Below are 105,016 nucleotides of genomic sequence, written 5' to 3'. Positions count from 1 at the left end.
AAGCCGTGGATCAAGAGGAAGCCGTGGATCAAGAGGCAGCCGGGGCTCACGTGGAGGAAGCAGAGGAAGCCGGGGCTCACGAGGAAGCAGAGGCAGCCGCGGATCAAGAGGAAGCAGGGGCTCACGTGGAGGAAGCAGGGGCTCACGTGGAAGCAGAGGAAGCAAGGGCAAACGTGGTTTGAAAGGTAAGAAAGGTCCCAAATAGGAATGAATAGTAAATCTTCCTAAGGGAGTCAAATAATAAGCAGGATTCATCAATCGATGAGTCCTTTTCTTATTTTTGTAAATATTGCAAAAGTAAATAGCAATGAAAAACAGCTGCATGATTCAAAATCATTACCAGCTGTTCACGATTCCCTTTTGATAATATTGATTCATCATTGCCTTCGGGACCATCCCCCCGCCAGTCGCCCAAACAATGTGGGTACCATTACCCGTTTTGTTCACTAAATCATACTTTTGTAAATAATCGGAACCCTCTTTAGATAATTTAACTGGTCCGATCATGCCCGCCAGTGCAGAAGGTTCCAAATAAATATCCTCAGTATCCACGAGGTCCTTTAACAGTTTGTACAAACAATCATCGCTGACTGTGTAATTTCCGCTTAAAAAAGGTTCTACGGTTCTGCCGACAAATCCAGATGGTCTTCCGACAGCAAGACCATCTGCGTCAGTCACATTATCAATACCAAGATCTTGGACCGAAATTTGCTCATGAAGGCCCGTCATTAAGCCGAGTAACATACACGGTGAGTGGGTAGGTTCGGCAAAGAAGCAGTGGACGTGGTCCTGAAACATTAATTTCAACCCAAATGCTACGCCTCCAGGGCCGCCGCCGACACCGCAGGGAAGGTAAACGAACAATGGATGATTTTCATCAACAGTAATCGCTAATTCTACTAATTGTCTTTTCAATCGTGAGGCAGCCACCGCATACCCTAAAAATAAATCACGGGAATTTTCATCATCCACAAAATAACATCTAGGGTCTGCTTCAGCTTGGATTCTGCCTTCCTCAACAGCTTTACTATAATCTGCGTCATACTCGATCACATGGACATTTTTGCTCCGAAGCAAGTCTTTTTTCCATTGTTTTGCATCAGCGGACATATGAACGGTTACTTTAAACCCTAACTTCGCACTGATGATGCCAATACTTAAGCCTAAATTTCCAGTGGAGCCTACCGCAATTGAATAGTGAGAAAAGAAGGTGTGGAACTTTTCGCTGGCTAAAATCGAATAATCATCATGAATGGATAACAATTGGTTTTCCAAGGCCAGTTCTTCTGCATGTTTTAGGATTTCATAAATGCCGCCTCTTGCTTTAATCGAACCTGAAATTGGGAGATGGCTATCACATTTTAACAGGAGTTCACCCACTATAGGTCCACCGTAATCTAGCTCCAATTTTTCTTTCATCGTCGGAATCTTCAACAAGGGAGATTCTATAATGCCCTTTGAAACGCTGGTCTCAGGAAAAGCCTTAGCAATGTAGGGGGCAAACCGTTTTAATCTTTCCTCAGCACCTGCCACATCCTCTTCGGAAAGCAGTGACTTTTCGATTCCATTTTGGAATTTTTCAAGTTTCGGATTGGACCAAAATACTTCTTCCAGTGATAAGATATTTTCCAGTAAAGAAAGGTTTTGATCCTCCAGCCATGATTGAATATCGGTTTTTTCCATCTAAGTAATCCTCCAATCAGATTTCAAATTCAGTTTAACACAAACTCAGCTTATCAATCTTGCTTGAAAACCGGCACGTTGACTGTACGGTTTATATTGTGTTATAGTATTTTAATAGAAAAATAGAAAAGGGGGGAGTCCATTGGGAAGTTGTATCGAATTGGTGAAATAGCAAAGTTAATGAATATCTCTAAAAGGACAATTGATTATTACACCCAAATGGGCTTACTTAACCCGATTAGAACGGATTCTAATTATCGATTGTATGGTCATGAGACGATTCAGATTTTGGAGCTGGTAGAACATTACAAGAATCTTAAAATGCCGCTTGAGGAAATCAAGTCTTCCATTGAAATGATGCACTCAGAAAATAGTATCGACAAACAAAAGGTCGAGCAACATTTTGAACAAATTGCGCTGATTATGGAGCATTTAAAAGAGGAATTAAAGGCGATGCAACCTATTCTACAAAAATTAAACAAGCAACAAAAAGAACAACTGGTAAGCAAATTAACGCCGCAAGGAATTACATTGGCACAAACATTATATTTACTTTTTAAATAAAGCTAAAATCTTTACTCGAAAATAATGAACTAACTTGGAAAAAAACAGGAGGTGTATTCCTTACTTGAAATGTTTAAGTAAGGAGACCATTGATCATTTTTAATTTGCTAATGATAGCAATTTTAATTGCTTTTACAGCGTTTTTCGTATCATACGAATTTGCTATTGTTAAAATTCGCAGCACGCGAATTGATCAGCTAGTTGCAGAAGGCAGCAGGAATGCGGTCGCGGCTAAAACAATTGTGACAAATCTTGATGAATATTTATCTGCTTGTCAATTAGGGATTACCGTTACGGCATTAGGTCTAGGCTGGCTGGGAGAACCAACAGTGGAACTTATCCTGCATCCGCTCTTGGTTAAATTAAACATGCCGGAATCGGTATCAAGTATAACATCATTTATATTGGCGTTTGCTTCGGTAACCTTCATTCACGTCGTAGTAGGCGAGCTGGCACCGAAAACGTTTGCTATTCAAAAGGCCGAAACGATCACGTTAATTTTCGCCAGACCGATGATGCTATTTTATAAAATCATGTATCCTTTTATTAAGGCATTAAATGGCTCTGCCCGCATGATTACTGGGCTATTCGGGCTGAAGCCCGCTTCCAAACACGAAACTGCACACTCCGAAGAGGAACTTCAAATCATTATTTCTGAAAGCTATAAAAGCGGTGAAATTAATCAATCTGAATATAAATATGTGAATAATATTTTTGAATTCGATGATCGAAATGCTAATGAAATTATGGTGCCAAGAACTGAAATTGTCGCTTTTGATATCTCACAAACGTTAGATGAATGTCTGAAAATCGTTACGGAAGAAAATTATACGCGGTACCCGGTCATCGATGGCGAAAAAGATAACATCGTTGGAATGGTCAATATGAAGGAAGTATTTACAGAGTATATTAAAGGGAAGAATGTTGAAACTTCTATAGAGGAATATGTTCGTCCCGTCATCCAAGTCATTGAAACGATTCCAATCCATGATTTATTAGTTAAAATGCAAAAAGACCGTGTTCATATGTCCATCTTAATCGACGAGTATGGCGGAACAGCAGGATTAGTCACGGTAGAAGATATTTTGGAAGAAATTGTTGGAGAAATTCGTGATGAATTTGATGCGGATGAAGTTCCTGAAATTAACAAAATAGGTCCAAATAAAACGATTGTGGATGGGAAAGTCCTCATTAATGAAATCAATGATTTGTTAGGATTAGACATAGACGAATCTGATATCGATACAATCGGCGGCTGGATCCTCTCGGAAAAAATGGAAGTATCCGAAGGCGATACCATTAGCTACAAGGACTATGAGTTTAAAGTTCTTGAAGTCGATGGGTATCATATTAAGTCTTTAGAGATTGTCAAAATTATCAAGCAGGAATCCTGTGCTTAACGGAAATTAATACATTACTAAAGAATGCGGTAACTCCCATATGGTGTTACCGCTTTTTCAGCCGATAGGAAAGTATAACTTTCCCATCAGGCATAAGTGCAACTACGCCTCATGAACCGCCTAACGGCTCGCCAATCGGCGAGTTTTCTTTATATTCAAATAAATATTTGACCATTTTAGCAATAAAACATATACTAATAATCAAATAGGCATTTGATTAATGGGTGGTGAAATAGATGAAACATGATGATATATGCGAAATAACCTGCGTTGATGAGGAAAAAGTAAAACGTGTAAAAGAATCGGTTTCCCAGCAAAATACAATGGCTGTTTCACAAATATTTAAAGCGTTATCCGATGACACTAGAATAAAAATTGCTTACGCCTTAAGCGTTGAAGATGAATTATGTGTATGTGATGTAGCTAATATCGTGGGAAGTACGACAGCTACAGCTTCCCATCATTTGCGGCTGCTGCGAAAATTAGGGTTAGCGAAATATCGTAAAGAAGGCAAATTGGTTTTCTACGCACTTGACGATGACCATGTTAAACAACTTATTCAAATCGCATTTGAGCATCAAAAGGAGGTGGCCTCCCATGAGTAACGCGTTAGAACAATCAAATGAAAAAACCGTCTATCGGATACAGGGATTCACCTGAGCTGGCTGTGCGACAAAGTTCGAAACGAACGTAAAACACCTGGATGGTGTTTCTAATGCAAGTGTAAATTTCGGTGCTTCCAAACTTACGGTTTTTGGTGAAACCACAATAGCGGAATTAGAGAAAGCAGGGGCTTTTGAAAATATCAAAGTCATTCCTGATAAACAACGATTTGAAGAGAAAAAAGAACCTTTCTTGAAAAAATATTCAACAGTTATTGCCTCATTTGTTTTGTTGTTGATTGGCTGGTTTGCCGGGCAAGTGTACGGCGAAGAGAGTATTTTTTCGATTTTAGCGTATGGAGCGGCCATTTTAGTAGGTGGGTATCGCCTATTTGCCACCGGACTGAAAAATTTATTCCGTTTAGAATTTGATATGAGAACCCTGATGACCATCGCCGTTATTGGAGCAGCCATCATCGGCGAGTGGGGAGAAGGAGCAACTGTTGTCATCTTGTTTGCCATTAGTGAGGTACTAGAATCCTACTCAATGGATAAAGCACGGCAATCGATTCGCTCGTTAATGGATATTGCACCTAAAGAGGCCTTAATTCGAAGGAACAACGAAGAAATTACAGTAGAAGTGAACAAAATTCAAATCGGTGACATTTTAATCGTAAAACCTGGACAGAAAATCGCCATGGACGGTATGGTAGTAAAAGGAGAATCCGCAGTTAATCAGGCAGCAATCACGGGTGAATCTGTCCCCGTTTCGAAATCGATTGATGATGAGGTTTTTGCTGGAACATTAAATGACGAAGGACTTCTTGAAGTGAAAGTCACGAAACATGTGGACGATACCACGATTGCCAAAATCATTCATCTTGTCGAAGAAGCTCAAGCAGAAAGGGCTCCATCCCAAGCATTTGTCGATCGCTTTGCCAAATATTATACACCCGTTATTATGTTCATTTCACTGTTAGTGGCAGTGCTCCCGCCGTTATTATTTGATGGGGATTGGAGTAAATGGATTTATCAAGGGCTGGCTGTATTGGTGGTTGGCTGTCCTTGCGCACTTGTCATTTCGACTCCTGTTTCGATTGTGACTGCAATTGGTAATGCAGCCCGAAATGGGGTTTTAATCAAAGGCGGTATCCATTTAGAGGAAATGGGTGCAATTAAAGCAATTGCCTTAGATAAAACAGGAACTTTGACGGAAGGAATTCCAGTGGTAACGGATTATCTTCTCCAAACCAATAAAAATGCGAATGAACTGCTAGCCATCATAACTGCTTTAGAAAATAGTTCACAGCATCCCTTGGCTTCAGCGATAATCAAAAAAGCAAAGCAGGAAAACGTACCTTACAAAGACATTAAAATAGCTGACTTCTCTTCCATTACCGGTAAAGGAATCAAAGGCAGGGTCAACGATAAAATGTATTATGTCGGCAGTCCCAATTTATTCGATGAAATCTTACCAAATGGAATTTCGGCAAACCTAAAAGCAAAGATTATTGAACTGCAAAATCAAGGGAAAACCGTTATGGCGGCTGGTACGGCTACTGAAATACTGGCACTTCTTGCAGTTGCTGATGAAGTGAGAGGAAACAGTAAGTCTGTTATTCAGAAACTTCACTCGCTAGGGATTCAAAAAACAATCATGCTTACGGGTGATAATTCAGGGACTGCCAATGCAATTGGAAAGCAGGTAGGAGTTTCTGACATTCAGGCAGATCTATTACCACAGGATAAATTAACGTTTATTAAAAATCTGCGAAATAAATACGACCATGTTGCAATGGTCGGTGACGGTGTGAATGATGCGCCAGCTCTAGCTGCATCGAATGTCGGGATTGCTATGGGCGGAGCAGGAACAGACACAGCGTTAGAAACAGCAGATATTGCTTTAATGGCCGATGATCTAGGTAAACTTCCATTCACGGTAAAACTAAGCAGAAAAGCCTTATTCATTATCAAACAAAATATCACCTTCTCACTAGGCATTAAACTATTGGCGCTGTTACTAGTCATTCCAGGATGGTTAACACTTTGGATTGCGATCTTTGCGGATATGGGTGCAACGCTTATTGTCACATTGAATGGATTACGACTTCTCCGTGTAAAAGATAAATAATTTATTGGGCTTCCGAATGTGGATGAGAATAAATGTGAATAATGGTTTGAACATAAGAAGGTGCGATTGCTCGCACCTTCTTATTCTTTTCATCGATTCATAATCGGTATCTAGTACTTGGTGGATATTTCTCTACATCTGTGTATATTTGATTACTTCGTACCTGGAGCTGGGTGATCAACCCCTTTAACATGATGACTATGTCCAGCATCTTCTGTGGTATGGAAATCATAGTAATGAACATGCATTCCATTTCCAACTGGAATCGGTGGTCCGGAGTATGCTTGATAATGGTGGGTATGACCATCCTCAAACAAAACATATCCTTCAGTATAATGGATATGACCTCCATCTTGGGTTTGAATCGGTGGTGATGTAACATCCAAGCATTGATGAACATGATTTGAGCTTAGTCCTGTATAATCAACTGACCCATGGTTATGGCGGGGAACAAATCCATTTACAAAATCATCCTTTCCTATTTTCGCCATTAAATTCACCCTTTCTTATTTACTATTATGATTAATAAACTATCCGCTTCATCTCCTAGGAATAATTCAATTATTTTAAAAAATAGGGTTGTCGTTAATTCCTCTCGTATATGGATGTAGGAAACATCAAATACTAACGATACCTTAAGATTAAATTACACGGTTCTATATGCTGGATAACTTTAGGAGAGATGGGGAATTGGAAACATTTTACCGCGCTTTCATCGTTTTTATAATGGGCTATTTGTTTTTACGGGTGACTGGAAAAAAGGCTGTAGGCGAAATGCATTCATTTGACTTATTATATATCTACGTACTTACCAATATCATTAGTACACCGGTGGAAGTCAATCATATTGGAAAATCGTTAACGTACGCTGCAATCATAGTCATTTTATATAAAATCTTTGTACGTTTATCTTTATATAATAAATTAAGATGGATTCTTTATGATAGTCCGACAGTATTGATTCGTAACGGTGATATTGATAGAAAAGGGCTGAAAAAGGTTCGGATGACGATTAATGAACTATTATCACAATTAAGAGTAAAAGGGTACACGGATACCCTAAATATTGAAATGGCAGTAATGGAAGATACAGGGAGTATTAGTGTAATCCCTAAGTCAGATTACCGGCCAATCCAACCTAATGATTTAAACTTAAATGTAAAGAAAGAATATATACCTATTCCATTGATTATGGATGGGCAAATTCTTGATCAAAATTTAAAATATCTTCAACTCGACCGAAGCTGGTTACTTAATGAGGTGGAAAAAGTCGGCGAAAAAGTAGAAACAATTACCTTAGCTACTTTTTTAGAAAATCGAAAAGTTTTTATCGATAATAATGAAATGAAAGAACATAAAAATGATCCTTATTACTACAAGCCAGGGAAGGGGTAGCATTTCCCCGTATAATTGATTATATGAAAGAACAGTTTAGGAGGAATAATAGCAAAAGACCGCTAATCGATTTAATCGTCAGCGGTCTTTTTGCTATTATCCCAATATCTTATGCTATCTGTTTTTCCTGTGGGTTCACTTTTTATAACATTTCCATCCTTGTCCTTATATACTTCATATTCCTCGTACGTTTCTACGATATAGCCATCCACTCTTTCGCGTTTCTCTAGTTTTTCTTCCAATTCCGGAATATCACTTGATGGCTCAACAGCAACGGGTTGGGCCATGGCAGGCTGAACGGATGAATAGGCATAGTTTTTATTAAAAAATGAGTAAGGTGAATCCAAGTAGGCAGCAATTGCTAAGGTCACCAATAGGCAAGCAACACTTGTAAAGGTTTTTATTTTCATGATATACAGGGCTCCTTTTATAGAATCATCCTGTATCCATTTTATGCATGTCCTATGTTGTCATATGCCTCCAAGTTTAATTTTGTGGAAAAAGGGCGGAGCTCCAAATTAATTTTGTACATTTGGTGCTTTTGCTGTATTCATCTGCGGGCGGAAGACGACAAATAGCAAAAAGGCAACGATTGTGATAATGGCTCCTGAAATATAAGGCAGACCCGCCGCCATTGAAAACAGCCAGCCTCCGAGCGGCGGACCGATAATGCGGCCTAATGAATCAAAGGATGATAAAAGCCCGGTTGAGCTTCCATGTCCTACTGTGGACGTCTTGGTAAGTAGTGAAGAGACACTTGGGCGGATCACTCCGTTACCGAGCCCAAAAATAGTTAAATAAATCGCAGCAGTTGTAAAACTATGTACAAGCAAGATGGAACCGAATCCTATCGCTGAAATAATCATGCCGCCTTGTATGACTGCACTTTCCCCGTATTTTTTTGTTAATCTGCCGACCAAGCCACCTTGAACCATTGCACTCCCAAAACCCATGATCATGAAAATATATCCAAGTTGGATTGCGTCTAAACCTGCTTTTTTAGCGGCAAAATAAGCAAATGTTGCCTCTAACCCTGAGAGAGATAACGAAATTAATAGCTGTACGAAAAACAGCACGGACACGGCTCCATTGAAGGCCTTCCAGATGGATGTTTTTTCCTTTGAGGTAGGACCTTTTTTTTGTTTTGATTCCTTTAACAGAATAAATACCAGGATCAAGGTGATAAAGGAGGATCCACTTGCAAGATAAAAGGGCATACTTAAGCTGAAATTCGAAAAAATACCGCCAATCGCTGGTCCGAACACAAACCCCAACCCTGTGGCAGCACCGACAATTCCCATTCCTTTCCCGCGATTTTCTTCCGTTGTGATGTCCGCAACATAGGCCATTGCGGTAGGCATATTTGCAGATGAAAGAATACCACCTAGTATTCTGGCTGCAAATAACATCCATAGTTCAGCTGAGAGAGCTTGGATAAGAAAAGATAAACCGAGACCGAATATCCCAATCATCATCACCGGCTTCCGTCCGATGCGATCGGAAACCTGACCCCACATTGGTGCAAAAATAAGCTGCATCAGCGAATAAACCGCCATTAACAATCCAAGTTCAGTGGGATTTGCCCCAATTTGCTCAGCATAAAAAGGTAAAACTGGAATAATAATACCGAAACCAACCATAACCAAAAACATTACCACAAATAAAATCGGTAAAGCAGACTTTGTTTGCACTGGATTCTCACTCCCTAGATGATTCAAAAAGTCATTTCTGTCCTCTTATAGGATAATGGAAATAAACAATCTAATCAATTTTTTCCTATCTTGGCATTAGTATGCAGCCAAACCATTCGTAAAACCTTATGAAAAAGAACACATCTCTATTTGGAAATGTGTTCTTTTGCTTATTTAACCGCTTTTCTTGTGCTTTCTGATGTAAAGTCGGCGATGATGACAAGAATCATATAACATAAGAGAAGCAGGGTGATTTGTGTGTAATTGAAATAGCTCATTGCCAATTTGAAATCCATTCCCAAACCGCCCGCTCCGACAAAGCCAACGACAATCGTTGTTCTCATAATAACTTCCCAGCGGTAAAGAATATAGGTGAGAAATCGCGGTAAAACCATTGGAAGGATGCCGTAAAAAAATGTTTCTACCTTGGAAGCACCAGAGGCAGCTAAATTTTGAATCGGCCTTGGATCCATGTCTTCGATTACTTCTGCCCAAAGCTTACCTAGGATTCCAAAGTTATGGAGGGCAAGGGCAACCGCTCCCGGCAGCAGTCCAGGTTTAAAGATAAAGATTATCATCATCGCCCAAACTAACTCTGGAACCGATCGTGAAAAAATATAAACGACACGGACAATTCCATATAGAAACCAATTGTACCACTTTTTATTCGAAGTCAAACTGCCATTAGCAATGTTCCTTGCCGCTGGAATAACAGTGAAAAACGCTGCAATCGTTGCAAACCCAATCGCCATGATGCTCATTTCAAGCGTTTCAAGCGTCAATTTTAATGCGGCAGCCCAGCTTCCAGAATCGAGGAAAGCCGGATGCCTATCGTTTAAGCCAATCAAGCCCCCGAAAAACTTCTTCGCATATTCGAAATTTTTACCAGAAAGTAATTCAAATAACTGGGCATTCTCGGCCAATCTGATATACACCCAAGAACCAAGGATTAAAAGGATAGCAAAAAAAGTGGATCTCCACCCAGTGCTGAAACCATGGCGCCGCTTCCGTTCCGTTAACCCTTTACGTACAAAATTACTCCAAATATCTACAACCAGCACCAATCCAATTAGAAAAAACACATACGACCATACTTGATCATATTTCAAATCGGCAAGCGAAAGCTGAATCTGATAGCCTAGGCCGCCGAGTCCAACGAAACTCATGATAGCCGAAGAACGAATTGCACATTCAAAGCGGTACATCGTATAGCTGATCATATCCGCCCAAATCAATGGAAGATAGCCATAAATCAAGGTTTGCAGCTTGTTTGCACCAGCAGATTTTAATGCCTTTATGGGCTGAGCGGAAACATCATTTAACATATCAGCAAAAATCCGGCCGAGAATACCGCCATATGGAATCGCAAGGGCAAAAATTGCCGCATATGGTGAAAGACCGACTGCGGCAACAAAAAGCCAAGCCCAAATTAGTTCATGAATGGATCGGGTGAATCCTAATATACCTCTAAAAAACACTTTTGAAATAATCCTGGAGGTTTTATTAGAAGCTAGTACACCTGAGGCGAGAATTCCGACGATAAAAGCATAAATAATTGCGAGCGACATCCCAGCAACGGCGTAGGCAAGGGTGATCCACGCTGATTCAATGCCAAGTGATAACACTCCTGTGGACAAATCAGGATGAATGAGACCTTCAAAAATTTGCAGCATCGTCGGTATGCCGCCAGCATGGAATAGGTCAGTACCCCATTGGATAGAGAAAAGACTCCAGACAAAAACAGCTGCCAAAACTAAAGTAAGGATGAACCGATTATGCATGCGAAAAATCGATTTCATACCTTATCACCGCTTTTAAGCTGGTACAATTCGGCTAAAAGGTCATCTGTTACATTTTCTGTCGGTAGGTCAAAAAATATTTCACCATTTTTCAAAGAAATAATTCTGGTAAAATACTTTCTGGCGTATTCAACAGAATGCAAGCTCGTGATTAACGTTTGCTCTTCTTCGGTAACGATTTTCGTCAGCATCGCCAGAATATCATCGGCTCTTGCAGGATCAAGGGAGGCAACCGGTTCATCGGCCAAAATCACTTCAGGCTTTTGCACCATTAGTCTTGCCATGGCAACACGCTGCTGCTCCCCGCCGGATAAGGTTGAGGTGATTTCAAACGCCTTCCCATGAAGTCCAACCCGTTCTAATGCTTTTATTGCAAGTTCTTTTTCCTGTGGAACGAGTAATGAAAAGAGAGATTTAACAGTACCCCATTCAGACAGTTTTCCGGCTAACACATTATGAATCACTGCCAGCGGTCCAATTAAATCGAATTGCTGGCGAATTACACCGATTTTTTTGGCCAATATTTTACCGTTTTTATAGGCCGATAGGGGCTGTCCATCTAAAAGAAGTTCGCCGCTAGACAGTGGTACCATTCTAGCAATGGCATTAAGCAGCGTCGTTTTACCGGCACCGCTTGGTCCAATTAAAGCTACTAATTCCCCTTGTTTAATGGTAAAAGAAAGGGAAGATAGGGCTATCTTCCGCTCAAAGTGTTTTGTTAAATTTTTTGCTTCAATCATGTGTTTTGAAGACATTTCTATTGCACCTACTACTTAATGATCTTTAGTTCTTTTGCAACCATTTCAATCTTTTTGTAATTATCATTTTTTGTTTCAACAAAACGATCGGTTTGGAATAAATCAGCAATTTCTTTTTGCTCGCTAGTAATCGAGAGAAGGGCTTCTTTTACTTTTTTCTTCGTACCCTTTCCAAAAACATCTTCAACATTGCTGTTTACCGTCCAATTATAGTCAAAATAGGCAGGAGTAGTGTAGAATACTTTTACTTTATTCGTATCTACTTTTTTTTCTTTTACAGCTGCTTCCCAAACTGCCTCGTTCAATGCCCCTGCTTTAAAGGCACCTGATTCAATCAGCTTGTATGTTGTATCATGTGAGCCAGAGAAGTTAGGCTTGCCATCAAAGTCTGTATTCGGATCAATTCCTGCCTCTGTTAAATAGTAACGCGGCATTAAATGCCCGGAAGTAGAGCTTTCACTGCCAAAGGTAAATGACTTGCCTTTTAAATCCTCCAGCTTCGTGAAATTTTCGGAAGACTGGGTAATAAATACGGAGTGGAACTCAGCATCGCGCGGCCGTTGGACAATCGACTCTGCTTCAGGGACAAGGTTTCTTGCCTGAACACTTGTTAAGCCGCCAAACCAGGCCATATGAATTTCTCCGCGTTGAAAACCAGTTACGAGTGCTGCATAATCAACTGACGGTACAAATTCAACCTTTAATCCTGTCTTTTCACTAAGATATTTAGCAACTGCCGTCATGCCTTTGTCAAGATCAGCGGCATTTTGGTCAGGAATTGCTCCAATTTTAAACACTTCTTTTGTTGTTGCCTCTTTTTTTCCTTCACCAGCTTTATCATTCTTTTGCCCGCAAGCAGCTAGGGAAAATACAACCATAACCAGAATAAGGGCGGAAAGCCATTTTTTCATTGTAAAACACACCTCAATTATTTTTTTTAGATTACACCCATTGATAAATCCAATGGAAGTGTCTTAGATTTTACATTATAAAGAATAATTGTATCAAAATAAAGCCAAATTATCTATTTGTTCGATGAAAGGTAATCGGTTATATACATAGGGGAATATTGGAAACGAAGCAAAAAGCAAAACCCCCAGCTAAAGTGCAGGGGGCTATGATGTTACCGCTTATACAGTCTGCTGCGACCATTCCTCAACATTCCATACCTTTGTTACCCAATCTTCATAAAAATCAGGTTCATGGCAGACAAGGACAACAGTCCCTTTGTATTCTTTAAGGGCACGCTTCAATTCTGCTTTGGCAACGATATCTAAATGGTTTGTCGGCTCGTCGAATAAAATCCAGTTACTTTCATTCATCATTAGCTTACAAATGCGAACCTTAGCTTGTTCGCCGCCGCTTAGTTGATTCATCGGGCGGGAGATATGTTCATTCTTTAAGCCACAGCGGGCAAGTGCAGCGCGCACCTGGTGCTGATCCATCGAAGGGAAGGCATTCCAAACATCATCAATCGGCGTCATTCCTGCTGCTTTTACCTCTTGCTCAAAATAAGAAGGGAAGAGGAAATCACCGCGTTCAACCTTTCCATTTAAAGGATCTAGTTTGCCAAGCATCGTCTTAAGAAGCGTTGATTTTCCAACCCCATTACAGCCGATGATCGCAACTTTTTCGCCGCGCTCTAATGTCATATTCATTTTCGGCAGCAGCGCATGGTCGTAGCCAATTTCTAAATCATTGGCTTCGAAGACATACCGGCTGCTGCTGCGGGATTCTTTGAAACCGAAAGTAGGCTTTACCGCAGTTTCCGGACGGTCAATCCGTTCCATCCGATCCAGCTGCTTTTGACGGCTCTTAGCCCGGCCTGTCGTCGAATAACGGGCTTTGTTTTTAGCGATGAAATCTTCTTGTTTTTTAATGAATTCCATTTGTTTTTCATAGGCGTTAATATGCTGGTTCTTATTGATTTCCGCGAGTTCCAAGTATTTTTCATAGCTTGCCGTATAGCGGGTAAGCTTGGAAAATTCCAATTGAAAAATAACATTGGATACTGGATTCATAAATTCCGTATCATGGGAAATGAGAATAAACGCATATGGGTACTCTTTTAAATAAGATGTTAACCAGCGAATATGCTCAACATCTAAATAGTTGGTTGGCTCGTCAAGCAATAGAACCTTGGGCTGCTCCAAAAGCAGTTTTGCAAGCAGGACCTTTGTTCTTTGCCCGCCGCTGAGTGCAGCAACGTCCCGATCTAATCCAATCGCATCCAGGCCTAATCCTCGGGCTGCTTCTTCAATTTTGATATCTAATGAATAGAATCCGCCGGCATCAAGGGCATCTTGGATTTCACCCATTTTTTCCAACAGATCTTCCAGCTCTTCAGGAGAAGCATCAGCCATTTGGGCGGTTACCTCATTTAATTCCTTTTCTTTTTCAAAAAGGGGAAGGAAGGCGTCGCGTAGAACATCACGCATCGTTCTTCCAGAAGTCAGGATGGTATGCTGATCCAAATAGCCGTAATGGGCACCAGGTGTCCATTCTACCCGGCCGCTGTCATGAATTAATTGGCCGGTAATAATATTCATTAACGTAGATTTTCCGACGCCATTGGCACCGACAAGGCCGACGTGATCTTCAGCTAATAATCGAAAGGAAACATCCTTAAATAAGGTGCGGTCTCCAAATGTATGAGATAAGTTATCAACAGTTAATAAGCTCATTGTTATTCGTAATCCTCGCTTTATTCAGGAATTTATACATTTCTACATCATACTAGATTTTTAAAAAGAAAAATACTGTAAATTTTTTGAATGATGGATTCTCCAAATCACAGGCTATTTGAATGGCAATGAATAAATCCCAATATTATTTGGGCAATTTAATTAAAAAAAGGAAAAAATGTATGATAGGACTTTTAATTGCTATTTTTGTATTTAATTTTATTGCCTTTAAGACCAATAATAGATTAACGTCTAATCATATTGTTCATATCTGGACATTTACGATTGCTTTCCAAACGCTTTTCGATATGTTCATGGAATTTAAATTTCATGGCTATTGGTATTTTAAAAAAGCAATTGAATGGGAAGGAGTACTTCCGCATGTGTTGCTTGTCCCGCCAGTCAACATGATGTTTTTAAATTGGTATCCAATTAAAGCTAAAATCAGCAAACGTATAGTTTATATCATCCTGTTTGTATGTGCCATCTTACTATACGAACTAATTACCCTGCTTCCAGAGCCGTGGGGTTACTTCCATTACGGCTGGTGGAAATTATGGCATGCAGCCCTTATTGACCCCATCCTTTTATTGATCTTGTTATGTTATTATAAGTGGATAGGCAGGATTGAACGAATCAGGGAAACGTAGAGGCTGCGAATGCAGCCTCTTTTTCTATTTCTAATGAAGACGTTTAAACAAGGATACCAGCTTGTACATATATTAATAAAAATAGATGGGAGGAGTGGTGAAGGTGGTCAGACAAGACGGCATTTCAATTGGCACAGTTTCAGGAGGAATTGTCAACTTTGGCGGCGCTGAAATAATTGCACCAATAACCATAACAAAAACAGTTGCAGGTTCTGGTTCCGAAAATGCAGGACAGACAATTATCACAAACTCTGGGCTGAATCCAGCGCAGCAGAAGAAGTTGAAAGAGTTAAAAGAATTAGTTGAGACGGTGCTATAATAGGACCGTCTTTATTTCGTTAGTCTCTGTGATTTTACTGATTGAATACTCATTCATTTTCAGGTATGATGAAAACAAGTAATAAAATCAGAAAATTCGAAACTATGAGGTGAGAGGATATGAAGAAATCAATTCCTGATCAATGGTATCAACAATTAAGATTGCCGGTCATTGCTGCCCCGATGTTTTTGGTGTCAGGCACCGAGCTTGTGAAAAATTGCTGCTTAAATGGGGTTATTGGCTCATTTCCTGCCCCTAATGCCAGGCCAATTGAGGTTCTTGACCAATGGATGGGGCAATTGAACGAGGAACTTGGGGAGGCTCGCGCTAAAGAGCCAAACCGTAAGATTGCACCGTGGGCGATGAATATGGTCGTACATAGCACTTACAGCCGACTTCAGGAAGAATTGGCATTAATTCAAAAACACAAGCCACAATTAGTCATCACCTCATTAGGCAGTCCAAAACAAGTTGTTGAGATTGTCCATGAATATGGCGGCCTGGTTTTTTCGGATGTCAGCGACCTGAAATTTGCCAGGAAGGCAGCAGAGGCTGGTGTTGATGGGTTAATTTTGGTAGCCAGCGGCGCCGGCGGGCATGCGGGGCAGATTAATAGTTTTGCTTTTGTGGATACTGTTCGGAAATTCTGGGATGGAATCATTATCCTAGCTGGTTCTATTTCTACAGGAAAGGGAGTATTAGCTGCTCAGGCTGCTGGAGCAGATTTTGCCTATATGGGCACGCGTTTTATTGCTGCTACAGAAAGCATGGCCAATTATGAATACCGGGAAATGCTGGTTGAGGCAACCCAGGAAGATATTATTTTAACGGATGCATTCTCCGGCATTATGTGTAATATGCTAAAACCTAGTATTGTCAAAGCAGGTCTAGATCCAAATCAACTGGAGAAAAAGGACAAGGTTGACTTCGATACTATGCAAAGAGAAACAAATGCGAAAGCCTGGCGCGATATTTGGTCCGCCGGTCACGGGGTAGGAGCTATTGACCGAATTGAATCAGCTTCAGCTATTATTAACCGTTTAGAAGCTGAGTATCAAGAGGCGTTGGAAAAGGTTAATAACAATGCAGCTAAATTTAGCGTGATTCCCGTAAACTAAGCGCATGTCTGTTGTCAGCATGGTCGACAAATCTGAAAAAATAAAGACCTTTCGGAGGTCTTATTTTTTTTTGACCGAATTAAACAAGAACATCTAAGCTAATAACCTGATTCAAATTGGGTAATCTAAATGAAAGAAAAATATTTTTCACACTTTGTCCACCAGGTATGAACAAATAGTAAAAAATATGATAAAGTATACTAGGAGAATCCATCAATACTAACGTTTAATAGGTACATAAATGTCCGCGTGGAGTGGACAAATGTCTTTTTCTACTACCAGTATCCAGAAAGCTAAGGGGGAATTGAATGTGTCCAGTAACATTTTGGAGCAATTTTTAAATGATAATCTTGATGATTTAAGAGGTAAGGGTCTATATAATGTCATCGATCCGTTGGAAAGCCCAAATGGTCCAATTATAAAGATTAATGGAAGAGAACTCGTCAATTTATCTTCCAATAACTATTTAGGCCTAGCCACCGATGAACGTCTAAAAAAAGCGGCAGTTGAGGCGATTGAAACATACGGCGTCGGCGCAGGTGCGGTTCGAACAATCAATGGAACTCTTAAGCTTCATGTCGAATTAGAAGAGAAATTGGCTGAATTCAAACATACAGAAGCAGCGATCGCTTACCAGTCCGGTTTTAATTGTAACATGGCGGCCATTTCTGCAGTAATGGATAAGAATGACGCGATTTTATCGGATGAATTAAACCATGCCTCGATTATCGACGGCTGCAGGCTGTCTAAAGCAAAAATTATCCGTGTCAATCACTCCGATATGGAAGATTTACGTGCAAAAGCCAAGGAAGCAAAGGAATCTGGCCTTTACAATAAGATTATGGTGATTACCGATGGCGTGTTCTCGATGGACGGCGATATTGCCTTACTTCCGGAAATCGTTAAAATAGCCGAAGAATTTGATTTAATTACCTATGTGGACGATGCCCATGGCTCTGGTGTTCTTGGTGATGGTGCAGGGACAGTCAAACATTTTGGATTATCCGATAAAATTGATTTCCAAATCGGTACTTTATCAAAGGCAATTGGAGTTGTTGGCGGCTATGTCGCTGGTAGGAAGAATTTAATTGACTGGTTAAAGGTTCGCAGCCGTCCATTCCTATTCTCGACATCGTTAACACCTGCAGATGTAGCGGCAAGTAAGCGGTCAATTGAGATTTTGATGGAAAGCACAGACCTTAACAAGCAGCTATGGGAAAATGGCAACTATTTGAAAAAGGGCTTGAAAGCATTAGGGTTTAACATAGGGAACAGTGAAACGCCAATCACCCCATGTATCATTGGAGACGAATCGCTTACCCAGCAATTCAGCAAACGTTTGAATGAAGAGGGAGTATATGCGAAGGCAATTGTGTTCCCAACCGTTCCACAAGGGACTGGTCGTGTCCGCAATATGCCGACGGCTGCCCATACGAAGGAAATGCTGGATCAAGCCATTGCGATTTACGAAAAAGTCGGTAAGGAAATGGGTGTTATTTAATCCAGCAGTGACACCCTTGATATGAGGGTGACGTACCTATAATGTAAAGCAGAATTTTTTAGCATAAGTGAAGAGGACGGAGAAACGATGAAACGTATTTTAATTACAGGTGCTTTAGGGCAAATTGGCTCTGAATTGACCTTAAAGCTGAGAGACATTTATGGTTCAGATAATGTGATTGCAACCGATATAAAAAAGAATGATAGCGAGGCAGCCGGGAGCGGTCCGTTTGAAACAGTCGATGTGACCGATTTAAACCAAATGGTGGAGACAGCGAAAAAGTACAAGGTGGATACGGTCATGCATTTAGCTGCACTTCTATCGGCGACAGCAGAAGCAAAGCCGGTATTTGCTTGGAATTTAAATATGGGCGGGCTGTTGAACGGGCTTGAAACAGCAAGGGAACTAAACGCGCAATTTTTCACACCAAGCTCAATCGGCGCCTTTGGTCCATCTACACCTAAGGATAACACACCTCAGGATACGATTATGCGCCCTTCCACTATGTACGGGGTAAACAAAGTGGCCGGCGAGTTATTGGCCGACTACTACCATCAAAAATATGGTGTCGATACCCGCGGCTTACGTTTCCCAGGGTTAATCTCCCATGTGGCCCTTCCAGGCGGCGGAACAACGGATTATGCTGTTGAAATCTACTATGAAGCAGTCAAAAATGGCAGATATACCTCTTATATTGATAAAGGTACTTACATGGATATGATGTATATGCCGGATGCCTTACATGCAATTATTGATTTAATGGAGGCCGATTCAGCCAAGCTAATTCACCGCAATTCCTTCAATGTCACTGCAATGAGCTTTGACCCTGAAGAAATTGCTTCTAGTATTGCCAAGTATGTACCTGGATTTGAAATTTCTTATCATGTTGATCCGGCTCGGCAAAAAATCGCGGATAGCTGGCCAAATTCGATTGATGCGACGGCGGCAAAAGAAGAATGGGGCTTTAAATTCGAGTATGATTTAGATAGAATGACGAAGGAAATGATTGAAAAGCTTCGTCAGAAACTATAAGAAGTAAAAATCCTGAACCAAATGGGTTCAGGATTTTTTATATAATGATATTGGGTTATGACTGTTTCTCATTATAGAAAAATGAAAAACAGCGAGGCAATAAATGCCACGCTGTCATCGGCTTACATAGATTAGTTTGTCTTTCTTATCGGTAACCCGGCCAATGATTGCTGCTTGGACTAATCCATTTGAATGTAGATTATCAACATATTTAGAAGCTTCCTCTTCACTAATGGCAACAAGGAGGCCGCCCGAGGTAATCGCATCACAAAGGACAAGCTGTTCTTCTGGAAGGATATCGTCGTAAATGACATCGTCAGCTAACCATTTATGATTAGACTTCGAGCCTCCTGGTACAACACCATCCCTTGCTAACTCAATAGCTCCTTCGAGAAGCGGTACTTGGCTAAATGAAATTTCGAAGCTTACGTTACTTCCACTTGCCATTTCACTCCCATGACCAAGTAAGCCAAATCCGGTTACATCTGTAACGGAATGCGGGTGATAGTTCGTTAACACTTCTGCTGCCGTTTTATTCAGCATCGCCATTGTGTCTGTAACCATTTGTTCCTGCTCTGGCGTTACGACGCTTCTTTTTATCCCAGTGGTCAGAATGCCTACCCCAATAGGTTTTGTCAAAACTAGGAAATCACCGGGTTTGGCCCCAACGTTTTTCCAGACCTTATCCGGATGAACAATTCCTGTAACAGACAGACCAAACTTAGGTTCTTGATCATCAATCGAATGGCCGCCAACCGTAATCGCACCCGCTTCTTTTACTTTATCAGCAGCACCGCGGAGTATTTCGGCAAGCATGTCTGCGCCAAGCTTTTTAATCGGATAACCAACAATATTCAATACTGTTTTCGGTTCTCCCCCCATTGCATACACATCGCTTAATGCATTTGCAGCCGTAATTTGCCCGAACATATAGGGGTCATCGACGATAGGAGTAAAATAATCAACGGTCTGAATAAGTGCAATCGTGTCTGTTAATCGATAAACACCAGCATCATCGGAAGTATCAAGCCCCACTAATAATTCTGGGACAGGTTCTTGTTTCGGTAATAAGCGCAACACTTGCGCTAGGTCCTCAGGACCAATTTTGCAGCCTCAACCAGCTTTTGTTGATAAAGAGGTCAGGCGAATTTTTTCTTGTTCACTCAACATGTCCACCTCCATTTTATTAGTATACCTGTTTCGCAATAAATCCGCACTACAAGTGCAGAAGATTTGCCCAACAATAGCCTGCTGGGATAAAATATTTCTAGCATCTAGGTGTTGGAAAATAAGGAGGAAATTTTCATGAAAAACTATCATATTATTGTCGAATTCTGCATGCAATGAAACTATGCACCAAAAGCTGCGAGTTTCGCGGAAGAGTTATTTAACCATTTTTATCGAGATATTCAAAAATTAGAACTAATCCCTAGTTCCGGAGGCGCGTTCGAAGTGACTGTTAATGGAGAGAAGGTCTACTCAAAGCTTGACACAGGGATTTTTCCAGATACAGCAGAGATAATTGACATTATTTCTACGAAGTAACCCTAAATCCTTTTTTCATGATGAAGGTTGTGTTATTTCCGGTAATATTATTATGTAAACTGTCCAAAAAAAAGAAACCAAAAATGAAATTAAGGCAGTGTAATAAATCTGTTTTTTCCTGATCCTTTTTCTGTCTTTGAAATAAATACTTCAAGAATCCCATTTGAAAAAGAAGCCGATACTTTTTGTTGATTTATCTTATAAGGGAAATCAATGGTACGAATTCGTGTTTGTTGGTCCGGAGAGGGGGGGTATTTAGATGCAGAAATGATTATTTTTTCTTCTTCTATATATACCTGAATTTCTGAAGCCTCAAACTCGTTTAAAATCGCTTCGACAATCCATTCCTTGTCAGTTTCGTAAACATCGATTTGGAATTGAGTCTGGTCATAATATGAGGTCAATGGATCAAGAAAATAGTTTTCCAGCCACTTCTCTACTAAATCAAAATCAACGTCCTGGTTTTGATCATCTTTCTTTTTTGTCATATTCAATCCCCCTTGCTTGTTTCATTTTATTCATTCCGAATTAATACGTGAAAAGGATGTGATATAATAGGAAAAAAGAAGGATAATGTGAAGGAGTTTTTTTTTGTGAAAGAATGGTTACGTTCAATTCCGGCCATCCATGAGCTACAAAGCCATGATGCGTTTTTGTCACTGCAAGAAGAAAGTAATCTTGATCACTTGCAGCTTACGAAGCAGTTAAAAGATGTTGTCGATCAAGTAAGGGATACCATCATTCATGATAAGTGGGCAGGCGCTAAACCAGGGACAAACCGCTTTATTGAAGAGTTATTTGCTATTCTAGAAATGAATTTAAAAAAGCAATTTTCCTATACAATTGAAAAGGTAATTAATGCAACGGGGACGATTCTACATACCAATCTTGGCAGAGCAAGATTAAGCGAGAGTGCTATTCGTCATGTGGTTGAAACAGCCAGAAATTATTCAAATCTAGAATATAAGTTGAATGAAGGCGCGCGAGGTTCACGCCATAGTCATGTTGAAGCATTGCTAAAGGAGATTACCGGAGCGGAAGCGGCCATGGTCGTCAATAATAACGCATCTGCTGTTTATCTGATTTTAAGGGCAATGGCTAAGAATAAAGAGGTCATTGTATCAAGGGGGCAGCTAGTTGAAATTGGCGGTTCTTTTCGGATTTCCTCGATAATGGAGGAAAGTGGCGCACAGCTTATCGAAGTAGGAACAACCAACAAAACACATCTTTACGATTACGAGAACGCAGTAACTCCAGAAACTGCCATTGTTATGAAGGTACATACGAGCAACTTTAAGGTCGTCGGTTTCACAAAATCAGTTGAGACAGAAACACTGATTGATTTAACAAAAAGGCTTGATGATGTTATTTTTTACGAAGACCTTGGAAGTGGTGCACTTTACGACTTCAGGAAGCATGGAATTGGTGAAGAACCGGTAGTCAAAGAGGTTATTGAAATGGGGGCAGATGTCGTAACCTTCAGTGGAGACAAGCTCCTTGGCGGTCCACAAGCAGGGATTATCGCCGGTAAAAAGGAAATTATTGATTGTCTGAAAAAACATCAGTTAGCCAGAGTAGTCCGGGTGGATAAGATGACTTTAGCAGCGCTGGAAGGGACGTTAATTGATTACGCCCGCGGTGAAAAAGCGATGAGAAATATTCCCGTTATCCGTGATTTATTAGTTTCTCTTAATGAATTAGACGAAAGGTCTAGGGCCTTCGTTACAAATTTGTTACAAAGGACAAGCGCCTTTCAGGCAAAAATATTTCCGCATACAAGTCAAGTGGGCGGGGGAACGATGCCGGACGTTGTCCTTCCAACCTTAGTTATTGCTTTAATACATGATTCTTTAACGGCTGAACAGCTCAGTAGAAAACTGCGCACCGAATCGAAGCCAGCGATCATCGCACGAATTCAAAAAGAGGAATTTATTATTGACCTAAGGACTGTTACTCTTGAGGAAGAAGCTATCTTGCTTGAAAAATTAGTAAATATAGGGGACCCCTCTTAAGATAAGAGGGGTTTTTCTTCATATTACATATCATGGTGTGAATTGTGTTTGGCTCGGGTATGATTGCGATTCTTTACTTTGTGAGAACCGCTCAATGGTTCAGGCTGCCCGGATTGCTTCGGTGCGTTTTTTCGCATATCTTTGCCGTCGTTTTTGTTCATTTTTTTATCCCTCCTCTGTAATTAGGATGTAATCAATAAATCTTTTTATGCCGAATATTTTTTGCTGTTCTGTGCAATTTAACGGTAAACAAAATGAAGGAGTGAACTAGTGAAATGCAAAAATATCCTTACAACAAGGACAAACAACAGGCTTTTCAAGCGGCACAGCAAGGATATGAGGAGGCACAGGGACTGTTTAATACCATCATTAGTGATAGTGCGAGTTATGGCCATCAGCTTAAACATTTAAAGAATGAAGTAAATGAAGCTTACCAGCAAATTGAAAATGCTCTTGAAGTGGCTTCAGAACATCAAAGGTCACAATTAGAACGATTTCAACAAGACCTGCAAAGTATGGTTTCCGAAGTGAATCAGACCGAATAGATAAAGCAGGAGGTGGCCCTGCCATATGGGTCACCCCTTTTTGTTTTTCTTATTGATTTTTCTTGCGCTTTTTATTGTTCATTCTCTCTTTTGCTGTTAATTCCGGCTCGCTGGCTAATTCTTCGTTGAAACCTGCTCCTTTTCCTTGCCCTTTAGCAGCATTCATTCCAGGAATTACATGATTAGACTTTCGTTTTACCATATCATTCACCTCCCATACCGTTACTATTTCCTTTATATCTTGAAAAATGACAATGAAAAATTTTTTTGAGATAATAATAAAGGAGATGAGTATTTCCCTTAAAGTAATTCCACTCAAGTGTTAATGCGATTTTCATAATATTCCGAACAAATTACATAAAAGACATAAGAAAAACTTATCAACCACAATAACTTTCTTGTTATTTACTTATGTAAACGGTTGTATTAAGATAAGAATTGTGAGAAAAGTGAAGCTGGATGGGAAAATTCAAACTTTTCGACTTTTCGTTAATTTTGCTTTATTATGACGAATGAAGGGGGTTTTACACATGGTAAAAAATGATGTATTTAACGCACGCGCTTCCTTTGAAGCGAACGGCAAACACTACCACTATTACCGTTTAAGTGCATTGGAAGAGGCAGGTATTGGCAAGGTATCCAAACTGCCATATTCCGTAAAAGTACTACTTGAATCAGTACTTCGCCAATACGATGGCCGCATGATTGGGAAAGAGCATATTGAAAACTTAGCAAAATGGGGTACAGCTGAGCTTAAAGAAGTGGACGTTCCATTTAAGCCGGCACGTGTTATCCTTCAGGATTTTACTGGTGTACCAGCGGTAGTTGACCTTGCTTCTTTAAGAAAAGCAATGGCAGACCTTGGTGGCAACCCAGACAAAATCAATCCAGAAAAAACGGTTGATCTTGTTATTGACCACTCTGTTCAGGTTGATGACTATGGATCAGCTGATTCATTACGAATTAACATGGATTTTGAATTTGAACGCAATGCAGAACGCTACCAGTTCTTAAGCTGGGCACAAAAATCATTCAACAACTACCGGGCTGTTCCGCCTGCAACAGGTATCGTGCACCAAGTAAACCTTGAATACTTGGCTGATGTTGTTCATGTGGCAGAAAATGCTGACGGTGAATTGGAAGCATATCCTGATACATTGGTAGGTACAGACTCCCATACGACAATGATCAATGGTCTTGGTGTGCTTGGATGGGGTGTAGGCGGCATTGAAGCAGAAGCTGGAATGCTTGGGCAGCCATCATACTTCCCAGTGCCTGAAGTAGTCGGTGTTAAATTACTGGGCGAACTTCCAAACGGCTCAACTGCAACAGACCTTGCCTTAAAAGTAACGCAAGTCCTTCGTATTAATGGGGTAGTTGGGAAATTCGTTGAATTCTTCGGACCTGGTGTATCCGTATTACCACTTGCTGACCGTGCAACAATTGCCAACATGGCTCCTGAATACGGCGCAACTTGTGGATTCTTCCCTGTTGATGAAGAAGCAATTGCCTACTTACGTTTAACTGGACGCGATGAAGAACAAATCAATGTTGTTGAACAATATTGCAAAGAAAACGGCTTATTCTTCAATCCGAGTGAAGAGCCAGTGTATACAAATGTAGTTGAAATTGACCTTTCTGCGATTGAAGCAAATCTATCTGGTCCAAAACGTCCACAAGATTTGATTCCACTTTCAAAAATGAAAGCAGAATTTAATAAAGCGATATCTGCACCACAAGGGAACCAAGGTTTCGGCATGAAATCTGAGGAACTTGAAAAGTCAGCAACCGTTAAATTCCAAAACGGTGACGAAACAACGATTAAGACTGGTGCGATTGCCATTGCTTCCATTACAAGCTGTACAAACACATCGAATCCGTATGTAATGGCTGGAGCAGGACTTGTTGCGAAAAAGGCAGTTGAATTAGGAATGGAAGTTCCAAAATTCGTTAAGACTTCCTTAGCACCGGGTTCAAAAGTAGTAACTGGCTATCTTCGAGATTCTGGATTGCTCCCATATCTTGAGCAAATCGGTTTCAACCTTGTAGGTTACGGCTGTACAACCTGTATCGGAAACTCCGGTCCATTAAAAGAAGAAATTGAAAAAACAATCGCTGAAAACGATCTATTAGTTACATCAGTACTTTCAGGAAACCGTAACTTTGAAGGACGGATTCATCCGCTTGTAAAAGCAAACTATCTTGCTTCACCACCGCTTGTTGTTGCCTATGCGCTTGCTGGTACAGTGAATATCGATTTCGCTGCTGAAGCAATTGGTAAAGATAAAGACGGTAACGATGTCTTCTTCAAGGATATTTGGCCATCTACTGCAGAGGTCAATGATGTTGTTAAACGCACTGTTACACCTGAACTATTCCGTAAAGAGTACGAAAACGTTTTTGGTGACAACGAGCGTTGGAATGAAATCAAAACAAGCAATGAGCCTTTATATACTTGGGATGAGGATTCTACTTACATTGCAAACCCGCCGTTCTTTGAAGGCTTATCACCAGAACCAGGTGAAGTTGAGCCATTAAATGGACTACGTGTGGTTGGTAAGTTTGGGGATTCCGTAACAACTGATCATATTTCACCAGCAGGGGCTATTGGTAAAAATACTCCAGCCGGAAAATATTTACTTGAAAAAGGCGTGGCTATCCGCGACTTTAACTCTTACGGATCACGCCGTGGTAACCACGAAGTGATGATGCGCGGAACATTTGCAAACATTCGTATTCGTAACCAAATCGCTCCAGGTACAGAAGGCGGCGTAACTACTTACTGGCCAACAGGCGAAGTAACGTCTATCTACGATGCGTGCATGAAGTACAAGGAAAACGGCACTGGCTTGATTGTTCTTGCTGGTAAAGACTACGGAATGGGCTCTTCACGTGACTGGGCTGCGAAAGGTACCAACCTATTAGGCATCAAAACAGTACTTGCTGAAAGCTTCGAGCGTATTCACCGTTCAAACCTTGTGTTAATGGGTGTTCTTCCACTTCAATTTAAACAAGGCGAAAGTGCTGAAACATTTGGTCTAACAGGTAAAGAAACGATTGATGTTCAAGTGGATGAAAACGTAAAACCACGTGATCTTCTAAAAGTGACAGCTACAGACGAAGCTGGTAACAAGAAAGAATTTGAAGTACTTGTCCGTTTCGACTCTGAAGTTGAAATTGATTACTACCGCCATGGTGGTATTCTGCAAATGGTATTACGTGAAAAATTACAACAAGCATAATAGAGGTTATGAAAACACCATGTCTTTCGGCATGGTGTTTTTATGAATTTTCGGGAAATCATTGACAACTGCACCTGATGTTCAATAAAATGGAAGTATCAAACGAAAAGGGATGAATAAAGGGCCAATGAAATTATAATCTTATTTTTCAGCACATGATTCGAATAATCGAAAAATGATGAACCTGGAGAATGGGATTAGTCTGCCCTTTTTTATATCCTAATCGTATAAACCATTATGAAGAACCTTTTTAGGTATATTTTTTGCTGTGCATGTATTATGGTTAATTATGATAAAAGGAATTAAAAAACTCGCTTCAGGTTCGTGAAGGGAGTTTTTTTATGCTAAATAATCAGAAGACGATCGTAAAAGTAATTGGATTAGAAAAAAGTTTTCACTTAAGGAAGGTATTAGACAATATCAACTTTGAGATTAAAAATGGCGATAGAATCGGCCTTGTCGGTTATAATGGCACTGGGAAAACGACACTTGCCAATTTAATTTTTGGAAAAATTACTCTAGATAATGGATTGATTGAAAAATCAAGAGATTTGCGGATTGGTTACCTCACACAATCGATTGATTATGAGGTGAGTCATTTTCAGCAATCCATTGCCGAGGTCGAGGAACAAGAGTTGTTTCAGCATGCAAGCAGTTTAGGCCTTAACAAGGTTTATAACTGGAGGGAAAATCGTTTGACCCACTTAAGTGGCGGGGAAAAGCTAAAACTCGCATTATCAATGGTTTGGGGAACGAAGCCTGATTTTTTAATTTTGGATGAACCAACTAATCATTTAGATTTCACTGGGATAAACTGGTTGGTTTCGGAATTAGAAAAATTTCATGGCCCTGTTTTAATTATCTCGCATGACCGCCATTTTTTAGATAAAACGGTTAATCGCATTTTTGAATTAGAGGATAGCCGAATTCAATTTTACAATGGAAACTATAGTGACTATCGAATAGAAAAAGAGCAGAGAATAGCGAATCAGCGTCATCAATACCATGTTCAGCAGCGCCAAATCGAAAAGATTGAATCGCAAATGGAACAGTTAAAGTCTTGGTCAGAAAAAGCACATCGCGATTCTACAAAGCAAGGATCTGCCTCAGAAAGAAGACAAATCGGTTTTAAAGAGTATCACCGGGTAAAGGCAAAAAAGCTGGATAACCAGGTGAAATCGAAAATGAAACGATTGCAAAATGAGCTTGATAAACACAAAATTGAAAAACCGATGGAGGAAGCTTCGGTTCGATTTCAGTTTGATAGCCATGGAAAGCGGGGCAAACGGATTATTGAAGCCAAGAAGTTAACAAAAGGATTCGCAGATCGGATGCTTTTTCAGGATTCTCAGTTTTATATTAATCATGGCGAAAGAATTGGACTATTCGGTGAAAATGGCTGCGGCAAAACGACATTAATTAAGATAATACTAGGTGATGATATATCCTTTGATGGGGAGCTGTGGAAGAGCGATTCCGTAAAAATTGCTTACTTAAGCCAAGACGTTGCTGATTTGCCCGCCGATAAAACAGCGATTGAAGCATTAGGGTTTACGGAGAGAGAAAGTATTCTAAAGGCAAGAACCTTGCTTGCCAATTTAGGCTTAAATGAACAGCTGATCACCAAGGCAATTGGGACATTGAGTCTTGGTGAGCGAACACGCGTAAAGCTGGTCGATTTGTTAATGCAAAAGTATGATGTTCTTATTTTAGACGAACCAACCAATCATTTAGATTTACCAAGCAGGGAGCAGCTTGAAATGACATTAAGTGAGTTTACTGGGACAATCATTACCGTTTCACATGATCATTATTTTCTTAATAAACTTTGTGACCGGCTTCTTGTGTTTGAAAATCAACAAATTAGACGAGTTGAAATGAAACCAGAGGAGTATCTCAATAAAGATGTAAAGAGTGGAGATGGTTCCGAAGAAGCGCTTTTAATCATTGAAAACAAAATCGCCTTAATCTTGGGTGAATTATCATTAATTGATCAAATAGATCCAAAATATCATCGTTTAGACGAAGAATTTAACGAACTTCTTAAACAAAAACGAAATTTAATGGGGTAAATCGTAAAAGAGAGCAGGAATTCCTGCTCTCTTTGTTCGTTATCAGACCTTTTTCAATTTTAATTGCGTAAATGTTAGGTTTATTTGCGAATTTACCTGTTTTATTTGCGAATCAGCCCGTTTTATTTGCGAATCTCACTCTTTTATTTGCGAATCACTTTCCTCATAGTTTTGCCCCCATAATTGAAGCAGCTCTTTCTCTCTTTCCGAACGCATGCCCGATTTCCACTCATCTTCAGTCAGCTGTCGATTTTGTTCCCATTCATAAATTTCCACTAAGCTCTCCTCAATGGGTCTAAAACTAAGCCCACTTTGAACTGCCTTATCAATATTTATCGAAAAGGCACCTCGCCAGGGCTGCTCAAGCTCCGGCGATAATGGTGAATCTTCAGGTACCCAGAGAGGCATTTCGGTCCATGGTTCCACACCTTGATCAAGCAGGAACTTTTCATCAGTCCAAACTAGTTCGGCATCAGAGCCGGTCACGTTAATACAAGCATCGAGGAACTCTTTCATCGTTAACTGATAATTAGGTCCAGTGGCGTTAAAGGTACAGGTTGAATGGCTTGCCATCATCTGCAGCATCCAAACTGATAAGTCTTTATTATCAATTACCTGTACCCGGCGGTTTGGTTTACCAGGGACTAACACTTTACCGCCTTTTGCGATTCTATTTAACCAATATGGAACACGATCCGTATAATCGTTCGGTCCCATTAATTGTCCAGCCCTGATATTCAAGACCCGGCCAGGCAAATTATTTTCGGCAATCCGTTCACATAATGCCTTGAAATGCCCATAATGATCATAAATTGGACCTTTCGCATCCTTTGAAAGCTCATTTGCTTCATCAAGCGTCATTTCTAAAACGGGGTAGTTTTCATCCAAATTTTCCGGGACCCAGTCTTTATAAACGGAGATACTTGAAATAAATATATAATGATTTACTTGGTCTTTCAAAAATTCAGTCGAATTTTGAACCGTATAGGGAATAAAGCCGCTCGTGTCCAATACTGCATCCCAGTTGCGGTTCTTAAGCTCCTTTAAGTTGCCAAAACGATTTCCGGTAATAATTTCAACGTCTTTTAGGCCGGCATTTTGAAAGCCGCGATTAAAAATGGTCACTTCATGATTTTGGGATAGCGCTTCTTCCACAAACGTTCTTCCTAAAAAGCGGCTGCCACCTAAAACAAGAATCTTCAAATGAATTCCCCTCCATTTCCTCCTTCTATTTTAACAAATTTTCCGACAATTGCATTAAGAATCGCATTTCCGGTTTTTCAAAAATGAAAAGTTTTGCATATGCCTTGGATATTGTTAAAATTAAATTTGTACATATAGACGAGGAGATGTTTTAAGTTGGAAAACACATTTTTACAATCCGTTTCCTATGAAAACGGTGTTTTAAAAATATTAGATCAAACAAAAATCCCTAACGTAACAGAATTTCTTGAAATCACGAAAATTGAAGATGCCTGGGATGCGATTAAACAATTAAAAGTGCGCGGTGCTCCGGCAATTGGGATTGCTGCTTCCTATGGATTAGTAGTTGGGATAAAGGATGCTCCGGAAAATTCCTATGCGGATTTTTATAGCTTTTTTAAAAAACAAGCAGACTATTTGGGTTCGTCAAGGCCGACTGCAGTTAATTTATTTTGGGCATTAAAACGGATGGATGAACGGGCGCAAAAGGAACAGGAGCAGCCAATCGCAAAAATTAAGCGAGCACTAGAAGACGAAGCCCATTTAATAAGAAAAGAAGATGAAGAAGTTTGCCGGAGCATTGGCGAGCATGCCTTGCGCCTTTTACAAGACGGGATGGGAATTCTAACCCACTGCAATGCGGGCGGCATTGCTACTGCGAGATATGGAACGGCACTTGCTCCATTATATTTAGCGAAAGATAAGGGCTGGGATATCAAAGTATTTGCCGATGAAACAAGACCGCTATTGCAGGGTGCTCGCTTAACCGCTTGGGAATTGATGCAAGCAGGGATTGATGTCACGCTAATTACTGACAATATGGCCGCAATGGTGATGCAAAAAGGCTGGGTCCAAGCAGTAATTGTCGGCTGTGACCGGGTTGCGGCAAATGGCGATGTCGCCAATAAAATCGGGACGTACGGTGTCGCATTACTGGCTAAAGCCCATCAAATTCCTTTTTATGTAGCAGCGCCCATGTCCACGATTGATTTGGAAACCAAAACAGGTGCTGATATTCCGATTGAGGAACGTGAGGCGGCAGAAATTACCGAGGGTTTTGGAAAAAGAACGGCTCCTGAAGGCGTGAAGGTGTTTAATCCAGCATTTGATGTGACACCACATGAGCTGGTAACGGCTATTATTACTGAAAAGGGTATTCTAACAGGAAATTATCAGGAAGAGCTGCCAAGACTTTTTTAATGTAGGAATGGAAGGGAGGGGTGCTTATGATAACAGAAATAAAATATAAAAAGCAAATTTGTGACATGGGAAAAAGGATTTATGAAAAAGGATTTGTTGCTGCAAACGATGGCAACATTTCCATTAGGGTCAGCGACAATGAATTCCTGATTACGCCAACGGGTGTAAGTAAGGGCTTTATGACGCCCGAGATGATAATAAAGGTGGACGGGCAAGGGAATGTCCTTGAGGGGATCCCTCCTTTCCGGCCGACATCAGAAATGAAAATGCATCTGAGAATTTACCAAGTTCGTCAGGATATACAAGCTGTTGTTCATGTTCATCCGCCATATGCAACGGCATTTGCTATTGCGGGAATCCCTTTAGATCAAGCGATCATGCCCGAATCAGTTGTCTACCTAGGAACAATCCCTGTTGCAGAATACGGAACCCCGTCGACAAATGAAATACCAGATGCCGTCCAAAAGTTTGTTCATCACCATCAAGGTGTGTTATTAGAAAATCACGGCGCTTTAACATGGGGAAAAGACTTAGAGCATGCCTATTATTTAATGGAATCATTAGAATTCACGGCAAAAATTAATTGGATTGCCAAACAAATGAATGGCGATCGGGAACTATCTAAAAAGCATGTTCAATCACTTGTTGAGCTGAAAACGAAAATGGGTATTAATAGTAAATCACCAATCGGAGCTGAAACAGCTGAGGGTATCCATGCGCAGAAAATTACCCCTCCCTTGGAACAATCCTTATCGGAACATGATATAAACTTGATAGTTGAGAAGGTCACCAAAAATGTTCTAGAGGAAATGAAAAAACTATTTTAATAAAAGTGTGGGCCCGCCTTTTCTAAATTGTCACAGATTTGGCATATACAAGTTTCGTTTCAACTAAGTTTATAGTGTAAAATCGATATAGCGTATATAGAAAAAAGGAGGCTTTCGGGGATGATAAAAAAAGTAATTGCTGCCGTTTTATTAGTTACCTTATTGACAGTAGCGATTGTGCAGGCTATGGATAAACGGACAGAGAAACCCGAAACGGCAAGTCAAACAGCATCAACTAAAGAAGGTCTTAGTATTGGAGCAAAGGCACCCGATTTTGAGTTAAAAACATTGACGGGGGACACGGTTAAACTCTCCAATTTAAAAGGGAAAAAAGTAATGCTTAACTTTTGGGCAACTTGGTGCGGTCCATGTAAAGCAGAAATGCCGGAAATGGAACAATTCTCTAAGCAAATTGGAGACGATACTGTGATATTAGCCGTTAACATTGATCCACAATTGGATGTAAAAGGGTTTGTTGACGAAAATAAGATTACCTTTCCAATCCTTCTTGATACCGATGACAAAGTAAATGAAACTTATCAAATTATGGCTATTCCTACTACTTATTTTATCGACAGCAAGGGAATAATCCAGAATAAATATCCAGGAACCATGAAACTGAATATCATGGAAGAATATACAAAAAAATTAAAGTGAGACGTTGGTAATTTTCCAATGTCTTTTTTCTTTTGAAATAATCGATATAATTTTCGAAAAGTTGTAATAATTGCAACCGTTTCCGGGCATAATAACTGTTACAATAGGATATAAGGAAGGTGATACCAATGAGAAAACCAAGAAAACGTTCCTTTGCAGAACTAGTATCAGAAAATAAATCACAATTGTTAAAAGATCGTGCTGCGATGGAAAAAATTGAACAGCGCTTAGAACAAAAACGCCTTGGCAAAGCCGAGTAATACAAAGTTTTCCAATCATGGTTTTTCATCCTTATGGACAAAATATAAATAAGGAGGGATCATGAGATGAGTAATGAAACAGGTTATAAAACAAAACATTTTAAACCAGATCACATTGGAACACAACCACGAGGGTTTGGTGGAAATAAAGGGAAGAAGATGCAAGATACTTCCGGTAAACATGCCCAAGTGATGCAAACCAAAGGTGAATAATTTATTGATAAAAGACCTACTCGGCTTTAGCCAGCAGGTCTTTTTTGTCGTGATATCGTGAAAATTTCTCGATTCCTGTGATATTTTTTTCATCCCGTAACAAACTATATTTGTACCAAATAAACTTTTATGGAGGAATATACCCGATGGCGTTTAATAACCAACCTAAACCGGATGATCGCAGTGATAATGCTGAAAAGCTTCAGTCGATGATTGAGGATACTACGGAAAATATTGCAAAAGCGGAACAATCTCTAGAATTTACCGATAGTGAACAACAGCGTCAGCAAATTGAAGCCAAGAATCAGCGCAGACGGGAAAGCATTGACTCCTTTAAAGCAGAAATTCAGGATGAAACATAAATCATTTACCTATTTCAAAAAGGGCCTGAGCCACAAGTTCAGGCCCTTTTCCTATTTTAAAACTCTTTATTTAGTGAAAAGATTTTGGGTGTGATAAGATAAAAGGGAAATTTCAAAAAAGAAGTGATGATTTTGACACAACAGGAAAAGCAGCGTTTACTATCGAACGAGCAAATCGGAAAGTGGGAACGGGAGCTGAACGAAACAGGGGTAATTCGTAATCAAAGCCAGTTGGTTTCCGCGATAAGTCATGAGTCCAATCCCATTACATCATCGAAGTTGTTAACACTTGCGGCGCTTTCAAGACTTGGGCGAAATACGGAGGACTCCTTGGCACTTGTTTGGCTAGATAAGGCCATAAAGCTAGATCCTCAGAACCAAAGGGCAAAAGAATTTATGATTCGGTCTGATTGGAAAAAGTTGAAAGATTTGCTCAGCCCACTTTCCTTTCCGCCGATAAGGGAAACCGATAATCGCACGGCCAAGAAGAAGACCGCAGAACAGTACATAGAAATATGTCAAAGCTTTTTAACAGGAGCGGATGCACAGTTACAATTGTTACAGGATAATCTCGACTTGGCCGCAAAGCTAGCCAATTCAGATGCAGTTCAAACCTATCAACAACTGCATGATTTACTAGCTGCAGCAAACGAGAAAACAAGCAGCCTGCTGAAAGCGGCAGAAGAATACGATCAATCGATTACCGGTGTTTTTCACACATCCACCTTTTATGAGGAGTTAAAATTGCATCTGTCTAGCGTGGAAGAAATTAAGCAGAAATGGCAGCAGTTATTTGTTGATGCAGCTGCTCCTGTCGCAACGCAAGAAAATGCTCTAGATCAATTAAATAATATGATTGGCATGGATTCGGTTAAGAAAAGGGTTAATGATTTTTACCGATTTTTAAAATACCAAAAACAACGGAAGGAACTTGGCTTTCAAGTAAAGGACGAGCTTAGTCTGAATATGATTTTAACTGGGAATCCAGGTACAGGAAAAACAACGCTTGCTCGCTTGCTAGCAAAAATTTACCATGAGCTCGGAGTCCTGCCCCGTGAGGAAGTAATCGAAACGAACCGTTCTCAATTAGTTGGCTCGTTTGTCGGGCAAACGGAAGAAAATGTCCGGGCTGTAGTGGAACGCTCCATTGGCGGGGTATTATTTATTGATGAAGCCTATAGTTTAAAGCGTGTTGGGCAAACGGGAAATGATTATGGACAGGCAGCAATTGATACGCTTGTTTCATTAATGACAGGACACGAGTATGGCGGGAAGTTTGCTGTCATTCTAGCTGGTTATCCTGATGAAATGCGCTCCTTTTTGGATGCAAATCCCGGCCTCAGAAGCCGTTTCCCACAATCAAACTTTATTCATTTACCTGATTATTCGAATGAGGAGCTTATCCTAATTGCGGAATCTGCAGCAAGTGATAATGATTACTTTATTACAGAGGAATCCAAAATTGAGATAAGCCACCGGCTTGAGCAAGAGCGGGTTGATGATACCTTTGGTAATGCTAGAACTGTTCGCAATATCGTGTTGGATGCCATTTTTAAGAAAGGGGCATTCAACCAGGAAAAAGAAGCGGACATTCTTGAATATATGTTTCTTAATCAAGAGGATTTTCGATTGGATAAAGAAGATGCATCGGAATCGCCATCCGAACAGCTCGAACGTTTAATTGGGCTTGAATCTTTAAAAGTGGAATTGAAATCACTTATTTCGTTTGTAAAAATGCAGCAATTTAGAAGGAAAAATGGGATGCCGGCGGTGCCAATCCAGCTCCATTCCGTGTTTACGGGAAACCCTGGTACAGGAAAAACGACAGTAGCGAAAATCTATGCAGCGTTTTTAAAAGAATGCGGAATTTTAAAAAGAGGACATCTCATTGTTGCTAGCAGAGCAGATTTTGTCGCAGGATATGTCGGTCAAACAGCCGGAAAAACAAAGAAGAAGATCAAGGAATCCCTTGGCGGCGTTTTATTTATTGATGAGGCTTATTCCCTTCTTTCGCATTCTGCGGGTGATTTCGGCAAAGAAGTCATTGATACACTTGTTGATGAAATGACGAAGCATAATGAAAATTTAGTCGTGATATTAGCGGGTTATCCTAATGAAATGAACCAGCTACTTGAAAGCAATCCTGGCCTGCGCTCAAGGTTTAAAAAGTTTTTTCTTTTCCCTGATTATTCAGCGGAGCAGCTCCTTGAAATCATGACCTCCTATGCTGAAAGCTATCGATATGAATTAACAGAGGAAGCCGGGAATTGGTTGCTGCAAGCAATAGAAGAAGCCGACTTTAAGGGGAATGGGCGTTTTGCGACAAACTTAGTGGATGAAATGATACAAGCACAAGCCACAAGATTAATGGCAGTCGAAGGGGACGAACATCTATTTGAAAGTTCTTTGTTTCTAAATGTAGAAGATGTCAAGACAGCCTTGAATAAAATGTAAATAGGAAAGGACCTTATACGTGGAAAATTATTTTATTTCGACTAGAGAGATTCAGCTTTACTACGCTGATACTGATATGATGGGTGTTATTTACCATGCCAATTATTTAAAATTTTTTGAGCTTGGCCGAACCGGGCTTATTGAAGACCTCGATTACAGTTATTTAGCAATGGAGGAGGCAGGTTATTATGCCCCTGTTTATGATATTCAAATAACCTATAAAAAACCGTTAAGATATGGGGATCAAGCATTTGTAAAGACATGGGTAGAATTAAATGATGGCATTAAGACGATTTACGGATATACAATTGTAAATGGGGAAGATGAAGTGTGTGCCGTCGGTACGTCCACCCACATTATAGTGAAAAAGGATAATTTCCGGCCGACATCCTTTAAAAAGGCCTTTCCCGAATGGTACTTAAAATACGAGGACATCAAGAAAAAATAGCGTTTTTTAGGATTTTTTACTATGTTGAGGTGAAATGAATTGGCATTTGGCATAAAAAGACGGGAAATAACCGAGTGGAAACGGAAAATCGATAACGGAGAAATTGCCTTTTTAACCCACTATTGGCTTGATGACCGCTTTCCCGGCTGTAAAACAGTAACAAAGGTCGGCTGCCATGACCTTGGAAAACTAGCCACTTGGGGCAAAAAATATGGTTTAAAGAAAGAATGGATTCATTATAGAGTGGACGGCTATTCCCATTTTGACCTACTTGGCGACAGGCAAAAGGAAATCTTGCAGAAGGAAGGCCTGCTTGACCATATTTGGCACAATAAAACAGGCACACTTGGAAAATAAGTGTGCCTGTTATTCTATTTATTATAGTGAAAAACTGGTTCCTCGTAGTTTGAGTTGTATTCGATGATTAAATCATGACCATCCAGGTACCATAAGTCCTTTTCTTCTATGTAAAACGTAATTCCTTCCATCTCTATTTTCACACCGATATCGACAGGTTCTTCGGTATTAATACCAAAAGAAAATCCTTTTTGAACCGTACTGCAGCCGCCATAACGGACAAAGAAGCGGATGAAATCACCGTTTGTAAGATTGAGTTCCTGTTTATACCAAGCCGCAGCCTCATTCGTGATATTTATAATCATTGGCTGAACTCCTTTCTAATCATAGAGTATTGTTATTAAAAAACCCCGGGTTATCGGAGCCATTGTCCCATGTGCTGTTGAATTTCCTTATATTTCACTTCTGCATTCGGTAGGCCGTAAGCACCTGCTTTTTCTAGCGGGACGACACGGAAATTATGGTATTTTTGACTTGTCACATATGTCGGGTAAAAGACAGGGTTCGAAAGTTCAATCGAATTGCCTTTCTCTTGTACATGTTTGGTGATGTCGATTGTCGCTAAGCCGCCAATATCTTTATAGTCATTATACTGCGCTGAAATAAAGTTTCCTAACGAATAAATAACAAACGTTTTTCGGCCATCGCTCGTATGAATCCATTCCATCGGCTGCAAAACATGTGGATGGGAGCCAAAGATGATGTCGACACCCTCATTTGCCAGAAAGGCAGCTAATTCCTTTTGATCGTTTGTTGGGATTCGCTGGTATTCATTTCCCCAATGGATGCTCATTACGACCACATCTGCAACATTTTTGGCCCGGTGGATTTCTTCCTTCATAACTTCGCGGTCAATCAGGTTGACAAGATAACCCTTTCCTTTGGGAACGGGTATTCCGTTCGTTCCATATGTATAGGCAAGAAAGGCAAGCTTGATCCCGTTTTTAGTAACAATCCTTAATTTTTGGCGATCCTTTTCATCAAGAAAACTCCCCACATGTGGTAAACCAATACTATCTAAATAAGCTATTTCCGACTTAATTCCTTTCTCTCCTTGATCTAACGTATGATTATTTGCTGTCGAAACCATATCGACTCCTGAATCAGCTAGTGCTTTTGCTACTTCATGAGGACTATTAAACCTGGGATAACCGGAAAGACCCAGTTCCAGGCCACCTAATATACTCTCTTGATTGGCTGTTACAAAGTCCGGCTTTTCTAATAAAGGTTTCAACTGCTCAAACATCGGGTCGAAATCATATGTGGCTCCGTTGAAGGCATCTTGATAGACTGGGGTATGGATTAGAATATCACCAATGGCACCAAGGGTCACCTTTTCTGTTATTTCCCGATTAACATTTAATGAAGACTTTGGTTGATGCTTTTTCATAGGAAAAAGCTTTTCGTCTGTGGCAGATTCTTGCTGTTGCTGAATAAGGAGAACAGCAGCAACAGCAATGCATCCGATGATAATGAAAACCGATGGAAAAAGGATTTTCTTTTTCATATTAGCTCCTTAAATCATAACCATTTGATTTTTGGTTCCGTCTTATTGATAATTCTTTTAATATTTGCCCGGTGCCGATAAATAACAAATGAGGTTAATAGGACAATAGCGATTAGCAGGGGGATATTCCAAAGAACAAGCCCATAAATCACACCACAAACACCTGCAAGCATCGATGATAAGGAAACATATTTAGTTATGTACAGACTGATAAAAAAGACGACCAGGACAGCAATAAACATATACGGTGCACAGAACAATACGACCCCGCCTGAAGTAGCAACGGCTTTACCGCCGCGAAATCCGGCAAAAATCGGATAGGTATGTCCAACAACAGCAAAAACCCCGGCAATTAATGGATTGAGATCGGGAAGATTAAAAAGCACGGGTAAGGAAGCTGCTAGCGTCCCTTTTAGGATATCGGCAAGTGTGACGGCCAATCCCGCTTTCACTCCGAGTGTTCGAAACGTGTTCGTTCCGCCTAAATTACCGCTCCCATGTTCACGAATATCCGTTTTATAAAAAACCTTTCCAATGATTAAGCCAGATGGGATCGAACCAAGTAAATAGGCGAGGACCAAGACTAAAATAATTTGAACCATTAATGATTTCTCCTTCAATAAAAGATACAGTGCTTATATTTTACCATGTATTTACGGAAAAACACCATTGGATTCATCAATATCATCCAAGGAAAATAATGAGGAATTGTTAAATTATCGCGGAATTGTAAAAATCCCTTCTCATTTCCAATCGGATACTTTACGATAAGAAAATAAGGGGGAAAGGGAATCATGGCAAGAGTTATCTTTCATAAAAGTAAAAAAGGTTCAATGAAGTGGATTATCGGGGGATTAATAGGTGCTTGTTTGCTTATACTTTCTTCCATATTCCTAATATTATATCCGTTTGCATCATCAGATAAAAAAGTATACTTTCAAGGTGAACATCCGATTCTTTTTGCTGGGATTCAGAAAGGGAATGCCTTAATGGAAGGAAGTACTCTATTTGTTCCAATAACATTCATGCAGGAGAACATCGACGAAAGCGTGATTTATGATGAAAAGTCAAAATCGGTTATCATTACAACCAAAGATAAAGTAGTGCAAATGCCAACAGATTCACTAACCTATTATGTGAATCAAAAGACGGTCGACTTACAATTATCACCGATCATCTCGAGAAAAGGTGAAATTTTCATTGCACTCGATCCGATTCTCTCCTTTTATCCCATCCAGTATAAGAAATTGCCTGATAGCACGGCCATTTGGATTCAAAAAGATGGAGAACAATACGAGAATGGCAGATTAATAAATAAGGATATCAATAAAGAAATGCTAAGATTGCGAACTGAACCGACTTGGCGGTCGCCTTATACGGCCGAAATGACAAAAAATGAAGCTGTCACTATCGAAGGTGTCAAGGAGGACTTTTATCTAGTCAGGAAAGCAAATGGAATAGGTGGTTACCTCAAAAAAGACTATGTTTCTAAGCAAGACACCGTTAAAGTCAAAATTAGCCGTGAAAGCAAAACGTTTCAAATGCCCAAGTTAAATGGTCCGATTCAGTTAACATGGGAAGCAGTTTACACGAAAAACCCTGATACTACTAAAATAGCTGATTTGAATGGTGTAAATGTGATCTCGCCAACGTGGTTTTCGCTTGCAGGCAGTGATGGCTCAATCAAAAATCTAGCTTCACTGGATTTTAGTAAATGGGCACAGGCAAAGGGTTATCAAGTGTGGGGCGTGTTTTCCAATTCATTTGATCCCAAACTTACACATGAAGCATTTAAAGACTTTGAAACGCGGCAAACCATTATCCGGCAATTGCTCCATTTTAGTCAAATGTATCAGCTGCAAGGAATCAACTTTGATATTGAAAACGTAAATCAAGAGGATGGACCCTTTGTTACGCAGTTCATGAGAGAGGCGGCACCATACCTTCATGATGCAGGCCTTGTCGTATCAATGGATATCACCTTTTCTGCAGGTGATAACAACAACTGGTCCTCCTTCTATGAAAGACCTAAACTTGCACAAATAGCCGATTATTTGATTGTTATGGCCTATGATGAACATACAGGGGCTTCGTCAGGGGCTGGAAGCGTGGCAAGTCTGCCATGGGTCGAAAGAAACCTTCAAAATCTGTTGTCAGAGGTTTCCAATGAAAGGCTTGTCCTTGGTGTTCCCTTATATGCAAGGCTATGGAAGGAACAAACTAATGCGGATGGGACGACGGAAGTAACGGCAAAGGCACTAGCAATGGATCAAGTGAAAACATGGCTGGCTGAAAAAGGACTGACTCCTGCTAATGATGAAGAAAGCGGTCAAAACTATGCAGAATATTATGATGAAGCCGAGAAAGCAACCTATAAAATTTGGCTAGAGGATGAATTATCATTGCAAAAACGAGCGGCTCTAGCTGTAAAATATGAACTAGCTGGTGTTGGGACATGGTCAAGATTTTTTGGCGACCAAACAGCCTGGACGGCCTTAGATTTAAAGGCAGCTAAGGCCTTGACACAAAAATAAAAGAAAAAATAACGGACCGCTTAGCCGGTTCGTTATTTTTTTCTTCAAAAGTGAGAACAAAAATCGTCAATTTTATTACGAAAATATGGAGAATTTTCAAACCATTTGTTAACTCGTTGAAAGCCGTGTATAAAGCCCCTATAATTTAGTTAAAATCAAATAAATAACAAAAAGAACGGCCTTGCGAATATAACACATGGTCGGTTTATCTAATAATTTTTCAATCTATTTTAGGGGGTGAGCTTTTTGAAAGATCTGTCGGAAGGTGAAAAGAACGATCAAGAATTAGCAAAAAAGTATGAGTTAATTGTGCAGCAAAATCGCTATTTAGAAAAACGACTCCAGGAAGAGGTGGTAAAGAATAAACAGAAAGACACTATTTTGATTGAACAATCTAGACTAGCGGCTATGGGTGGAATGGTTGCGAGTATTGGGCATCAATGGCGTCAACCATTAAACAATTTATCTCTAATGATGCATGATGTAAGAGAGGCACTTGAGTATGGCGAGATTGACGATCATTACATTGATAGGTTCACAAGGGAAAGCATGCAGCAGATTCAACATATGGCTCGTACGATAAATGATTTTCGGAAGTTCTATAAACCGAATAAGGAAAAATCCATTTTTTCCGTCGGAGATTCAATTGAAGAGGCATTGTCGATTTTTTCTTTGAGTCTGAAAAACCATGGAATTCAAGTGGAATTTGAATATAGGGGACAACAGATGGCCTATGGCTATCCAAATGAATATAGCCAGGTGGTACTAAATATCTTAACAAATGCCCGTGACGCATTTGTCCAAAGAGATATTAGCCATCGAAAATTAACAATTAAAATTGGCGAAAGTGGCAAATTTATAAAAACGGAATTCATTGATAATGCAGGTGGAATCGAGCCAATACTCCTTAAAAAGGTATTCGATCCTTATTTTACGACAAGGTCTCAAGGAACAGGTCTCGGGCTTTATATGACGAAGATGATTCTTGAGAATATGAATGGGAGTGTATCGGCAGAAAACACAGGAGACGGCGCGCGTTTCATTCTATCAGTGCCGAAAGTTTCCACTGCGATTGAACAAGAACTCCTAACGGTTTAAAATCGCTTTATTTTCTTTTTTAATCGGAAAAAGGTAAAATAAAGAAAACAACCTAAGGAGTGGTTACCATGGCAATTGAAAATCCAAGCCGCGAAGAACTTGGCGCTATTTTAAATAAAGCAAAAAGAATTGCAGTCGTTGGGTTAAGTAATAATCCGGAACGCACCTCCTATCAAGTATCTGCTATCATGCAGAAAGCAGGCTATGAAATTATTCCAGTAAACCCGACAATCGATGAAGCGCTTGGCGTAAAAGCTGTTGCAGCCTTAACGGACATTGAAGGCCACGTGGACATTGTTAACGTTTTCCGCCGCTCTGAGCAATTGTTTGATGTAGCAAAGGAATTTGACAAGATTGATGCAGACGTCTTTTGGGCCCAGCTGGGTCTTGCCAACGAATCCGCTTATGAGTTCTTAAAGGAAAAGGGATATACGGTCGTTATGGACCGCTGTATAAAGGTCGAACATTCTTTAACAAGATAAAGTGTCCTTAGGAAAAACTGCTTATTAGTTGGCAGTTTTTTCTTTTTTTTCGGCTAAAATGCCCCAATAATAAATTTCAAAATGAGGTTGTTTCAAATTTCGTATTTGCCAAATCAAAATAAATCGCTACAATAAAGCATAGACGCCGCAAGTAAATGTGATAAAATGAAAGTGGCAAACATTAGTTCCTATTTGTGGAAAAGGGGCGGAGTGTTGCAATAATGGATCAGTGTATCTAATCAAAGCGAAATAACATTTACCATTTGGATAGTAAATTTTAGCGCTGCACACACCGCCTTTATTCTCTTTTGAACGAATCATTTATATAAGCAGCAATTACAGCAATTTAGAAGGTTGTTTTGTAAGGTATGAAAGGGGTATTTTAGTGGCAAGGAATCAGCAAGCATTTGATTATAATGATGATGCCATACAGGTACTAGAAGGACTTGAGGCGGTTAGAAAGCGCCCAGGAATGTACATTGGCAGTACCGACTCACGCGGTCTCCACCATCTCGTTTATGAGATTGTCGACAATGCTGTCGATGAAGCACTTGGCGGCTTTGGTGATCACATCATTGTAAAAATACACAAAGATAATTCAATTAGCGTTATTGATAGAGGACGCGGAATGCCGACCGGTATGCATAAAACGGGGAAACCGACACCTGAGGTCATTTTAACGATACTGCATGCAGGCGGAAAGTTTGGCCAGGGCGGTTACAAAACAAGCGGCGGTTTGCACGGTGTTGGTGCTTCTGTCGTCAATGCCTTATCAGAATTGTTAATCGTCACAATTAAAAGGGACGGATTCATCTATGAGCAGCGTTTTGAAAATGGCGGTAAACCGGTAACGACACTCGAAAAAATCGGCAAAACCAACCAAACGGGAACAACGATTCATTTTAAACCCGATCCTACGATTTTTTCGGTAACCACTTATAATTTTGAAACCTTATGTGAGAGGTTAAGAGAGTCGGCCTTCTTGTTAAAAGGATTAAAAATTGAAATCATCGATGACCGCAATAGCCTTCATGAAACATTTCATTATGAAAATGGCATTGAAGCGTTTGTTGAATATTTAAATGAAGAGAAGGATATCCTTAGTCCAGTAATCAGTCTCGAAGGTGCTCAAAATGGGATTGAAGTGGATTTTGCCTTTCAATTTAATGATGGCTATTCAGAAAATGTCCTATCGTTTGTTAACAATGTCCGCACGAGAGATGGCGGTACACATGAAGCTGGGGCAAAAACAGCGATGACGAGGGTATTTAACGACTATGCCCGTAAAGTTTCCTTTCTAAAAGACAAAGATAAAAACCTTGATGGGACCGATATTCGTGAAGGTTTATCGGCGATTATCTCCGTCAGAATCCCTGAAGAAATGCTCCAATTTGAAGGGCAAACGAAAGGTAAATTGGGAACAAGTGAGGCGAGATCAGCCGTCGATGCGGTCGTCTCCGAGCATCTCACTTATTTTCTTGAGGAGAATCCTGATATTAGCTCGCTCCTCATAAAAAAATCGATAAAAGCCTATCAAGCAAGAGAGGCTGCTAGAAAAGCGCGGGAGGACGCGCGGAGCGGGAAAAAGCGGAAACGCACGGATGCGGTCCTTTCAGGGAAGCTGACACCGGCTCAATCACGGAATCCACAAAAAAATGAACTTTATTTGGTCGAGGGTGATTCTGCAGGCGGCTCTGCCAAACAGGGGCGTGACCGTCGCTTTCAAGCTGTGCTGCCACTTCGAGGTAAAGTAATTAATACGGAAAAAGCCAAGCTGGCCGATATTTTTAAAAATGAAGAAATCAATACGATTATCCATGCGATTGGCGGTGGAGTCGGTACAGATTTTAATGTCGACGATATCAATTACGATAAAATCGTGATTATGACCGATGCCGATACAGATGGAGCACATATTCAGGTCTTATTACTAACGTTCTTCTATCGATATATGAAACCGCTACTAGAAGCAGGAAAAGTGTTTATTGCCCTGCCGCCACTTTATAAAGTGAGCAAAGGGACAGGGAAGAAAGAAGTAATTGAGTATTCTTGGAATGATGACGATCTGCAGGGTGCAATCGATAAGGTTGGCAGAGGCTATATTATCCAACGCTATAAAGGACTTGGCGAAATGAACGCTGACCAACTTTGGGATACAACCATGGATCCAGAAACACGTACCCTCATTCGTGTGAAAATCGATGATGTGGCAAGGGCAGAACGTCGAATAACAACCCTGATGGGAGATAAGGTCGAACCACGCCGGAAGTGGATTGAAAATAATGTCGCCTTTGGTTTAGAAGAGGATGACACCATTTTAGAAAATGAAAATATTACGGTCACCGAGGAGGGATCTGAAGGATGAGTGCAAATGAAAAATTCCGCGACCTACCTCTAGAAGATGTCATAGGTGATCGTTTTGGCAGATATAGTAAGTATATTATTCAAGAGCGTGCGCTTCCTGATGCTCGTGACGGCTTAAAGCCAGTTCAACGAAGAATTCTTTATGCGATGCATTTCGAGGGAAATACCTTTGATAAAGGCTTCCGTAAATCAGCTAAAACCGTCGGTAACGTAATCGGTAACTACCATCCACATGGTGATTCGTCAGTATACGAGGCAATGGTACGAATGAGTCAAGACTGGAAGGTTAGAAATGTCCTCGTGCAAATGCACGGTAACAACGGCAGCGTCGATGGTGACCCGCCAGCTGCGATGCGTTATACAGAAGCCAGATTATCAGCGATTTCAGCAGAACTCTTACGTGATATCGAGAAAAATACCGTTGAATTTATTCCAAACTTTGATGATACATCGAAGGAACCAACTGTTTTGCCAGCGATGTTTCCGAACCTGCTTGTAAACGGCTCGACGGGAATTTCTGCTGGTTATGCTACGGATATCCCACCACATCATCTGGGAGAAGTCATTGATGGAGTAATCATGAGAATGGACAACCCGGGTGCATCTGTCGATGAACTGATGACAATCGTCAAAGGTCCAGATTTCCCGACAGGCGGTATCATTCAAGGGATTGATGGTATTAAGAAAGCCTATGAAACTGGTAAAGGCAAAATCATTATTCGCAGCAAAGCAGACATTGAAGAGTTGCGGGGCGGGAAGCAGCAAATTGTCATCACGGAAATTCCGTATGAAGTCAATAAAGCAAATCTCGTCAGAAAAATGGATGAGTTTCGTCTCGACCGTAAAGTTGAAGGAATTTCTGAGGTTCGTGATGAAACGGACAGGACAGGCCTCAGGATTGTCATTGAGTTAAAAAAGGATGCCGATGCAGAAGGTGTCTTAAATTATTTATATAAAAATAGTGATCTTCAAGTGGCTTACAACTTTAATATGGTTGCCATCTATAAAAAGCGTCCGAAATTAATGGGCCTTCGTGAATTACTTGATGCCTATATCGAACACCAAAAAGAAGTGGTGACAAAAAGAACGGAATTTGAGCTAAGTAAAGCGAAGGAACGCCAGCATATTGTTGAAGGATTAATGAAAGCTTTATCCATCCTTGATGAGGTCATTACCACCATCCGTGCTTCAAAGGACAAACGCGATGCAAAGAACAATTTAATTGCCAAATTCGCGTTTACTGAGCCGCAGGCTGAAGCTATTGTCTCTTTACAGCTTTATCGCTTAACAAACACTGATATTACCGCGTTAAGACAGGAATCGGAAGAATTAGCGAAGAAAATTGAAGAGTGGACTAGCATTTTAGCTAGTGAGAAAAAGCTTTTCTCCGTTATAAAGAAAGAATTAAAAGACGTGAAAAAGCGCTTTGCTGATCAGCGCAGATCCAAGATTGAAGCTGAAATTGAAGAATTAAAAATAAATCTCGAAGTGACGGTACCTAGTGAAGATGTGATTGTAACCGTAACGAAACAAGGTTACGTGAAAAGGACAAGTCAGCGTTCTTTTGCTGCATCAAATGGTCAGGACCCAGCAATGAAGGAATCTGATCGTCTGTTAGCACAACTCGATATGAATACAAAGGATGTTCTTCTCCTGTTTACAAATAAGGGCAATTATCTATTCTGCCCTGTTCATGAACTGCCGGATATCCGCTGGAAGGACCTTGGACAGCATGTCGCAAATATCATTCCGATTGAACGTGATGAGGAAATTATCCGAGCCATTCCAGTGAAAGATTTTGAAACAGAAGCGTTCTTGGTTTTTGTAACGAGAAATGGCATGGTCAAGAAAACAGAACTAAAAGCCTATAAAGCACAGCGGTATTCGAAACCTCTTGTTGGCATAAATCTTAAGGATGACGATCAAGTCATTGATGTTCACCTCACCGATGGATCTATGGAAGTTTTCTTCATCTCCCATTATGGGTACGCCCTCTGGTTCCATGAAGCTGAAATAAGTATTGTTGGTATCCGCGCTGCAGGTGTAAAAGGAATGAACTTAAAAGACGGCGATTTTGTTGTTGGTGGTAAAATTCTTACTCCGGATAATAACGAAACAATTGTTATTTCTACACAGCGTGGTGCTGTTAAGCGGATGAAATTAAAAGAGTTTGAAAAGACAACTCGCGCTAAGCGTGGTGTCGTAATCCTAAGGGAACTCAAATCAAATCCGCATCGCATCATGGGCTTTGTAGTGGCCAATGACGAGGACGTTGTTTTTATCCAGACAGATAAAGGCTACATTGAAGCCCTTAAAACGGCGGAAATACACTTCAGTGACCGCTACTCAAATGGTTCGTTTATCCTTGATGAAGGAGAAAACGGGAAAGTAACGACCGTTTGGAAAGTAGCAGCACCAGAAAATCCAAGTGAATAATCTCTCGCAAAGACTCTCTAAATTTTTAGGGAGTCTTTTCATCTTTTTTACCAAAAATGGACATACTGACAAGTAACAGAGTATGGAGGGGAATAAGATGAAAAAAGAGCTGCTGCTGGTTATTGTTTTGTTTTTTCTCATATCGCTAACGGCAATAACGGGTGTGTATGCAATTGGTGAAAATACGAAGGTCATTACGATTTCAGAAGAGAAAGAGGATATTTCTGGGGACGGAATAGACGAAGTGATCCTATTAAAGGGTGTTCCATATCAAGAGGATGATTCTTTTTTGAAAAAAATTTATATAGAGGTAGCCGCATCTAACGGGAAATTGTTTACCTTTCCACTAGAGAGTGGTTCAAAAGCGTCAATTCAGCTGGTTGATTTAAACAATGATGGAATGAAGGAGATATTTTCAACTGTTCAAACAGGAGGAAGCGGTGGAATTGTAATTAATTCTTTATCCTCCTTAAAGAATTTCATTCACTCCGATCTGCCCTTACCTGAGCCGCTAGAGATGAACACAAAATTTTTAGATGGCTATAAAGCCGAAATTAAGCTGGTGCAAACGGGAAAAACTTATAAGTTTAATCTTAGGGATCGAATGAATTATTATAAAAAACTAGGATTTTACTTCAAAGGGAAATTAAATGAGCCGGCGGAATTAACGGTAAATCCATATAGCGACCTAAAACCTGTTCAATTAGATAATGGAAAAATTGGCTTGAAGGGTATTCAAAGGGTAACAGGAATTGCCAATGCGGACACAATCGCCCTCGTCGAAAGCACCTGGAATTATGACCGTGGTCATTGGAACCTAATAAGGACCGAGGTTAAGCAAGTAAAAGCCCATTAAAAAGTTTTTGATTTGAATTGGTGCGAGCAAACCGTTTCATAAACACAGATAAAACACCTGTGTTTATTTTTTTTATTCAAAAAAATTGACGTCGGCCTTCGTGAGGAATATACTTAGCAATGTAAATAATTAAGTTACCTAACTATTAGGGTTATAAATGAAAATTGAGGTGATAATAGTGGCGGATATCGAAAGTGCCACAGCGCAAAACCTGCTCAAAGCGTTCATGCAATTTAGAAAAACAGGTTGGCACGAAAAGAAGATTGGCGGATATAATCCAAGTGAATTCAAGGTACTCGCAGCGATTCAACAAGGTGCAAATGAGAAAAATGAAGAAATGAAGGTCTCAGAAATAAGTCAACGCTTGCAAGTTACACCGCCGACCGTTACCCAAATCATTAATATCCTTGAAAAAGATGGTCTAGTGGAACGAGCAGTTGATCCAGAGGATAGACGTTCAGTAAAAATTAAACTTACTCAAGCAGGGATGGAAGCAACAGCTAGAGCTAAAAACCGGTTCACCGAAAACTTTACTGGTTTAATTGATTATTTAGGTGAAGAGGAAAGTGAGCAGTTAGCTGATTTACTCGATAAAGTCCATCATTATTTTAATGAACAGAGCCGCTAACGGGATTCGAAAGCGTAATAGCCCTAAAAAATGAAATAAACTTTTTGTTCATATTCAGTTCATAACTATAATGTATTGTTTACTCATTAACAATCTAAAACGGAGTTGATGCAACTTGATAAAATTAAGCAGATTTCTAAAACCCTTTCAAATACCGATTTATTTCGTTTTAGGCCTCGTCCTGTTGCAATCGTTGGCTGAACTCTATTTACCAACATTAATGGCCGATATTGTCGATAAGGGTGTGGTGACAGGCGATACGGCCTATATCTGGAAAATCGGTGGTTTTATGCTGCTCGTTGCTGCAGGCGGGATGATTTGTTCTCTTGCTGCCAGTTTCTATTCTGCCAAAGCAGCATCAGGGTTTGGTAAATTGTTACGTACCAAGGTTTTTTCCCATGTGGGCGATTTTTCGTTACATGAATTTGATAAACTGGGAACTGCTTCACTAATTACAAGAACTACCAATGATATTACCCAAATCCAGCAGGTATTAGTCATGATGCTAAGAATGATGGCCATGGCCCCGATGATGTGTATTGGAGGCATCATAATGGCTTATTCAAAGGATTCCAAATTAACCTTAGTTCTTGCCGTGGCATTACCCATTCTCGTGCTCGCTATCGTGATTATTGCAAAAAAAGGAATACCGCTTTTTAAAGCGATGCAAGTGAAATTGGATAATTTAAATCGTGTGTTAAGAGAAAATTTAACAGGTATTCGTGTCATTCGTTCGTTTAATCGTGTGGAACATGAGAAAAAGCGATTCGACGCGGCAAACTGGGATTTAACGCAAACAGCGATTAAGGTAAATAAACTAATGGCCGCGATGATGCCGATTATGATGATTGTCCTCAACCTTTCTACTGTTGCGATTATCTGGTTTGGCGGCATTCGCATCAGCAATGGTCATATGCAGGTTGGCGATATGATGGCATTTATTCAATATGCGATGCAAATCATGTTTTCGTTCATTATGCTGTCAATGATGTTTGTGATGATTCCACGAGCATCGGTATCTGCTGTCAGAATTAACGAAGTAATTGATACTGTGGCTGACATTAAGAATCCCGCTAATCCTGTTTTAGGAAAGGGAGCAAAAGGTCAGGTAGAATTTAGAAATGTAACCTTTAGCTATCCTGGAGCTGAAATGCCGGCGATTTCAAATATTTCGTTTTCCATGAATCCAGGTGAGGTAACGGCCATTATTGGTGGAACCGGCTCCGGGAAATCGACCCTTATTAATTTAATTCCGCGCTTTTATGATGTCGACAGTGGGAATGTCCTTGTTGACGGTGTCGATGTTCGTGAAATGACGCAAGAACAGCTTAGAGAAAAGATAGGCTTTGTTCCGCAGCAAGCAGTTCTATTTACTGGAACGATTGCAGAAAATATTCGCTACGGAAAAGAGGATGCAACTGAAGACGAAGTGAGGCATGCAGCGGAAATTGCTCAAGCAAATGAGTTTATATCCGATATGCCTGATGGTTTCGATGCCACGATTGCCCAAGGGGGAACAAATGTTTCGGGCGGGCAAAAGCAGCGATTGTCCATTGCCCGAGCACTTGTTCGGAAGCCGGAAATTTATATATTTGATGATAGTTTTTCTGCATTGGATTTTAAAACAGATGCTAAGCTTCGTGGCGCATTAAAAGGAGAAACTGGCGATTCAACCGTTTTAATCGTGGCACAGCGGGTGAGCACGATTATCGATGCAGATCAGATTCTTGTCCTAGATAATGGGGAAATCACGGGAATCGGCACACATAAGGAACTGATGGAATCGAGTGCAGTTTATCGTGAGATTGTCATGTCACAGCTGTCAGAGGAGGAAATCGCATGAGTAAAGATTCCAAAAACCAAGGACATGAACAAAATCCCGGAGCTCGAAAAGCTGGACCCGGCGGGGGATTTGGCCCTATGGGCATGGGCATGCCTGTTCAAAAAGCCAAGGATTTTAAAGGGACATTAAAAAGACTAGTAAGCTATTTAAAACCGTATAAATTACAGCTAATTTCTGTTTTGATTACAGCCATCATCAGTACCGTATTTTCGATTGTCAGCCCGAAAATCATGGGTAATGCAACAACCAAGCTGTTTGAAGGTTTGATGATGAAGATTAATCGTGTTCCGGGGGCGAAAATAGATTTTGACTACATTGGTCAAATAATTATTTTACTAATTGGACTTTATATTATCAGTGCGATATTTGCTTATTTACAAGGCTATATTATGGCCGGTGTAGCGCAGAAGACGGTCTACAATCTGCGTAAAGAAGTCGAGGGAAAAATCAACCGGCTGCCGCTAAAATACTTTGATTCGCGTACACATGGTGAAATTCTCAGCCGGGCTGTCAATGATGTCGATAATATCAGTACTACCTTACAGCAAAGCTTGACCCAGCTGATTACATCGGTTGTCACAATCATTGGTGTAATCATCATGATGCTATCGATTAGTCCATTGATGACACTCATTGTCATCTTGACACTCCCACTTAGTGGTGTAGCAATTGCAAAAATCGCCAAGAAGTCGCAACAGTTTTTTAAAGGACAGCAAAAATCTCTTGGCCAACTTAACGGGCATGTCGAAGAAATGTATACCGGTCATAAGGTCATCAAAGTATTTGGCCATGAACAAAAATCAATTGAACAATTCGAGGAAATCAATGAAAAGCTATACCAATCGGGCTGGAAGGCGCAATTCGTTTCGGGGATGATTATGCCATTAATGTCGTTTATTAATAATATTGGCTATGTCCTTATCTCAGTTGTTGGCGGTATATTGGTAACAAAAAATGCAATTAAAATTGGTGATATTCAAGCCTTTATCCAATATGCAAGGCAATTTTCCCAACCAATCGCACAAACAGCATCGATTGCAAACGTTATCCAGTCAACGATTGCAAGTGCGGAGCGTGTATTTGAAATTTTAGATGAAACGGAAGAGGTGCCAGAAGCGGTTGCTGCTGAAGTGATTACTGAACCTAAGGGAGAAGTAACATTCGAACATGTTGCCTTTGGCTATAAGGAAAATGAACCTTTAATCGATGACATGAATATCGCTGTGAAACCGGGCCAGCGGGTTGCCATCGTTGGACCAACAGGTGCGGGAAAAACAACACTGATAAACTTATTAATGCGTTTCTATGAAATTGATTCTGGGACAATATTAATTGATGGAGTCGATACTCGGGAAATGAAAAGGGAGCATCTAAGATCTTTGTTCGGGATGGTGCTTCAAGATACCTGGCTCTTTAATAGTACCATTCGAGATAATATTGCTTATGGTAGAGAAGGGGCAACGGAAGATGAAATTGTGGCGGCGGCACGAGCGGCCAACGCTGACCATTTTATTCGCACACTCCCTGATGGCTATGAGACGATTCTAAACGAGGAAGCTTCTAATATTTCACAAGGTCAAAAGCAATTATTAACAATTGCGCGAGCGATTCTCGCTAATCCGGCCATCTTAATTCTTGATGAAGCGACCAGCAGTGTAGATACTCGTACCGAAGTCCAGATTCAAAAGGCAATGGATCATTTAATGAAGGGGCGGACTAGTTTCGTCATTGCCCATCGGTTGTCAACGATTCGTGATGCTGATCTCATCCTTGTGATGAATCATGGCAGTGTGATTGAAAAAGGAACCCATGAGGAATTGTTAGAAAAAGACGGTTTCTATGCTGATTTGTATAATAGTCAGTTTACAAGTAATCAGAGAAATGCAGGATAATAGACAGCGCATAGGGAGCAGGCGTCTCCCTATGCGCTGTTTTTTAATAAAGTCAGACAAGAACAGCCCTGAGAAGGGAAGGGGGGCTGATTTGTAAAATAGTCAGTTCACTTGCCAATGGACTGTGGAAGAATGCGTAGTTTACTTCTCATTGCAAATGACTCTAAGAAATCGAATTCGACCTGTGAATGTTAAGATTCGCCCATTAAGAAGATTACTTGCATATAAATCATGAATTTTAATAGTTTTGTTGTAAAATTAAGCATAAATAAATAGTTTTTGGAACTTAAATAGGAGTAATTCGTAAATACAATTATTAAAAGGGATTTCTTTAAGAAAATAAAGTGATACATGGCGGTGAAGATGATGAGGTTTTACTCAAAAAAAGGAATCATCACTGGTCTCATATTATGGGGGGCTGTTGCCTTTCTGATTGGTTCTTTTTTATTCCTGCCTGGCGTTCCAGAAGGGAAGGGGGAGATGATTACTGCAATCCTCGTATGTGGATTAACAAGTGGATTTATAATGTGGTGCTGGTTTGGTACGTATTATGAAATAATTGGTAGTCAATTAAAGGTAGTTGGAGGACCGTTTCGCTGGAAAATTGACATAATGGCGATAAAAAGTATCAGAAAAACGCGAAATCCGTTATCAAGTCCAGCATTGTCATTGAACCGTTTAGAAATACAATATGCGAAGTGGACTACGATTTTGATTTCTCCTAAACACGAGGAACAATTTTGTGCGGAATTAAGAAAAATAAATTCAAAGATTGATCTTTATTTATAAATTTTTCTCCGTCTCATTATCTTAAGTATACTTAGTAATTGAGACGGTTTAAATTTTTATTACTATAATAATATTATGTAAACTGATAAAAATAAAAAAATAAGGCTGCCAATAGTGGCAGCCTTATTGATTTATTCCATTTGTTCTTTTGGCATATCCATCTTATCAACCGCAATTTTTAAATCATCATTCTTAATATGCGTGTAAATCATCGTTGTTTGGATCGATGAATGACCTAATTGGCGTCGTAATTTTGGCACATCATTGATTTCAGCATGGTATCTGGTAGCAAATGAATGCCTTAGCTTATGTACCGATAACGATGGTTTGCCAAATGCCGCTGCATACTTTTCAATGAGTTTTTCAACAGATCTAGCCGTAAGCCTGCGTGATTTTCCTTTTGGACCGATTGGTGCAGAAATGAATAATGCCTTATTAGTCTTATCTACTTGGTATTTAGCGGTCCTAATAGATAGGTATTCTTGCAAATCAGCCATAGCAACCTGACTAAAATAAACAAATTGTTCTTTATTTCCTTTCCTAATCACTCTTACACAATACTTGCTAAAATCAAGATCATCTAAATCAATGCCCACTAACTCCGAAAGACGCAGCCCAGATCCCAAGATTAACGAGACAATGGCCGTATCACGTTCCTTGTTAAATTGATAAAAATTAAAGAGTTTTTTGTTATCTTTGTTTAATTCACCGTAATCATTAGCCACAAATAAGCGAAACTTCTCATACTCATCACCAAGTAAAATCTTTCCTTCCATCTTATTTGCTTTTGTTTCCATGCTGTCTTTAACTTCATTGAATTCAATTTTCGCCATCACATTCCGGTTAATATAGGGCTTTAAATCAGGTGTTTCAGCAATGTTTTGCAGGTAATTAAACAGCGATTTTAACGCCGATAACTTCCGATTCACCGTTAGTTCTTTATTATTTAATTGGTAGTGAAGATAGTTTAAAAAATTTTCAATCTCTAAAACTGTCATTATCTCTAGGCGATCCAACGGGATATCCTTGATGCTGCCGTTCCATAACTGCTCACTAACCATCCAATTGAAAAATATTTTATAATCATGACAATAATTAAACAGCGACGCTGTAGAAAGTTTCCTTAGCTTATGATTAATGTACTCATCAACATACCAGGGTAATTCATTAAGTAAGACTTGCAATTTTTTGAAATTTTGCTGCTTCACTTGATTTACCATAAAATCACCTCACTTCTACATTTTACATAATGCACATAATTACGTCAAATTTATATTTTACGTAATTATGTTTTTGAGGATTGGCTAATATTAACCTCTCTTCAAACTGTTGTCCAGCGACAAGAATCTCCCCGCCACCACGGCATCAAATTCCATCATATTTCTCCTTGGGTTTCATTTACCCATAACTAAAATTAATCAACTATATCTTCTTCAGAAACTGGTTTTGATTTTTGCAAATGAGCAAATGAATAGTTGGCCATTGTTTGAACATCGCTGTATTTAGATTGTTTATCCGACTTCATGACTACTGAGATTACTTCTTTATTGTCCTTTTTTAAATATTCTACAAGCGTATGCTGTGCTGCATTTGTAAACCCAGGTTTACCAGCAATGACGTTCGGCATGGTTTGAAGTTTAATTAGGTTGCTAATGTTTTTTTCTTGCATGCTTGTTTTAATTCTTGCGGCCTGCGTAGACATGACCTCTAGTACGTTCGGATGTTGAACGGCTTCTTTTGTGATGAGAGCCATATCATACGGAGTTGTATAATGGTTTGGACCATTCAGACCACTTGCTGAAACGAAATGAGAATTTTTAAGACGTAACACTCTCACTTTCTGATTCATAAGTTCGGCAAATCCTTCTTCGCTGCCACCTACATTTTCCGCAATCGTAACGGACACATCATTAGCACTTACTAATAATAAAGCTTTCATAGCATCTTGTTTAGAAATCTTCTCTCCAGCTTTTAACCCTAAACAAATGCATTCTTGACATGCAGCATTTGGGCTAACCGTTAATATTTCGCCATCATCCATCCGTTCATCTAAAATAGTTGCCGTTAACACTTTAGTCATACTCGCAGGATACGCTTTTGAATGGGCAATTTTGTTGTATAGAATCTCGCCAGTTTCAACATCTATGGCCACTCCAAACTCTCCCGCAATTTGTGGTACAATTGTCTCCGCCATCCTTATTCCCGCTGAATCCATTCCACTCAATATAATAAGGACTAATAGTGTTGCCGGAACTACCTTCCAGATGTTCGCCATGATGTACCCCCAGTTAATTGGACCTTTCCGTGTCTCCATTTTATTTTTCTCCATTTTTTCAGAAATATTTCTAATGTTCTGTTCCAACAGATGAAAAAATGTACGCTTTGGGAATATAAAAAGAGATTGGAAAGTCCAACCTCTTTAATATATAGCCAGCAAAAATGGCAGCTACCTTCTCACCTATCAATCAACATTTTCTATTAATTGTTTCATCATATCTTTATCCATCGGCCCTACTATTTTCTTGCGGACAATACCTTTAGAATCAATCAGATAACTTGTTGGAATTGTAATCGCTTGAAATCGGCTGCCAATGTCACCATCTTGATCGAATAAAATTGGAAAAGTTAAATTACGTTCTTTTACGAATTTCTTAACGGTTTGTGTATTTTTTTCTGTTGAAGTCAGATTTATCGCAAGTAGTTCTACCTTATTTTTATCCTGGGTCGCATAAAAATCCTGCATGTGCGGGATCTCAGCTTTACATGGCGGACACCAGGTTGCCCAAAAATTTAAAATAACCTTTTTTCCTCTCATACCAGACAGTTTGATTTCTGTGCTGTCAATCGTCATTAATTGAAAATCAGGCGCGTTATTTCCTTCTTCAAGTCCAATTTTTCCAGCTTGCATTGTGCTTGATGGACTTACTTTCGGATGTTTTTCAGTTAAAACAAGGTTCAATAAAAAATACCCACTCATAACAGCAAACAAAAAAATAAGAGTGGGCTGCAGGATCATAAAGTTAGTTAACTTTAGCTTCCTTGCTTTAAAAAAGAAGTAAATGATTGCTCCAATTATCCCTAAAATTAATCCCTTAGTCCCTCCAGTAAAATACAATAACGACAAGGGACTATCAATAACTAATTTTGGCTCTAGCAGCAATAAACTGCCTTTCCAGATTAGAAAGCCCCAAAAAACACTATTTACTACTGTATCGAATATTTTTTTACCTAGATCTTTACTTTGCGAACGAAGCAGCCAGATCTTTAGAAAAGTAAATCCCACCACAATAGCAATTCCGAGAATAACCCATCTCATCATGATAGTGAAAGAACCAATTTGGATAACGTCGATATTCGCTCCCACCTTCGCAAATTATTCTTTCCACTATTTTATCACAAAAAAACTTCGGTTATTTTTGTGAATGATTGTTTGAATTCATTTATGCTACTAAAAATTTGATTTGGTTGCACACTAAATTCAAGTGACTGAAAATTCGGCAACCACTGCACTCCGATTGTATGTATGTTTGCTTGTTTACCTGCCAGAATATCCGCATCGCTGTCCCCAAGAAAAATTGCTTCGCTGCTTTCTATGTTTAGCTGTGTTAATGCTTTATTTATTCCCTCCGGATGAGGTTTTGGAATATCAACGTCATCACCAGTAACAATGACATCAAATAAGTCATTCATATTAAGGCATCTTAAAGAAATATCCAGGCTTCTGCGAGCTTTTCCAGTCACTATTCCTAATTTGTATCCAGCACTTTTTAGGTTCAGAAGTAAGTCATTTATTTCCTCATTATCTGGAACTACCTCTAGGTGCTTTTCACTATATTTTTCATAATATAACTCAATTGCTTTATCAGAGTTTTTATTTAATAGATTTCCCCTGATAATTCCAGTTTCAGATGGACCGAACATAGCCTTTATTTCTTCTGAGGTAATTTCAAGGTTATCAAATTCCTTGAAGACAGCTTGAAATGCATAAAAACATACAGGCAATGTATCAGCAAGTGTACCATCAAAATCAAAAATAACTGCTTTAATAATTAACAACCCCTTTTTTAAAAATAAACTCTTTGAATCATATTATAATCTATAAAACACCTAAAAATCACTTTGTTAAGATATTCAATTAAGTCTACTTCCTTTCATTTTTATTTTTTAAAAATTTGGAAATCCCTCTTTTTCGAAACTATGGTATGATTAATAAAGTCAACTATTTTAGGAGTGAGATCATGAGTGTACATAAAGATTTAATCAAACATGCTGCTAATCAGAACAAAACATACCAATTGTTTCTATCGCTGGATCAACAGCGTGAAAGCTATATTGAAGAAGCAGTTGAGTTATGCAAGCAAGGTAACCCCTTCTCGACCGAAAAAATTAATGAGGTCACAAATAAAATGAATAAACTAAACTTACGATTTATCCCAATAAGAAAAAACGTTACAGTTGAGATGGTTCAAGATTATGTAAAATCACTTCCAAAACAACGCTAATGGGTGGTGGCTGCTATGATCTCTTTGACAAAAAGAAGACGGGAATTCTTAGACCAGATTTACCGTCAATATCAGACGACTAATCTTCCTGTCCATTATTCGGACGTGGCTGAAGCGATTGGTGTGAGTAAATGGACTGCCTATGATGTGTTGAAAACCCTGGAAAGCCAAGGACTTTTAAAAAGAACGTATACTGCCAATGAAAATGAAACAGGACGTTCCGTTGTCGTCTTCTCCCCTACAGATCTGGCTGGTCATCTGTTCCAAAAAGAAAGAAGAGAAATTTTAAATACAGAAGAATGGGAAATGATTCTTAACGAGGTAACAGACTTAATTGAAAACCAGCAAGATCTCCCGTTGATGGATGCAATCGATACTATTTTGGAGTTAATGAAAACCGTCGATGTTAAGCTTAAATTCTGTGCCTACTTCCTTTGCGTGCTCATTTTATTTTTGAATAGCCTGGGGGATGCTTTAAAGGATTTAACTGTTAATGTTGTGAACTCATCAGAGGAATCAAAGGTACAGCTTTCAGTGTTTGTTGGTGCTGTTGTCGGAATGATTATTCAGTCTGTTCGTGAGGGATTAAGCCCTGAAATGATCACCTTGGTAAAGCAGTTTTTTGATAATGTAAATCAACTAGATTCAGTTGAATTGGACCTATTAATCGAGTTCATTAAACAAAGTTAACAATTCTTAGCCAGCCTTAAATATATTTGGGTGGCTTTTATTTTATTTAATTCAAATGTAAGATAACCTTTATTTTCCGAATATTTATTATTTTCACAACATTATACTTGACATCTCCAAAATAAATGCGCTATAAAAGTATTATAGGTTTTTGGGCTTTTTGGGTTTCAACTCCCCTCTTTTTGGGTCTTTTGGGTATCCTGTTGTTAGTTTTTAAACTTCGTAGACTGCAATAAAGTTACATTCATTTTTTTAAAAAAAGTGAGGTTATGTTATGTATAAGGTGTATTGCAGGTCTTTTCAAGGAGTGATGAAAATTGCTTCCTCCTTCATGCCTTGGCGGGAACCGGAGCTCTTAGTGGGAGAAAATAGTTTAAAAGAATTGCCGAAGCTTATAAAACGAAATAAAATTGAAAGCGTTTTAATCGTTACCGACCAAGGAATTGTATCTGTTGGACTTATGGACGAATTTTTAAAGAATCTGCGTGTTGAAGAAATTGACTACTTCATTTACGACAAAACCGTCCCAAATCCAACTATCGATAATATTGAGGAAGCCTTTCAAATGTACACGGCAAATAATTGTAAGGGAATCGTTGCCTTCGGCGGTGGATCGCCAATGGATTGCGCTAAAGGTGTCGGTGCCCGGGCAGCAAGACCAAATAAGAGCATTCCGCAAATGAAGGGTGTATTGAAGGTGTTGAAAAAAATGCCTCCCCTATTTGCGATTCCCACCACAGCCGGAACAGGCAGTGAGGCAACCTTAGCTGCGGTTGTTTCTAATAGCGAGACACATGAAAAATATGCCATAATGGACACATCGCTTATTCCACATTACGCTGTTCTTGATCCATTACTTATCGTTAATCTTCCCCCCCATATTACGGCAGCAACAGGAATTGACGCTTTAACACATGCAGTTGAAGCATACATTGGCAGAAGTAACACGAAGGAAACCAAGCAATACAGTTTAGATGCGGTGAAATTAATCTTTGAAAATCTCTATGAGTCCTATTCAAACGGTACGAACATCCAGGCACGGGCTAATATGCAAAAAGCTGCTTATTTAGCGGGAATGGCATTCACTCGGGCCTATGTTGGTTATATACATGCAATTGCTCATACCCTTGGTGGATTTTATTCCGTTCCTCATGGACTGGCAAATGCGATTATCCTCCCTTATGTCTTGGAGTATTACGGCGAGTCCGTTCACAAACCTTTAGCCGAGCTGGCAGAATTAGTTGGTATTGTTGATCCCGCCGATACTACCGAGCAAAAGGCAGTGAGGTTTATCGAAGCGATCAAGAAGCTTAATGATAGTATGGCGATTCCGAAAAAAGTAAGTGGGATTGTCGAACGTGATATACCAGTAATGGTTGAAAGGGCATTAAAAGAAGCAAACCCATTATATCCTGTTCCAAGGATATTAAATAAGGATGATATATTTACTCTTTACCAATTAATAAAAGAATAACTGGGATCTAAGGTGGTTAAAAAAATGGATAATTACGATTCCATAATTGCTCAGCAAAAGGCTTTTTTTCGAACTGGAATGACCAAAGATGTTTCATACCGACTCGAAGCGCTTCACAAATTGAGAAACGCTATTAAAAATCATGAGCAAGTGCTAATGGATGCCTTGAGGACGGATTTAAATAAATCTGAATTTGATGCGTATACATCTGAAATTGGTTTTGTTCTAGAGGAATTACGATTTACGCTTAAACATTTACGTTCTTGGGTAATGCCAAAAAAGGTTAAAACCCCCTTAACGCATATTGGCTCCCGCAGCTACATTTATTCGGAACCATACGGAGTTGCGCTCATCATCGCTCCTTGGAATTATCCTTTTCAATTGGCAATCGCCCCGTTAATTGGTGCCATTGCCGCTGGTAACTGCGGGGTTATCAAGCCGTCAGAATTAACGCCGAAAACCTCTGAAGTATTAGGGAAAATCATTCATGATTTATACCCTGAAGAGTACATTTCTGTAGTCCAAGGTGGCGTAGAAACAAGCCAAGCACTGCTAAATGAAAAATTTGATTATATCTTTTTTACAGGAAGCGTCCCTGTGGGAAAGGTCGTTATGGAAGCAGCAGCAAAAAATTTAACCCCGGTGACATTAGAATTGGGCGGAAAAAGCCCTTGTATCGTTCATGAGGATGCCAATATAAAGCTGGCAGCCAAACGGATTGCCTGGGGGAAATTCACCAATGCCGGACAAACCTGCATTGCCCCGGATTATTTGTATCTTCATAAAAGCATTAAGGATCAATTCCTCCAACAATTTAAGGAGACAACGATTGAATTGTATGGGGTGCAGCCGTTAAACAATGGTGATTTCACGAGGATCGTGAGTGATCGACATTTTCAGCGGTTGTGCTCCTTCCTCGACAATGGGGAACTTTATATGGGAGGCAGCGCAAATCAAGAAAAGTTAACGATAGAACCGACGGTCCTCACAAATGTCACCTGGGAGGATCCGATTATGCAGGACGAGATCTTCGGGCCGATTCTGCCTGTGCTTGAATATGATGCACTCTCAGAGGTACTAGAAGGAATTCACCGTCATCCGAAACCGCTCGCCCTCTATATTTTTACGGAAAATAACACTATACAACAAGAAGTTCTAAACAGCGTCTCTTTTGGCGGCGGCTGTGTGAATGACACGGTCTATCATTTTGCCTCCCCTTACCTTCCTTTTGGCGGTGTTGGAAACAGCGGGATTGGCGCTTATCACGGAAAAGGCAACATTGATACGTTCTCCCATCAAAAAAGCGTTCTAAAACAAACGACCTTATTTGATATCCCGTTTCGTTACCCAAATGTGAAGAACGGACTGAAAAAAATCAAGCTTTTTATGAAGTAACAATGTCCATTAGAAAAGGTTAACCGAAGTTAACTTATCAAGTCCAACATTATAAAAAGCAATAAAAATAAAGGAGAAAACATATTAGATATGTATAATATGTTTTCTCCTTTTTATTAAATCAAAACGCCCGATTGTTGAAGTTTCCAACCTGTTAAAGCCAACCCACCTATTGAATTAAAACCAATCATTAACTACAAGGAAGATGATAGAAACTATTCATCTTAAGAAGATCACATTATTTACCTTTGTTCCTCATACATTTAAATTGAATTATTAATTTTCGAGGGGGAGATTAAAATGCAAATCCCGATTACTGGTTTTATTTATGAGTCAGACGATAAGAGTTTAAATGGAGAACATTCCCATGTTCTTTACGTGACTTCTTTTGACGGTCGACGGGTTCACATTCATGGATTTAGTGGGTTTACTTCCTTTGATGTTGATCATCGCCATGATTATCTAGGTAGGACTGAACCGGCTCAAAGTGGGGTTCCACATGTTCATCGTTACTTTACGATGACTTCTTTTAATCATGGACATGAACACCGAATTGAAGGTATTACTGGGCCCGCAATAGAAATTCCTTTTGGAGGTCATTATCATGAGTTTAAAGGAACGACAACTATTAATGGATCCACTCCTCATAAGCACAAGTATAGCGGCCAAACTGGAAATGAAGTCTAGTAAGGATCAAGGTGAAATCTAAATAAGTATCTAGGTGTATTACCAGTGTAGTTGTCACCAGGTGTGAATAAGTTAAATTACGGTATAAACTCTTTTTTCTCATTCTAAATCATCTTAAATATCCCTATATTAACGTAACTATATGGCCTTTTCATGCAAAAAGGACGCTAATCCTTATAACGGATAGCGCCCTTTAATGGAATAACTAAAATAGGATTTCATTCAAAAACACTTATGCTTCGTCAACTCCCACAGTTTTTTTAAGTACAAACCTTCACAATCTCTTTTAAACTTTAATATTAATTTCCAATTTAACTTAAATGTGTTATTCCATAAACTGTCCGTGTTGAAAAAAAGGCGAATAGGTATGGGGTTTTATTCCAATTGATATTAACCTTTTTATGTACCTCTGCTTCTCCTTTTTTGAATTTAGTTAATTTCTTTAAAGATTATCTAATATATTCCTATTCCGGGATTCTTCGTTAAAGGTCAGAACATCATCAACTGGCTCATAGGATTCACCATAGAAATGTTTGTCCTTATAGGTGTGAATCATATCATAGGTTTTTTTCATGGCTTTAAATATCATTTCTTCCGATTCATTATATGGTGCCCAATAAAGGATTTCCATCTTATTAATCTCATTTGTCGCAAGAGATCTTCTCTCGTACCCGATAGATTTCGCATGCTCAAAGCCTTCGCGTTTATAATAACGCAGCCTTTTTTCTGTATCACTGTCCTCATAATTAACTGGTTCTACTTCAAGAATGATCGGTTTTCCCTTGCTTTTCATATTTTCCATAAGTTTATGACCAAGACCCTGGCCGCGGGCATTCTTCGAAACGAAAAGGTAATCGATAAAAACAAAATTGTCGAGCTCCACATACATTAAAACATGATTGGGACCTTCATCTTTATGATAGATTTCAGAACGCTCTTTAAGTAAAGTTTCCATATGCTCTTTTGATTTCATCTCTTCAACTGGAAAATATTGATTCAACTTTTCATACCAATGCATGAACATACTCCTTTATTTCATATTAATTTTCATAATAGAATTATGTGTTATTATCTAGATTTAATACTGATTACATATTACTTGGTATGTTTGCACTCAGCTAAATATTCAATCCATCCCTCCTGAAAGAATCCATTACCATTTAAGCTCATTATCACAGCTTGCTGTCCACTATTTAATATTAATTTAATTATTGGTGTAATCAGCTTTAAGGATGCCGTATATTTCTAAATCGATTACTCCTTTACCAGACCATGAAGAAGCTTGTCTTAACAATCCTTCTTTCATAAAACCGTTTTTTAAGAGGACTTTCTTTGAAACTTTGTTTGCAGTCATGACCTCTGCTTGAATTCTGTTAACATTAACTTCCTCAAATAAAATTTTACTAGGATAGAATCGGATCTAGTTGCAATTCCCTTACCCCAATTATCCTCTGCCAAAACATACCCAATACCATATTGACTTTTTGGTTAAAATCCATAGCTTCAATAATTCCAACTAATTTATTACTTTGATTCTTCCGAAAAATCCCGCACTTACCTCTATTTTTTTTTGTGGTAATCCCTATCAAAATGGCCAATCATTTTATTTACTGTTTGAATGTTATGTTTAGGAATAATCCCACAATATTCAAATACATTTCGTTATCGTAGATATTAAATACTTCCTGTAAATGTACATCCTCGATTTTTCTTAATACTAGATCCTCTGATTCCAATACTGGGAAATCTCCAAAAATCATATCTAAATTCATGTTTTATTCTCCTTAAGATATTATTCAATGGGAATGTAGATCTTCATTTGAAAATGTTGAATTTAAATGCCAAAATGTTGGTGGTGACTTGGAAGTAGAAATCATTTATTTTCTTTCCCAAACCAATTCGCGGCTCCATGTTTGAATTCTCCAATATAAATACATGCCGCACAAGCAGCAAAAGTAAAATAAGCGGAGATTTTCCGGGTAGATGCAGATTGGAGCTCGTTTCGGGGTAAATAAGGGGAGATTTTCCGATTATGCCAAGCAAAATCCCCCATTTTTGAATTTTTCGAGTAAATAGACGGAATCTCTCCGTCTATTTAAGCCTTTTTTAATCATAATTACTAATTAAGCGGAATTTTTCCGTCTATTTATCAGAAGGTAGAAATCTTGATAAATAAAGAAAAAGACGTATGCTAATTCATACGTCAATTCTTGTGTCTTTTATTAAGAAAGCACCCGAAAACGGAACCCTTTAAGATAAAATCAAACGTGTTTTTCTTTACTTAAATTCGATTATAGTCTGCTCTCCAATTATGAATTGCTTTCTTAATTTCATCCGGTTTTAAATTTTCCGCTGCTGCCCGCTTACTTAACTCAGGAAATTCCTTGTCACTCGCAAAACGTAAAGCTGCCAATTGTGCGAAACTGAGTTTAGGATCCAATAACTCCCCTGTTAAAACATAATAACGAAGGTTCTCTTCCGCTCGTATTGCACGATCTTGTGCTTTTAATGGATAAAATCGTAAAAGTACTGCGATGATTACAATGATTATCATCATCAGAAAAAGGATTATCGATAGAAGAATGTTTTCCTCCTGTTTAATCGAACGAATTAGAAAAACAATAGTAGTTATTAATGTCCCTAATAGTAATATCTGTAAAACATAATGATAAACCGGGTGCACTCGTACATGAGATTTATAATCTTGATTTTGCATCTGTTTCCTCCCCTTACTTTTCCTATTTTCATTCTTATTCATAATAACCGTTCACTTATTCCCATTTAAATACATAACTGGCAATAATAAATGCGCCTACGAGCCAACCGCCTAAGATCAGGGCCTCTGTCCCTAAGCTCATAAACGATGCTCCAACATTCATCGTTTCTCGTAATGCGTGGCTAAGATGGGCAATCGGTAAAATCTGAACAATTGGCTGCAAAAATTCTGGCATATTTTTAATCGGGAAAAACACGCCTCCCAAAAATAGCATCGGAAAGGACAGAAAGCCGGCAATGGGCCCTGCACTTTCTGGGGTTTTAGCGATGCCTGCAATAATAAATCCAATCGCCATAAAAGCCAGTGTCCCTAATATGACAAAACTGATTAAAGTAAACCACGACCCGCGGACTTCAACACCAAAAATCAGATGCCCTACTCCTAGAACAATAAGTGCTTGCAAGCCATTCAATACAAGCCGGGCAGTAATTTGCGCCGCAATAAATGTAGAAGCTTTTAGAGTGGTTCCTTGCATTCTTCTTAATATCCCCCGTTCTCTCCAGGCAGCGATTTGACCAGCGACGCCATTCATGTTGTTACTCATAATCATCATCGCAACAATCCCTGGCACTAAGAAATCAATATACTTTAAATTTAGCGTTTCGACCCCTTTCATATCCATTACAACTACAGGATGATAATCCAGCATGTCTTTACTAATTCCATCAACTATATTAGTTACTACCTGAAGACCGACTTGTGATACGGCTATGTTCGTTTCATTAAAGTAAACAGGAAGTAAGTAGGGCGCACTTTTTGCTGGTGGACTATTTAAGCTTGCATCGTATCCTTTTGGAATGACGACAACTAGCTGTAAATCATCTTTTTTTAATTTGTTTAAAGCTTTATTTTCACTTTTTTCTATTTGGACAGTTAATGCTTTGTTATCAATTAGTGAAGTTATTAATATCTTTGATTGAAACGATTGGTCTTGGTCTACAACACCAATTGTTAAAGAAATTCCATTTCCATTTCCTAAAAATGAACCCATGATCACCATGAGAAAAAGCGGAAAAGCCAGCGTCCAAAACAAGACCTGACGATTTCGAAGGAAAATCCGCAGCTGTGATAATGTTAGTTGCCAGTAAGCTCTCATCCTTCTCTTAATCTCCTTCCGGTCATATGTAAAAACACATCTTCTAATGTAGCTGTTCGTGTTTGTAAATCTGTTAATTTAAGCTGTTGATCAGAAGCCATCTCAATCAAGCTGGTTAAGGTGAGCTGAAGATCATCTGTATATAGAACAAAAACATCCTTTTGATTCCCAACCTTTGTTACACCTTCGATTTCATGTAACTCTACTTCAGAGGACTCATTTTCAAACCGAAACTCAACCGCACTATCTGACTGCAGGTTTTTTACAAGCTGGGATGGTGTGTCTAACGCAATCAGCTCGCCTTGATTCATAATCGCAATACGGTCACATAATACATGTGCCTCGTCCATGTAATGGGTGGTTAACACGATGGTTTTCCCTTTCTTTTTTAATAGGAGGATAATATCCCAAAGCGTTCTTCGTGCCTGTGGGTCAAGCCCTGTTGTCGGCTCATCTAAGAAGATGATCCATGGGTCATGAACAAGTGCCAGAGCAATGGCCAATCTTTGTTTCTGTCCTCCTGATAGACTTTTTATCCGACTTTTCCTTTTATCGCCTAGCAGCATCTCCTCAATTAATGTAGGAATGGAAACCTGGTTCGGATAAAAACTTGCATATAAATGTAAGATTTCTTCCACTGAAAGCAGTTCAAAGAGTGACGTCGATTGTAATTGAACACCGATGACCTCTTTCACCTTTTTTAATTCTTTTGTGATGTCAAAACCACCAACGATCGCTGTCCCTTGATCGGGTTTTCTAAGCCCTACCAACATTTCTAACGTTGTGGTTTTACCCGCACCATTTGGACCGAGAAGACCGAAAACCTCTCCCTTATGAACCTGAAATTCGACTCCCTTTACCGCTGTGAAATTGCCATATGTTTTCACTAGATTGATTACTTGAATGATTTCTTCTTGAGAACCCATTTTTCACACTCCACATTTTTCATACTTAATCGTACCTGCTGTACTGTTCTATAAATCTTCATTCTCGAAAATTTGTGGTCACTTGTCCTTGTTAAAAAACAACTCTAAATACCATTATTCTACAAAAAAAATTTTATTCCTCTAGAATTAAAAACAAATACCAATGCAGCTTTCTGAGCACATAAAAAGGAGTCGTTATCCGACCCCTTTTTTAACTTCCCTTGTTATTAAAATATTGAAATAAGTGCTCCATTCTTATGTATTACCGTTACTTCTTGGCCAGCTCTTTTTTCGTAATCGGATGCTGAACCGTATGGAACTGTTAAAACAAATGGCTCATCCAAGTACTTAAATTCAACGGTAAAGTTGTCAGCAGACCCTACTACCTTTACTTTCGTAGAAATTGCCGGACCGGGAATCGTCAGCTTCTGCCCAATCAGAACCATATCAAGGTGAAGTCCATTCGCTTTTTTCACATCCGCTACATTTACCCCAAAACGGTTAGAAATTCCCCACAACGTGTCTCCCGGTTTCACCGTATACATTGGCTTAATCTCTTTAGCTTGGGAATCAACAGCCAGTGTTAATTTTTGCCCTATATAAATCTGATCTCCTTGCAAATGGTTAATCTTTTTTAACTCACTCATACTGACCCCAGATTTTTTTGCCAGGGAATAAAGGGTATCCCCTTTTTGGACTGTATAAAGACTTGAGCTTCCTAATTCATGTACTGGTTGTACATGTGCAGGTACCAACAGCTGCTGTCCAGCCAAAACTTTTTCAGTGTTTAGACCATTCACCGCTTTTAGCTGTTCTACGCTGACATGATACTTTTTGGACAGGCTATAAAGTGTATCATTCTTTACAACAGTATAGCTTATACTGCTTGCTGCCACTTTTGTTGTCAGTAAAGCAACAGCCGTAATTGCTCCTGCTACTGCAGCAGTTGCCAGTTTTTGATTACGCGCTTTCATCTTTTTCTGGTGTAATTCAGCTAATCTTTGTTTTCTCTTTATAAACGTTGTGCTCAAAGTTCTATTCCCCCATAAAATAATCTAAATAGAATACCTTATAGAAATTCGATAATTCTCTCCAATTTATGACTGTATGTCAAAAATATCCCTCAATATCCATCTTTTTTTTAAAATCCATCGTTGATTGTTTTTATAGTCTTTGCAACTTTTCCGTTTTTTGGTAATGAAAAATAAACCATCATGGTAATCCTGTTTGAAAATGGACTACCATGATGGTTTTCTAAATTAGCTTTTTCTCAGTTTTTTTCTAATCATTTTAGTAATTATTCCCCCGCAAAGGACAATAATCGCAGCTAAAATATAGATTGGCTTAAGGACGGAGCCACTTTCTTCAGGAGCCTCGCCGTCCCGTAACAGTTCGTTACTATTTGCGGTCATAATTACAGCTTGCTGCCCGCCATCTACAACTGTTACATTTTTCTCTCCAAAAAACTCAATTAAATAATGGATTGTTACTTCGTTATAAGGTTGCACGCCAATTTCAATTGTATTTTCAAGCGGCGCGGTATGCGTTACCGTAATGCCTTTTTCTGCTAATTCCTCCTTTTTATCTTCAAAAATAATTTTATCGACCTCTTTTTGTTTTTCAAGCATAGCCGCAGTTGGCTCAGAAGCTGCAGATGTTGCTAAGGTTGTCATAAATGGTACGCATAACCCCAATATAATTGCCATTAGCATTTTAAGTTTCATTTAATGATCCTCCTAATTTTTTATTTAAATGATTTCGCGATTTTTACGGCTTCTTCAGTGGAGACGTGCCCAGCTATCCAATAATGGACATCATTCAGGTACCAATGAAGCTCAGTATCCGTATTTCCGTCCTCTGGATTCAGATACCCCTTGGTCCCGTTAATATCCACATCTTCAAATCCATGTGGAATACCATCAAACTTGTTTCTTTCAATGATGACTAAATATGATTGATCTTCATGGGAATAAGTGAAAACAAGCTTATTGGTCTGCTCCTTACTGCTGCCATAACCATAGATCCCATCCAATTTAAATTGACCCGGAGTGTAAGTCGGCAGCAAGACATCAGTGCCAAATGCTTGTCTTACCTCGTTCTCACTGTCTAAAACCCATGACTGTCTCACAAGTGGATCATTAGAGTCATTCCCACCGCTTCGAAAAAGGGTGGGGTTATCCGATGTTGTCTTTGGCTGGGCCTGATTTAAATTATCTCCTCTTAATAACCAACTAGAAAAGAAGACTAGGCAAACAGCTGCAGCGACTAACATGGTGCTGTAAACTCTTCTTTTTCGAAAAAATGCTAACCAGGTTGGTCCACTTTCCTTTTGATAATCTGCGGTTAATTTTTTCCTCACTTCATCTTGAAGCCGTGATTGGAAATCTAGTGATTCAAACAATGTCTGATCTAGCTCTTCCGAGAACACTTTCTTTATGTCTTTTTTCGGATCGGTCATTTATTGAACCCCTCCTTTTCCAGTAGTCCTCCTAATAATTTTCTTGCGCGATGGAGTCTCCCGCGAATGGTACCTTCTGGATCGCCAGTAGCTTTTGCAATTTCTAACGTATTAAAATCCAGGTAATAGAATAAATAGAGCACCTCTTGATAATGTAGAGGCAATGTTAAAACATGCTTTAAAATCTCGGTCCTGTTCATCCGTTTGATAACTTCTTCTTCAAGATTTCTCGTAATTGGTTCATTTATGAAAAGAGTATCGGATGGGATCTCTGCGGATCGCTTTAAACGTAAATGGTCTCGACAGCGATTGATCGTTATTTTTATCAGCCACGTTTTCACAATGCTGTCGCCACGGAATTTCGTCCAGTTTCGATAAGCGAGAATAAATACCTCTTGACTAATATCTTCAGCAAGATGACGATCACCTAAGTAAAAATAGGCTGTCCGCAACACAAGTGTACCGTATTGATTCATCATATCTTCAATCGCTGCAGAAGGATCTTTAGAGAAGTTTAGGTTATTATCTTTGTGGGAAGGCCTTCCCATTTGACCACCTCCACCATAATAGACGGGTAGTAAATGATTTGCGCTACGCTCTTTCAAAAAAAAAGACCGAATCAACATTTGTTGAATCGGTCACAAATTTTGAAGATTATTATTTTCCTTTACTCATGTTACTTCCCATTATTCATCCTGTTCAGGATAGAAGTATTCATAGGTTAGTTCATTACCATTTAATGTGATGGTAACTTCATTCTGGAAGATTACTGAAACAAAGGTAGTTGACAATCCTTTTCCGGATTTCTTCTGCCAACTGACATCCTGGAGAATTTTTTCTACATACTGATGATAGGCCTTAGTGGATGCATCTTCCCAACGATACACTTCGTTATTATTAGATGTAACAGAAACTGGTTCTAAATCAACTGGGTAAATCATTCTTTCATAGCCATAGGTCACATAAAGCGGCTCATTATGATGATAAGATTTTTTCCCATTAAGCTCTAATGTTGACATCGCTTTAAAAATATTTGCATACTCAAGCTTTGGATAATCAAACGTAAACTGTATCCATTTTTCCGCTGTCAATGGTATAAAGAAGTAATAGCGGATGACGACGTCCTGCATTTTTACGTGCTCAATATACATGTTGGTTTTATAAGGAAAATGTTCAAGTTCTTTGTTAACGAACATCGATTTAGAAGCGATTGTTGCGTTCTTTTCTGCTTCGGTCACTTCTTTCACTGTTCCAAACGGAATCGGATTATTTTTGTAGTATAGCTCTAATTTCTCACCTGATTTTTTACTAGTCACATTTTCAAGCCTCCAGCTGAATGATTGATCATCAACTGTGAAATAGCCAGCATTATTTAGTCTAGGGTTTTTCTCTAACAGCATGAACAGAAATCCTCCAAAAATTACAACAAGCAATGAGGCGGCGACGATGCTTTTCCATTGCAGGAATTTAAATGGATGAGCTTTAGAGGGAGCATGTGCGATTGATTGTCGAATTCTTCTTCTGATTACATCTTTTTGCATATCAGTTGACCCAATTTGCTTTAGCAGCTCCCATTGATCATCAAAATGGTTGTTCGCCACGGATTTCCCCTCCTTTTTCGTTCATTTTCCTAAGAGTTTGCAGTGCCCTTGATAATGTTTTTCTCACCTTTGCTTCTGACCAACCGAGAATCTCCGCCACTTCCTTTGTTGAACATTCTTCAATCTTAATTAACGTAATCACGAGACGATAATTCGGTTTAAGTGAATGAATATACTGCATTTGTTCAAGGATCAACTCCCTATTTTCGATGATCTGTTCGACATCGATTAAAGATGGTATTTCATGAGAAAATCCAATCACGTTAAACAGCCTTTTTCGTTTTTGTCTGCGAATTTCATCTAACACTAAATACTTCGCAATTCCGAAGAGCCATGTTTTCACAGCCGAGCGGTTTTCAAATCTCTCAATTCCAGTGAATGCTCGTAAAAAAGTATCGTGAACCAAATCCTCGCATGATTGCTTATCACCAATCATAAATAAAATAAACCGATAAATATCATCATAATACTGTTCATACCACTCCATCACAAGCTCTTCTTTGTCCTTACTCAAGCCCCCATCACCTTCTTTTTTTCTTTCTTACCCATAAGTCGTCACGAATTAAAAAATGTGACACTTTTTTAAAATGCTATGCTGTTTTTATTTTTCATAGTGCCCGTCTGGGTCTTTTTTTCTTGTCTCCGGGCACTATGAACCTCTTATAGTGCCCATTCGTGTCTTTTTTCCCTGTCCCCGGGCACTATGAACCTCTTATAGTGCCCGTTCGTGTCTTTTTTCCCTGTCCGCGGGCACTATGAACCTTTTATAGTGCCCGTTCGTGTCTTTTTTTCCAGTCAGCGGGCACTATGAACCTTTTATAGTGCCCGTTCGTGTCTTTTTTTCCAGTCAACGGGCACTATGAACCTCTCATAGTGCCCGTTCGAGCCATTTTTTCCAGTCCGCGGGCATTATGAACCTCTCAAAGTAAAGGAGCCGCTTAAAAAATAGACTGCCAAGAATGGCAGTCTATCTTCAAATTTCAAATTCCCATTCTTCTCTAAGGTTTAAATAGAGTACAAGCAGTGTATCTTCCAATTCCTGTTCGCTTTTCCCAAGCACATTTTGTCCGATTTTCGGGAACAGAATCTCGGCAATTTGTCTCGTGAGTTGATTCTTCTCCACCAATGGTAATTGCGTAAAACGGCCGGCGTATGTATTCATTAGCTTCCAATCCTTCTCCGTAAAAGCCTTGAACGTCCATTCATCGATGATGAGGTCATCCTTTAAAATCCCTCTGCTTGCGATTTCCTTTTCAATCGGAGTCAGTCTCTTTTTCCGTTTCGCTTTTCGTTCATGGACCACAATCGTTCCAGCGACAAGATCTCCCAGCCGTTTATGCTTCGAATGGAAAAAGACCATGATAATCCCTAGAAAATAAGCTGTCGGCAAGGTATCAATCATCCGCATCAGATTGCGGATAAAGCTGGATAGCAAGGTGATACTGTGACCATTTTCTTGGATGACTCTAATCCCAATCAGCTTCTTGCCAATCGTTCTTCCGCCTGAAAAAAATTCAAATGCAAAAAAATATCCCCAATTAATGATAAACAGGACAATAATCGTAATCGCTAAAGGTAAAGTGTCCTCGAAGAAAAAAAACGGCAGTGGTGACATTCCTTCCATGATCAGCCATACAACAATAAGAACCAGAAGGTTAACAATGTTTAATAAAATCTGGTCGATGATAAAGGCTGCAGCCCTGCTGCCTAAACCAGCGACTTGAAACTGAATCGAGACGTATTCCGGTGTTTTAATCTCCATTTGTTCTTGGTTCATAAGGTTTCCCCCATTCTCTTAGATGATTTTATCTATAGCTGTTTCTATTTTTCTATAAAATTATTATAATAAGAAGAATAGTAAAAAAATACATAGTCGCGTAATGCTAACAAGAGGTGTCAAAATGAATGTAAAGCAATTTGTAAAACTGCATCGTGAGGAATGGAAAGAGCTTGAACAGCTGGTGACCGCTTTAGGTAAGCGTAGAAATACGATTACTGGTGCCAATATTACGCTCTTTCATCGACTCTATCAAAAGGCAGCCCAGAATCTTTCCTACAGTCAGACCTATTTTCCTACAGATGAAGTAACGCACTATTTGAACGGTCTTGTTTCTAAATCCCATAACTTGATGTACAAAGATCAAGTTTCTAGCTTCAAACAAATTCGTTATTTTTTCAGCACGAAATTTATTGGCTTATTGTTAGAGCAATGGAAATTTGTCTTATTCGCGTTGATTTTGTTTACGATCGGTGCCTTAGGGAGCTTCCTTTCAGTCATGAATGACCCGCTCCATCTTTATGCGATTCTTCCGGCGGATATGGCGCAAAGCGTCAACCCTGAGCAGCTGGGAAGCCATGATGGAGCGGTAGACTCCTCCTTGATGTCCGCTAGTATTATGACAAACAACATTAAAGTCGCGATATTAGCCTTTGCCGGCGGGATTACTTTTGGGCTCTTGACCGTCTATTTAATGGTTTATAACGGAATCCTTATTGGCGCACTTGCAGCCCTTTTTTGGCATCACGGCAAGTCCTATGATTTTTGGGCGTATATTGTCCCTCATGGAATGATTGAGCTTACAGCGATTTTCATTGCCGGCGGTGCCGGACTGTTAATGGGCTACAAGCTCTTTGTCCCAGGCCAATATTCTAGAGGCTATCAGCTAAAGCTGCAAGCGAAGCGTTCCGTGCAGCTCCTGCTTGGGACGATTCCCTTGTTTGTCATTGCCGGCGTGATTGAAGGCTTTATCACACCGGCCGCCATCTCATTAGAATTAAAGTATATCGTTGCCAGCTTAACGGTAATTGGTTTAATCCTTTATGTTGTCATTGGAAGACTAAGACTTATGAAAACTACAAAAGGTTTTGATTCATAATCTCGATATAATGGGAAACGGCGGCAATCGCCAGTTTCTCCTCCCGGGCCTCTATTAATTGGAGGCCTTGTTTTTCCCATTTTATTTTTTCCCGTTTCTTAATAACAATTTGCTGCTGTGCGATACTTTTCAGCATGGCTGCCTGCACGTCAACCGGCTCCGCCTTTGTTCTCTTTATAAGTGTCTGATCTTCTATGCCAATCATCAAAAAAAGGTGCCGCTGTCTAAGGCGCTTTAAAATGATTAGCGCACTTTCCTCATGAAGAAACGTCCTTACGTCGCTGAATAATAACAGCAGACTACGCTTCTTTTGCACCATTTCTAAATATTGCAGAACTGCCCCATAATTGGACTCGGCTGCGTCAACCTGCAGCTGATAAATGGCTTGGAGAATTGTCTGCAAATGGGCCATCCCTTTCGCTGGAGGAACAAAGACTTTTATTTCCTTCGAAAAAGCAAGCACAGAAACATAATCGCCTTTTTGCAGCGCCGCCGCTGTTACGGTCAGCGCCGCTTCTAAAGCTCTCTCAAGGCGGTTCCCTTTTGTCAATTCCGACCCCATCATTCTCCCGCAATCAATTAAGATGGTAATATATTTCCCGTGCTCCGGTTCATACTCATTCGTCATCACTTCTTGCAGCTTCGCTGTTTGCCGCCAATTGATTTTACGCGGATCATCACCAACTACATAACTTCTAATCTTTGCAAAATCACCGACACCACTGCGCTGTCTGCGAATGTTCAATCCTTCGTAGACGAGAAATTTCTGTGCATTTTCAAGATATTGTTTAGTTTCTGTTAAATCCGGCAGGACTTTGACTGAATCCTCTAATCCGACAGTTGTTTGCTTTTCCCATAATCCAAGGAAACTGGTATAGCGAAAATAAACCTTGTTTATATCAAACTTACCTCTAACCAAGGCAGTCGTATCATAGGTTATCTTTGTTGTAGATTCCTTGTGGGCCATACCTGATATAGGAAACGGCCGATCAAATGTCTGTGGCAGGCCATCAATCAAACGGAAGGAACAAGCACGCTGGGAGTGATTTCTTACTTCCAGCTCCACTTGATAAGGTATCCCTCGTTCCAGCTTTGAGGGCAGTGAACGTTTAAAAAAAAGCTCTTTTTTCTTCGGTGAAAGCAGTAAATCACCTAGACTGACCAAAAAAACAATCAAATGGACGGTGATGATGAATCCCCATGAGATCTCCAAAAAAGCCGTACCAATCACTAAACTAAGCGACAGGATGAGAACCATCATCATTAACCGTTTGGTAGGTAAAACTCCTCTATCTTGGAACAGGAACCGACCCCACAAGTTCTTCAATGATCTGGTCAACAGTAGCACCCTCCAATTCTACATGCGGGGATAATTGAATACGGTGTCTTAATGCCGGTTTGGCTACCATTTTGATATCATCCGGTGTCACATAATTCCGGCCTTTCATGTATGCCCATGCTTGCGCCGCTTTTCCAATCGATATTCCTGCTCTTGTACTTGCACCAAAGCGAATCGCTTCTGATTCCCGCGTTTTCCTGACAATCTGCATCGTATAATCGATGACATTTTCGCCAACAGTGACTCTTTCAATTTCTCTTCTTATCGAAATAAAACTGTCCAAATCAAGAATGGTAGAAACAATCTTTGCGTCAAAACTGTTTTCAATTACCTGTCTCAGGACATTTTTCTCTTCCTCAAAAGAAGGGAAATCAATGAACAGTTTAAAAAGAAAACGATCTTGCTGTGCTTCAGGCAGTGGATAGGTCCCTTCAAATTCAATTGGGTTTTGGGTTGCCACTACAAAAAACACCTCTGGCAATGGATAGGTTTCACCTTGGATTGTGACTTGTTTTTCTTCCATTGCCTCAAGTAGAGCTGCCTGGGTCTTTGCCGGTGTCCGGTTGATTTCATCCGCTAAAAGAATATTCGTGAAAATCGGACCTTTTAAGGTTTGAAAGCTGCTTTCCTTCATATTGTAAATCGTGCTTCCGGTAATATCACTTGGAAGCAGATCCGGCGTAAATTGAATACGATTAAAGTCTCCGCCTAGCAGACTGGCCAGCGTTCGTACCATTTGTGTTTTTCCGGTGCCTGGCACCCCTTCGAGCAGGACATGGCCCCCAGACAAAATCGCCGATAGCAAGAGCCTTAGATTTAGACTTTGACCTAAAATCCGCTGCTCATATTTTTCTAAAAAGGATGTTAATTCTTCGTTCACCCTTCCTCCACCTCTTTCCGTAATTGCTCAAGCCTCCTGGACCAAAGCAAAAATTCCTGTTTGCTTACTTTTTCTTTTTCAAGTATATGGGTCAACCCAATTAAAAATGGGCGAATTTCATTTGCCTGCATCCCACGGTTTTTTCGCTCCAAGAAACTAGACAACTCACTCCATTCAACCCGGTATGGAATTCGCCAACGCTCTTGTAACAATAATTTTAGATAGTCAGCCTGAATCAATAAGGAATCGTGGTAACGTCTGCCGCGGAGATACCAAGCAGTGATCGCCCGAATTCCTTCATCGCTAAAACGAACCGTCTCTTCCCTTGGAACAAACAGTGGTCCGAACCGCTTTCCCTTGAACCACAGCCAAAGCATCATAAGCAGGATTCCCTGGAGAATAAACAGTAAAAACCACATCGGGTATACTGTCATAATCGATGAACTATTCTGACTGCCGTGAAGATATTCATCAAATAAAACAGTCGGCGCTTTTCCTTCATTGGACAAGTTGAGAACAAGTGGTAAATTGTCGTCCTGTAACAGTTTGTCATTTGTCAGCCACTCTGGTGTAATCGCCACAATCAATTGTCCTTTTCCAACGGGTCGTTTCAGCGCAATCGCACTGCCGCCGGCATCATCAAGGAGAACCACGTCATCCTTGTTTGTCACTATGCGGATGGGAGAGTTCATTTCGGCCTTATAAGTTCCTTGATTTTTCCCATACCACTTTACTTCATTATTGGGGGACGTTTGTTCGGGAACTGTGTCCAAATCAAACATCCCTTTAGGATTGGATTTAAATAAGAGAATTGTATTTCCGGCCTTCATGAAGTCCTGATAGGCCTCCATTTCTTCCGTATCCGGAATAAAAAAAGGTTCAACCATAACGAGAAGTTTTTCTTCACCTTGTTTCGGCAGCTTCTTAGGGTCTGCTGTCCAGCTGTTAACATGAACTTCCTTCTTAAAATATGTATAAAATGCCTTCACTCCAGTTGGAGAAGGAGATCCTGAGACATAATTTGGATATTGCTTTGGCTTTTGTGAGCTAACATATAAACTAATCAGGATAAAAATGAGGAGCAGAACAGTCAGCCTAATCCATCCCTGTCTCTTAGGTTTAAGATTCTTCAAGTGTTCTCCTCCGTCCTGCCAAGTGTTTGCTCATATTCCCCAAGCATTTTTCTTACTTCCGTTTGAAAAAGTTGATATTCTCTTTCTTGAACCTTTCGCTCACCATAGGTCACTTCATCAAAGAACGCTGCAAGATCATAAAATTTTACAGCCCATTGTTGATTGACTTTTAGGAGTTCCTCATAATACTCCCAATTTGTTTTCCAAATCCGTGCCTCAAGCCAATTCATTTCATGAAAATAAAGGAGCAGGGCTAAAAACAGGTGACGGGTAGCAAGGGTGTATTCTGCTATACCTTCTTGTTTTTTAGCCTCCTGTAAATGCCTTTCGGACGACCAATTGATTTCGTTCATCGATTGAAGCGGCTTTTTGTTATGCAACAGTTTATTTCGGTTGTGATTGCGAATCATAAAAATGGCAGCAAAGGCCAAAAAGAATATAACCACGACAATAATCGCAATAAGAATTGGCCCCGAGGCACTGCCGGCAGATTCCATGGAAGGAAATAATTTCATCAGCTGCTCGGCAATCCATTTTTTTGCTTTTTCCCATAAGGTTTCAATCAAGCCTTTTGAATCATTGTGATAAATTTGATATTCTTTTGTATTTAATATCTCTTTCAGTTCATCCCTTGCTTTATTAGCATCAAGCATAATCCTCACCTAACTTATTTAGGTATTTAGTTTAGATTGTTTTTGTGTTGTAATTCTCAATCATATCTTTTAAATCCTCACCCTCATGTCTCGTTTTTAAATCAAGATACATGACAGCATAGCCAACAGAGAAAATCATGGTCGTAATTAAGGTGGCGAGATTTGAAATTAGTGATAACAACACACTGTTACCTAAAAAGAGCCCAAACGTCATTTGGACAGCGAACCCAATCGCTGAAATAATTAAATAAAAGACGATATAAAGACCCAGCAATTCCCAAGTACGTTTCCTGGAAAGCCTCCAGCTTCGATCTAATCCAGGTGAATCCTTGTCCAGCACGACGGAAGCAAAGTAAAAGCTCCAGCGCGTTAATAACAGTCCAATTCCGACAGCAAAGCCTAAAAATAGCACGATGGCCCCGAGAACGCCTAAAACGGGATTCGCCTGAAAAACAAATATGGCCGTTACCGTAACGAGGATAATAGGAATAAGGATAATCATAACCGTGATAATTCCGAATAAAATACTACTTCCTATCATCGGCCAAAATCGCGAAAACGCTTGTTTAATGACAGAACCAACGGTATATTCTTCGTTTTTCCGAATATTAGCGATGGCAAATAGGATGGCTGCCTCCGCCACTGGACCCAAAATAGCACTAATCAATCCTACTATTATGATGCCAATGTCAGCACCCAAGCCGCTCGTCTCAATCGTTCCGGTTTCAGTAAAACTCGAGAGAATTTGCTCAAACCAGGCATTCCCACTTCCTACCTCTCTAAAAAAGCTAGTCCCGGAAACCAGCTGCATAATTGCTTGAAGCAAATAGACGGGTCCCATGAAAATGAGTAATATTAAGAAAAAATCTTTAAAGCGATTTTTACTTAAACTAAAGGTATGATCCAGTATTTCCCCAAAACCTTTTGGTTTGTTAAACTTTGTATCCATAACCGAAATCCTCCTAGAAACAATAGTAATAAAACATATTTTAACATTATTCTGACATATTTACCGTAGATCGTTATAAAAAAATTAATGAATAAAATAGCAGTGGTTTATTTCATTCATCCTTTTGGACTACTTCTTGCTGGTTTTCATAGACAAGCCAATCGGAACCATTGATTTTGTTAGAACCTTCTATGATTTTTTTCTTCACTCGCTCCTGTTCAACACCTGTTAATTTAGTAGGTTGATAGTTATTTCTAGAAGAAACAGATGAAATCGAATATGGCACAACGTTAATTTCCTTTTTATCGGTGAGAACACCGTTTTTCAACTGGAATGTTTGTTGAAATACATATGTATCCTTGTCCCTTGGGTTTCGATTCCCGCCAAACATAAAGTTGCCCAAACTATAGACAATAAATTTCCCATTATATTCTTCTATTCCCTGGACGACATGGGGATGATGACCAAGGATAAGGTCTGCACCGCTATCGATTGTAAAGTGGGCTAGCGATTTTTGAGATTCATTCGGGACATACTGGCTCTCATTTCCCCAGTGATAGTGAATAAGGACAATCTGTACCCCTTGATTTCTTAGGTTTTTTATATCCTGTTCCACCTTTTGACGGATTTCTTTTGTATCTGACCAGCCTTCATATCCTAAAGCCCCGACCTTAATCCCTTTGATGGTCGTAATATACTGATGATCGTAGCCAAAATAGCCGATATTTTGATTCTTTAATGCGGAAATCGTGTCATTGTATCCCTTCTCCAGGTAATCATGACTATGATTGTTTGCTAGATTTACAGCTTCAATGCCGCCTAATACTAGAATTTTGGCGTACGATGGGTCACCCTTAAAGCGAAATGTTTTCTCGGCCTTTTGAGTAGCATTTGTGAGCGTGGTTTCTAAATTCACGGTCGTAAAATCGTCTTCTAAGAATATTTTATCCAAGCCCTCAACGAAATAGGGAAGACCATTGACAGACGCCGTCTTTACAAACGAATCGCTATAGGTAAAACTTTCATCGGTTCCAAGCGTAAAATCCCCGGCTGCACTTATTTTGATCATCGTTTCTATTTCTGGTTTCGGTTGGATTTCTGGTTTTTCTTCGACTTCGACCTCTTGTTTCGGCTCCTCTTCCTTTACCTTTTCTGTTGCCTTTTCCGCAGCCTGAGAAACTTTACTAGAAACATGTTCTGATTTCAATTTGTTAGCGTAGATTAAACTCCCGGCAAGGATCAAAATAACCGCAAGGATTACGAACCGAACAGTCCCCTTCGATTGATGGCGTTCTCTTCTCGTTTTTTTCCCGCTGCTGTCCTTTTTATTCATCTCTATAGATAGCTCCTTTATTTTTCTAACATTCTTAATTCTACATTAAATTCCGCTAATACTCTATCAGTTTTGCATAATATTGGGTGATATACAGAAAAAGCAGGCCGTATTTCCGGCCTGCTTCCCTAAACTTACTTATATGGTTAAATCTTTCTCAATTGCCGTTAATCTTTCCTTTACCTCATCTTCAGTTAAACCATGTTCAGCAATATAACGATTCCTTGGATGAACTCTGCATTCGTGGGAACAGCTGCGTAAATGTTTATGTTCGTTTTCTTCTGAACAGATAATTTTTTTATTACATGCCGGATTGGCACAATTCACATAACGCTCGCATGGTTCTCCTGTAAAATAATCTTTCCCGACAATTACGTTCTCTTTGCGATTTACGGGTACACTGATGCGTTCATCAAACACATAGAGCTGTCCATCCCATAAATCCCCTTGAACTTCGGGGTCTTTCCCATAAGTGACAATCCCGCCTTCAAGCTGTGACACATCTTCATAGCCCTCTTGAAGAAGCCAGCCTGAAAATTTTTCACAGCGAATGCCGCCCGTACAATACGTGAGAATCTTTTTCCCCTCGAAAGCCTGTTTATTTTCTCGAATCCAGTCTGGCAAATCGCGGAAGTTCAAAATATCCGGTCTAACAGCACCGCGAAAATGGCCCAAATCATATTCATAATCATTGCGGGCATCGATGACCACCGTGTCTTCTTTCTGCATTTCCTCGAAAAATTCTTTAGGTTTCAAATGCTTACCTGTTAGAACATTCGGATTAACGTCATCTTCCAAACGTAAGGTAACAAGTTCAGGTCTGAAACGTACCCGCATTTTTTTGAAGGCATGCCCTGATGCTTCATCTATTTTAAAAATCGTTCCAGCAAACAGAGGATGCTCCTCCATGTATTTCATATATGCGTCCGTCTGTTCGATGGTGCCTGACACCGTTCCATTAATTCCTTCAGACGCAATAATGATTCGACCCTTTAAGCCGAAATCATTACATACTTGAAGATGTTCTTTCGCAAACTCTTCCGGATTCTCGATTACGACATATTTATAATACAATAACACTCTATATTCTTGATTCATAATGAACACTTACACCTCTTAATTAATGATTAACCTATTTACTATATCAAAAATCCGGCCTGCTGCACAAATTTTTTTCTTTCCCCAGCATAGAGGTTGATATTACCAACCCATTAAACCTGTTTTTTCTGATACAATTTTTATGAGTAAGACAATTGAGGAGGAATTCTGTCTATGAACAAACGTAATCTCCTCTTTGCTTTGGTAATTATCATTACCTTCATTGGAGGAATTTTAACTGGAGTATTATATTCTACTAATATTGCAACAGAAAATAATGATACAAAATCTATAAATATAGTAAATGCACCTAAATCAGCACTAAAACCTGAAGAAAAAGCCTTGCCAGAAATCGAAAAAGCACGTTCAAAAGCTCTTATCGCTTATGTTCAGGATTTCCGCGACCCAAACGGAATTGAGTATGCCAAACTGACACACGTCATTTTCTCCTTTGCCCACCCTACAAAGGAGGGCGGCATTTTGCTCAATGGCGATCCTGCCTTAAAAAACTTACGGGCCACCGTTGCAATTGCCAAGAAATATCACACAAAGGTAATCCTTGGTGTTGGAGGCTGGTTCCACATAAACGGCGGGGAATCGTATCCTTATTTTAAGGCGGCGATTTCTAATTCTGCCACCCGGGCAAAACTTGTTCAGGAGCTTACTAGTTTTGCAGACCGTGAGAACGTAGACGGAATTGATATTGACTTTGAGCATCCACGTAATAAAGAAGATGCTGCAAACTTAGCCGCTTTCACTAAAGAGCTAAGCGAACAGCTTCATCCCAAAAACAAGGAATTATCGGTTGCCGTATATGCAAAAATTCATGCAGTAACCTTGACCGAAACCAGTTTTGTCAATTATGAAACAGCCATGTTTCAACATGTCGATCATGTAAACATCATGGCCTATGATGGTCAGTGGGATGACGGCTACCACGCTGCTAATTTATCCCCCTATCCCTACACAGAGAAAATTGTAGGTTACTGGGCAAACTATTTTGAGGCCAACCATTTATCAAAGGAAAAACTCGTTTTGGGTGTTCCGCTTTATGCCCAGCCGGAGAATCCAAAAATAAAACAGGTTTCTTATGAAGCAATCATCAATAATAATCCTGCAAATGCTGCCAGCGATACAGTAAAAATGAATGGGACGACCTATTATTATAATGGGGAAACCACAATGAAAAAGAAAACAAAATTGGCGCTTAATCATGGCTTCGGCGGGATGATGCTGTGGGAAGCAGGGCTTGATGCAAAAGGAGCTCACAGTCTTACCGGCACTATTTCTGCGGAATTGAAAAATTCAAGTAATGATCCCGTGAAATATTATACGATGAAGAAAAATAAATAAAAAAAGGCTGCCTTCTCAAATTTTTGGGAGACAGCCTTTTTTTATACTTGTACCATTATCGACACGAATTTGTATAAAATCGCCAATAACGAGGGTGCCTGACACCAAATTGTAATAAATTATGGTAGTTGTCGGAAATTTTTCCAAAGTTTTTGAAGGATATTGTCGTAAAAAAGAGAATCAAGTATAGGAGTTTAAAAAAAGGAGGAATACAGATGAAGAAATTTTTAACAGTATTATGTGGAGGCTTAATTGCATTAACGTTGTTCGTGACCACCGGGAATACGGCTAAGGCAGCGGCACCAACCGATTCACCAGCAGGCACCGAATCTGACGATTGTGGCTGTCACGATGTTACACAACTTTTTGGAGCTGAAAGAAATAAAATTGTATCAAATTTAATAAGCAGTGATGCGTATAAGAATGAAAAAAAAGACCTTAAAAATAAAGGCTATAAGTCGCATGGAGCAAATGAAATCGAAGTTATGAAACATAATGTATATGGTGTAATAATGGTTGGTGTTCCTTTTACTAATTCCAAGGGAATTGTCGTAATGGCGGTTTTTATGAATGGAGAATTTATGGGTATCCAGCCAGCGGATTCTAACTAAAACGAAAATTCCCAACCATTAAGCGGTTGGGAATTCTTTTTAGGCTGGACATGGGCGGTCAAAAAGGATACTAAACAATCTGTTCATCATTGTTTTCCATATGCAATAAGGCTCGTTTATTTGGTATTTGCGTTAGGTTTGATTTTTTTAGAAGATAGGATAAATGATCAATTGGCATTGAACCATGGCCTTTACCCTCTCCAAGTGTGAACTGAACCGTAATTCCATTGTAAGCAATCACCGTAAGCGATTCAGCGGAGTTAAAATTTTCCTGGGCTCCTTGAGAAATTTGATATTTCGTTCCCTCTTCAATTTGCATTACGTCTCTCCTTTGATGATATTCTCCCTAACAGTATGCCATAAGTTACCTGTAACATACATATTTTTCCCAAATGATATCAAAGTAGATTTCAAAAAAAAAGAGAGGTGTAAACCCCTCTCATTCCTCAACAATTTACTCGTCCTCGTCCATCATTTCATCAAACGCCGCTGATACTTTGTCAAATTCCTCATCGCTTTCAATCGCGGAAAAATCTCCATCTTCGTCGACCTTTAGAAAGAAGATATCAATATCATCATCCGTTTCTTGTTGCACGTCTTCCGCAAATCCAACCGCGACGTAATCGGCTCCTTCTATTGTCATGACACCTAGGACTTCAACCTCTTGTTCTTGGTCATTTTCATCGCTGATAGTAAAAATTTCGCCTACTTCAATTTTAGTCATAGCAGTAGTTCCCTCCTATTTTTTAAATCTTCCTTCAAACAGTATCTCTTAAAAAGAGAAAATAATCCACATACAACGTAAATTATCTATCGTAAAGCTAGATATTCCTCATAAATCTCTTATAATGAGTGTATATGGCAATCTAAGGAGACGTTTTCTATGAATCAAAAACAAGTGGAAGAAAAAATTATCGAGAACTATAAAGGTGAAGAGAAAATGATGATTCTCGTCTTCGCCCAATGGTGTGTGAATCATGACCTCAATCCAGAGGAGATATATGTTAGAGCCTATCCAAATCAAGCCTCCAACCCAGCCTTGAAGGAAGCAATCGAGTTAACTGTACCAAAAGAAGAAGCTGGAGATGTTGGTGACCAAACATTGCTAGGCGTTTTATCATTATTTGGCAACGATGACCTTGCCTTTGTTGTGACTGAAGAAATACAGAAGATGAAATAACTTGCGAGCATTTATAAAAAAACAGCTGCCTCATTTTGGTAGTTAATTAATCTATTTTTTATATTTTTAAGTCAAAACTTCCCGTAATACAATCCCAAGCGAGATGCCAATGAACATTGAAGTAAGTGTTCCTAGCAAGAAATACTCTGCCCAATCCCGGTCATCCATTTGTTTAAACCTGGCAATCGATTTTGCCGCAACAATAAACCCGATGGCTGGGTAGGCACTGTAAAATGTCAACACTAAAACTAGCAATCTTTCAATATAGCCGATTAATTTCCCGCGAGAAAGATCGTGTTTAGAGAAAATGGTGTAATGATATTCCTCTGTTACCTCCTTTTTTCCCATCCTAGAATGGGCAAACTGATCCTCATGTCTGTTAGCTTTAAAAGCATACCTTCCTTCAAAGTTTAACAGCTGGTTCGGCAGCGACCCTAAAAGAATCCTTATTAAATGTCCGCTTACACTTGTGGTTAGAATCACAATGATGAGGATAAACAAAACGGCATTTACCGGGCCTAACTTCTGCCCTTCCTGGAAAATCTCGCTTATTTTTGTTATCTCCAGTCCAATAAATAAATAACAGGCAAGCAAAAGCATCCCAAGATGGAGTAATTGATCCAATAGGAAAAAACTAAGCCGCTTCATATTCTCCTCGTTAGTAATTTTAATGGTATCAAGCAGTTTGATTTTTATGAAGTCAATTAGAAAATGCGAAAAAACAATAAAAACCAAAGGGAAAAGGAAATAATTAAGGCTATTTAATAGGGTAAAGTGAAAAATCAAATAGCCGCTAAGAACCAACGCAGTCATGAAAAAATGATGCACCAGATGCTTCTTAAGGTTTTTATACTTTTCCCTCACCATATTATCGGATTGCAAATAAAAATCAGCAATTAGATGGGCGAGAATGAGACTTAAAATAAGCATGGTTTCTCCTCTCTTTGTAATTAGCGTTCGTTAGGAAGCAGCAAATTAATATTTTCCTTCAAATGATTCCTAATCGAATCATGTAACATCTCGCTTGTTTCCATCGGGTTATCCGCTATACCTAGATTGGTGTTTTTCTGTAATGAATTTAGGACGTTAATCATTTCGTTAAAGGTACGGAGGACTTCTTCGCTTTTTCCCTTTTTGAAATGACTCGAAATAGTCGGTGCTGTTTTGCCAAGCAGTTCCCCAACGGCTTTTTGCTGCTGTAAAATTAGATATAAAGAACATACGAGCTCCTGGATGTTCGTTTGGTCTTTGATAAGAGTGTGCTGCAATTGCAGGATTGTGTTAAATAACGTTTCGAATTCATAGCGAAACTGGTTGTATAAAACAGGGATATTTCGATCACCTAAATAAAATTGGTCAAGCTCAAATTTAAAGGGGGGCCGATTTTGTGCTTGTTTCAACAAATCGTTCGCATATCGGGCCTGCTTAATCAACGGATGGATCCATGTCTCGATATCGACTTCTTCTAGTTCCCTATCGATATCTCCAAAAGACAAACCAAAATAAGGTTTGTGATTGCGATATTTCCAAAACCTGCTTACATAAAAAGCGATGATATAGGCTGTTGAATAGCCATTGCCAACAAAGATGATTTCATCACCAGCTCGATGCTTCACTTTTACTGGTCCGATGTCTTTGGTCCAAATGGAAATCCATTCCACCATCGCATCTAGATATAACGTCAGTTCATCTCCCATATCTTCGGCCGACGAATTACTGACATCTAAAATAAAAATTGATATTGGATTATGCTTCATTTTCACGGTCGTTCACCCTAATTAGATTATTTAATCTAATTTTATAAAAGTTTGATTAAATAGTCAAACTTCACTCCAATTCGATTAATTAGTGCAAATTCCCTGATTGTTAAATGATTTTATACTCTCTCCATTCAGGAGGCAAGAGCATTTGATACTGCTTTTGCAGAAAGCGGTCGTCGATAAGGACAATCGTCCCATGATCGGTTTCCGAGCGAATCAATCGTCCCCCTGCTTGTAAGACCTTGTTCATACCGGGGTACACATAAGCATAATCATAGCCATTCTTATCCTTTTTATAAAAATGATCCTTGATAAGGTTGCGCTCAAAACAAAGCTGTGGCAGCCCAACCCCAACCACGACAACTCCATTTAAACGATCGCCGATTAAGTCCACTCCTTCAGAAAAAATCCCGCCAAGAACAGCAAATCCAAGTAAGGTTTCATTTTGATCAGGCATAAACGCCGCCAAAAATGCTTCTCTTTCTGCTTCTGTCATCCCAGTCGATTGAATGATTGTTTGCGTTTCTTCATCTAATTGCTTGAATTGCTCATAAACGGAAAGTAAATAGTGATAGGACGGGAAAAATATCAGAAAATTTCCTGGCCGGCTTTTAAATAACGATTTGATCATCGTGACAATTGCACCTTTGGTCTGTTCCCGATCTTTGAAGCGTGTCGACAAGGGTTTAATAAAGACGTCGACTTGTTCAATTGAAAATGGCGACGGGATGGAGAGCGAATAATCCTCCTCATTCCCGCCAAGAATATCTTGATAATACGGTAATGGTGAGAGTGTTGCTGAGAAGAACACCTTTGAGCGAAACCCTTTCCCCATTTGCTTAAGCAGCTTCGAGGGATTGATGCAAAACAGTTTAATCACCAAATCGTTTTTATTTTTCTCCGCGTAAATAACATAATGCTCATCAAGTAGCGTAACGATTTTTAAAAAATTATTCACCATGAAGTAGGCTTCTAAGAGACTTTGGGAGGTATTTGTTAGAAGTTGCTGTTCTGCATCCTCTACAAATTGAACAAGCTGTTCTAAAAACGCTTCATCGAGCTGCTCTATGATAAATTCATTTTTATCGGCATTTACTTTTTTCAAGGAAATGAACGATGAATTCAACTTGCTAGCAGCCCCAAAAATCACTTTATTGACACCCTTAAAGTCTTTTTTCAGCTGGAGAAACATCTCTTTGTTTAATGAAGCTGAGAACATCTCCCGCCCTCGGTCAACAAGATTATGTGCCTCATCGACCAATAATACGGTCGACTTCTTTTGCTCCTCAAACAATCGCTTTAGCGACACCCTTGGGTCGAAAATATAATTGTAATCGCAAATAATGGCATCAACGGCATAGGCAAGGTCAAGCGAAAATTCAAATGGGCAAACAGTATGCTTGCGGGCATAGGATTCGATAACTTCACGGGTCATCCCGTTTTCATTTGATAAAATATCAAGAATTGCTTCATTAATTCGGTCATAATACCCATCCGCATACTCGCAGTAATCCTTTTGACAGATCGTTTCATCCTTGAAACAAACCTTGTCCTTTGCTGTAATGGTGACCGTGTTGATACAAAGACCACCTGTACGCATCCGTGAAAACGCCTCCTCCGCCGTCGTTCGAGTAATCGTTTTTGCAGTCAGGTAGAAAACGCGGTTTAGTGGCCCTTCTCCCATCGCCTTGACTGCAGGAAAGAGGGTGGATATCGTCTTGCCTATCCCAGTTGGTGCTTTTGTGAACAGATTTTTTTTATCTACAATGGTTTTATAAACAGCTCCAGCTAGTTTCCGCTGGCCATCGCGATAGGTTTCGAACGGGAAAGCTAATTCTTTACAACTTTCATTTCGTTTGATTCGATGCTCGTGCTGCAGCATTGCATATGGGGTGTAGCCTTCAATCACCTCAACAACAAATGTCTCAAGTTCTGAGTAGGAGTAGTTTTTTTGATAATATTTTTTTGCTTCTGTTTCCGTATTGACATAGGTTAGCTGGACAAGGATTTCCGATAGAACGTTGTCTTTTGCATACATATAGGCATACAGTTTCGCCTGTGCCCAGTGAACAAGGTAACCATCCCCTTCGATTTGCTCGAGTGGCTGCGAGAACGACTTAATCTCATCGACCATCATCCTGCCATCACGAAACAAAAGCCCATCGCATCTGCCATCAATGAGGAAGGTAAGGCCATCATGGAAAATTTCAGCTTGAAGATAAACTTCCTTTTGGTCACCCTCTTGATACGTATTTTGGATTTTCTGATGAATCCTCGTTCCATCTAGAAGGGTCGATTGGGAGCGGAAACGGGAATCAATACTGCCGCTCCGGAACACATATTCAACAAGAGTTCGAACGGATATATGAATTTCATCTGACATTTGATCACCAACTTACTATACAGAATGTATGTTTGTATATTTTAAGTATAACAGAAAGCAAAAAAAATAAGCGCATTTTCAGCGCTAAACTTAAATTTTAAGACCGAATTTGCCCAGTTCCCAGGACGAGTGCTTTTGTGGTCGTTAATGCCTTCAACCCCATTGGCCCGCGGGCATGGAGCTTTTGCGTGCTAATGCCAATTTCCGCACCATAGCCGAACTGCTCACCATCGGTAAACCTAGTCGAAGCATTATGATATAATACCGCCGCATCTACTGCCTTGAAAAACAAACGCACATTTTCTTTCTCTTCACTAATAATGGCTTCAGAGTGTTTTGTTCCATATTGGTCAATATGTTCAATGGCTTCTTTCACATCACTCACGAGTTTTACAGCTAAAATCGGTGCAAGAAATTCCGTGTGCCAATCTTCTTCTGTTGCAGGAGCGACAAAAGAATAGGCAGAGGCTACTTCTTCACTTCCTCGCAGTTCAACCCCTTGATTATGAAGGGCATGTAATAGGTTTAAGACATAGGGCCAATTTTCATGGATAAGTAACGTTTCGGCTGCATTGCAGACAGATGGCCGATGTAACTTCGCATTAATCGCAATATCAATACCCATTTTTTGTTCTGCTGTTTCGTCAATAAATACATGACAGTTGCCTACGCCAGTTTCTAACACTGGAACAGTAGCATTTTTGATGACCGATTGAATCAACCCCGCACCGCCACGAGGAATGAGAACATCTAAGTATTCGTTTAATTTAAACATTTCCGCTGCTGTTTCGCGGCTCGTATCCTCAAGTAGTTGCACGGCATCAGCTGGAATCGCCGTTCCTGCAAGTGCCCCTCTTATTACATGAACAATTGCTTTATTGGAATGGATCGCAGAAGAGCTGCCTCTTAAAAGCACAGCATTTCCTGCTTTCAAACATAGGCTCCCGGCATCAACTGTAACATTTGGCCGCGCTTCGTATACCATGCCAATAACCCCAAGCGGGACCCGAATCGTTTCTATTTGCAACCCGTTTGGCTGCTCCCATGCTTCGATTGTTTCACCTACCGGATCCTCCAAATTAATTAACTGGCGGACCCCATCAACAATCTGGTCCATTCTTTCTTCCGTTAAAAGCAAACGGTCTAACAGTGGAACAGGTAATCCCTTTTCCTTTCCAACTGCAAGATCCTTGGCGTTTTCGCTTAATATCCATTCCTTCTCAGTCATTAAATGGTCGGCCATTTTCGCTAACGCATCGTTTTTTTCCTCAGCTGAGAGCATCCCCATCTGTTTCGCTGCTTTTTTTAATTTTCTAGCCTTTTCGAGTAACTCACTCATCCAACTTCACTCCTTTGGCATCGTGACCCAATTATCACGATGGATCACTTCCGCTTTTTTGTTAATCGAATAACCCTTCGACTGTTCACTTGGTAAGCCTTTTACCATTAACAAATCCTTAGAAGAATAATAAATCTGCCCTTTTCCGACGGTTTTCCCTTTTTGGTTTCGAACCATTACGACATCCAGTGCGTTAAACTCACCCATTACCTTCGTTACTCCAACCGGCAGCAAACTCTTCCCCTGAAGCAGAATGGCTTTTTCTGCCCCATCGTCAATTTCAATCACTCCGCCGACTTGAGAGTGATAGGCAATCCATTGCTTTCTCATCTGCATTTGTGTTTGGAATGGGCCGCCTATATACGTCCCATCCCCTTTTCTAGCTAAAATATCGACCAGTTTTTCCTTGCCAACTCCTGTGCCGACAAAGACACGGACACCAAGTGATAATGCCTTTTTTGCTGCCAATAACTTCGACTTCATGCCGCCAGTGCCAACGGAAGAACCACTATCTCCGGCAAAATCAAGCAGTTCTTCAGAAATCTCTGGGATAAAATTAAATTTTTTGGCCTCTTTTGAGAGCTTTGGATTACCATCATAAAGACCGTTTATATCTGTTAAAATAATCAAAGCATTGGCATGTAAAAATCCGCTGACGAGGGCTGATAACAAATCGTTGTCCCCGAATGTCAATTCCTCAATCGAAACCGAATCATTTTCATTAATAATCGGCAAGACGCCTCTTTGAAGCAGTTCATGGATCGTTGAAAAGAGGTTTTGAAACCGAATCTGGCTGTAAAAATCTTCACGAGTTAATAATATTTGCGCTGGTATCATTTGGTACTCTTTAAACAGCTGAATATAATGTTGCATTAATAGCCCTTGCCCAACAGCTGCGGCTGCCTGTTTCCCGGCGGTACTTTTTGGACGTGTTGGGTAACCAAGAGAACCAAACCCTGCCGCAACAGCTCCGGATGAAATCAAAATAACCTCATGTCCCTGGAATTTTAAAAAAGCGAGTGCATCCACATGATCACGGATTTTCGCTTCAGAAATTGTCCCAGACGTATTTGTAAGCGAGCTGCTCCCAATCTTCACAACCACAAGCTGTTTTTTCATAACCGTTCGACCTTTCTTTTAAAAATAAAAAAACGATTCTTCTGTCCTTAAAAAAGGACGGAATAATCGTTTCCGCGGTACCACCTTAATTGATGACGAGCACAGCGCTCTCACCCACTTTGAACCCGTAACGCAGGCAGACGACTCATGTTTACATAAGCAGCGTGTGAGGGCAGGTTCAAGCTTTTTTCCGTGAGAAACCTTTCAGCCTGCGGGTTTCACTCTCTATCACGTTCCAAAGGTTTACTAGTCCCATACCATTTTTCTATTTCAATTTATTTGATTATCCATAGAAAACAATAAAAAGTCAATATAATTTTTTGAAAATTTGATTTATATAAAAAAAGCCGACCGGTTTTTTCACTGGTCAGCTTTCTCCCTTTTATTGATTCGCTTTTTTCACCCATTCAGCAACTGTAACTGTCCGTTTTGCTTGGTGTTTAACCGTTGCTTCCACATCTTCAATCATTTTTCCATCTTGCCCCACGGTAACACTTGTACCGTAAGGATTACCCCCAGACCCGTAAATTACCGGATCAGTATAACCTGGTGCTGCAACAATCGCTCCCCAATGGTACATGGAGGTGTAAAGTGATAAAATCGTTGCCTCTTGGCCGCCATGTGGATTTTGCGCTGAGGACATCGCACTCACCACTTTATTTACTGTCTTACCATTAAACCAAAGACCGCCACAAGTATCGATGAATTGCTTCATTTGTGCAGGCATATTCCCAAATCGGGTCGGAACACTGAATATAATAGCATCCGCCCACTCTATATCCTCCAATTTAACCTCAGGCACATGTGCGGTGGCTTCAACATGTGCTTTCCAGCCAGGATTTCCTTCAATTACAGATTGTGGTGCAAGCTCAGGCACTTTTAATACCTTTACTTCTGCCCCCACTTCTTTTGCACCTTCTTCCGCCCACTTTGATAGCTGATAGTTTGTTCCGCCACTACTGTAATAAATGACGGCTAATTTAACGTTTGTCATCATCTTTGTCTCCTTTTCACTGAAAATTGCCATGTCCCATTTGTTACACGACTAACAAATTTATCGTTCCCTATTCATATGTTTTTATTCCCTAATAAAAATGGTGGGAAACCTTAGAGGATACCCACCAAAAGAGTTGAAACGGCAGTGAAAATCCTGCAATTCCTACTCTTTCATTAAAAATTGACCTAAAAAATGTTCTGAAACTTTCTCCGAATCAAGTCTTGCTGCAATAAATGGCGGCTGAATTCCTCTTGCTGCTTCCACTGGCAATCCCAGCCAGAGCAGCCGCCGATCGATGATAATGAATGGAAACGATAAGTTTTCATCCAGCCAATTATCTGGCTGAAGCTCAAGCCATTCTTCACCAGAAATCACTGTTAATTTTACGAGTTTGTCCCGATTGTTCAACTTCTCCTTCCATTGCAGCGAAAGTGCTGTTTGCGATGGTAAAGAGATGATAATAGATGATCTCGCCCCTGCTATATCTTGGAACACCTTATCAAGCTTCATCGCATGCATCCATTGCAATCTTGGATGCTGATGCTTAATCCACGTTCCGATTTCTCTCGTTCGAACAGTTTGCCGCTGCTTCTCCTGGTGCTCTATAAGTTGCCTAAGTGTTTTACCATGATAAACATGCTTATGAATAAATGATTGATTGCTGACATGAATAAACTTTCCTTTCGTCCTCGTTATCGCAACATTTATCAATCGTTCGCTATCTTTACCAGTTAAAAGCATACCGGCACGGGCTTGCGGTTCTCCATCGACAGTATCAAACACCATGGCATCGCGCTCACTGCCTTGAAATCTATGGACTGTTGCTGCAATAATATCGGCTGTTAACCGCTCTTTTTCAAATAAATCATCGAGTAACAGCTCCATTAGATTGGCTTGGGCACGGTAAGGTGTCACATAGCCAATCGATCTTACCCCTGCCAAGTAAGATTCATGTATGATTTGAAACGACAATAACGCCTGCCAAAGATTCATTCTCGACTTCGACGTCCGTTCAGTCATACAATGGGCCCCAGTATTGCTTGTATCTACAAGAATTGACGCCTGGCCGGAAAACGGTGCTTTTTCAACAATTTCATTTCTGCTCTTTCGAACACTCTTATGATCCCCCACAAGCTTATTGTAGACGTACTGATTAGTGAAGGCAGAGATATCCGGATGCATTCTCCGTTGTTCTTTTAATAAAAATAAATGTGGATGCAGCTTACCGTCTTTTACCCAATCAACGACACCTGCCCGGTGAAAGATATCCTCCTTCAGCCACATCGTGACCAAAGAATCCCTTGAAGAGGCAATCGGCGGTAATTGTTTAAAGTCACCGCAAATAATAACCCGTTTCCCAAGTGATGTGGCGAAAGCAGCCTGAGGCACAAAAGCCATGCTTGCTTCATCAAGGATCACAACATCAAATTCCTTTTCATAGATTGCCGGGTCGCTCGCTGCTTTTGCCAGTGTGGATCCGACAATAAACGCATCCTTCACAAACTGAATTTCCTTTTGACGAATTTTTTCGAGGACTCTGGCAATTTTGGTCTCAAGCTCCAGCAAATGATTTGTGTCTCGTTTACTAAAAGACCGGGCTAAATCCTGCTTTAGCTTTCTTCTTTCGACTAGTAAAATTTCCTTGTCCTGCGCGAGATGAGGATCTTGTTTCTCTAGTAACTGACTAGTAGTAATCGCTTCATGATTTACGAGCTGCTCTCCTGTATTAGAGCCATAGCGAAGAACATCCCCTTCACGGAAGCGGTCATTCTTATTAATAAAGGCAGAGATTTCAGCGATTAGGACATCAACCGCTTGATTACTGTGCGATAAAATTAGGACTCGCTTTTCCTGAAAATATTTATTTGCCGCAACCCGCGCCAAAGTGTAGGTTTTTCCTGTTCCGGGCGGCCCCCAAACAAAGGTAACCGGATTGTATTTTGATCGTAAAACTAATTCGTGGACATTGCTTTTTATTTTTTCAACCGGATGCTTTGCCGGCATCGAAGGATCCATCAATTTTTTTACCCGTAAGCGTTTTTGTTTATTTTTTTTGATTTCATCTAGCCGTTGGATAAGTTGTTCAAGCAGTTCCCATGGGTCGTGAAATAGAAATGCCTCGGGGATTAAGTCTCCGAATGATTTCTCGAGAGCAAGCATCACGCCTTTTCCTTCTGAAGAAAGCACTCGTCCACTTTGTTTCATGCTGCCCCATTCAAGACGAATTGAAGATCCAACGGGAATTCGCAAGGAATAGACGGTATCAAAATAATAAGTAAACGAACCATCACTTGATAGTAACCTTCCATTTGAAACAACGAATTTATTACTGCCGTATTTTTTTAAATGGATAATTTCATTTTGCAGTGCTTGCTGCCATTCTTTTATGTATGTTACTGTACTTGTCATTCATCTCTTCCTCTTATAAAAGGTTCAACCAATTTTTCTACTGTGCCTATCATAGCATGTTAGGAAAAAAATAAAAAAGCACTCGTTCCAAATAAGAACGAATGCCTTGAGTAAATTGTTGATTAAAATTAGATAGATACATCTCCAATTGAGAAGCTGCAGTTCAAGGCTTCCGAAATCTTTGCTAATGTTGAAACCTGCACATCCAGATCGCCTTCCTCAATTGCAGCGATTGTGTCCGTATGCAGCCCTGATAAGGAAGCCAATTTTTCGATTTCCATTTCACGGTTTAATCTAATTTTCTTTAGTTGATGTCCAATATTGTTCATTCGAAACACCCCTCATATATGTAAGCGATTACATTTGGTCTATTTAATTATAGTGAAATATCGAAAAATTTTCAATACTTTTTAGATTAAGAGGAAGGAGTTTTTCATCTGACAGCTACAACGAGATGAAAAACTCTATAGAAAACTCGCCGATTGGCGAAGACAGAGGCGTAGTTGCACTTATGCCTGATAGGAAAGTTATACTTTCCTATCGGCCAAAATCCAACTTGAATATTTCAACTTAAAAATTAATAGCCTGTACCTTGTCCGCCAGTAATAATCGCAATACTGGAGCTTGCACCAATTCTAGTGGCACCGGCTTGAATCAGCTTCCTAGCTGTATCTAAATCTCTGACACAGGCAGAAGCCTTCACGCCTAAATCTGGACCAACTGCTTCGCGCATAAGTTTGATATCTTCAGCCGTTGCACAGCCTGGACCAAAGCCAGTCGATGTTTTCACAAAATCCGCGCCTGCCATCTTAGCAAGAATACAAGCTTTTTTCTTTTCTTCAATTTCTAATAGGCCAGTTTCAATAATTACTTTTACAGGTGCATGACCTTTTGCTGCTAACACAACACCTTCAATGTCCTTTTTCACGGTTTCGAAGTCGCCTGATTTAAGCGCACCGATGTTAATGACCATATCGATTTCCGTCGCACCATTTGCAATCGCATCGCGGGTTTCAGCGGTTTTTACAAACGTGCTTGTAGCCCCTAATGGGAAGCCGACAACCGTGGTAACGCCGACACCAGAACCTTTAAGTTCCTTCGCAGCTGTAGACACCCAATATGGATTCACACAAACGGTCGCGAATTTATGTTCCTTCGCTTCCTCACAAAGCTTTACAATTTGCTCTTTCGATGCTTCCGGCTTTAATAAAGTATGGTCAATCATCCGCGCAACGGATGGTCCAGTAATAATATTGGACGCAGAACCTTCTTTATAGGTCACGTTGCCGGAAACAGCTGGCTTTGCTTCCTTCAGTGCTTGTTTATTTGTTAATTGTTCCATAATTTGATTTGTAATTTGTTCTACTAATGCCTCAATTTGCACCTTTGTTCACCTCACATTAATGTAGTCGATCAACGATTCCGGCAATGACCGCATCAAAAGAGCCTTTCGGGTCTTCTAGGATGTCCCGTGCCGATCCACCTTCTTCAAGGATTAGAACGTAGTCGCCAACGCCTGCTTGAAAGCGGTCAAAGGCAATCATCGCCTCACCGCATTCATTGCCTTGGGCATCAACAGGGATGACAACCATCAGCTTTTTATTCTGATGACTCGGTGTTTTTATCGTTGATACGACATTCCCAACCACTTTTGCTAGTTTCATTATTTTGCTGCAGGTAGAATCTTCTCGATATCTGAGTGTGGTCTTGGGATAACATGAACGGATAAAAACTCGCCAACACGCTGTGCTGCATCAGCACCTGCCTCCGTTGCTGCTTTAACGGCACCAACATCACCGCGTACCATTACCGTAACCAAGCCGCCGCCAACATTCACTTTTCCGAGTAATGTCACGTTTGCTGCTTTTGTCATTGCATCTGCTGCTTCAATTGCTCCTATTAAACCTTTTGTTTCAATCATTCCTAATGCGTTGCTCATTTATTATTCCTCCATTCGTTTTGTCACGTTATAGTAGTCGATTATTCCTAAAATTCCCGCATCCGATGGGACCAAATCTTTGTTCAGCGGTAAGGAGGACTCTCTGCTTTTCGCTAGATAAACGAGATCCCCTTCACCTGACTGTCCAATCGTATCAATAGCCACAAGTGGTTTGCCCTTATCCTTCAACTGGTCATCAACTGGTTGGACAATTAGCAGCTTTAGCCCTTTTAAATTGTCATTTTTATGGGTACAGACCATGTTGCCAATCACTTTGGCTACGAACATTTTTATTACCTGCCTTTATCGGTGTAAAAACCGGCTTTCGATTTCCATAATTTTTGTCACACGGCGATCATGACGGCCGCCGGCAAATTCTGTTTCGAGCCATGTCTTCACTAATTGCTTGGCTAAACCCTCGCCAATAAATTGCCCGCCGATCGATAACACGTTGGCGTTATTATGCTCTTTACTGTTAATAACTGAGGATAAATCCCAGCAGACTGCGCCGCGGACGCCAGGGATCTTATTCAAGACCATTCCACTGCCAATGCCGACACCATCAATCATGATGCCAACATAGTCATCATTGGTGGCAACTGTTTCACCAACAAGGAAGGCAATATCCGGATAGTCGACCGATTCGCCCGCCTTACAGCCAAAATCTAAATATTCATAGCCTAATTCAGTTAAATAGACTTTTAAGGTTTCTTTCAGTTCGTATCCACCATGGTCGCAACCTATCGCAACTTTTTTCATCAATTTTGATCTCCTTTGGCAAATACCTTGATCATTCCATCAAAAGACTTAGCCTTCAAGCTGGCGCCGCCAACGAGCACTCCTTCGATATCCGGCATTTTGCTATATTCGGCTGCATTACTTTGATTTGCCGAACCGCCATAGAGGATAGAGATACTCTCTGCTTTTTCACCAAACATTTGTTTCAAAACAGAACGGATATAGGCGTGTGTTTGCTGCGCTAATTCAGCAGTAGCTGACTGCCCAGTTCCAATCGCCCAAATAGGCTCATAGGCAATGATAAAATGACTGGAATCAATTTTATTCAAGGCACCGAAAAGCTGACTAGCTAAAACCTCTTCGGTCTGTAATGAGTTTTTTTGTTCTAACGTCTCTCCGATGCAAATAATCGGAGTAAGACCAGCCATAAGCGACTGTTTTACTTTCATATTGACCAATGAATCATCTTCACTGGCATATTGTCTTCTTTCGGAATGGCCAATAATGACGTATTCACAGCCGACATCCTTTAACATCGCAGTGGATGTTTCTCCGGTGTATGCACCTTTGTCTGCCCAATGGACATTTTGGCCGCCTAAGTGTACCGGCTTTCCTGACTGTTTAATAAAAAGGTGGGCCGGGTAAAGCAGCTGTGCCGGCGGGCAAACGACCACAGTCACATCATTGCTGCTGTTGATTTCTTGAAAAAATTCAGCTGTTTCTGCCAGCGTTTTATTCATTTTCCAATTCGCAATCACATACGTTTGCCGATCACCCTGGATTTGCAGACTGCCTAATGTTTGACCAATTACATCTCTGACAAGATTTTTGATATAGCTTTCAATGGATTGTTCCATTTGAATTCACCTTATTCTGCTTTCGGTAAAATACCTTCTACATCGCCGTTTGGACGTGGAATCACGTGTACAGAAAGAAGTGTGCCAACGCGCTGGGCAGCTTCTGCGCCTGCTTCGGTTGCTGCTTTAACGGCACCAACATCACCACGGACCATAACCGTAACAAGACCGGCACCCACGAATTCCCTGCCTACTAACGTAACATTTGCCGCTTTCACCATAGCATCTGCTGCTTCAATTGCTGCTACCAATCCTTTTGTTTCGATCATTCCTAATGCTTCTTGACTCATTTTATTTCCTCCTTTAGTAACTTCTAATTTTGGTGTTGTCGCTTTTTCTTCTTGTGAAGTGACGGTTTTTTCTTCTTTAGACTTTGCCAATTAATACACCCCACTAAATAATTCTTAATCCATCTACTAAGACGCAGCGGCGCTGACGTGTAAATGTTTTTGCGCTTGTTAAGCCTTCACCAGTCGGACCGGCAATTGTAAGTGTTGTGAAGCCTTCACTTTCAAAGCCAAGACCAGCTACAGATGGGCCATTTTTCACAAAAATAGTCGCTTGGATTGCTTGTGCCATCTTTGTTAGGTTGGTAATGTTTTGTGAGTGCATGATTGCCGTATGACGATTTCCTTTTTCAGCAATGACGGCCAATTCAATCGCTTGATCAACGTCAGGAACTCTGACAATTGGTAAGATAGGCATTAACATTTCAGTCATCACCAATGGGTGATCCTTTGTTGTTTCAGCGATGATTAACTTCACATTCGGACTTGCTTGAATGCCGGCTGCCTGCAAAATCACCGCGGCATCCTTGCCAATAAAGTCTCTGTTTGGATAATACTTATCGTTTTTCTTCACTAATACTTTTTCCAATAATTTTTCAAATTGGAAGCCTTTGAGCTCAATTGCTCCGTTTTTGACCATTTCTGTCTTTAAAGCGTTGGCAGCCTTGTCAACAACGAACACTTCTTTCTCAGCGGTACATAATACGTTGTTATCAAAGCTTGCACCTTGGACAATGTGAGCCGCCGCTTGTGAAATAATCGCTGTTTCATCCACGACTACTGGTGGATTACCAGGGCCTGCGGCAATTACTTTTTTACCAACAGCCATCGCTGCCTTGACAACAGGTCCGCCGCCTGTGACAACCAAGGCATTTACTTTAGGATGGTTCATCACTTGTGCCGATGTTTCAAGATTCGGTGCAGCTACAGAGGTAAGGGCGTTTTCAGGCCCGCCTGCAGCGACAATCGCTTGATTGAGCAGCTTTAATGTTTTAATCGACACCCGTTTGGCGCTTGGGTGCGGGTTGTAAACCACTGTATTCCCTGCGGCAATCAGTGAAATCGAGTTATTGATCACAGTCGCTGCCGGGTTTGTTGATGGTGTGATCGAGCCAAATACACCGATGGGGGCATATTCTACAAGTGTTAATCCATCATCGCCGGAATAGGATGTACTGACTAAATCTTCGACTCCTGGGGTTTTGTTGGCAGCTAAAAGGATTTTAGCAACCTTGTCCTCCACACGCCCTAAGCTGGTTTCCTCAACCGCGAGCTGTGCCAGCTCATTCGCTTGAGCGCGGCTGACTTCTCTCATGTTGTCAATCATTTGTCTTCTCGCGGCCATTGGAAGCTTGCGTAGCTTTTCCCAAGCAAGTCGTGCTGCTGCTGCCGCTTCGTCGACAGTTGCGAACACGCCGTCGCCTAAGCTGACATCATTTTGTGGTGCAATAGGAGCATCGGCTGCTTCAGTCTGACCTAGTTGCATAAGGACCTGTTCAACCATTTTTTTGATATCGGTTTCATTTATTTGCAATGCTAGTTACCCCCTTTATTAAAGGTTAAGGACCCTTGTATCTCAATCTGATCGACAATTCCCACGATTGCCGCATCAGCAGGGACACCATTTGTAATTTCTGTTTGCCGTGCAGAACTTCCGCTGACAAGTAAAACGATTTCACCGACACCTGATCCAACTGTATCGATTGCGACAAGTGGTTTTCCGTCTTCTTCGATACTCCTCATATCAAGTGGTTGTACAATCAGAAGTTTTTTTCCTTTTAATTTCTCTGCTTTAGTGGTAGATACAATCGATCCAACCACTTTACAAATAATCATAGCGTCCCTCCTTTCGAGGAATCGACCTGCTTAATATCAATCTTTAATTCTTTCGCTAAGTCCTTTGCCGAAGGTGTCACCTTACTCCTTGCTGGAACAACAATTTCTCTTAATCCATCTCGATCCGCTTTTTCTACATGTCTCGCTAGAATGAGAGCTTGTTTTTCTTGGAAGGCGGTGTATTGGTCTTCAACTGTTTGTGCAAGCTTCCTTAACGGCACCCATTTCACGTCATCTGCTTGAATCTGCCTAATGTATGACTGCAGTCGTTCCTGGACAGTATGCGGCGCATAGATTTGCTGATACACATTCGGTTCAACATAATCGTTTGCGATGACAATGGGCTTACCAACTAATTGGTATTGAATCGCTAACCACACCGCTAATTCATCATCAATTGTTAAGGCAAGCTTCGATACCAATTGATAGGATGCTGAGGGAACAACAAGAACGGCTGATTTTTCCATTAAGGCAATCAATTCTTGCTGTGAAGTCTCTTCTAATAAAACATATGACTTTCTGCTCAACTTAGTAGTTGCTTGGAGCCAATCCTTTGATAAAATTAACGTCACCTCGTAAGAATTCAATAACGGGGTAACCGCTTCCAAAATTTCCGCTGGATTAGGAGATTGATAGCCTAAAAGTATAGCAATCGGTTGTCCTTTTTTCACTTCCGACTTTTCGTTTAAGTAGGCTTCGACAACTTGCTGGACAAGCATTTTAACCTGTGATTTAACATCCACCAGCATTACTCCCCACTCACTTTATTTCGACTTTCAATGGCAACAATTTCTCCAAGTTGTCCATTTTTGATATTTGCTGCATTTGCCTCATCAAGGTCAATGTGCATCTCAAGCTTGTATTTTGGTGAAACACGAATTAATACATTGGAGAAAATAACCCCGCGTGCTCCAGCAACTTTCACTTGAACAAGGTCTCCGTCCGAAACATCAAAGGCTTCGGCGTCTACAGTGTGCATATGAATGTGGCGTGCGGCACATATCAGCCCTTCTTTAATGGTGATTTGCCTGCGCGGACCTTGGATTGTGATCGATTCTGAGCCTTTAATATCTCCAGAGTTACGAATCGGCGGTTTCACACCAAGCGTAAAGCCGTCGAATAGAGACACTTCTACTTGAGTGCTGCCTCTTGCGGGCCCGAGAACACGAACATTTTGAATCTTTCCCTTTGGACCAATTAAGCTAACGGTTTCCTTTGCGGCAAATTGATTCGGCTGGGATAAACTTTTAAGCTTAGTTAGTTGATAACCCTTTCCGAACAGTCGCTCGACATGTTCAGGTGATAAATGAATATGCCGGTTTGAAGCTGCAATCGGAACTTGCTTAGCTGTTTGAAGTGTATTTTTGACAATCTTTTCGACTAGTTCTCTAATACTCTCTTTATCCATTAATGTTATCACCCCCCATTTCGAGTAAAGCCTTGGCAGTATACTGATCGGTAATTAGCACATTTGCGTGCCGGCCAATCAGCGCACCATAAATACCATCAACTTTCGTGTTACCGCCTGCAATCAGGATGCCGTAATCTTTTCCGGTCAAGTGCGAGAGTTCAATGCCAATCGTACGGTCATTTAAAGCTTCGTGGCTTATCTTCCCGTCTATATCAATAAACCTAGAGCAGATATCGCCAACCGTTTGATTTGAGCGTAAAATCTCGATATCACTTTCTAAAAAGTATCCTGCATGCATGAGGGTCGATTGTTCACCAGGCTCCCCTACCGTGAAAATCGCGATATTTGCCTGTTTACCTAACTCTAATATTCGTTTCACATGCCTGTCAGCTACAATCGCCTGCTTGACGACGATATGGTCTACTACCGCCGGAACCGGTAAGAAATGTGGTGTCGTATTAAAGGCAGTAGCAAGGCCGTTGATGATTTCTGATGCATATGTGTTTGACTCAGAGTAACTCACCCCACCATTAAGCTGAACAATCGTAATATCCTTTACATTCTTAGGCTGCAGTTTTTTCACGACTTGATAAAGGGTTGTTCCCCAAGTAATTCCAATAGTGTCGCCATTTTGGACAATTTCATATAAATAATCGGCAGAAACGTCTCCCAGTTTCTCTTTGATGAGTTCATCCTCATACTCTGGAATCGAAGCAACAATACAATGCTTTAACTGGAATTTCTCTTTCACTTGCATTGCCAATTCCTGAACATCCTCGGCCGGATTAATTATTTTAATATGGACAACACCCTCTTGGATAGCTTGATCCAGAAGTCTGGATACGGTGGGGCGGGAAATACCTAACTGTTTCGCAATTTCTTGTTGACTGTAGTCTAATTGATAGTACAATTTCGCCACTTCAACAAGGCGCGAAATTTTTTCATCCGCCATTGTATCCTCACCTAATTTTTAAAGTTATTAAAATCGAAAACTTGGAGAAAACGGTTACAAACTATTGTAAAAAGAAATATTGCATTTTTTCACGATGTTGGAATGAATGAAATTATGTAAATTCTTTGTGAACAATTGCTAAGTTTATTATAACTCATTCAAATGTTCTGTCAATTGTTACTTCGAAGAATTTCGACATTTTTTCACACGGATTCGCGGAAAGAACCCCATTCTATTAAATTATTGATATTGTGAATTTATGTCCTAAAATGAAAAAAAAGAACACTCGTAATTTACAATTTGTAAGTTACAAGCGCTCTCTTCCTCTCACATTAGCGGATTTTATCAAGCGATTCAGTTAGTGTTTTAATGATAAAATTGATATCTTTCTGTTCAATGTTTAGTGGCGGTGCTAATGTTAACACATTATTGTATCCGGCAACTGTTGCTCCGTTTTTCCCGATGATAATCCCTTCCTGTTTACAATTGGCAATGATTTGGTTTACAAGTGCTGCATCCAACGGTTCCTTTGTGCCTTTATCCTTCACTAATTCAATCCCCACCAGCAATCCTTTACCACGGACATTTCCTACATAAGGGTGGTCCTGTAACAGGTTCGTTAGATCATTCAGTAATTGTTCACCTAAATCTCTGGAGCGGTCAAATAAGTTTTCCTTTTCCATAATCTCAAGATTCTTTAACGCAAGTGCACAGGCTGCGGGATTTCCGCCAAATGTATTCACGTGACGGAAGTAATCATACTCCTCTGTCCCTTTAAACGCTTCATATATATCCTTGCGAACTGCTGTCGCTGAAAGCGGTAAATATGCGCTGGTTATCCCCTTTGCCATGGTAATGATGTCTGGCTTCACCCCATAGTTCATAAAGCCAAAGGGTTTACCGGTACGGCCAAAACCGCAAATGACTTCATCGACGATAAGTAGTGCGCCATGTTTTTCACAAACTTCTTTTGCCGCTTTCATATAGCCGTCCGGCGGAACTAGAACACCGCCGCCCGTGATAATCGGTTCCATAATCATCGCGGCAACCGTTTCACTGAGCTCCCAAGTCATCGTCCGGTCGATTTCTTTGACGGAAGATAATTCCCTTGGGTCAGCAACGTTTATATCATCTCGGTAGGAATCCGGAGGTGACACATGGATAAACCCTGGTGATAATGGCTCATATTTATATTTTCGTTGTGCCTGCCCAGTTGCTGCCAATGCACCCATCGAGTTGCCGTGGTAGGCACGGTAACGGGAAACGATTTTATATCGATTATGTTCGCCCTTTTGCTGATGGTATTGCCTTACGATTTTAAAAGCGGTTTCGTTTGCCTCTGAACCGCTGTTCGAGAAAAAGATGACATAATCATCGCCAAGCATTTCATTTAATTTTTCCGCTAGTTTAATAGCCGGAACATGGCTTTGCGATAGTGGAAAATAGGCCATTTCCTTTAATTGTTCATAGGCAGCTTCTGCAAGCTCAGTCCGGCCGTAGCCGACATTGACACACCATAGGCCTGCCATCGCATCTAAGTAGCGTTTTCCGTCGGCATCGGTTACCCAGGAACCCTCCGCCTTTGTTACCACAATCGTGGCATTCGGATTATAAGGTTTCATCGAATGCCAGACATACTTATCATCCTGTTCCAATAATGTTTTGTGGGGACCACTCGTTTGAACCATAACCTCTCCTCCATTTTTTGGAATTTTGTGCCTGACACCATATTTATGCATCAAATCTTGAGGTAATCATTTTCTTCCGTGTATAGAAGTTTAATCCGTCTTTTCCGTTCACATGGAGGTCACCGTAGAAGGAATCCTTCCAGCCGGAGAATGGGAAGAAGGCCATTGTGGCCGGAACGCCGACGTTGATCCCTAACATGCCGGCATCTGCTTCTTCACGGAACTGCCGAACAGCTTTTGCGTTATTTGTATAAATTGTAGCTCCGTTTCCATACCTCGATTTTCGGATAAATTCTAACCCTTCATCTAGATTATTCGCACGAAGCAGACTTAAGACCGGGGCAAAGATTTCGTCCTTAGCAATCGTCATCTCCGGAGTAACATGATCAAATATCGTTGGCCCGAGGAAATTTCCTTCTGGAAGATCATCCATTTCCCGTCGTCCATCCCTGATCAAATCTGCCCCTTCCGCTACTCCTTTATCGATATAGCTTAATGCCTTTTCACGGTGATCCTTGCGGATGACAGGAGTTAATAATACTTCGTCATCCATGCCGTTCCCGATAATTAATTCATCCGCCTTTTTCTTCAACGCTTCAACAAATGGCTCATTATCACCGACAACGACAACGGCACTGCAGGCCATGCAGCGCTGCCCGGCACTGCCAAATGTGGAACTTAGCACATGCTGCACCGCCTTATCCATATCAGCATCCGGCATGACAATATGGTGGTTTTTTGCACCAGAAAGGGCTTGAACCCGCTTGCCTTCAGCAGCTGCCCGCTGATAAACATACTTTGCCACCACCTGGGAGCCGACAAAGGAAATTGCGGCAATATCCTTATGCTCGAGTAAACCGTTGACCACATCATGGGCACCATGAACGACATTTAGGACACCATTTGGTGCTCCAGCCTCTGTGAATAACTCCGCTAAGCGATTAGCTAAAATCGGTGTCCGCTCAGATGGTTTCAACACAAAGGTATTTCCACAGGCCACGGCAAGCGGGAACATCCATAACGGTACCATCATCGGAAAGTTGAACGGGGTGATTCCGCCGACAACCCCCAATGGATACCGGAACATTTCCGAATCGATGTCCTCGGCAATTCCTGACAGCGTTTCGCCCATCATTAA

The 105,016-nt window shown here is 40.1% G+C and carries 106 protein-coding genes and 1 pseudogene (1 of these 107 only partly in view); 44 read left to right on the top strand and 63 right to left on the bottom strand.

Translation table 11 applies throughout. The features are described from left to right. A partial coding sequence (locus BANVL01_RS27810; protein WP_218010666.1) for a hypothetical protein occupies positions 1–182 on the top strand: 182 nt, incomplete at its 5' end. Between the two features lie 154 nt (positions 183–336). Here BANVL01_RS27810 and dsdA read toward each other — a convergent pair. Then, on the bottom strand, positions 337–1,683 hold the full coding sequence (dsdA, locus tag BANVL01_RS14735; protein WP_066087169.1) for a D-serine ammonia-lyase: 1,347 nt from the start codon (positions 1,681–1,683) through the stop codon (positions 337–339). Between the two features lie 150 nt (positions 1,684–1,833). Between dsdA and BANVL01_RS14730 the strand changes: the two genes are divergently transcribed. The 4 genes from BANVL01_RS14730 to BANVL01_RS14715 all read left to right on the top strand — a co-directional run bounded on the left by BANVL01_RS14730 (position 1,834) and on the right by BANVL01_RS14715 (position 6,380). Next, a complete protein-coding gene (locus BANVL01_RS14730; RefSeq protein ID WP_066087173.1) occupies positions 1,834–2,247 on the top strand; it encodes a MerR family transcriptional regulator in 414 nt (137 codons plus the stop codon). Positions 2,248–2,357: 110 nt separating this feature from the next. Beyond that, the gene (locus BANVL01_RS14725) at positions 2,358–3,647 is read left to right on the top strand and encodes a hemolysin family protein (protein WP_082804998.1); all 1,290 of its coding nucleotides are present in this window, start codon (positions 2,358–2,360) and stop codon (positions 3,645–3,647) included. Between the two features lie 236 nt (positions 3,648–3,883). Then, positions 3,884–4,252 carry an ArsR/SmtB family transcription factor gene (locus tag BANVL01_RS14720; protein WP_066087178.1) on the top strand — a complete coding sequence of 123 codons (369 nt, stop codon included), beginning with the start codon at positions 3,884–3,886 and terminating at the stop codon, positions 4,250–4,252. Next, positions 4,245–6,380 (top strand): heavy metal translocating P-type ATPase, encoded by a 2,136-nt coding sequence (locus BANVL01_RS14715; RefSeq protein ID WP_082804992.1) that lies wholly within the window; start codon positions 4,245–4,247, stop codon positions 6,378–6,380. Before BANVL01_RS14720 ends, BANVL01_RS14715 begins: the two co-directional genes overlap by 8 nt. Positions 6,381–6,532: 152 nt before the next feature. Here BANVL01_RS14715 and BANVL01_RS14710 read toward each other — a convergent pair whose 3' ends face one another. Next, positions 6,533–6,871 carry a YmaF family protein gene (locus BANVL01_RS14710; protein ID WP_066087181.1) on the bottom strand — a complete coding sequence of 113 codons (339 nt, stop codon included), beginning with the start codon at positions 6,869–6,871 and terminating at the stop codon, positions 6,533–6,535. A gap of 199 nt (positions 6,872–7,070) precedes the next feature. Here BANVL01_RS14710 and BANVL01_RS14705 point away from each other — a divergent pair, with 199 nt between their 5' ends. Further along, on the top strand, positions 7,071–7,775 hold the full coding sequence (locus tag BANVL01_RS14705; RefSeq protein WP_066147916.1) for a DUF421 domain-containing protein: 705 nt from the start codon (positions 7,071–7,073) through the stop codon (positions 7,773–7,775). 71 nt (positions 7,776–7,846) lie between these two features. Here the strand turns inward: BANVL01_RS14705 and BANVL01_RS14700 are convergent, their stop codons facing one another. From BANVL01_RS14700 to BANVL01_RS14675, 6 genes are all read right to left on the bottom strand, one after another. Further along, complete coding sequence (locus tag BANVL01_RS14700; protein WP_066087187.1) at positions 7,847–8,185, bottom strand: hypothetical protein; 339 nt, start codon at positions 8,183–8,185, stop codon at positions 7,847–7,849. Between the two features lie 108 nt (positions 8,186–8,293). Then, positions 8,294–9,466, bottom strand: a complete 1,173-nt coding sequence (locus BANVL01_RS14695) for an MFS transporter (RefSeq protein ID WP_066087188.1) — start codon at positions 9,464–9,466, stop codon at positions 8,294–8,296. A 170-nt stretch (positions 9,467–9,636) separates the two neighbouring features. Then, complete coding sequence (locus BANVL01_RS14690) at positions 9,637–11,265, bottom strand: PhnE/PtxC family ABC transporter permease (protein ID WP_066087192.1); 1,629 nt, start codon at positions 11,263–11,265, stop codon at positions 9,637–9,639. Then, positions 11,262–12,020: a phosphonate ABC transporter ATP-binding protein gene (locus tag BANVL01_RS14685; RefSeq protein WP_066087194.1), complete on the bottom strand. Its 759-nt coding sequence runs from the start codon at positions 12,018–12,020 to the stop codon at positions 11,262–11,264. Before BANVL01_RS14685 ends, BANVL01_RS14690 begins: the two co-directional genes overlap by 4 nt. A gap of 14 nt (positions 12,021–12,034) precedes the next feature. Then, positions 12,035–12,934 (bottom strand): putative selenate ABC transporter substrate-binding protein, encoded by a 900-nt coding sequence (locus BANVL01_RS14680; RefSeq protein ID WP_066087197.1) that lies wholly within the window; start codon positions 12,932–12,934, stop codon positions 12,035–12,037. 219 nt (positions 12,935–13,153) lie between these two features. Further along, complete coding sequence (locus BANVL01_RS14675) at positions 13,154–14,707, bottom strand: ABC-F family ATP-binding cassette domain-containing protein (protein WP_066087200.1); 1,554 nt, start codon at positions 14,705–14,707, stop codon at positions 13,154–13,156. Between the two features lie 182 nt (positions 14,708–14,889). Here BANVL01_RS14675 and BANVL01_RS14670 point away from each other — a divergent pair, with 182 nt between their 5' ends. The 5 genes from BANVL01_RS14670 (at position 14,890) to BANVL01_RS14650 (ending at position 19,327) form a co-directional block, all read left to right on the top strand. Continuing rightward, positions 14,890–15,357: a hypothetical protein gene (locus BANVL01_RS14670; RefSeq protein WP_066087203.1), complete on the top strand. Its 468-nt coding sequence runs from the start codon at positions 14,890–14,892 to the stop codon at positions 15,355–15,357. A gap of 103 nt (positions 15,358–15,460) precedes the next feature. Then, positions 15,461–15,676: a spore germination protein gene (locus tag BANVL01_RS14665; RefSeq protein ID WP_066147911.1), complete on the top strand. Its 216-nt coding sequence runs from the start codon at positions 15,461–15,463 to the stop codon at positions 15,674–15,676. A 119-nt stretch (positions 15,677–15,795) separates the two neighbouring features. Next, positions 15,796–16,794: an NAD(P)H-dependent flavin oxidoreductase gene (locus tag BANVL01_RS14660; protein WP_066087207.1), complete on the top strand. Its 999-nt coding sequence runs from the start codon at positions 15,796–15,798 to the stop codon at positions 16,792–16,794. 310 nt (positions 16,795–17,104) lie between these two features. Further along, positions 17,105–18,295: a glycine C-acetyltransferase gene (locus tag BANVL01_RS14655; protein ID WP_066087210.1), complete on the top strand. Its 1,191-nt coding sequence runs from the start codon at positions 17,105–17,107 to the stop codon at positions 18,293–18,295. 87 nt (positions 18,296–18,382) lie between these two features. Then, on the top strand, positions 18,383–19,327 hold the full coding sequence (locus BANVL01_RS14650; RefSeq protein WP_066087213.1) for an L-threonine 3-dehydrogenase: 945 nt from the start codon (positions 18,383–18,385) through the stop codon (positions 19,325–19,327). Between the two features lie 114 nt (positions 19,328–19,441). Here BANVL01_RS14650 and selD read toward each other — a convergent pair whose 3' ends face one another. Further along, a complete protein-coding gene (gene selD, locus BANVL01_RS14645) occupies positions 19,442–20,497 on the bottom strand; it encodes a selenide, water dikinase SelD (protein ID WP_425311813.1) in 1,056 nt (351 codons plus the stop codon). 135 nt (positions 20,498–20,632) lie between these two features. Between selD and BANVL01_RS28770 the strand changes: the two genes are divergently transcribed. Continuing rightward, a complete protein-coding gene (locus BANVL01_RS28770) occupies positions 20,633–20,872 on the top strand; it encodes an Rdx family protein (RefSeq protein WP_342342312.1) in 240 nt (79 codons plus the stop codon). Positions 20,873–20,961: 89 nt separating this feature from the next. On the opposite strand, the gene BANVL01_RS14635 is transcribed toward BANVL01_RS28770, so the two are convergent. Next, the gene (locus tag BANVL01_RS14635) at positions 20,962–21,360 is read right to left on the bottom strand and encodes an Hsp20/alpha crystallin family protein (RefSeq protein ID WP_066087219.1); all 399 of its coding nucleotides are present in this window, start codon (positions 21,358–21,360) and stop codon (positions 20,962–20,964) included. Between the two features lie 105 nt (positions 21,361–21,465). On the opposite strand from BANVL01_RS14635, the gene selA reads away from it, so the two are divergent. After that, positions 21,466–22,884, top strand: a complete 1,419-nt coding sequence (selA, locus tag BANVL01_RS14630) for an L-seryl-tRNA(Sec) selenium transferase (protein ID WP_066087225.1) — start codon at positions 21,466–21,468, stop codon at positions 22,882–22,884. Positions 22,885–22,907: 23 nt separating this feature from the next. On the opposite strand, the gene BANVL01_RS14625 is transcribed toward selA, so the two are convergent. Further along, positions 22,908–23,045 (bottom strand): small acid-soluble spore protein P, encoded by a 138-nt coding sequence (locus BANVL01_RS14625; RefSeq protein ID WP_024026873.1) that lies wholly within the window; start codon positions 23,043–23,045, stop codon positions 22,908–22,910. Positions 23,046–23,159: 114 nt separating this feature from the next. Between BANVL01_RS14625 and BANVL01_RS14620 the strand changes: the two genes are divergently transcribed. After that, positions 23,160–23,429, top strand: coding sequence for a hypothetical protein (locus BANVL01_RS14620; RefSeq protein WP_066087228.1), 270 nt, complete (start codon positions 23,160–23,162; stop codon positions 23,427–23,429). Between the two features lie 49 nt (positions 23,430–23,478). Here the strand turns inward: BANVL01_RS14620 and sspO are convergent, their stop codons facing one another. Then, positions 23,479–23,631 (bottom strand): small acid-soluble spore protein SspO, encoded by a 153-nt coding sequence (sspO, locus tag BANVL01_RS14615; protein ID WP_066087231.1) that lies wholly within the window; start codon positions 23,629–23,631, stop codon positions 23,479–23,481. A gap of 328 nt (positions 23,632–23,959) precedes the next feature. Between sspO and acnA the strand changes: the two genes are divergently transcribed. Both acnA and abc-f read left to right on the top strand, forming a co-directional pair. Beyond that, the gene (gene acnA, locus BANVL01_RS14610; protein WP_066087234.1) at positions 23,960–26,671 is read left to right on the top strand and encodes an aconitate hydratase AcnA; all 2,712 of its coding nucleotides are present in this window, start codon (positions 23,960–23,962) and stop codon (positions 26,669–26,671) included. A gap of 341 nt (positions 26,672–27,012) precedes the next feature. After that, positions 27,013–28,743, top strand: coding sequence for a ribosomal protection-like ABC-F family protein (gene abc-f / locus BANVL01_RS14605; protein WP_066087237.1), 1,731 nt, complete (start codon positions 27,013–27,015; stop codon positions 28,741–28,743). A gap of 135 nt (positions 28,744–28,878) precedes the next feature. Here the strand turns inward: abc-f and BANVL01_RS14600 are convergent, their stop codons facing one another. Continuing rightward, entirely contained in the window at positions 28,879–29,946 is a 1,068-nt protein-coding gene (locus tag BANVL01_RS14600; protein ID WP_066087240.1) for an NAD-dependent epimerase/dehydratase family protein, read from the bottom strand. 156 nt (positions 29,947–30,102) lie between these two features. Between BANVL01_RS14600 and mtnA the strand changes: the two genes are divergently transcribed. The 9 genes from mtnA (at position 30,103) to BANVL01_RS14555 (ending at position 36,724) form a co-directional block, all read left to right on the top strand. Then, complete coding sequence (mtnA, locus tag BANVL01_RS14595) at positions 30,103–31,146, top strand: S-methyl-5-thioribose-1-phosphate isomerase (protein ID WP_066087243.1); 1,044 nt, start codon at positions 30,103–30,105, stop codon at positions 31,144–31,146. A gap of 26 nt (positions 31,147–31,172) precedes the next feature. Continuing rightward, the gene (locus BANVL01_RS14590) at positions 31,173–31,973 is read left to right on the top strand and encodes a class II aldolase/adducin family protein (protein WP_066087246.1); all 801 of its coding nucleotides are present in this window, start codon (positions 31,173–31,175) and stop codon (positions 31,971–31,973) included. 120 nt (positions 31,974–32,093) lie between these two features. Then, positions 32,094–32,630, top strand: a complete 537-nt coding sequence (locus BANVL01_RS14585) for a TlpA disulfide reductase family protein (protein ID WP_066087249.1) — start codon at positions 32,094–32,096, stop codon at positions 32,628–32,630. Positions 32,631–32,758: 128 nt separating this feature from the next. After that, the gene (locus tag BANVL01_RS14580) at positions 32,759–32,890 is read left to right on the top strand and encodes an FbpB family small basic protein (protein WP_066087251.1); all 132 of its coding nucleotides are present in this window, start codon (positions 32,759–32,761) and stop codon (positions 32,888–32,890) included. Between the two features lie 66 nt (positions 32,891–32,956). After that, on the top strand, positions 32,957–33,103 hold the full coding sequence (locus BANVL01_RS14575; RefSeq protein ID WP_066087254.1) for an acid-soluble spore protein N: 147 nt from the start codon (positions 32,957–32,959) through the stop codon (positions 33,101–33,103). 146 nt (positions 33,104–33,249) lie between these two features. Continuing rightward, the gene (tlp, locus tag BANVL01_RS14570; protein ID WP_066087257.1) at positions 33,250–33,465 is read left to right on the top strand and encodes a small acid-soluble spore protein Tlp; all 216 of its coding nucleotides are present in this window, start codon (positions 33,250–33,252) and stop codon (positions 33,463–33,465) included. Between the two features lie 126 nt (positions 33,466–33,591). Continuing rightward, entirely contained in the window at positions 33,592–35,919 is a 2,328-nt protein-coding gene (locus tag BANVL01_RS14565; RefSeq protein ID WP_172800901.1) for an AAA family ATPase, read from the top strand. A gap of 19 nt (positions 35,920–35,938) precedes the next feature. Beyond that, positions 35,939–36,367, top strand: coding sequence for an acyl-CoA thioesterase (locus BANVL01_RS14560; protein WP_082804990.1), 429 nt, complete (start codon positions 35,939–35,941; stop codon positions 36,365–36,367). Positions 36,368–36,406: 39 nt separating this feature from the next. After that, entirely contained in the window at positions 36,407–36,724 is a 318-nt protein-coding gene (locus BANVL01_RS14555; protein WP_066087263.1) for a hypothetical protein, read from the top strand. A 14-nt stretch (positions 36,725–36,738) separates the two neighbouring features. On the opposite strand, the gene BANVL01_RS14550 is transcribed toward BANVL01_RS14555, so the two are convergent. From BANVL01_RS14550 to plsY, 3 genes are read right to left on the bottom strand one after another with little or no spacing between them, the layout of a single operon-like run. Then, on the bottom strand, positions 36,739–37,029 hold the full coding sequence (locus BANVL01_RS14550) for a HesB/YadR/YfhF family protein (protein WP_066087266.1): 291 nt from the start codon (positions 37,027–37,029) through the stop codon (positions 36,739–36,741). A 50-nt stretch (positions 37,030–37,079) separates the two neighbouring features. After that, entirely contained in the window at positions 37,080–38,231 is a 1,152-nt protein-coding gene (locus BANVL01_RS14545; protein ID WP_066087269.1) for a CapA family protein, read from the bottom strand. A gap of 14 nt (positions 38,232–38,245) precedes the next feature. After that, positions 38,246–38,833 carry a glycerol-3-phosphate 1-O-acyltransferase PlsY gene (gene plsY, locus BANVL01_RS14540; RefSeq protein ID WP_066087270.1) on the bottom strand — a complete coding sequence of 196 codons (588 nt, stop codon included), beginning with the start codon at positions 38,831–38,833 and terminating at the stop codon, positions 38,246–38,248. 192 nt (positions 38,834–39,025) lie between these two features. Between plsY and BANVL01_RS14535 the strand changes: the two genes are divergently transcribed. The 10 genes from BANVL01_RS14535 (at position 39,026) to BANVL01_RS14490 (ending at position 53,153) form a co-directional block, all read left to right on the top strand. Then, positions 39,026–40,765, top strand: coding sequence for a glycosyl hydrolase family 18 protein (locus tag BANVL01_RS14535; RefSeq protein WP_066087273.1), 1,740 nt, complete (start codon positions 39,026–39,028; stop codon positions 40,763–40,765). A gap of 246 nt (positions 40,766–41,011) precedes the next feature. Further along, positions 41,012–41,863, top strand: coding sequence for a sensor histidine kinase (locus BANVL01_RS14530; RefSeq protein ID WP_066087275.1), 852 nt, complete (start codon positions 41,012–41,014; stop codon positions 41,861–41,863). 68 nt (positions 41,864–41,931) lie between these two features. Next, on the top strand, positions 41,932–42,345 hold the full coding sequence (locus BANVL01_RS14525) for a CoA-binding protein (protein WP_066087278.1): 414 nt from the start codon (positions 41,932–41,934) through the stop codon (positions 42,343–42,345). Between the two features lie 385 nt (positions 42,346–42,730). After that, entirely contained in the window at positions 42,731–44,710 is a 1,980-nt protein-coding gene (parE, locus tag BANVL01_RS14520; protein ID WP_066087281.1) for a DNA topoisomerase IV subunit B, read from the top strand. Beyond that, entirely contained in the window at positions 44,707–47,145 is a 2,439-nt protein-coding gene (gene parC, locus BANVL01_RS14515) for a DNA topoisomerase IV subunit A (protein WP_066087285.1), read from the top strand. The genes parE and parC overlap by 4 nt, the downstream gene beginning before the upstream one ends. A gap of 97 nt (positions 47,146–47,242) precedes the next feature. Further along, entirely contained in the window at positions 47,243–48,001 is a 759-nt protein-coding gene (locus BANVL01_RS14510) for a YybI family spore inner coat protein (protein ID WP_066087288.1), read from the top strand. A 157-nt stretch (positions 48,002–48,158) separates the two neighbouring features. Beyond that, positions 48,159–48,629 carry a MarR family winged helix-turn-helix transcriptional regulator gene (locus BANVL01_RS14505; protein ID WP_066087291.1) on the top strand — a complete coding sequence of 157 codons (471 nt, stop codon included), beginning with the start codon at positions 48,159–48,161 and terminating at the stop codon, positions 48,627–48,629. A 115-nt stretch (positions 48,630–48,744) separates the two neighbouring features. Then, entirely contained in the window at positions 48,745–50,472 is a 1,728-nt protein-coding gene (locus BANVL01_RS14500) for an ABC transporter ATP-binding protein (RefSeq protein WP_066087294.1), read from the top strand. After that, positions 50,469–52,364 carry an ABC transporter ATP-binding protein gene (locus BANVL01_RS14495; RefSeq protein WP_066087297.1) on the top strand — a complete coding sequence of 632 codons (1,896 nt, stop codon included), beginning with the start codon at positions 50,469–50,471 and terminating at the stop codon, positions 52,362–52,364. Before BANVL01_RS14500 ends, BANVL01_RS14495 begins: the two co-directional genes overlap by 4 nt. 366 nt (positions 52,365–52,730) lie before the next feature. Then, a complete protein-coding gene (locus BANVL01_RS14490; protein ID WP_066087300.1) occupies positions 52,731–53,153 on the top strand; it encodes a PH domain-containing protein in 423 nt (140 codons plus the stop codon). A gap of 131 nt (positions 53,154–53,284) precedes the next feature. Here the strand turns inward: BANVL01_RS14490 and xerS are convergent, their stop codons facing one another. From xerS to BANVL01_RS14470, 4 genes are all read right to left on the bottom strand, one after another. After that, entirely contained in the window at positions 53,285–54,373 is a 1,089-nt protein-coding gene (xerS, locus tag BANVL01_RS14485) for a tyrosine recombinase XerS (RefSeq protein ID WP_066087305.1), read from the bottom strand. Between the two features lie 194 nt (positions 54,374–54,567). Next, positions 54,568–55,428 carry a D-alanyl-D-alanine carboxypeptidase family protein gene (locus BANVL01_RS14480; protein ID WP_169803180.1) on the bottom strand — a complete coding sequence of 287 codons (861 nt, stop codon included), beginning with the start codon at positions 55,426–55,428 and terminating at the stop codon, positions 54,568–54,570. A gap of 186 nt (positions 55,429–55,614) precedes the next feature. After that, entirely contained in the window at positions 55,615–56,517 is a 903-nt protein-coding gene (locus BANVL01_RS26785; protein WP_235845576.1) for a peroxiredoxin family protein, read from the bottom strand. A gap of 29 nt (positions 56,518–56,546) precedes the next feature. Then, positions 56,547–57,203 (bottom strand): HAD family hydrolase, encoded by a 657-nt coding sequence (locus BANVL01_RS14470; protein ID WP_066096532.1) that lies wholly within the window; start codon positions 57,201–57,203, stop codon positions 56,547–56,549. Between the two features lie 188 nt (positions 57,204–57,391). Here BANVL01_RS14470 and BANVL01_RS14465 point away from each other — a divergent pair, with 188 nt between their 5' ends. The 5 genes from BANVL01_RS14465 (at position 57,392) to BANVL01_RS14445 (ending at position 61,901) form a co-directional block, all read left to right on the top strand. Then, positions 57,392–57,655, top strand: coding sequence for a DUF2533 family protein (locus tag BANVL01_RS14465; RefSeq protein ID WP_066087310.1), 264 nt, complete (start codon positions 57,392–57,394; stop codon positions 57,653–57,655). A 15-nt stretch (positions 57,656–57,670) separates the two neighbouring features. Next, positions 57,671–58,345 carry a LexA family protein gene (locus BANVL01_RS14460; protein WP_066147908.1) on the top strand — a complete coding sequence of 225 codons (675 nt, stop codon included), beginning with the start codon at positions 57,671–57,673 and terminating at the stop codon, positions 58,343–58,345. Between the two features lie 274 nt (positions 58,346–58,619). After that, complete coding sequence (locus BANVL01_RS14455) at positions 58,620–59,819, top strand: iron-containing alcohol dehydrogenase (RefSeq protein ID WP_066087313.1); 1,200 nt, start codon at positions 58,620–58,622, stop codon at positions 59,817–59,819. Positions 59,820–59,843: 24 nt separating this feature from the next. Continuing rightward, positions 59,844–61,214, top strand: a complete 1,371-nt coding sequence (locus tag BANVL01_RS14450) for an aldehyde dehydrogenase (protein ID WP_066087316.1) — start codon at positions 59,844–59,846, stop codon at positions 61,212–61,214. Between the two features lie 300 nt (positions 61,215–61,514). After that, positions 61,515–61,901 (top strand): YmaF family protein, encoded by a 387-nt coding sequence (locus tag BANVL01_RS14445; protein WP_066087319.1) that lies wholly within the window; start codon positions 61,515–61,517, stop codon positions 61,899–61,901. 442 nt (positions 61,902–62,343) lie between these two features. On the opposite strand, the gene BANVL01_RS14440 is transcribed toward BANVL01_RS14445, so the two are convergent. From BANVL01_RS14440 to BANVL01_RS14385, 12 genes and pseudogenes are all read right to left on the bottom strand, one after another. Further along, on the bottom strand, positions 62,344–62,919 hold the full coding sequence (locus BANVL01_RS14440; protein ID WP_066087321.1) for a GNAT family N-acetyltransferase: 576 nt from the start codon (positions 62,917–62,919) through the stop codon (positions 62,344–62,346). Positions 62,920–63,105: 186 nt separating this feature from the next. After that, positions 63,106–63,673, bottom strand: a pseudogene (locus BANVL01_RS14435) (GNAT family N-acetyltransferase). 509 nt (positions 63,674–64,182) lie between these two features. Continuing rightward, complete coding sequence (locus BANVL01_RS14430; protein ID WP_066087323.1) at positions 64,183–64,617, bottom strand: DUF6526 family protein; 435 nt, start codon at positions 64,615–64,617, stop codon at positions 64,183–64,185. 55 nt (positions 64,618–64,672) lie between these two features. Beyond that, positions 64,673–65,773, bottom strand: coding sequence for an ABC transporter permease (locus tag BANVL01_RS14425; protein WP_066087326.1), 1,101 nt, complete (start codon positions 65,771–65,773; stop codon positions 64,673–64,675). Then, positions 65,770–66,699: an ABC transporter ATP-binding protein gene (locus BANVL01_RS14420; RefSeq protein ID WP_066087331.1), complete on the bottom strand. Its 930-nt coding sequence runs from the start codon at positions 66,697–66,699 to the stop codon at positions 65,770–65,772. Before BANVL01_RS14420 ends, BANVL01_RS14425 begins: the two co-directional genes overlap by 4 nt. Before the next feature lie 227 nt (positions 66,700–66,926). Then, complete coding sequence (locus BANVL01_RS14415) at positions 66,927–67,730, bottom strand: LysM peptidoglycan-binding domain-containing protein (protein ID WP_066087333.1); 804 nt, start codon at positions 67,728–67,730, stop codon at positions 66,927–66,929. 228 nt (positions 67,731–67,958) lie between these two features. Next, positions 67,959–68,423 (bottom strand): hypothetical protein, encoded by a 465-nt coding sequence (locus BANVL01_RS14410; protein ID WP_066087335.1) that lies wholly within the window; start codon positions 68,421–68,423, stop codon positions 67,959–67,961. Positions 68,424–68,443: 20 nt separating this feature from the next. Next, the gene (locus tag BANVL01_RS14405) at positions 68,444–69,157 is read right to left on the bottom strand and encodes a DUF4367 domain-containing protein (protein ID WP_066087339.1); all 714 of its coding nucleotides are present in this window, start codon (positions 69,155–69,157) and stop codon (positions 68,444–68,446) included. Then, positions 69,154–69,705: a sigma-70 family RNA polymerase sigma factor gene (locus tag BANVL01_RS14400; RefSeq protein WP_066087341.1), complete on the bottom strand. Its 552-nt coding sequence runs from the start codon at positions 69,703–69,705 to the stop codon at positions 69,154–69,156. Before BANVL01_RS14400 ends, BANVL01_RS14405 begins: the two co-directional genes overlap by 4 nt. A 138-nt stretch (positions 69,706–69,843) precedes the next feature. After that, complete coding sequence (locus BANVL01_RS14395) at positions 69,844–70,758, bottom strand: hypothetical protein (protein WP_066087344.1); 915 nt, start codon at positions 70,756–70,758, stop codon at positions 69,844–69,846. Then, the gene (locus BANVL01_RS14390) at positions 70,739–71,272 is read right to left on the bottom strand and encodes an RNA polymerase sigma factor (RefSeq protein ID WP_066087347.1); all 534 of its coding nucleotides are present in this window, start codon (positions 71,270–71,272) and stop codon (positions 70,739–70,741) included. The genes BANVL01_RS14395 and BANVL01_RS14390 overlap by 20 nt, the downstream gene beginning before the upstream one ends. Positions 71,273–71,731: 459 nt before the next feature. Continuing rightward, positions 71,732–72,535 carry an RDD family protein gene (locus BANVL01_RS14385; protein ID WP_066087350.1) on the bottom strand — a complete coding sequence of 268 codons (804 nt, stop codon included), beginning with the start codon at positions 72,533–72,535 and terminating at the stop codon, positions 71,732–71,734. Positions 72,536–72,659: 124 nt separating this feature from the next. On the opposite strand from BANVL01_RS14385, the gene BANVL01_RS14380 reads away from it, so the two are divergent. Beyond that, complete coding sequence (locus tag BANVL01_RS14380; protein WP_066087353.1) at positions 72,660–73,634, top strand: stage II sporulation protein M; 975 nt, start codon at positions 72,660–72,662, stop codon at positions 73,632–73,634. On the opposite strand, the gene BANVL01_RS14375 is transcribed toward BANVL01_RS14380, so the two are convergent. From BANVL01_RS14375 to trhO, 7 genes are all read right to left on the bottom strand, one after another. Continuing rightward, positions 73,612–74,892, bottom strand: a complete 1,281-nt coding sequence (locus BANVL01_RS14375) for a DUF58 domain-containing protein (RefSeq protein ID WP_439951350.1) — start codon at positions 74,890–74,892, stop codon at positions 73,612–73,614. The genes BANVL01_RS14380 and BANVL01_RS14375 overlap by 23 nt on opposite strands. Positions 74,893–74,923: 31 nt before the next feature. Then, a complete protein-coding gene (locus BANVL01_RS14370) occupies positions 74,924–75,853 on the bottom strand; it encodes an AAA family ATPase (protein ID WP_066087363.1) in 930 nt (309 codons plus the stop codon). Beyond that, complete coding sequence (locus BANVL01_RS14365) at positions 75,850–76,986, bottom strand: DUF4350 domain-containing protein (RefSeq protein ID WP_066087368.1); 1,137 nt, start codon at positions 76,984–76,986, stop codon at positions 75,850–75,852. The genes BANVL01_RS14370 and BANVL01_RS14365 overlap by 4 nt, the downstream gene beginning before the upstream one ends. Next, a complete protein-coding gene (locus BANVL01_RS14360) occupies positions 76,983–77,639 on the bottom strand; it encodes a DUF4129 domain-containing protein (protein ID WP_066087371.1) in 657 nt (218 codons plus the stop codon). Before BANVL01_RS14360 ends, BANVL01_RS14365 begins: the two co-directional genes overlap by 4 nt. A gap of 31 nt (positions 77,640–77,670) precedes the next feature. Then, the gene (locus tag BANVL01_RS14355) at positions 77,671–78,588 is read right to left on the bottom strand and encodes a hypothetical protein (protein ID WP_066087374.1); all 918 of its coding nucleotides are present in this window, start codon (positions 78,586–78,588) and stop codon (positions 77,671–77,673) included. A 112-nt stretch (positions 78,589–78,700) separates the two neighbouring features. After that, positions 78,701–79,921: a CapA family protein gene (locus BANVL01_RS14350; protein WP_082804987.1), complete on the bottom strand. Its 1,221-nt coding sequence runs from the start codon at positions 79,919–79,921 to the stop codon at positions 78,701–78,703. Positions 79,922–80,059: 138 nt separating this feature from the next. Next, on the bottom strand, positions 80,060–81,019 hold the full coding sequence (gene trhO / locus BANVL01_RS14345) for an oxygen-dependent tRNA uridine(34) hydroxylase TrhO (protein WP_066096539.1): 960 nt from the start codon (positions 81,017–81,019) through the stop codon (positions 80,060–80,062). A 174-nt stretch (positions 81,020–81,193) separates the two neighbouring features. Between trhO and BANVL01_RS14340 the strand changes: the two genes are divergently transcribed. Both BANVL01_RS14340 and BANVL01_RS14335 read left to right on the top strand, forming a co-directional pair. Then, positions 81,194–82,372, top strand: a complete 1,179-nt coding sequence (locus BANVL01_RS14340) for a glycoside hydrolase family 18 protein (RefSeq protein ID WP_066087379.1) — start codon at positions 81,194–81,196, stop codon at positions 82,370–82,372. Between the two features lie 215 nt (positions 82,373–82,587). Next, complete coding sequence (locus tag BANVL01_RS14335; protein ID WP_066087382.1) at positions 82,588–82,983, top strand: hypothetical protein; 396 nt, start codon at positions 82,588–82,590, stop codon at positions 82,981–82,983. Between the two features lie 70 nt (positions 82,984–83,053). On the opposite strand, the gene BANVL01_RS14330 is transcribed toward BANVL01_RS14335, so the two are convergent. Both BANVL01_RS14330 and BANVL01_RS14325 read right to left on the bottom strand, forming a co-directional pair. Further along, a complete protein-coding gene (locus BANVL01_RS14330; RefSeq protein ID WP_066087385.1) occupies positions 83,054–83,302 on the bottom strand; it encodes a hypothetical protein in 249 nt (82 codons plus the stop codon). Positions 83,303–83,437: 135 nt separating this feature from the next. Then, a complete protein-coding gene (locus tag BANVL01_RS14325) occupies positions 83,438–83,707 on the bottom strand; it encodes a DUF1292 domain-containing protein (protein WP_066087388.1) in 270 nt (89 codons plus the stop codon). Positions 83,708–83,866: 159 nt separating this feature from the next. Here BANVL01_RS14325 and yxiS point away from each other — a divergent pair, with 159 nt between their 5' ends. Then, on the top strand, positions 83,867–84,163 hold the full coding sequence (gene yxiS / locus BANVL01_RS14320) for a protein YxiS (RefSeq protein WP_066087391.1): 297 nt from the start codon (positions 83,867–83,869) through the stop codon (positions 84,161–84,163). A 66-nt stretch (positions 84,164–84,229) separates the two neighbouring features. On the opposite strand, the gene BANVL01_RS14315 is transcribed toward yxiS, so the two are convergent. The 22 genes from BANVL01_RS14315 to BANVL01_RS14210 form a co-directional block, all read right to left on the bottom strand. Beyond that, complete coding sequence (locus BANVL01_RS14315; protein ID WP_066087394.1) at positions 84,230–85,093, bottom strand: DUF3307 domain-containing protein; 864 nt, start codon at positions 85,091–85,093, stop codon at positions 84,230–84,232. Positions 85,094–85,113: 20 nt separating this feature from the next. Next, entirely contained in the window at positions 85,114–85,926 is an 813-nt protein-coding gene (locus BANVL01_RS14310) for a hypothetical protein (RefSeq protein WP_066087397.1), read from the bottom strand. 103 nt (positions 85,927–86,029) lie between these two features. After that, complete coding sequence (locus BANVL01_RS14305) at positions 86,030–88,306, bottom strand: ATP-dependent DNA helicase (protein WP_066087400.1); 2,277 nt, start codon at positions 88,304–88,306, stop codon at positions 86,030–86,032. A gap of 97 nt (positions 88,307–88,403) precedes the next feature. Then, complete coding sequence (locus BANVL01_RS14300) at positions 88,404–89,645, bottom strand: glutamate-5-semialdehyde dehydrogenase (RefSeq protein ID WP_066087403.1); 1,242 nt, start codon at positions 89,643–89,645, stop codon at positions 88,404–88,406. Between the two features lie 6 nt (positions 89,646–89,651). Continuing rightward, complete coding sequence (gene proB, locus BANVL01_RS14295) at positions 89,652–90,764, bottom strand: glutamate 5-kinase (RefSeq protein WP_066087406.1); 1,113 nt, start codon at positions 90,762–90,764, stop codon at positions 89,652–89,654. A 382-nt stretch (positions 90,765–91,146) separates the two neighbouring features. Continuing rightward, complete coding sequence (wrbA, locus tag BANVL01_RS14290; protein ID WP_066087409.1) at positions 91,147–91,758, bottom strand: NAD(P)H:quinone oxidoreductase; 612 nt, start codon at positions 91,756–91,758, stop codon at positions 91,147–91,149. Positions 91,759–91,923: 165 nt separating this feature from the next. Next, positions 91,924–94,170 (bottom strand): AAA domain-containing protein, encoded by a 2,247-nt coding sequence (locus BANVL01_RS14285; protein WP_066087412.1) that lies wholly within the window; start codon positions 94,168–94,170, stop codon positions 91,924–91,926. A 128-nt stretch (positions 94,171–94,298) separates the two neighbouring features. After that, positions 94,299–94,499 (bottom strand): helix-turn-helix domain-containing protein, encoded by a 201-nt coding sequence (locus BANVL01_RS14280; RefSeq protein ID WP_066087415.1) that lies wholly within the window; start codon positions 94,497–94,499, stop codon positions 94,299–94,301. Between the two features lie 248 nt (positions 94,500–94,747). After that, the gene (deoC, locus tag BANVL01_RS14275; RefSeq protein WP_066096542.1) at positions 94,748–95,395 is read right to left on the bottom strand and encodes a deoxyribose-phosphate aldolase; all 648 of its coding nucleotides are present in this window, start codon (positions 95,393–95,395) and stop codon (positions 94,748–94,750) included. A 175-nt stretch (positions 95,396–95,570) separates the two neighbouring features. Continuing rightward, positions 95,571–95,834: a EutN/CcmL family microcompartment protein gene (locus tag BANVL01_RS14270; protein ID WP_066087417.1), complete on the bottom strand. Its 264-nt coding sequence runs from the start codon at positions 95,832–95,834 to the stop codon at positions 95,571–95,573. Continuing rightward, positions 95,834–96,109 carry a BMC domain-containing protein gene (locus BANVL01_RS14265; RefSeq protein WP_066087421.1) on the bottom strand — a complete coding sequence of 92 codons (276 nt, stop codon included), beginning with the start codon at positions 96,107–96,109 and terminating at the stop codon, positions 95,834–95,836. Before BANVL01_RS14265 ends, BANVL01_RS14270 begins: the two co-directional genes overlap by 1 nt. Positions 96,110–96,112: 3 nt before the next feature. Beyond that, positions 96,113–96,397, bottom strand: coding sequence for a EutN/CcmL family microcompartment protein (locus tag BANVL01_RS14260; protein WP_066087424.1), 285 nt, complete (start codon positions 96,395–96,397; stop codon positions 96,113–96,115). Positions 96,398–96,412: 15 nt separating this feature from the next. Next, positions 96,413–96,868 carry an RpiB/LacA/LacB family sugar-phosphate isomerase gene (locus tag BANVL01_RS14255; protein ID WP_066087425.1) on the bottom strand — a complete coding sequence of 152 codons (456 nt, stop codon included), beginning with the start codon at positions 96,866–96,868 and terminating at the stop codon, positions 96,413–96,415. After that, a complete protein-coding gene (tpiA, locus tag BANVL01_RS14250) occupies positions 96,868–97,704 on the bottom strand; it encodes a triose-phosphate isomerase (RefSeq protein WP_082804986.1) in 837 nt (278 codons plus the stop codon). The genes BANVL01_RS14255 and tpiA overlap by 1 nt, the downstream gene beginning before the upstream one ends. An 11-nt stretch (positions 97,705–97,715) precedes the next feature. Beyond that, on the bottom strand, positions 97,716–97,994 hold the full coding sequence (locus tag BANVL01_RS14245; protein ID WP_066096547.1) for a BMC domain-containing protein: 279 nt from the start codon (positions 97,992–97,994) through the stop codon (positions 97,716–97,718). Positions 97,995–98,097: 103 nt separating this feature from the next. Continuing rightward, complete coding sequence (locus BANVL01_RS14240) at positions 98,098–99,525, bottom strand: aldehyde dehydrogenase family protein (protein ID WP_066087428.1); 1,428 nt, start codon at positions 99,523–99,525, stop codon at positions 98,098–98,100. A gap of 2 nt (positions 99,526–99,527) precedes the next feature. Further along, a complete protein-coding gene (locus BANVL01_RS14235) occupies positions 99,528–99,827 on the bottom strand; it encodes a EutN/CcmL family microcompartment protein (RefSeq protein ID WP_066087429.1) in 300 nt (99 codons plus the stop codon). Further along, entirely contained in the window at positions 99,824–100,570 is a 747-nt protein-coding gene (locus BANVL01_RS14230; RefSeq protein WP_156482297.1) for a hypothetical protein, read from the bottom strand. The genes BANVL01_RS14235 and BANVL01_RS14230 overlap by 4 nt, the downstream gene beginning before the upstream one ends. Positions 100,571–100,575: 5 nt before the next feature. Further along, entirely contained in the window at positions 100,576–101,235 is a 660-nt protein-coding gene (gene pduL, locus BANVL01_RS14225; RefSeq protein ID WP_066087435.1) for a phosphate propanoyltransferase, read from the bottom strand. Continuing rightward, a complete protein-coding gene (gene deoR / locus BANVL01_RS14220; RefSeq protein ID WP_066087438.1) occupies positions 101,228–102,190 on the bottom strand; it encodes a DNA-binding transcriptional repressor DeoR in 963 nt (320 codons plus the stop codon). Before deoR ends, pduL begins: the two co-directional genes overlap by 8 nt. A 332-nt stretch (positions 102,191–102,522) precedes the next feature. Continuing rightward, positions 102,523–103,878 carry an aspartate aminotransferase family protein gene (locus BANVL01_RS14215; protein ID WP_066087442.1) on the bottom strand — a complete coding sequence of 452 codons (1,356 nt, stop codon included), beginning with the start codon at positions 103,876–103,878 and terminating at the stop codon, positions 102,523–102,525. A gap of 43 nt (positions 103,879–103,921) precedes the next feature. Further along, positions 103,922–105,016 carry the 3' portion of a CoA-acylating methylmalonate-semialdehyde dehydrogenase gene (locus BANVL01_RS14210; RefSeq protein WP_066087444.1) on the bottom strand. 372 nt of this gene lie beyond the right edge of the window, so only the last 1,095 of its 1,467 coding nucleotides appear in the window; its start codon lies beyond the right edge, outside the window; it ends in the stop codon at positions 103,922–103,924.

The organism is Neobacillus novalis NBRC 102450 (genome assembly GCF_001591805.1).
Taxonomy (GTDB): domain Bacteria; phylum Bacillota; class Bacilli; order Bacillales; family Cytobacillaceae; genus Neobacillus; species Neobacillus novalis.
Note: the sequence above shows the minus strand (reverse complement) of the source record. Positions and strands in the feature narration are given on the sequence as shown.

Coding starts and splice junctions, on each gene's coding strand:
- dsdA (WP_066087169.1), bottom strand. CDS start 1,683: ATGGAAAAAACCGATATTCAATCATGGCTGGAGGATCAAAACCTTTCT.
- BANVL01_RS14725 (WP_082804998.1), top strand. CDS start 2,358: ATGATAGCAATTTTAATTGCTTTTACAGCGTTTTTCGTATCATACGAA.
- BANVL01_RS14720 (WP_066087178.1), top strand. CDS start 3,884: ATGAAACATGATGATATATGCGAAATAACCTGCGTTGATGAGGAAAAA.
- BANVL01_RS14710 (WP_066087181.1), bottom strand. CDS start 6,871: ATGGCGAAAATAGGAAAGGATGATTTTGTAAATGGATTTGTTCCCCGC.
- BANVL01_RS14700 (WP_066087187.1), bottom strand. CDS start 8,185: ATGAAAATAAAAACCTTTACAAGTGTTGCTTGCCTATTGGTGACCTTA.
- BANVL01_RS14690 (WP_066087192.1), bottom strand. CDS start 11,265: ATGAAATCGATTTTTCGCATGCATAATCGGTTCATCCTTACTTTAGTT.
- BANVL01_RS14685 (WP_066087194.1), bottom strand. CDS start 12,020: ATGTCTTCAAAACACATGATTGAAGCAAAAAATTTAACAAAACACTTT.
- BANVL01_RS14680 (WP_066087197.1), bottom strand. CDS start 12,934: ATGAAAAAATGGCTTTCCGCCCTTATTCTGGTTATGGTTGTATTTTCC.
- BANVL01_RS14675 (WP_066087200.1), bottom strand. CDS start 14,707: ATGAGCTTATTAACTGTTGATAACTTATCTCATACATTTGGAGACCGC.
- BANVL01_RS14670 (WP_066087203.1), top strand. CDS start 14,890: ATGATAGGACTTTTAATTGCTATTTTTGTATTTAATTTTATTGCCTTT.
- BANVL01_RS14660 (WP_066087207.1), top strand. CDS start 15,796: ATGAAGAAATCAATTCCTGATCAATGGTATCAACAATTAAGATTGCCG.
- BANVL01_RS14650 (WP_066087213.1), top strand. CDS start 18,383: ATGAAACGTATTTTAATTACAGGTGCTTTAGGGCAAATTGGCTCTGAA.
- BANVL01_RS14635 (WP_066087219.1), bottom strand. CDS start 21,360: ATGACAAAAAAGAAAGATGATCAAAACCAGGACGTTGATTTTGATTTA.
- BANVL01_RS14625 (WP_024026873.1), bottom strand. CDS start 23,045: ATGAACAAAAACGACGGCAAAGATATGCGAAAAAACGCACCGAAGCAA.
- BANVL01_RS14620 (WP_066087228.1), top strand. CDS start 23,160: ATGCAAAAATATCCTTACAACAAGGACAAACAACAGGCTTTTCAAGCG.
- sspO (WP_066087231.1), bottom strand. CDS start 23,631: ATGGTAAAACGAAAGTCTAATCATGTAATTCCTGGAATGAATGCTGCT.
- acnA (WP_066087234.1), top strand. CDS start 23,960: ATGGTAAAAAATGATGTATTTAACGCACGCGCTTCCTTTGAAGCGAAC.
- abc-f (WP_066087237.1), top strand. CDS start 27,013: ATGCTAAATAATCAGAAGACGATCGTAAAAGTAATTGGATTAGAAAAA.
- BANVL01_RS14590 (WP_066087246.1), top strand. CDS start 31,173: ATGATAACAGAAATAAAATATAAAAAGCAAATTTGTGACATGGGAAAA.
- BANVL01_RS14585 (WP_066087249.1), top strand. CDS start 32,094: ATGATAAAAAAAGTAATTGCTGCCGTTTTATTAGTTACCTTATTGACA.
- BANVL01_RS14580 (WP_066087251.1), top strand. CDS start 32,759: ATGAGAAAACCAAGAAAACGTTCCTTTGCAGAACTAGTATCAGAAAAT.
- BANVL01_RS14575 (WP_066087254.1), top strand. CDS start 32,957: ATGAGTAATGAAACAGGTTATAAAACAAAACATTTTAAACCAGATCAC.
- tlp (WP_066087257.1), top strand. CDS start 33,250: ATGGCGTTTAATAACCAACCTAAACCGGATGATCGCAGTGATAATGCT.
- BANVL01_RS14565 (WP_172800901.1), top strand. CDS start 33,592: ATGATTTTGACACAACAGGAAAAGCAGCGTTTACTATCGAACGAGCAA.
- BANVL01_RS14550 (WP_066087266.1), bottom strand. CDS start 37,029: ATGATTATAAATATCACGAATGAGGCTGCGGCTTGGTATAAACAGGAA.
- BANVL01_RS14545 (WP_066087269.1), bottom strand. CDS start 38,231: ATGAAAAAGAAAATCCTTTTTCCATCGGTTTTCATTATCATCGGATGC.
- plsY (WP_066087270.1), bottom strand. CDS start 38,833: ATGGTTCAAATTATTTTAGTCTTGGTCCTCGCCTATTTACTTGGTTCG.
- BANVL01_RS14535 (WP_066087273.1), top strand. CDS start 39,026: ATGGCAAGAGTTATCTTTCATAAAAGTAAAAAAGGTTCAATGAAGTGG.
- BANVL01_RS14525 (WP_066087278.1), top strand. CDS start 41,932: ATGGCAATTGAAAATCCAAGCCGCGAAGAACTTGGCGCTATTTTAAAT.
- parC (WP_066087285.1), top strand. CDS start 44,707: ATGAGTGCAAATGAAAAATTCCGCGACCTACCTCTAGAAGATGTCATA.
- BANVL01_RS14510 (WP_066087288.1), top strand. CDS start 47,243: ATGAAAAAAGAGCTGCTGCTGGTTATTGTTTTGTTTTTTCTCATATCG.
- BANVL01_RS14505 (WP_066087291.1), top strand. CDS start 48,159: ATGAAAATTGAGGTGATAATAGTGGCGGATATCGAAAGTGCCACAGCG.
- BANVL01_RS14495 (WP_066087297.1), top strand. CDS start 50,469: ATGAGTAAAGATTCCAAAAACCAAGGACATGAACAAAATCCCGGAGCT.
- BANVL01_RS14490 (WP_066087300.1), top strand. CDS start 52,731: ATGAGGTTTTACTCAAAAAAAGGAATCATCACTGGTCTCATATTATGG.
- xerS (WP_066087305.1), bottom strand. CDS start 54,373: ATGGTAAATCAAGTGAAGCAGCAAAATTTCAAAAAATTGCAAGTCTTA.
- BANVL01_RS14480 (WP_169803180.1), bottom strand. CDS start 55,428: ATGGCGAACATCTGGAAGGTAGTTCCGGCAACACTATTAGTCCTTATT.
- BANVL01_RS14465 (WP_066087310.1), top strand. CDS start 57,392: ATGAGTGTACATAAAGATTTAATCAAACATGCTGCTAATCAGAACAAA.
- BANVL01_RS14460 (WP_066147908.1), top strand. CDS start 57,671: ATGATCTCTTTGACAAAAAGAAGACGGGAATTCTTAGACCAGATTTAC.
- BANVL01_RS14455 (WP_066087313.1), top strand. CDS start 58,620: ATGTATAAGGTGTATTGCAGGTCTTTTCAAGGAGTGATGAAAATTGCT.
- BANVL01_RS14450 (WP_066087316.1), top strand. CDS start 59,844: ATGGATAATTACGATTCCATAATTGCTCAGCAAAAGGCTTTTTTTCGA.
- BANVL01_RS14445 (WP_066087319.1), top strand. CDS start 61,515: ATGCAAATCCCGATTACTGGTTTTATTTATGAGTCAGACGATAAGAGT.
- BANVL01_RS14440 (WP_066087321.1), bottom strand. CDS start 62,919: ATGCATTGGTATGAAAAGTTGAATCAATATTTTCCAGTTGAAGAGATG.
- BANVL01_RS14430 (WP_066087323.1), bottom strand. CDS start 64,617: ATGCAAAATCAAGATTATAAATCTCATGTACGAGTGCACCCGGTTTAT.
- BANVL01_RS14425 (WP_066087326.1), bottom strand. CDS start 65,773: ATGAGAGCTTACTGGCAACTAACATTATCACAGCTGCGGATTTTCCTT.
- BANVL01_RS14420 (WP_066087331.1), bottom strand. CDS start 66,699: ATGGGTTCTCAAGAAGAAATCATTCAAGTAATCAATCTAGTGAAAACA.
- BANVL01_RS14410 (WP_066087335.1), bottom strand. CDS start 68,423: ATGAAACTTAAAATGCTAATGGCAATTATATTGGGGTTATGCGTACCA.
- BANVL01_RS14405 (WP_066087339.1), bottom strand. CDS start 69,157: ATGACCGATCCGAAAAAAGACATAAAGAAAGTGTTCTCGGAAGAGCTA.
- BANVL01_RS14400 (WP_066087341.1), bottom strand. CDS start 69,705: ATGGGAAGGCCTTCCCACAAAGATAATAACCTAAACTTCTCTAAAGAT.
- BANVL01_RS14385 (WP_066087350.1), bottom strand. CDS start 72,535: ATGAACCAAGAACAAATGGAGATTAAAACACCGGAATACGTCTCGATT.
- BANVL01_RS14380 (WP_066087353.1), top strand. CDS start 72,660: ATGAATGTAAAGCAATTTGTAAAACTGCATCGTGAGGAATGGAAAGAG.
- BANVL01_RS14375 (WP_439951350.1), bottom strand. CDS start 74,892: ATGGTTCTCATCCTGTCGCTTAGTTTAGTGATTGGTACGGCTTTTTTG.
- BANVL01_RS14360 (WP_066087371.1), bottom strand. CDS start 77,639: ATGCTTGATGCTAATAAAGCAAGGGATGAACTGAAAGAGATATTAAAT.
- BANVL01_RS14355 (WP_066087374.1), bottom strand. CDS start 78,588: ATGGATACAAAGTTTAACAAACCAAAAGGTTTTGGGGAAATACTGGAT.
- BANVL01_RS14350 (WP_082804987.1), bottom strand. CDS start 79,921: ATGAATAAAAAGGACAGCAGCGGGAAAAAAACGAGAAGAGAACGCCAT.
- trhO (WP_066096539.1), bottom strand. CDS start 81,019: ATGAATCAAGAATATAGAGTGTTATTGTATTATAAATATGTCGTAATC.
- BANVL01_RS14340 (WP_066087379.1), top strand. CDS start 81,194: ATGAACAAACGTAATCTCCTCTTTGCTTTGGTAATTATCATTACCTTC.
- BANVL01_RS14335 (WP_066087382.1), top strand. CDS start 82,588: ATGAAGAAATTTTTAACAGTATTATGTGGAGGCTTAATTGCATTAACG.
- BANVL01_RS14330 (WP_066087385.1), bottom strand. CDS start 83,302: ATGCAAATTGAAGAGGGAACGAAATATCAAATTTCTCAAGGAGCCCAG.
- BANVL01_RS14325 (WP_066087388.1), bottom strand. CDS start 83,707: ATGACTAAAATTGAAGTAGGCGAAATTTTTACTATCAGCGATGAAAAT.
- yxiS (WP_066087391.1), top strand. CDS start 83,867: ATGAATCAAAAACAAGTGGAAGAAAAAATTATCGAGAACTATAAAGGT.
- BANVL01_RS14315 (WP_066087394.1), bottom strand. CDS start 85,093: ATGCTTATTTTAAGTCTCATTCTCGCCCATCTAATTGCTGATTTTTAT.
- BANVL01_RS14305 (WP_066087400.1), bottom strand. CDS start 88,306: ATGTCAGATGAAATTCATATATCCGTTCGAACTCTTGTTGAATATGTG.
- BANVL01_RS14300 (WP_066087403.1), bottom strand. CDS start 89,645: ATGAGTGAGTTACTCGAAAAGGCTAGAAAATTAAAAAAAGCAGCGAAA.
- proB (WP_066087406.1), bottom strand. CDS start 90,764: ATGAAAAAACAGCTTGTGGTTGTGAAGATTGGGAGCAGCTCGCTTACA.
- wrbA (WP_066087409.1), bottom strand. CDS start 91,758: ATGACAAACGTTAAATTAGCCGTCATTTATTACAGTAGTGGCGGAACA.
- BANVL01_RS14285 (WP_066087412.1), bottom strand. CDS start 94,170: ATGACAAGTACAGTAACATACATAAAAGAATGGCAGCAAGCACTGCAA.
- BANVL01_RS14280 (WP_066087415.1), bottom strand. CDS start 94,499: ATGAACAATATTGGACATCAACTAAAGAAAATTAGATTAAACCGTGAA.
- deoC (WP_066096542.1), bottom strand. CDS start 95,395: ATGATTGACCATACTTTATTAAAGCCGGAAGCATCGAAAGAGCAAATT.
- BANVL01_RS14270 (WP_066087417.1), bottom strand. CDS start 95,834: ATGAAACTAGCAAAAGTGGTTGGGAATGTCGTATCAACGATAAAAACA.
- BANVL01_RS14265 (WP_066087421.1), bottom strand. CDS start 96,109: ATGAGCAACGCATTAGGAATGATTGAAACAAAAGGTTTAATAGGAGCA.
- BANVL01_RS14260 (WP_066087424.1), bottom strand. CDS start 96,397: ATGTTCGTAGCCAAAGTGATTGGCAACATGGTCTGTACCCATAAAAAT.
- BANVL01_RS14255 (WP_066087425.1), bottom strand. CDS start 96,868: ATGAAAAAAGTTGCGATAGGTTGCGACCATGGTGGATACGAACTGAAA.
- tpiA (WP_082804986.1), bottom strand. CDS start 97,704: ATGGAACAATCCATTGAAAGCTATATCAAAAATCTTGTCAGAGATGTA.
- BANVL01_RS14245 (WP_066096547.1), bottom strand. CDS start 97,994: ATGAGTCAAGAAGCATTAGGAATGATCGAAACAAAAGGATTGGTAGCA.
- BANVL01_RS14235 (WP_066087429.1), bottom strand. CDS start 99,827: ATGATTATTTGTAAAGTGGTTGGATCGATTGTATCTACCACTAAAGCA.
- pduL (WP_066087435.1), bottom strand. CDS start 101,235: ATGGATAAAGAGAGTATTAGAGAACTAGTCGAAAAGATTGTCAAAAAT.
- deoR (WP_066087438.1), bottom strand. CDS start 102,190: ATGGCGGATGAAAAAATTTCGCGCCTTGTTGAAGTGGCGAAATTGTAC.
- BANVL01_RS14215 (WP_066087442.1), bottom strand. CDS start 103,878: ATGGTTCAAACGAGTGGTCCCCACAAAACATTATTGGAACAGGATGAT.